The 115343-nt window shown below is 43.5% G+C and carries 93 protein-coding genes and 1 other RNA gene (1 of these 94 only partly in view); 50 read left to right on the plus strand and 44 right to left on the minus strand.

Annotation, left to right across the window (positions count from 1 at the left end; all coding sequences use genetic code 11):
- Window positions 1–102: 102 nt before the first annotated feature.
- The 5 genes from DN068_RS02590 to DN068_RS22025 all read right to left on the minus strand — a co-directional run bounded on the left by DN068_RS02590 (window position 103) and on the right by DN068_RS22025 (window position 3397).
- Window positions 103–1050, minus strand: coding sequence for an ABC transporter ATP-binding protein (locus tag DN068_RS02590; RefSeq protein ID WP_207798836.1), 948 nt, complete (start codon window positions 1048–1050; stop codon window positions 103–105).
- Window positions 1040–1948 (minus strand): HlyD family secretion protein, encoded by a 909-nt coding sequence (locus DN068_RS02595; protein ID WP_110997324.1) that lies wholly within the window; start codon window positions 1946–1948, stop codon window positions 1040–1042. The genes DN068_RS02590 and DN068_RS02595 overlap by 11 nt, the downstream gene beginning before the upstream one ends.
- A gap of 25 nt (window positions 1949–1973) precedes the next feature.
- Window positions 1974–2612: a TetR/AcrR family transcriptional regulator gene (locus DN068_RS02600; RefSeq protein ID WP_110997325.1), complete on the minus strand. Its 639-nt coding sequence runs from the start codon at window positions 2610–2612 to the stop codon at window positions 1974–1976.
- A 297-nt stretch (window positions 2613–2909) separates the two neighbouring features.
- Complete coding sequence (locus DN068_RS02605; protein WP_165836260.1) at window positions 2910–3191, minus strand: YtxH domain-containing protein; 282 nt, start codon at window positions 3189–3191, stop codon at window positions 2910–2912.
- 35 nt (window positions 3192–3226) lie between these two features.
- Window positions 3227–3397 carry a hypothetical protein gene (locus DN068_RS22025; RefSeq protein WP_165836261.1) on the minus strand — a complete coding sequence of 57 codons (171 nt, stop codon included), beginning with the start codon at window positions 3395–3397 and terminating at the stop codon, window positions 3227–3229.
- 392 nt (window positions 3398–3789) lie between these two features.
- Between DN068_RS22025 and lepA the strand changes: the two genes are divergently transcribed.
- From lepA to DN068_RS02620, 3 genes are all read left to right on the plus strand, one after another.
- Entirely contained in the window at window positions 3790–5580 is a 1791-nt protein-coding gene (lepA, locus tag DN068_RS02610) for a translation elongation factor 4 (RefSeq protein WP_110997327.1), read from the plus strand.
- 268 nt (window positions 5581–5848) lie between these two features.
- Window positions 5849–8209 (plus strand): zinc-dependent metalloprotease, encoded by a 2361-nt coding sequence (locus tag DN068_RS02615; RefSeq protein WP_110997328.1) that lies wholly within the window; start codon window positions 5849–5851, stop codon window positions 8207–8209.
- A gap of 131 nt (window positions 8210–8340) precedes the next feature.
- Window positions 8341–9030, plus strand: coding sequence for a cell division ATP-binding protein FtsE (locus DN068_RS02620; protein ID WP_110997329.1), 690 nt, complete (start codon window positions 8341–8343; stop codon window positions 9028–9030).
- Window positions 9031–9183: 153 nt separating this feature from the next.
- On the opposite strand, the gene DN068_RS02625 is transcribed toward DN068_RS02620, so the two are convergent.
- The 3 genes from DN068_RS02625 to DN068_RS02635 are packed head-to-tail and all read right to left on the minus strand — an operon-like array spanning window position 9184 to window position 11814.
- Entirely contained in the window at window positions 9184–9978 is a 795-nt protein-coding gene (locus DN068_RS02625; protein WP_110997330.1) for a glycosyltransferase family 2 protein, read from the minus strand.
- On the minus strand, window positions 9971–11071 hold the full coding sequence (locus DN068_RS02630) for a glycosyltransferase (RefSeq protein WP_243630070.1): 1101 nt from the start codon (window positions 11069–11071) through the stop codon (window positions 9971–9973). The genes DN068_RS02625 and DN068_RS02630 overlap by 8 nt, the downstream gene beginning before the upstream one ends.
- Complete coding sequence (locus DN068_RS02635; protein ID WP_110997332.1) at window positions 11068–11814, minus strand: formyltransferase family protein; 747 nt, start codon at window positions 11812–11814, stop codon at window positions 11068–11070. Before DN068_RS02635 ends, DN068_RS02630 begins: the two co-directional genes overlap by 4 nt.
- Before the next feature lie 94 nt (window positions 11815–11908).
- On the opposite strand from DN068_RS02635, the gene DN068_RS02640 reads away from it, so the two are divergent.
- The 4 genes from DN068_RS02640 to DN068_RS02655 all read left to right on the plus strand — a co-directional run bounded on the left by DN068_RS02640 (window position 11909) and on the right by DN068_RS02655 (window position 17494).
- On the plus strand, window positions 11909–13138 hold the full coding sequence (locus DN068_RS02640) for a glycosyltransferase family 4 protein (protein ID WP_110997333.1): 1230 nt from the start codon (window positions 11909–11911) through the stop codon (window positions 13136–13138).
- Between the two features lie 75 nt (window positions 13139–13213).
- Entirely contained in the window at window positions 13214–14413 is a 1200-nt protein-coding gene (locus tag DN068_RS02645) for a bifunctional 3,4-dihydroxy-2-butanone-4-phosphate synthase/GTP cyclohydrolase II (RefSeq protein ID WP_110997334.1), read from the plus strand.
- A gap of 129 nt (window positions 14414–14542) precedes the next feature.
- Window positions 14543–15727: a glycosyltransferase gene (locus tag DN068_RS02650; protein WP_110997335.1), complete on the plus strand. Its 1185-nt coding sequence runs from the start codon at window positions 14543–14545 to the stop codon at window positions 15725–15727.
- A 348-nt stretch (window positions 15728–16075) separates the two neighbouring features.
- Entirely contained in the window at window positions 16076–17494 is a 1419-nt protein-coding gene (locus tag DN068_RS02655) for a T9SS type A sorting domain-containing protein (protein ID WP_110997336.1), read from the plus strand.
- Window positions 17495–17609: 115 nt separating this feature from the next.
- On the opposite strand, the gene DN068_RS02660 is transcribed toward DN068_RS02655, so the two are convergent.
- Window positions 17610–22256 (minus strand): translocation/assembly module TamB domain-containing protein, encoded by a 4647-nt coding sequence (locus tag DN068_RS02660; RefSeq protein ID WP_123985210.1) that lies wholly within the window; start codon window positions 22254–22256, stop codon window positions 17610–17612.
- A gap of 546 nt (window positions 22257–22802) precedes the next feature.
- Here DN068_RS02660 and DN068_RS02665 point away from each other — a divergent pair.
- On the plus strand, window positions 22803–23993 hold the full coding sequence (locus DN068_RS02665) for a C1 family peptidase (protein WP_110997506.1): 1191 nt from the start codon (window positions 22803–22805) through the stop codon (window positions 23991–23993).
- Window positions 23994–24401: 408 nt separating this feature from the next.
- Entirely contained in the window at window positions 24402–25469 is a 1068-nt protein-coding gene (locus DN068_RS02670; RefSeq protein ID WP_110997338.1) for a S1C family serine protease, read from the plus strand.
- Window positions 25470–25724: 255 nt separating this feature from the next.
- Here the strand turns inward: DN068_RS02670 and DN068_RS02675 are convergent, their stop codons facing one another.
- The 7 genes from DN068_RS02675 to DN068_RS02705 form a co-directional block, all read right to left on the minus strand.
- Entirely contained in the window at window positions 25725–28064 is a 2340-nt protein-coding gene (locus DN068_RS02675) for a T9SS type A sorting domain-containing protein (protein ID WP_110997339.1), read from the minus strand.
- Window positions 28065–28267: 203 nt separating this feature from the next.
- The gene (locus tag DN068_RS02680) at window positions 28268–28609 is read right to left on the minus strand and encodes an MmcQ/YjbR family DNA-binding protein (protein ID WP_110997340.1); all 342 of its coding nucleotides are present in this window, start codon (window positions 28607–28609) and stop codon (window positions 28268–28270) included.
- Between the two features lie 50 nt (window positions 28610–28659).
- On the minus strand, window positions 28660–29316 hold the full coding sequence (locus DN068_RS02685; RefSeq protein ID WP_110997341.1) for a hypothetical protein: 657 nt from the start codon (window positions 29314–29316) through the stop codon (window positions 28660–28662).
- Window positions 29317–29583: 267 nt separating this feature from the next.
- A complete protein-coding gene (locus tag DN068_RS02690; protein WP_110997342.1) occupies window positions 29584–31827 on the minus strand; it encodes a TonB-dependent receptor in 2244 nt (747 codons plus the stop codon).
- Entirely contained in the window at window positions 31827–32174 is a 348-nt protein-coding gene (locus DN068_RS02695; RefSeq protein WP_207798837.1) for a heavy-metal-associated domain-containing protein, read from the minus strand. The genes DN068_RS02690 and DN068_RS02695 overlap by 1 nt, the downstream gene beginning before the upstream one ends.
- Before the next feature lie 100 nt (window positions 32175–32274).
- Entirely contained in the window at window positions 32275–32688 is a 414-nt protein-coding gene (locus DN068_RS02700) for an HYC_CC_PP family protein (RefSeq protein ID WP_123985211.1), read from the minus strand.
- 185 nt (window positions 32689–32873) lie between these two features.
- Entirely contained in the window at window positions 32874–33476 is a 603-nt protein-coding gene (locus DN068_RS02705; RefSeq protein ID WP_207798838.1) for an SGNH/GDSL hydrolase family protein, read from the minus strand.
- A 210-nt stretch (window positions 33477–33686) separates the two neighbouring features.
- On the opposite strand from DN068_RS02705, the gene DN068_RS02710 reads away from it, so the two are divergent.
- Together DN068_RS02710 and DN068_RS02715 are read left to right on the plus strand one after the other, a co-directional pair.
- The gene (locus DN068_RS02710) at window positions 33687–34910 is read left to right on the plus strand and encodes an OmpA family protein (RefSeq protein ID WP_110997344.1); all 1224 of its coding nucleotides are present in this window, start codon (window positions 33687–33689) and stop codon (window positions 34908–34910) included.
- Between the two features lie 117 nt (window positions 34911–35027).
- On the plus strand, window positions 35028–35498 hold the full coding sequence (locus DN068_RS02715; RefSeq protein ID WP_110997345.1) for a hypothetical protein: 471 nt from the start codon (window positions 35028–35030) through the stop codon (window positions 35496–35498).
- 167 nt (window positions 35499–35665) lie between these two features.
- Here DN068_RS02715 and DN068_RS02720 read toward each other — a convergent pair whose 3' ends face one another.
- Complete coding sequence (locus DN068_RS02720) at window positions 35666–37039, minus strand: NAD-dependent succinate-semialdehyde dehydrogenase (RefSeq protein WP_110997346.1); 1374 nt, start codon at window positions 37037–37039, stop codon at window positions 35666–35668.
- Window positions 37040–37220: 181 nt separating this feature from the next.
- On the opposite strand from DN068_RS02720, the gene DN068_RS02725 reads away from it, so the two are divergent.
- The 5 genes from DN068_RS02725 to fsa all read left to right on the plus strand — a co-directional run bounded on the left by DN068_RS02725 (window position 37221) and on the right by fsa (window position 40973).
- On the plus strand, window positions 37221–38624 hold the full coding sequence (locus DN068_RS02725; protein ID WP_110997347.1) for a phosphoglucomutase/phosphomannomutase family protein: 1404 nt from the start codon (window positions 37221–37223) through the stop codon (window positions 38622–38624).
- Between the two features lie 80 nt (window positions 38625–38704).
- Window positions 38705–39409, plus strand: a complete 705-nt coding sequence (locus DN068_RS02730; protein WP_110997348.1) for a hypothetical protein — start codon at window positions 38705–38707, stop codon at window positions 39407–39409.
- A 339-nt stretch (window positions 39410–39748) separates the two neighbouring features.
- Window positions 39749–39847, plus strand: an RNA gene (ffs, locus tag DN068_RS02735) — signal recognition particle sRNA small type.
- Window positions 39848–39915: 68 nt separating this feature from the next.
- Window positions 39916–40293 carry a four helix bundle protein gene (locus DN068_RS02740; RefSeq protein ID WP_110997349.1) on the plus strand — a complete coding sequence of 126 codons (378 nt, stop codon included), beginning with the start codon at window positions 39916–39918 and terminating at the stop codon, window positions 40291–40293.
- A 26-nt stretch (window positions 40294–40319) separates the two neighbouring features.
- Window positions 40320–40973 carry a fructose-6-phosphate aldolase gene (fsa, locus tag DN068_RS02745; RefSeq protein ID WP_110997350.1) on the plus strand — a complete coding sequence of 218 codons (654 nt, stop codon included), beginning with the start codon at window positions 40320–40322 and terminating at the stop codon, window positions 40971–40973.
- Window positions 40974–41261: 288 nt separating this feature from the next.
- Here the strand turns inward: fsa and DN068_RS02750 are convergent, their stop codons facing one another.
- From DN068_RS02750 to DN068_RS02760, 3 genes are all read right to left on the minus strand, one after another.
- Window positions 41262–43382 carry a prolyl oligopeptidase family serine peptidase gene (locus DN068_RS02750; protein ID WP_110997351.1) on the minus strand — a complete coding sequence of 707 codons (2121 nt, stop codon included), beginning with the start codon at window positions 43380–43382 and terminating at the stop codon, window positions 41262–41264.
- 202 nt (window positions 43383–43584) lie between these two features.
- Window positions 43585–44514, minus strand: a complete 930-nt coding sequence (locus DN068_RS02755) for an alpha/beta hydrolase (RefSeq protein WP_110997352.1) — start codon at window positions 44512–44514, stop codon at window positions 43585–43587.
- Between the two features lie 196 nt (window positions 44515–44710).
- Window positions 44711–45991, minus strand: a complete 1281-nt coding sequence (locus DN068_RS02760) for an asparagine synthetase B (protein ID WP_110997353.1) — start codon at window positions 45989–45991, stop codon at window positions 44711–44713.
- A 528-nt stretch (window positions 45992–46519) separates the two neighbouring features.
- Between DN068_RS02760 and DN068_RS02770 the strand changes: the two genes are divergently transcribed.
- Window positions 46520–47620 (plus strand): ABC transporter permease, encoded by a 1101-nt coding sequence (locus DN068_RS02770; protein WP_110997355.1) that lies wholly within the window; start codon window positions 46520–46522, stop codon window positions 47618–47620.
- Window positions 47621–47803: 183 nt separating this feature from the next.
- Entirely contained in the window at window positions 47804–49234 is a 1431-nt protein-coding gene (locus DN068_RS02775) for a T9SS type A sorting domain-containing protein (protein ID WP_110997356.1), read from the plus strand.
- 196 nt (window positions 49235–49430) lie between these two features.
- On the opposite strand, the gene DN068_RS22425 is transcribed toward DN068_RS02775, so the two are convergent.
- Window positions 49431–49556 carry a hypothetical protein gene (locus tag DN068_RS22425; RefSeq protein ID WP_262508835.1) on the minus strand — a complete coding sequence of 42 codons (126 nt, stop codon included), beginning with the start codon at window positions 49554–49556 and terminating at the stop codon, window positions 49431–49433.
- 208 nt (window positions 49557–49764) lie between these two features.
- Between DN068_RS22425 and DN068_RS02780 the strand changes: the two genes are divergently transcribed.
- From DN068_RS02780 to DN068_RS02810, 7 genes are all read left to right on the plus strand, one after another.
- Window positions 49765–52443 carry a zinc-dependent metalloprotease gene (locus DN068_RS02780; RefSeq protein WP_110997357.1) on the plus strand — a complete coding sequence of 893 codons (2679 nt, stop codon included), beginning with the start codon at window positions 49765–49767 and terminating at the stop codon, window positions 52441–52443.
- Between the two features lie 201 nt (window positions 52444–52644).
- Entirely contained in the window at window positions 52645–54060 is a 1416-nt protein-coding gene (locus DN068_RS02785; protein WP_110997358.1) for a T9SS type A sorting domain-containing protein, read from the plus strand.
- Window positions 54061–54198: 138 nt separating this feature from the next.
- Entirely contained in the window at window positions 54199–55626 is a 1428-nt protein-coding gene (locus tag DN068_RS02790) for a T9SS type A sorting domain-containing protein (protein WP_110997359.1), read from the plus strand.
- 283 nt (window positions 55627–55909) lie between these two features.
- The gene (locus DN068_RS02795) at window positions 55910–57337 is read left to right on the plus strand and encodes a T9SS type A sorting domain-containing protein (RefSeq protein WP_165836262.1); all 1428 of its coding nucleotides are present in this window, start codon (window positions 55910–55912) and stop codon (window positions 57335–57337) included.
- A gap of 236 nt (window positions 57338–57573) precedes the next feature.
- Window positions 57574–59013 carry a T9SS type A sorting domain-containing protein gene (locus tag DN068_RS02800; RefSeq protein WP_110997361.1) on the plus strand — a complete coding sequence of 480 codons (1440 nt, stop codon included), beginning with the start codon at window positions 57574–57576 and terminating at the stop codon, window positions 59011–59013.
- Window positions 59014–59235: 222 nt separating this feature from the next.
- Window positions 59236–60645 (plus strand): T9SS type A sorting domain-containing protein, encoded by a 1410-nt coding sequence (locus DN068_RS02805; protein ID WP_110997362.1) that lies wholly within the window; start codon window positions 59236–59238, stop codon window positions 60643–60645.
- A 168-nt stretch (window positions 60646–60813) separates the two neighbouring features.
- Window positions 60814–62238, plus strand: coding sequence for a T9SS type A sorting domain-containing protein (locus DN068_RS02810; protein WP_110997363.1), 1425 nt, complete (start codon window positions 60814–60816; stop codon window positions 62236–62238).
- A 167-nt stretch (window positions 62239–62405) separates the two neighbouring features.
- Here the strand turns inward: DN068_RS02810 and DN068_RS02815 are convergent, their stop codons facing one another.
- The 5 genes from DN068_RS02815 to DN068_RS02830 form a co-directional block, all read right to left on the minus strand.
- Complete coding sequence (locus tag DN068_RS02815) at window positions 62406–63146, minus strand: DUF937 domain-containing protein (RefSeq protein ID WP_110997364.1); 741 nt, start codon at window positions 63144–63146, stop codon at window positions 62406–62408.
- A gap of 66 nt (window positions 63147–63212) precedes the next feature.
- A complete protein-coding gene (locus DN068_RS21930; protein ID WP_123985213.1) occupies window positions 63213–63599 on the minus strand; it encodes a hypothetical protein in 387 nt (128 codons plus the stop codon).
- A 75-nt stretch (window positions 63600–63674) separates the two neighbouring features.
- Complete coding sequence (locus DN068_RS02820) at window positions 63675–66431, minus strand: 2-oxoglutarate dehydrogenase E1 component (RefSeq protein WP_110997509.1); 2757 nt, start codon at window positions 66429–66431, stop codon at window positions 63675–63677.
- A 278-nt stretch (window positions 66432–66709) separates the two neighbouring features.
- Window positions 66710–68719, minus strand: coding sequence for a putative porin (locus DN068_RS02825; protein WP_110997365.1), 2010 nt, complete (start codon window positions 68717–68719; stop codon window positions 66710–66712).
- Window positions 68720–68722: 3 nt separating this feature from the next.
- Window positions 68723–70093: a choice-of-anchor B family protein gene (locus tag DN068_RS02830; protein WP_110997366.1), complete on the minus strand. Its 1371-nt coding sequence runs from the start codon at window positions 70091–70093 to the stop codon at window positions 68723–68725.
- Between the two features lie 354 nt (window positions 70094–70447).
- Here DN068_RS02830 and DN068_RS02835 point away from each other — a divergent pair, with 354 nt between their 5' ends.
- Window positions 70448–70924 (plus strand): VOC family protein, encoded by a 477-nt coding sequence (locus tag DN068_RS02835; RefSeq protein ID WP_110997367.1) that lies wholly within the window; start codon window positions 70448–70450, stop codon window positions 70922–70924.
- 202 nt (window positions 70925–71126) lie between these two features.
- On the opposite strand, the gene DN068_RS02840 is transcribed toward DN068_RS02835, so the two are convergent.
- Window positions 71127–71945 carry a purine-nucleoside phosphorylase gene (locus DN068_RS02840; RefSeq protein WP_110997368.1) on the minus strand — a complete coding sequence of 273 codons (819 nt, stop codon included), beginning with the start codon at window positions 71943–71945 and terminating at the stop codon, window positions 71127–71129.
- A gap of 152 nt (window positions 71946–72097) precedes the next feature.
- On the opposite strand from DN068_RS02840, the gene rfbF reads away from it, so the two are divergent.
- From rfbF to DN068_RS02865, 5 genes are all read left to right on the plus strand, one after another.
- Window positions 72098–72871 carry a glucose-1-phosphate cytidylyltransferase gene (gene rfbF / locus DN068_RS02845; RefSeq protein ID WP_110997369.1) on the plus strand — a complete coding sequence of 258 codons (774 nt, stop codon included), beginning with the start codon at window positions 72098–72100 and terminating at the stop codon, window positions 72869–72871.
- Between the two features lie 169 nt (window positions 72872–73040).
- Window positions 73041–74120, plus strand: coding sequence for a CDP-glucose 4,6-dehydratase (gene rfbG, locus DN068_RS02850; protein WP_110997370.1), 1080 nt, complete (start codon window positions 73041–73043; stop codon window positions 74118–74120).
- 15 nt (window positions 74121–74135) lie between these two features.
- Window positions 74136–74684, plus strand: coding sequence for a dTDP-4-dehydrorhamnose 3,5-epimerase family protein (locus DN068_RS02855; protein ID WP_110997371.1), 549 nt, complete (start codon window positions 74136–74138; stop codon window positions 74682–74684).
- Window positions 74685–74778: 94 nt separating this feature from the next.
- A complete protein-coding gene (amaB, locus tag DN068_RS02860) occupies window positions 74779–76311 on the plus strand; it encodes an L-piperidine-6-carboxylate dehydrogenase (protein WP_110997372.1) in 1533 nt (510 codons plus the stop codon).
- Window positions 76312–76668: 357 nt separating this feature from the next.
- Window positions 76669–77514 (plus strand): RNA recognition motif domain-containing protein, encoded by an 846-nt coding sequence (locus DN068_RS02865; protein ID WP_110997373.1) that lies wholly within the window; start codon window positions 76669–76671, stop codon window positions 77512–77514.
- Window positions 77515–77553: 39 nt separating this feature from the next.
- Here the strand turns inward: DN068_RS02865 and DN068_RS02870 are convergent, their stop codons facing one another.
- The 8 genes from DN068_RS02870 to moaA all read right to left on the minus strand — a co-directional run bounded on the left by DN068_RS02870 (window position 77554) and on the right by moaA (window position 83553).
- A complete protein-coding gene (locus DN068_RS02870) occupies window positions 77554–78141 on the minus strand; it encodes a molybdenum cofactor guanylyltransferase (RefSeq protein WP_110997374.1) in 588 nt (195 codons plus the stop codon).
- Window positions 78142–78339: 198 nt separating this feature from the next.
- Window positions 78340–79242: a bifunctional molybdenum cofactor biosynthesis protein MoaC/MoaB gene (gene moaCB / locus DN068_RS02875; RefSeq protein ID WP_110997375.1), complete on the minus strand. Its 903-nt coding sequence runs from the start codon at window positions 79240–79242 to the stop codon at window positions 78340–78342.
- Between the two features lie 175 nt (window positions 79243–79417).
- A complete protein-coding gene (locus DN068_RS02880) occupies window positions 79418–79831 on the minus strand; it encodes a molybdenum cofactor biosynthesis protein MoaE (RefSeq protein ID WP_243630073.1) in 414 nt (137 codons plus the stop codon).
- 47 nt (window positions 79832–79878) lie between these two features.
- Window positions 79879–80109, minus strand: a complete 231-nt coding sequence (locus tag DN068_RS02885; RefSeq protein ID WP_110997377.1) for a MoaD/ThiS family protein — start codon at window positions 80107–80109, stop codon at window positions 79879–79881.
- Window positions 80106–80621: a molybdopterin-binding protein gene (locus DN068_RS02890; protein WP_110997378.1), complete on the minus strand. Its 516-nt coding sequence runs from the start codon at window positions 80619–80621 to the stop codon at window positions 80106–80108. The genes DN068_RS02885 and DN068_RS02890 overlap by 4 nt, the downstream gene beginning before the upstream one ends.
- A gap of 11 nt (window positions 80622–80632) precedes the next feature.
- Window positions 80633–81373 carry a sulfite exporter TauE/SafE family protein gene (locus DN068_RS02895; RefSeq protein ID WP_110997379.1) on the minus strand — a complete coding sequence of 247 codons (741 nt, stop codon included), beginning with the start codon at window positions 81371–81373 and terminating at the stop codon, window positions 80633–80635.
- Window positions 81373–82557 carry a molybdopterin molybdotransferase MoeA gene (locus DN068_RS02900; protein ID WP_110997380.1) on the minus strand — a complete coding sequence of 395 codons (1185 nt, stop codon included), beginning with the start codon at window positions 82555–82557 and terminating at the stop codon, window positions 81373–81375. Before DN068_RS02900 ends, DN068_RS02895 begins: the two co-directional genes overlap by 1 nt.
- A 15-nt stretch (window positions 82558–82572) precedes the next feature.
- Complete coding sequence (moaA, locus tag DN068_RS02905) at window positions 82573–83553, minus strand: GTP 3',8-cyclase MoaA (RefSeq protein ID WP_110997381.1); 981 nt, start codon at window positions 83551–83553, stop codon at window positions 82573–82575.
- Window positions 83554–83853: 300 nt separating this feature from the next.
- On the opposite strand from moaA, the gene DN068_RS02910 reads away from it, so the two are divergent.
- The 4 genes from DN068_RS02910 to DN068_RS02925 all read left to right on the plus strand — a co-directional run bounded on the left by DN068_RS02910 (window position 83854) and on the right by DN068_RS02925 (window position 90126).
- Window positions 83854–84255 (plus strand): MarR family winged helix-turn-helix transcriptional regulator, encoded by a 402-nt coding sequence (locus DN068_RS02910; RefSeq protein WP_207798840.1) that lies wholly within the window; start codon window positions 83854–83856, stop codon window positions 84253–84255.
- A 200-nt stretch (window positions 84256–84455) separates the two neighbouring features.
- Window positions 84456–85817 carry a TolC family protein gene (locus DN068_RS02915; protein WP_110997383.1) on the plus strand — a complete coding sequence of 454 codons (1362 nt, stop codon included), beginning with the start codon at window positions 84456–84458 and terminating at the stop codon, window positions 85815–85817.
- A gap of 25 nt (window positions 85818–85842) precedes the next feature.
- On the plus strand, window positions 85843–86907 hold the full coding sequence (locus DN068_RS02920; RefSeq protein WP_110997384.1) for an efflux RND transporter periplasmic adaptor subunit: 1065 nt from the start codon (window positions 85843–85845) through the stop codon (window positions 86905–86907).
- Window positions 86908–86937: 30 nt separating this feature from the next.
- On the plus strand, window positions 86938–90126 hold the full coding sequence (locus DN068_RS02925) for an efflux RND transporter permease subunit (RefSeq protein ID WP_110997385.1): 3189 nt from the start codon (window positions 86938–86940) through the stop codon (window positions 90124–90126).
- Between the two features lie 736 nt (window positions 90127–90862).
- Here the strand turns inward: DN068_RS02925 and ligD are convergent.
- The 4 genes from ligD to recQ form a co-directional block, all read right to left on the minus strand.
- A complete protein-coding gene (gene ligD, locus DN068_RS02930; RefSeq protein ID WP_110997386.1) occupies window positions 90863–92707 on the minus strand; it encodes a DNA ligase D in 1845 nt (614 codons plus the stop codon).
- A gap of 92 nt (window positions 92708–92799) precedes the next feature.
- The gene (locus tag DN068_RS22340; RefSeq protein ID WP_110997387.1) at window positions 92800–93441 is read right to left on the minus strand and encodes a DNA polymerase ligase N-terminal domain-containing protein; all 642 of its coding nucleotides are present in this window, start codon (window positions 93439–93441) and stop codon (window positions 92800–92802) included.
- Window positions 93438–94217: a non-homologous end joining protein Ku gene (gene ku, locus DN068_RS02940; RefSeq protein WP_110997388.1), complete on the minus strand. Its 780-nt coding sequence runs from the start codon at window positions 94215–94217 to the stop codon at window positions 93438–93440. Before ku ends, DN068_RS22340 begins: the two co-directional genes overlap by 4 nt.
- Window positions 94218–94764: 547 nt before the next feature.
- Window positions 94765–96942 (minus strand): DNA helicase RecQ, encoded by a 2178-nt coding sequence (gene recQ / locus DN068_RS02950; RefSeq protein WP_110997390.1) that lies wholly within the window; start codon window positions 96940–96942, stop codon window positions 94765–94767.
- Between the two features lie 332 nt (window positions 96943–97274).
- On the opposite strand from recQ, the gene DN068_RS02955 reads away from it, so the two are divergent.
- From DN068_RS02955 to DN068_RS02980, 6 genes are all read left to right on the plus strand, one after another.
- Window positions 97275–98093 (plus strand): alpha/beta hydrolase, encoded by an 819-nt coding sequence (locus tag DN068_RS02955; protein ID WP_110997391.1) that lies wholly within the window; start codon window positions 97275–97277, stop codon window positions 98091–98093.
- Between the two features lie 87 nt (window positions 98094–98180).
- Window positions 98181–98462, plus strand: coding sequence for a hypothetical protein (locus tag DN068_RS22215; RefSeq protein ID WP_207798841.1), 282 nt, complete (start codon window positions 98181–98183; stop codon window positions 98460–98462).
- Window positions 98463–98520: 58 nt separating this feature from the next.
- Window positions 98521–99624 carry a DUF4856 domain-containing protein gene (locus DN068_RS02965; RefSeq protein WP_165836263.1) on the plus strand — a complete coding sequence of 368 codons (1104 nt, stop codon included), beginning with the start codon at window positions 98521–98523 and terminating at the stop codon, window positions 99622–99624.
- 90 nt (window positions 99625–99714) lie between these two features.
- Window positions 99715–100833, plus strand: coding sequence for an imelysin family protein (locus tag DN068_RS02970; protein WP_110997394.1), 1119 nt, complete (start codon window positions 99715–99717; stop codon window positions 100831–100833).
- Window positions 100834–100835: 2 nt separating this feature from the next.
- Window positions 100836–102197 carry an HTTM domain-containing protein gene (locus DN068_RS02975; protein WP_110997395.1) on the plus strand — a complete coding sequence of 454 codons (1362 nt, stop codon included), beginning with the start codon at window positions 100836–100838 and terminating at the stop codon, window positions 102195–102197.
- Window positions 102198–102201: 4 nt separating this feature from the next.
- Window positions 102202–104640, plus strand: coding sequence for a TonB-dependent receptor (locus DN068_RS02980; RefSeq protein ID WP_207798842.1), 2439 nt, complete (start codon window positions 102202–102204; stop codon window positions 104638–104640).
- Between the two features lie 169 nt (window positions 104641–104809).
- Here DN068_RS02980 and DN068_RS02985 read toward each other — a convergent pair whose 3' ends face one another.
- From DN068_RS02985 to DN068_RS02990, 3 genes are all read right to left on the minus strand, one after another.
- Entirely contained in the window at window positions 104810–105019 is a 210-nt protein-coding gene (locus tag DN068_RS02985) for an MbtH family protein (protein ID WP_110997396.1), read from the minus strand.
- 187 nt (window positions 105020–105206) lie between these two features.
- Window positions 105207–105344, minus strand: a complete 138-nt coding sequence (locus tag DN068_RS22030; protein ID WP_165836264.1) for a hypothetical protein — start codon at window positions 105342–105344, stop codon at window positions 105207–105209.
- A gap of 5 nt (window positions 105345–105349) precedes the next feature.
- On the minus strand, window positions 105350–105733 hold the full coding sequence (locus tag DN068_RS02990) for a hypothetical protein (protein WP_110997397.1): 384 nt from the start codon (window positions 105731–105733) through the stop codon (window positions 105350–105352).
- Window positions 105734–105903: 170 nt separating this feature from the next.
- On the opposite strand from DN068_RS02990, the gene DN068_RS02995 reads away from it, so the two are divergent.
- The 8 genes from DN068_RS02995 (at window position 105904) to DN068_RS03035 (ending at window position 112654) form a co-directional block, all read left to right on the plus strand.
- The gene (locus DN068_RS02995; RefSeq protein WP_110997398.1) at window positions 105904–107289 is read left to right on the plus strand and encodes a lipase family protein; all 1386 of its coding nucleotides are present in this window, start codon (window positions 105904–105906) and stop codon (window positions 107287–107289) included.
- Between the two features lie 350 nt (window positions 107290–107639).
- Complete coding sequence (locus tag DN068_RS03000; RefSeq protein WP_110997399.1) at window positions 107640–108230, plus strand: TetR/AcrR family transcriptional regulator; 591 nt, start codon at window positions 107640–107642, stop codon at window positions 108228–108230.
- A gap of 50 nt (window positions 108231–108280) precedes the next feature.
- Complete coding sequence (locus DN068_RS03005; RefSeq protein WP_110997400.1) at window positions 108281–108655, plus strand: VOC family protein; 375 nt, start codon at window positions 108281–108283, stop codon at window positions 108653–108655.
- Window positions 108656–108907: 252 nt separating this feature from the next.
- Window positions 108908–109282: a hypothetical protein gene (locus tag DN068_RS03010; protein ID WP_110997401.1), complete on the plus strand. Its 375-nt coding sequence runs from the start codon at window positions 108908–108910 to the stop codon at window positions 109280–109282.
- 80 nt (window positions 109283–109362) lie between these two features.
- Window positions 109363–110232: a pirin family protein gene (locus DN068_RS03015; RefSeq protein ID WP_110997402.1), complete on the plus strand. Its 870-nt coding sequence runs from the start codon at window positions 109363–109365 to the stop codon at window positions 110230–110232.
- Between the two features lie 287 nt (window positions 110233–110519).
- On the plus strand, window positions 110520–110828 hold the full coding sequence (locus DN068_RS03020; RefSeq protein ID WP_110997403.1) for a GNAT family N-acetyltransferase: 309 nt from the start codon (window positions 110520–110522) through the stop codon (window positions 110826–110828).
- A gap of 132 nt (window positions 110829–110960) precedes the next feature.
- Window positions 110961–111152 carry a cold-shock protein gene (locus tag DN068_RS03030; protein WP_110997405.1) on the plus strand — a complete coding sequence of 64 codons (192 nt, stop codon included), beginning with the start codon at window positions 110961–110963 and terminating at the stop codon, window positions 111150–111152.
- A 140-nt stretch (window positions 111153–111292) separates the two neighbouring features.
- Window positions 111293–112654 carry a DEAD/DEAH box helicase gene (locus tag DN068_RS03035; protein ID WP_110997406.1) on the plus strand — a complete coding sequence of 454 codons (1362 nt, stop codon included), beginning with the start codon at window positions 111293–111295 and terminating at the stop codon, window positions 112652–112654.
- Window positions 112655–112939: 285 nt separating this feature from the next.
- Here DN068_RS03035 and DN068_RS03040 read toward each other — a convergent pair whose 3' ends face one another.
- Complete coding sequence (locus tag DN068_RS03040) at window positions 112940–113887, minus strand: fatty acid desaturase (RefSeq protein ID WP_110997407.1); 948 nt, start codon at window positions 113885–113887, stop codon at window positions 112940–112942.
- A 154-nt stretch (window positions 113888–114041) separates the two neighbouring features.
- Here DN068_RS03040 and DN068_RS03045 point away from each other — a divergent pair, with 154 nt between their 5' ends.
- On the plus strand, window positions 114042–115037 hold the full coding sequence (locus tag DN068_RS03045; protein WP_110997408.1) for a lipid A deacylase LpxR family protein: 996 nt from the start codon (window positions 114042–114044) through the stop codon (window positions 115035–115037).
- 220 nt (window positions 115038–115257) lie between these two features.
- On the opposite strand, the gene DN068_RS03050 is transcribed toward DN068_RS03045, so the two are convergent.
- Window positions 115258–115343 carry the 3' portion of a B12-binding domain-containing radical SAM protein gene (locus DN068_RS03050; protein WP_110997409.1) on the minus strand. 2110 nt of this gene lie beyond the right edge of the window, so the window shows 86 of its 2196 coding nt (coding positions 2111–2196); its start codon lies off the right edge, out of view; it ends in the stop codon at window positions 115258–115260.

Raw genomic sequence — 115343 nt, forward strand, 5'->3', positions numbered from 1 at the left:
CATCTGTACTTCGTTTGCTTACCAAGACATCTGTACCTCGTTTGTCACCCTGAGCGGAGTCGAAGGGCGACACTTCACTGTCCATTGTCCATTGTCAATTGATTAGAGGAGGCTCAGTCGTATAAACTCGTCCTCAATCGTTGGTTTTATCTCTTTAATTTCCGTTACATCAATATTCGTCTCCTGTAGATGTTTTCGTAAATCAGTTTCGTTATCGGCCGAATCTTTTTTAAACGTCAGATGAATGTATTCTCCGAAAGCATAACTCAAGCCTACGTCTTCCAATTGCCGCAATCCCTGCATCAACTGGTAGGTACTCTTCCCTTTGATGGCGAATAGTTTGCCCGGATAGCTTTTTACAATGTTTTCCGGTGTGTCTATTGATAATATTTTTCCTTCCTGAATCAAAGCAATTCGATCGCAAAGCGTCGCTTCATCCATGTATGGTGTAGAGACTAAAATAGAAATATTTTGTTCCTTCAGCTTCTTGAGCATCTCCCAGAATTCCTTTCTTGATACAGCGTCTACGCCAGTTGTGGGTTCATCGAGAAATAAAACGGAAGGTTTATGAATCAAGGCGCAGCACAACGCCAGCTTTTGTTTCATGCCGCCAGAAAGCGCGCCGGCTCTACGTTTCTTAAACGGCTCTATCTGAACATAAATGTCTTTGATCAGATCGTAATTTTCTTTCAGCGAAGTATTGAAAATGGTAGCAAAGAAGTTTAGATTTTCTTCTACAGAAAGATCCTGATACAATGAAAATTTGCCTGGCATGTAGCCCACACGCTGACGAATGGCTTTGTAATCTTTTACTACATCGAATCCATCTACGCTAGCATCGCCGGAATCGGCCAGCAGTAACGTCGTTAATATCCGGAAGATGCTGGTCTTTCCAGCGCCATCGGGGCCAATTAATCCAAATAGTTCACCGCGTTTCACATCAAATGATACATTGTCAACTGCAATTACTTCACCCTTGTCATACGTCTTTTTGATTTGGTCGCAATGAATGGCAATTTCTGGCAGCAATATGTTTGGCTCATTTTTCATGATCGGTCAAATTGAGATCAGCGTACATCCCGATTTTGAGATAACCATCATTTTTTACCCGCACTTTAATGGCGTAAACAAGATTGGCACGTTCTTCTTTTGTTTGTATTGTCTTTGGTGTGAATTCTGCTTTGTCTGCAATCCAGATAATGGTGCCATCATATGTCTTATACTTTCCGTTGCCATCATCGGTAAAGACTTTTACATGTTGTCCAAGTTTTGCCTGAGCAAATTGATTGCCGGTGATATAAGCCCGTAGATTGAGGTAGGAGAGATCTGCAATTTTGTACAATGCTTTTCCCGTGGTAGCCATTTCATTTGCCTGCGCATATTTTGTCAATACAGTTCCATTGATCGGATTGATGATATAGCTTTTTTGCAACTGGTCATTGAGCTGCGCAATTTGTTCTACTATCGGACTGGTAGATTGCGTGATTGTTTTGGTAGAAACACTTAGCGAAGATTCCTGTGCCGCAATTTGCTTTTTCAACAGATCAACCTGCGCCTGACGGTCATCTAACTCTTTACCCACTGCGGCGCCCGTGCTGACCACATTTCGCGTACGATTCAGTTCGTGCTCTGCTGTTTTTAATTGTTGGCGAAGGGAAGCGAGTTGTGTGGCTACATCTGGCAATTGACTAAGATTCGCACCTATCTGGCGTTCCAGCTGACGCTTTTTATAATAAAGTTGTGTGGTGTCTATATAACCGATCATTTGTCCGGCCTTCAGGGTCTGACCTTCTGCCAGATCCAGCGTTCTGATTGGCCCGGTAGCTTCTGCTGAGATAATGGTTTCATCCGTTTCAAACGTGCCGGAAGAATCGAATTGCTGTTCTTTTTTACCGCAGGAAAAAAGCAGTAACGACGCTAGCAGGATGCTGTAATATTTTATGCGCATAAGATTGCTGTTTGGCGAATCGTGTTTATTTTTTTTCTGGTTGAGACATTATCATCATAATCCATTCCGGAACGAGTTCTTTTCGCTCTGTGGTTAAAGCAGCAAATGAATCATCGTTGAGATTGGCGACTAATTTCAACATTGGCCCCGCCACAAATGGGAAAACGGTAAGGCTGATTGTATTGATAATAAAGTGAACGGGATGGATCGGCCTTAATTTACCAGACATCACGCCTTGCATAATTTGCTGCATGAGGACAGAATTCATCACTTTGTCACGAATGCCGATGGTGTCCACAAGTTGCTCTGGATTATTGCGGATTTCCGTGAGTACAAAAAGTGGCAGGTCTGGCTCCTTCATCAAGGTTTCGGTATAATAGGCAACCAGTTTTTTAATTTTCTCTTCGAGCGAAGTATCAGTCTCATAAATGATGCGAACTATCTCCAATCCTATTTTATGCAGACTTTCGGCACGGATGATGTGGAATAATTTCTCCTTACTGCGGAAATAATAATTGAGCAATGCCAGATTAATGCCCGCTTCCTGAGCGATGTCGCGCGTTTTTGTCGCCGCATAACCTTTGGTGGTAAACAGTTTCCGCGCAGCTTCTTTTATCTTTTCTTCTGCTGAAACATCTTTTTCAATGGGCGCTTTTTTCGGCATATCAGCTTATAAATATGCAGTAAATGTAAATTGTTCTATTGTTTTAAACAAAAAATTTAATCAAATGATTAAATTTGGCGAAAGGCCTAAAGCCTAAGGCAGAACGCGCTCCGGGATAACGCAGCTTTAAGCTTTGTGCTTTAGGCTTTCAGCTTTTCGAGGGCAAAAAAAATTCCGCAAACAATGCGGAATTTTTTCGGGAGTGTTGGTTGTAAAGCGGGAGGGTTGCTCTTGATCCCAAAGCTGTCTAAGACTTTATGGGAGCGCCTTCACCGTCAGTACAGCAACTTCAAGCTCTTAAGCCATGCCATTTCGGATATGGTTCATGCTGTTTTTACTTTCTTCGAGGATGGTGAGCATACGGCGGCGTACGTCGTCTTTCAGTCCTACAATTTCTTCACCTAGTATGTTTTTGAGGTCGCTCAGTTCCGGTCCGGTTCTGCCCATCATTTTGTTGAGTTTTCTTTTCAGTTTGTCGGCCTTGTCGGCGATATCGGTGCGCATGTCATCTCCTTTTTCCGGAGCGATCAAAAGCCCGATGGCTAATCCGATCAATGCGCCTGTCAACAGCTTATTCATAATGTTGTGCTTTATATAGTGAAAAAAGAAATGATTTATTTGCTGCCGCCAAATACCTTGGCGATGATAAAAATGATAATCCCTACAACGACTACAACCAATAAAATTCCGGACCATACGCCGGCTTTAAAAATGTCTCCGATCAGTTGGCATCCGCTCAATGACAAAAGTGTCACAAAGAGCAGGCCTGGTAATATCCTTTTCATAGTGTCTCATTTGTGGTTCAGGAAAAAGGAGGGAGCAAAACCGTGCCATGCGAATCGCTGATTTTTTGATCGCTAATTTGCGATTTTGTGAGTGGTCAGTTGTGAGTGATCGGAATCTAAATTACTCGTGCTAGAAGCGCTCTTCCTTCGAGACTACCGGTTGTACACAATTCGCCCCGAAGCTTTAATTTTCGCAAATGCTGCAAATTTTAACCTAGATTCCTTTTAGCCTTGAACATTGGTTACTGTCTATTGACATTCTCCTTTGGATAAGCTAGAAGAGGCTTTTTTGTGCGCCTGTTGGAGACCACACTAAAATTTAAAACAGCCTTCGGCAGAAAACCCTTTAATACCCGTGTTTTTAATGTATTTTTGTGGCTTGTATGAGTCAAATGCAGCATATTAGGAATTTTTGTATCATAGCCCATATTGATCACGGTAAGAGTACATTGGCAGACCGCCTGCTGGAATTTACCAAAACGATCTCTGAGCGTGAAATGCAGGCCCAGGTTTTGGATGACATGGATCTGGAACGTGAAAAAGGTATTACCATCAAGAGTCACGCAATTCAGATGGAATATGAGTATAAAGGTCAGAAATACACCATCAACCTGATCGATACTCCCGGCCACGTAGACTTTTCTTATGAAGTAAGCCGTGCGCTGGCCGCTTGTGAAGGTGCTTTGCTGCTGGTGGATGCCTCTCAGGGTATTCAGGCGCAGACGATCTCCAACCTTTATCTGGCATTAGATAATGATCTGGAAATTATTCCGGTGATCAATAAAATTGATATGGAAGGGGCAATGATCCCTGAAGTGACCGACCAGATCGTAGATCTGATTGGTTGTAAACCTGAAGAAATCGTACTGGCATCTGGTAAATCAGGTATCGGTATCGAAGAGATCATGGCTGCAGTTGTAGAACGCATTCCGGCTCCGAAAGGCAATCCGGAAGCACCGTTGCAGGCATTGATCTTTGACTCGGTGTTTAACTCTTTCCGTGGTGTAATCGCTTATTATCGCGTATTCAACGGTTCTATCAAGAAAAACGACAAGATCAAGTTCTTCCATACAGATAATGAATATGGCGCTGATGAAGTAGGTATCCTGAAAATGGGTCTTGCTCCGAAAACGGAAGTAAAAACCGGCGACGTAGGTTATATCATTACTGGTATCAAAGATGCGAAGGAAATTAAAGTAGGGGATACCATTACGCTGGTAAATAATCCGAGTTCGGAACCAATTAATGGTTTTGAAGAAGTGAAACCAATGGTATTTGCCGGTATTTTCCCGGTAGAAACAGACGATTTTGAAGAACTCCGCGAATGTATGGAGAAGCTGCAGCTTAATGATGCTTCCCTCACATTTGAACCGGAAACTTCACAGGCACTTGGTTTCGGTTTTCGTTGTGGCTTCCTTGGTATGCTCCACATGGAAATTATCCAGGAGCGTCTGGAACGCGAGTTTAATCAAACGGTAATTACAACTGTTCCGAACGTAAGTTTTATCGCCTATTTAAATAACGGTGAAAAACTGATCGTGAACAATCCGACAGAAATGCCGGAGCCGACAAAGCTCAAAATGTTTGAAGAGCCGTTTATCCGTGCGCAGATCATCACATTGCCAGATTATATCGGTAATATCATGAGTCTTTGTTTGGGTAAACGTGGTCTCCTGATCAATCAAAATTACCTTACATCGAACCGCGTAGAGTTGATCTTCGAAATGCCGCTCACGGAGATCGTATTTGATTTCTATGATAAGCTGAAATCTTCTACCCGTGGTTACGCATCATTTGACTACCATCCGATCGACTATCGCGAAAGTGATATCTGCAAAATGGATATCCTGTTGAACGGTGATAAAGTGGATGCGTTGAGTGCGCTGATTCACCGTAGCCGCGCACAGGATTTCGGTCGCAAGCTCTGTGCAAAACTGAAAGAGCTACTGCCACGCCAGCAGTTCATGATCGCAATTCAAGCCGCTATTGGTGCGAAGATTGTGGCTCGCGAAACCATTTCTGCAATGCGTAAAGACGTAACTGCAAAATGTTATGGTGGTGACATCTCCCGTAAGCGTAAGTTGTTGGAAAAGCAGAAAGAAGGTAAAAAACGCATGCGTCAGATTGGTAGCGTAGACGTGCCGCAAGAGGCCTTCCTGGCTGTTTTGAAACTAGATGAATAATATTTTGATTTTTATAAATAAGAAAGCCATCTAACGTAGATGGCTTTCTTATTATATGTCTATTGCTAACAAATGTGGAAATCTTGTTGCTGTAAAGTCGTTGCTGCGACACATGACGAAATCGCGGAAACCTTTCTCAGAGGTGTATTATCGAGAAATGTCATAAGATAATAAATTTATTGGCAAATTCCTAATTCTTATCAATTTTTTAACGGGAAGTTTTATCTTTGATTTTAACCAACGATATCTATTCTTTTAATAACACAAAATGGTAAAGAAAGCTATACTATTAATGTCTGCGGCAGCACTTATCGGAAGTACAGCCAACGCACAATTGCCGTGCGGTTCAGACGAAGCTTATCAGCGGTATAAAGCTGCGCATCCGGAAGTTGCCATGTATGAAAAACAACTGGAAGCGGAAATTGCACAGAACATGAAGCATATGAACTTGCAAAAATTTGCAAGAACTACAAATGTGGATGAGAATACGATTTATGATATTCCACTGGTATTTCACATAGTGCACGACTATGGTACAGAATACCTGCCGGACAGCACCATCTTCACGCTGGTAGAGGATATCAATCAGGCTTATTCTAAAACCAATACAGCTCAGCTGGCACAGGTTATTCCAACATTCGCTGGTAAAATTCCTGGTACAACCAAAGACTATATCGGTAAAATAAACATTCGCTTCCACCTGGCTACTAAAGATCCAAGCGGTAATCCGACACGCGGTATTACTCGTCGCCGTTCTTATGTATCATATAACGCAGGTGACAACGCGAAATTTGATCAGTGGGCACCAAACTCTTACATGAACGTATGGTTTATCCGTACGATGAGTGCTGCAAATGGTCAGGCTGCGGCTTACGCTTATCAGCCACCAGCTGCCGCCGGTAACCCATATATTGATGGTGTAATGTCTCTGGCAAGTTATGCGCAGGTTGATAATACAATCGCGCACGAACTGGGTCACTGTCTGAACCTCGCTCACCCTTGGGGTAATACGAACCAACCAGGTGTAGCTTGTGGTGACGATGACGTAGATGATACTCCGCCAACAAAAGGTCACAACCCACCAAGCAATGGTAACGGTTGTACGCCTGCTAACCTGTACGATTCAACTTGTGCAACAGGATATGCTAAAACATATTCTTTCGAGCAGTTTCTTAATCTGTATGGTGAAGCCTGGGCTGTAGCACCTCCGAAGATCAACGACTCTACTTACGATAGTACTGCAACGTTTTACGTGAACTATCCTGATACAACCAACGCACAAAACATCATGGACTATACTTATTGTTCCAAAATGTTTACGTTCGGTCAGGGTCAGCGTATGCGTGCTGCTTTGCTGAGCGCTACAGCACAACGTAATCACCTGTTTAACGATACAAACCTTCTTGCTACAGGTGCTTTACAACCACTGCCTGATATGGCTCCGGTTGCGGATTTCTCCCTGGCGAGAAACACAGGTTCTGCTACTGGTGATAAATTAGCATCTGATAAAGCATTCGGTTGTGCGAACAACTACACCTTTACTTTCATTAACCGTAGCTGGAATGATACAATCGTTGGCCTCAACTGGGAGTTCACTAACGGTGCGAATCCTTCTTCTACGAGCACTTCTACAGTAACAACCAAGTTCGCTCAGCCAGGTTGGGCAACAGTAACGCTTACTGCAACAGGTAACGGTACTTCAGGCACCGGCACTATTTCACGTCAGGCTGTTTATGTAGCGGATACTACAGGTATGGATCCGGAAGGTTATGTGGAAGAGTTTAGCGGAAGCCTTGACAAATGGCCAATGTTCAACTATTTCAATAACAACTTCAAATGGTCTACTTCTACTATCGGTACATTCGATAATAGCGCGATCTGTTACAACAACTATGATACACGCAGCAAAAGCTATGTGTTCTCTTCTGAACTGACTGGTACGCCACAAGGTGACTACGATGATCTGTTCACACCGGCTTTCAATCTTACTGACGCTCGCTACGGTGCTAATTGTAACCTGAACTTTATGAGTGCAAGTGCATCTCGTACAACTGTTGCTGCAGATATGAGAGACTCACTGGAAATCTGGTACTCTACAGACTGCGCAAACACTTGGAGATTGTTGACTTCTCTCACAAGAGGCACACTGCATACGAACGGTACTATCGAGGGCTTCTTTGCTCCGGGATGGCCTGGCGATTGGGCACTGCAAAGCATCAACATTCCTCCTGCAGCACGTTCAGCTAAAACTTTCTTCCGTTTCCGTTACAAACCAGGTGCTGACGCTACGTACGGCATTGGTTCCGGTAACAACTTCTACATGGACCGTCTGCAGATCACTGCTATGCCTACAGGCGTAAATCCTACAGAAATTGAAAAAGAAGGCGTGACTCTGGCTCCGAACCCAACAACGGGTAGCTCTAACCTTTACATCAAAGGTGGTAACGGTACTGCTCAGATCCGCGTAACTGATATCGCTGGTAAAGTAGTATTCACTGCACAGCAACAACTGAGCGGTAGTGTTACAACTGTTGAAATTCCGGCAACTGCTATTTCTGTAAAAGGTATGTACCTCGTACAGGTAGTTAGCAATAACCGTACTAACACAGAAAAACTGGTAGTGTATTAATCACTGCTTTTTCTGAAATACTAAAGGGCGTTCTGAAAAGAGCGCCCTTTCTATTTTTATACATTTTTAAGCAATTCGCTTAACCGAGTTAAAGTTTAAGCGTTTATATTTGTTGGAAACAAACTGAGGCTATGAGCGATTCTATCGTGTCCTTAAGACAGGCTAATATATATCAAGGTAAAAATCTAATTCTTTCTGATGTAAACTTCGAAGTGCAGAAGGGAGAGTTTATTTATATGATCGGTAAAACGGGTAGCGGCAAATCAAGTTTGTTGAAAACACTCTATGGTGATTTGTATTTAAAAGAAGGTGACGGAAACGTTGCCGGGTTTAACCTGAAGGATCTTAAATGGCAGAATATTCCGTTGTTGCGCCGTAATCTGGGTATTGTGTTTCAGGATTTCCGTCTGCTGACAGATCGCAATGTTCAGGAAAATCTGGAGTTTGTTCTGAAAGCAACCGGTTGGAAAGATAAAAACCTGATGGCTGAGAAAATTGAAAATGTACTCAGTAAAGTAGGGTTAAAAAGCAAAGGCTTTAAAATGCCTTATGAAATGAGTGGTGGTGAACAACAGCGTGTGGATATTGCCCGTGCTTTACTCAATAATCCAAAGCTGATTATCGCTGACGAACCTACGGGAAACCTGGATCCGGATACAACAGATGAGATCATGCAATTGCTGTTTAATATCTGTCGTGATTATCAGACTGCATTTATTATGGCGACGCACGATTATACAATTATCCAGAAATATCCTGCAAGAGTGGTGCGTATAGAACATGGCCAGATGAAAGATGTGACGCATGCTGGAATCGCGTAGCGAAATCAAAATTCAAAAGTAAAAATTCAAAACAGCGGGTTGTAATGCAGCTGTGGAAAATATTGTGAGGAACGGTCTGCATTGCAGGCCGTTTTTTATAGCACTTTAGGTAAAGCATACGCGTATTGAAACTCCCCTTCAGGGGCTGGGGGGTTAATAGTTGCTTCTCGGCGGACTGAATGACTTGATGAAATGTTTGAACAAGCCAAATCCAATAAGAAATGGCAACAGTGGATAATAGAGAGGATTGCGTTTGGAGAGGTGTATATAGGCTTTTATTTCCCCTTTACGCATACGCCAGCGATTACTGCTGAGACCGCCTTCAGAAAGTATCGGCCTGTTGATTTGCGTTAACGGAAGATCTAGAAACCAGATGCCGTATTTATCTCCTGCACGCAGCCAAAGATCAAAGTCCTCCATGTAGCGCATATCTTCATTGAACCGCAGTTTACCGTCATTGATTAATACTGTGCATGGCGTACCGATAGGATTGCTCCACAATAGTTTTTTCAATGGATATTTTGTAGTAGAGAACGTTCGTTTGCGGGCATCATAATCCACGGAAGACAATGTGTAAGGATGATACAGAAAACGGATTGATGCGTTTTGCGATAACTGATCAGCAATAAGTTGCAGTTTGTCTTTATGCCAGACATCATCCGCATCCTGAAATGCAATAAAATCACCAGTTGCCAGCTTTAGTCCTTCATTGCGCGCGCCACCTGCGCCACGGTTTTTCGTCAGCGAAATATACCGGATGCGATCATTAAAATCAGCGAGAATTACTTGTTCCGTATCATCGCTGCTGGCATCATTCACCACAATGATTTCAGCCGGTGGATAAGATTGCTGCAGGCAGGATTCGATAGCACGCACAATCGTTTTTGCCGCATTATAAGCGGGAATAATAACGCTGAAGCGAATCGTGCTACGCGCAGCATCAGGCATTGGTAAATAATTTTTGATAGACGGCCAACAATCTTTTTTCTTCTTCCTGCCAGCAATAGATTTCGCGCGCTTTCAGGCAATTTTGCTGCAGGCGCTGATAATATGCGTTATCAGTCAATAGCTTATTTAATGCTGTTGCTATAGTTTCCGGTGTAATCTCATCTAACAGCGAAGCAATTTCAAATTCACGATTGATATTTTCATACTCGGGATAACGCGCTGCCAGTTGCGGAACGCCCGAATGCATGTAATCAAAGAAGCGGTTGGCCAACGACAGCTCATTACTCCGGCTGGTGGCAACAAAGAGCGTAATGCCTACAGAAGCATGCAGTGTGTATTCCGGTAATTCATGTGGCGGAACATAACCCTTGAAAATTATCTTGTCCTGCAAACCCAGCTGCTGTGCTATTTCCTGTGCGCCTTTATAAAAATTACCTTCCCCGCAAATAATCAGTTTCGCATCTACATGTTGCATGGCAGGAATCAATTGCTCAAAACACCGTCCGTGGTTTACAGCACCCTGATACAAAATGTATTTTTCTTTTTTCTCAGGAATAGTCAATGGACGAAGCACAGTAGCATTGCGTACAATCGCGTATTCCACGCCGTACATGCGGCGGTATTCATCTACGTAGCTTTTATTAACCGTGTATCCGTAAGGGAAATTCGGAACCGTATGGCGTTCTATAGCATACCACATTTTCTGCGTAGCAGGACGGGTCACCACTTCTTCCATTTCGCAGAAAAGCTCATGTGCGTCATATACACGAGGTTTGCGGCGCAGTTTTGAAATATAGTAAACAGGCAGAATGGTATCGAGATCTATTGCGCACACCGCATCCATTTTCATGAACAGCATACGCAGAAACAGTTTCAGGTTGTAAATCGCGTAAAATAATTTACCCTGATCTATCCGTTGTTTGATGCGGATCTGACGGAAGCTGCGCTCTATAAGGGGCTTGCTGTTGGGCCTTTCCCGGCCGATGAGCGTTACATCATAACCGGCATTGTGCAGTGAAGTACAGATGCGGTTCATGCGTTGGTCGTAATTGGGGTCTGAAGTAATAGTCAGAACAATCTTTTTGCTACTCATGGGCGCTTTTCCGTGATATACATTTTTTGACCATCGAGTATAAAATAAGGTGGTTCAAAACCTGGCATAGAAGTGGCACGGATGTGTTTAAGTATTTTTTCTTTCGGCCAGGAAAGATCGATGTGTTTTAAAGCTGTCATTTCATTGCGGAAATGGAGTGAGGCGCCGTAACGGGCTTCCAGCGCAGCTTGTGGTAAGCGATTGTATTTGCCTTGTATCAGTGCTGCCAATGTTTGCTGAAACAGTTTTACCGAAGCATCTTCTGTTTTCTGATACAGATCATTCACCCAGCAATCATCTTTTATAGGAAAACGCTTTTGAAACAAAATATCTCCGTGATCAATGCGCGGATCCATGACGTGAACGGTTGTGCCAAATTCGTTCTTACCATCAATGATAGCGAATGAAAACTGGTTGCAGCCGCGGTATTCCGGCAGTGGCGCCATGTGCAGGTTGACAGCTATTTCTTTTGCTTTGGCAATATCTTCCGCTTTTAAAATCTGATGGTATTGAACAGAGTACAGAATATCGCAATCAGGCAATTCACGGAGCGTTTCAATCACAGGAACGTCATATTTCCTTGCGATATCTTCCAGATCATACGAACCTTCGAATTCTTTTCGTTTTTGAGTTAATAAACCAACAACTTCAATATTCAGTTCATCTTTATGTTCTAACAGATAAGCGAAACATTTATATCCGACAGGTTTGCTGCCGAGAAACACCATTTTTTTGGCTGCCATGCTGTAAAAATAAGCGTTTAAGCAGAGGTTTAGCGCCTATTACAAAGACAATGAATGAATTTTAAACTGGCTCCTCTATTTTTGTAGTTTAATTATGACAGGCCGGCGCATTCTGATACTGACCAACCGTGTTCCTTATCCGCTCAAAGATGGTGGCGCTCTCGCTATGGACGCCATGATAGAAGGTTTCCGGAAGGAAGGCTGGCAGGTGTATCTGCTGGCAATGAATACTTCACGACATCATGTGAGTAAAGAGAAAATTCACAAGCTTTATCCGGGTATTCATAAACTGGATACGGTAGATGTGGACAATGATATTAAATGGCTGGCAACACTGAATAATTTCTTTTTCAGCACGCAGCCGGAACATGCCGATCGTTTCACGAATGCTGCTTTTCAGAAAAAATTGCTTTCGATCATCAAGCATTTTAAACCGGATGTGATCCAAATGGAAAGCATTTACCTTTCGGTATACCTTCCGGTAATTAAAGAAGTCTCCAATGCCCTTACCATACAGCGTTTGCATAATGTGGAATATCAGATTTGGGAACGGCTTGCCAAAGAAACATCGCAACCGGTAAAGCGTTTTTATCTCAAAAATCTTGCGAAGCGTATTCGCCGTTTCGAAATGCAGATCTGGTCGCAGTTTGATTTGCTGTTACCGATTACGCAGGCTGATGGTGATATCATCCGGAAGTCTGGTTGTCGTACACCGCAGGTGGTGACTCCGTTTGGTATTACATTGCGTGATTCGCATATAGAAGTGGAGGAGCACTGGACGGCTTATCATATTGGCGCTATGGACTGGCTGCCGAATATCGAAGCGATGGACTGGTTTCTGAACGATATCTGGCCCCTGGTGCATAAATTGATGCCACGTTTTCAATTCTCCTTTGCTGGTAGAAATATGCCGGAGCGCTTCTTTTCGAAGCAAGGAAAAGGCGTGCATTGTATGGGCGAGGTAAAAGATGCAGACGAATTTATAGCCGATAAGAAGATTTTAATTGTGCCGCTCCGATCAGGTGGAGGGATTCGTATTAAGATCATGGAAGCGATGGCCACAGGTAAGCTGGTGATCAGTACAGAAACAGGGATGCAGGGTATTGCGGCCGAACCAGGTGTTCATTATCTGATGGCCAATACAGAACAGGAATTTGCAGACGCGATTTACTACGCTATGCACCATAAACACAAGGCAGAAAATATTGCCACAGCCGGGCAACAGCTACTGATAGAAGTATATAATCAAAAAAATATCATGGATGGCTTACTGGGTAAGCTTTTGCAACTCCTCGGAAGTCAAAGAAAAGCTATCACACCATAGAGAATCACATGCCGTTAAAGCGCCAATAAATAGTAACTTTGCATTTCCTAAATATATAGTCGGAGGGCTTATAATATGCTTGATACAATTGAATCCGCGTTGGAGGATTTAAAACAAGGAAAATTGCTGATTGTGGTGGATGATGAAGATCGTGAAAATGAAGGCGATTTTGTAACTGCTGCACGCAATGTCACACCGGAGATCATCAACTTCATGTCAAAACACGGTCGTGGACTGATCTGCGCTCCAATTACAGAGCAAAGATGTGAAGAACTGAAACTCAACCTGATGGTTGAAGATAATACTGTGTTACACCAAACTCCATTTACCGTTTCAGTTGATCTGATCGGAAATGGCTGCACTACAGGTATTTCTGCACATGATCGCGCTATGACTGTTCAGGCGCTGATCGATCCAAATACGAAGCCGGAAGATCTGGGCCGTCCGGGTCACATTTTTCCGCTGAGAGCAAGAAACGAAGGCGTTTTACGTCGTACCGGACATACGGAAGCTACTGTGGACCTGGCACGTCTGGCTGGTTTTGAACCTGCTGGCGTTCTGGTTGAAATCATGAACGATGATGGTACCATGGCTCGTTTGCCGGAACTGATGGAAATCGCAAAGAAATTCGACCTGAAAATCATTTCCATTAAAGACCTGATTTCTTACCGCCTCGCTACTGAATCTCTGATCGAAGAAGAAGTGCGTGTGCAAATGCCGACTAAACACGGCAATTTTGAACTGATCGCATTCCGCCAGACGAATACAGGCGAACAACATCTGGCTTTGAAAAAAGGGGAGTGGGAAAAAGACGAACCGATTCTGGTGCGCGTTCACAGTTCTTGCTTTACCGGCGATATCCTGCATTCACTTCGTTGTGATTGTGGTGAACAACTGCAGAAATCTATGGAAATGGTAGAAGCTGCCGGCAAAGGTGTAGTGCTTTATATGAATCAGGAAGGTCGTGGTATTGGATTGCTGAATAAACTGAAAGCCTACAAACTGCAGGAGGAAGGTAAGGACACCGTAGAAGCGAATCTTGCACTGGGTTTCAAAAATGACCAGCGTGATTATGGTGTAGGTGCGCAAATTCTCCGTCATCTCGGTGTTTCCAAATTAAAACTGATGACTAACAATCCGCGCAAACGTGCAGGCTTGTTGGGTTATGGACTGGAAATTGTGGAGAACGTTCCTATTGAAATTGCACCAAATCCGCATAACGAGTTTTATCTGCAAACAAAACGCGATAAGCTCGGACACGAAATTCTGCGATAATCGCGTTATAGTAAATGAATGGTTGATCCTGGTTACGCAGTAGTGACCAGGATCAATATTTGTTTATGGCACAATTTTACCGTTCTACCGTAAACCATTCGGAAATTTAAATAAGTCTTTTTCCTTCAGATGAAACTTCTCTTTTTAGCGAATCGTGTGCCATATCCGCCTTATCGCGGAGACAAACTTAAGATATACAATCTTGCTTCCAAGCTGAAAGATAGCCATGAACTTCATTTGCTCACTTTTGCGCAAACGAAGGAAGATCTGCAATATGAAGCTGAGCTAAAAAAAATCTTCAAAGAAGTTCATTTCATTTATCTGCCAAAATGGAAATCTGCGCTGCAATGTCTTACTGCATTGTGGGACAGCAAACCTTTACAGGTTTTGTATTTTCAGTCGGGTGAGATGAAGCGCAAGCTGGATGAATTACTGAAGAAGGAGCAATTTGATGCAGTCCACGTGCAACACCTGCGCATGTCGCCCTATATGTATCAGCGGAAAGATGTACCGCGTATACTTGATTTACCAGACGCATTTTCTCTTTACTGGAAACGCCGCAAGGAAATACCACGTGGGTTTCTGACCCGCACATTTGAAAACGTAGAACAACGTCGGGTGTTACGTTATGAGAAAATACTGGAGTCATACGATATGTCTCTGGTATGCTCATCGGAAGATCTGGAATATTTGCGCTATGAACATCATGTCAGCAATATTAATTTGCTGCCGAATGGCGTCAATCTGGAAACTTTTGCACCGCGCAATCACGATTACACACACAATCATACTTTGCTCTTCACCGGCAACATGGACTATGCACCCAATGTGGATGCAGTGTTGTATTTCACGTCGGAGATATTGCCGGAAATCAGAAAGCAGTTTCCAAATCTTGAATTTATAATTGCAGGCCAGCGGCCAATTCCAAAAGTGCAGGCGCTTGCAAACGATCATATCAAAGTAACCGGGTTTGTAAAAGATCTTGCTGAAGTTTATAACAGCGCAAGCGTTGTCGTAGCGCCATTACGTTTCGGTGCAGGTACGCAAAATAAAGTTTTGGAGGCGATGGCTATGGGAATTCCTGTCGTGTGCTCCAATATTGGTTTTAAAGGTTTAGGTATTGCCTCTGGTGAAGGTGTGATCATGCAAACAGAAGCAAAGGCTTTTGCAGATAGCGTTATAGAATTGCTGCATTCAACAGACCGGCGTAAAGAAGTTGGTGAGAAAGGTATGCAAGTGGTGCGTTCCCGCTTTGGTTGGGATGCAATTGCAAAACAACTGGAGACATACTTTAAAGAAGTGAGTGCCGGATAGAATTTCTGTTTTTTAAAAAAGTTAGCAAATAAATTAATGAGAGCATTTTAATAATGCTCTTTTTTTATGTCCTTACAGATAGCACTGTCGTTTTAATAGCAACTGGTGTGATGATAATTCTAATGTTGATGGATTGCAGCATTTTTCCGTATGCAAGTACCCTGGCCTATAAGGTCAAAGGTGTTTAATAGTAATGTGATTTGCTAAGCTTATTTTCTTGAATGAATCGTTTCTAAGTTTAATGTATAGAATGAATTGTGTATTATAATATATTGTAATTATGGTATTCAAAACCTGATAATTGGCATAGCTTTTGATAACAAGGCAATAGTAAATAGATAGTCTATTATGAAAAGCAATTTATTCAGAAGTTTGACGATTGCATGTTTTTTAACAGCCGTTTTTACATCAGTGGTTAATGCTCAGATCACGACACCATTCGGAGGTAATTTTCAGACGTTGAGCGGTCATGTTTTTGACGACGGAAATGGTTTAGTAGATAGCACGGTAAATGAAATTGGAATGGGGGGGATTTTTGTATTAAAGTTATATATCAACGTTATTGATCCAGTAGGCGATACTGTAATTACCAGCACAGCAATGCAGGCCAGCGGAAACTGGCAAATTAGCAATTTGCCTTCAAATCAGACCTATCTGTTACAAGTAAGCAGAATTCAGGGCATAACAGGCGCGCTTTCACAGAATGCTAAATTAGCCGCCACTTGGATTTTTACAGGGGAGCATATCGGAAACTCGCCAGGAAGTGATGGTCTGGTTGACGGGGCAATCACCGTGGCGGTAGGCAATTCAGATATTACAGATATTAATTTTGGAATAGAACAATATCCCAGCGCAGATTATGACGCGTATAATATTCCTCAGCCCTTACAAAATAGTGAGTTGGTTTTAAATGGTGTGGGCAATCTAAGTGGTAGCCCGGCTGCACTTACAGGAACAGATTGGGAAGACGGAGACCTTGGCGAAACAGATTCACTTATCATCGTCACCGTACCAACCGATGGTGCAACGTTATATTATAATGGGATTCCTGTTGTAGCAAACCAGCAAATCTATAATTACGATCCTTCTTTGCTGATGGTAAAGTTTACAGGCACTGGATATGATCAGGTGAAGTTCAGTTATAAATTTGCTGATGCCGCCAAACTATGGGGTTTCCCAAATACTTATACAATCAATTTCCTTATTCCGTTAGATCTAAAGCTGATCAGTTTTACAGGCAGGGCTGCCGGCGACGCACACGTACTCAACTGGCTGACGATGGATGAAGTGAATATGGACAAATTTGAAGTAGAATATTCAGATGATGCTATTGCGTTTAAAACCATCGGATCGGTGAGCGCTAAAAATATGGCTGGTGCTAATACTTATCAATTTACCACTGTTGCTTCGAATGGGAATCGTTACTATCGTTTGAAAATGGAGGAAAATGATGGCAATACTACCTATTCTAATATTGTGGTGTTGAAAAACAATGATAAATCAAATGGAACGGATGTGGTCTTATTTCCAAATCCTTTAGGAAGTAGTACTACAGCGCATTTGACGGTACAGCGCGAAACTGAAGGTAAGGTGGTTATTAATGTCTGTGATCAAACGGGGAAAACAATAGCGTCCGTTGAAACTTCGGTTTTCTGTGGCAGCACCACTATTGATCTGAATACGTCAGATTGGCCGGCAGGGCACTATTACATTGCCTTGACTGATGAAGTGACTAATGAACACAAGATGGTGAAGCTGGTAAAATAGCGAGCGTAATTTATATGAAGGCTGTTTCCTTTTGGGCAGCCTTTTTGATGTTCTGAAGCTGCAGTGTGCGACGCAACTCAGGCCGGACCGGAGCGGCAATGTCCGTTGCAAAAAATTATTCCGCTTTTTTGATGGTAGTGGAATCGATCTTCATGAGCTTGCGGTCGGTTTGCTTTTGGATATAGTTGCTGTATTGTACGCCATGGAAGAATTCTTTCATGTTGTCAAATGTTTTGCGCCAGGAAATACCGACGCCCGCACGTGTGATGTAACTGCCAACGGCCACATCGAAGTTGTTGGTGCGGAAACCATTCAGGCGCAGACGGCCATCTTCTGTTACTAAATATTGTACGCGGAAATCGCCGGCCAGAGTGAGTGCACTCGATGTGCTGGTATTGGTTGAAGTAGGGCGGCCCCAATCGTAAATACTACCAACTTCCACAATGACACGTTCTTTAAACAGGCTTTGACGAACACCAAACCGCAGTTCATTACGATTGATGCCTCCTGCCACAGTAGGATCGCTGAGGTTGTAGTTTTTGTATTTCAGTTCAACGGCCAGGCTTTTATCGCCCAATAATTTATTTACAATGTTCGTGAGCTGCGATGATGCAGTTGTCGATATAATCTCACTCATGTTGTTGATGGCGCCGGTTTTTGCAGTGGTACCGATGAGTCCTTCCGGTGGAATGAAAGTGCCGACGAGCAAAAGCGATGCAACCTGGTCAAACAGTTCACGATCGTTTTGATTGATGCGTTCCAGTTTGGTATAAGCATAGGTGCCCACTGATCTTTTCTCTGGCAGTTCCAGCTTAAACGTCAATTCGGGTTTTTGCAGCGAGCCTTTCATGTGAAGAATTACATCTACGTTTTGTGCAGTCTTCGCATCGGCCAGTTCGCTGGAAGGAATCATCTGGTTTTGCTGTTCCTGTTCGCTGAGGAGATCGTAAAGGCGTGCCATGGTGCGGTACGTACCTTCAATATCAAGGTTAAGTCTTGTAACTGGCCCGGTGAAAACGATAGAGCTTCCCCGGTTGATGATAAACTTCCGTTTAAAGAAAAGCTGGCGGAACGTAAATGTATAATCTCCTTCATCAATCACATAGGCGCCCGTGATGCTCATGTCTGCGTTAGATGCTATTCTGATGTTTAAACTACCGTTGCCCTTTGCATTGATTTCATCGCCTGTTGCCGGATCGAGGATCATCGTTGTTTCCAGATTATCGGTCATCTGGGCATCTATGGAAATATTGTATTTGATGCCTTTTTTCTTCTTTACGATTGTTTGGTCATTGCCATATGTCTGGAAGCTTACGTAGCTGTAACTGCCCGTATTGCCAGTTGTTGTAATTGGAATGTACAGATGCGATGGCTTGGATGCGGCACCACGCACGGAGAGCGTAATATCATCGAAAGGACCAGTGGCTCTCAATGAAAAATCGGCGAGTACTTGTCCGTAAAAATTGGCGTTTTCAAAATCCCGCAAGTTCAATACTTCAAACGAAGAGGACGAAGCTGACATTGCGAATTTGAAATTCCGTAAATGGTCGTGTGTCACACCGCCTTTAAAAATGGCCTGCCCACCGTGTTGGTCATATAATGTGAGCTGATCGGATTTAATGCCCTGATTGTTGACATCAATAACACCTGTCGGAATCGTATAGTTAGTACCGAGGTAATCTACGTGCAAGCTTGCGCTATCCAGTTTTATCTGACCAGAAATATCAGGTTGTAAAGAAGTGCCTTTTATTTGAACGGAGCCGTCTGCATAACCGCCGAGATCACTCATCAGCCCGGTTACGAAAGGCGATATCCAAGCCAGCGAAGCGTGGTTAAATTTAATCTGACCGTTCAATGCCTGGTAATGTGCGCTGTCTAAAGAGAAAATACCATTTGCGGTCAACGATGCGTTACCGTTGTAGATACCGGTTTCCTGCTGTAACTCTATTTGTTTTTTCACAGCATCATAATTACCGATGATGTGCACTTCACCCACCGTGTCTGCACCGAGTTTCAGATCGGTAGCAAGGAGATTGGCCGTAGCGTATGTTTTAGTAAAAAGATCGCGCACAGTGATGTTTCCTGTAAGGCGGCCATCAGGCTGATAAGCAGATAATCCGGCAATGCCACCCAGCGTTGCCAGATCCAGGTTTTTGACTTCGGCCGACATTTCCTGGCTTTGCGGTGTGCTTTGCGTATTTACCATAAGCTCCTGAAAGCCCGAATGCAGATGCAGGTTGTCGATGTCCAGGTATTTTTTCGCAAATACAATTCTGTTATCACCGTCTATCTGCCATTTATTTTGTCCGAGGTAAAATTCTGAAGGAAGAATATTTAGATAAAGGGAATCGTTGTAGGCGTACGCATGTCCGTTAATGATAGCAGTACCATAGCTCAGCGGCGAAGACGTAACAATATTAAAGCGAAGCGAATCATTGCCCAGTGTGGCATTAGCATTCAGCGATACATTGACCAGACTGTCGCTCACTACTACTGCGGCGATGTCTGTTTTTACGGAAAGCTGCTGATAATTGCCGGTAGCGTTGATTTCAATATGACCTAATGCTACATTGTCAATATGCCCTTCCGGTATCTGAGCATTTAATATCAATTCCTGCGTGGTCGTATTCAGCGAACCAATAATGGTGGCATTATTAAAATTGCGGAGTTGCGGTACAACCACGCTCAGGAGGTTGTCCACATCGCGTGTGGTCACATCGAAACTGATGATCTGATTGGGCGCTGCGTTCTTTGGTTTTTTGATATAGGCAGGCAGATATCCTGCGAGATAATATTGCAGTGATGGCGGCAGTTTTGATAATTCGTATTTGCCGACAATGTGCGCTGTGATATCATTGCTCTGCAGCGTAAATGTTTTGGTGTCGTCATAAGCACTCGAGTTGATATAAACAGAATCGAGATCCAGCCGGTTTTTGTTGCGGATCACATTGATGTTGTACAACTTCGCCGAGCCAAGGAAATTATCGATGGTATTACCCGTTGAGTTCAGGTCAAAATCGGCGCTGGCCATGATCGAATCTTTGGTCAGATGCAGTGCATGCAAATTACTTTTCAGCAGGTTGGCCGTGGCTTTAATCACTGGCAGCGGCTGACTGAAATCGATATTACCGTTAAATGCCAAAGCCAGATTAGGGTCATCCACCAATAGCTGACCTGTGAATTGTTTTTTGGCAAGCACCCCTTCAGCCGTGATATTGGTGTAATTGTACTGGTGATAATACAGCTGCGCAAAAGTGGTATTGATATTGACGTGGGCATTATGCGGGTCAAAATCGGAGCCATTGACCGTTGCATTAAACGTCATCGTTCCTAAATCAGGCTGGCGGAAAAATACACCTGCATTGATCTTGTCTCCTTTAATAGTTCCGGCATAACTCGCCGTTTTTTTCTTACTGTCCGGCAGTGATAATTTGATGTCGGAGACAATGGTGCCGAGATTGGTAGTAAGCGTGCCTGAAGTTGCAAAGTTTTCCAGATACCCTTTATAGCTGCCTTTAAAATAAGCGTACTTCAGCGACTGGACGTCCACATTCGGATTCTGTTTCAGCTCCGGTGCGTATTTAAGAATTGCCTGGCCACTAGTCATGATTTCACCGTTATCGAAATCGATGAACGTGGTGTAAATATCCGGCAGGCCTTTCATAGAGAGGTCGCCTTTAATAGTGCTGGTGCCGTCTGTAACATCCAGATCTTTGGCTTTCAGATCAGCCACTGTACCCACTGCAGAACCGCTTACCTTAAGCGTGGCAGGGTAGAGCTTTCGCAGTTGCGGCGCAAAATAAGCGACATCGCGTGCATCTACGGTTGCGTTTTTCAGTCTGCCCACCATGATCACTTTCTCAATATAATCGGTGAAATCAGGGAAGCGCGTATAATGCATCGCGTAGTAATTCTGCAGCTTGCTATGGTTGGTTTCCAGATACAGGCTATCGCAGATAGAAGCATTCGGCGAAACGGTAATGGCCGCTTTGAAATCTTTAATCTCAATGCCACAACGTTCTTTGGCAGCAAGATGATACATGCGTCCGCGTATGGTATCCTTCAGGATGTGAATATTCCGCACATCGATATTGATGCCGGTAATATCCATATGCGCCGGGTCAAATTCGTTAATTGCCGGAATGTCTTCATCCGATTTGAAATGGAACGCGCAATCGTCCAGCTGTAATTTCTTTAGCGAAACAAGCCAGTTGCCTGTATTGAAAGCAGTGGTGTCAATTTCCTTTTTCTTCTTTTTTCGATTGGGATCTTTGGGTTTGCCAGCCTCGTAGTCATAATAGACCATTGAAAACTGTTTGAGGTCAATATTGTTGACGTCCAGTAATTTCTTTTTGAGATCGACTTTATCGGCGTCTACATCCAGTGAGCCTACATCAAAATCCATATTCACACCTTCCCAGGCATCATCCATCCGGAAGCGAACATTTTTAAGATCTACTTTTTTCAGATCGATTTCGAAATCACTTTTTTTACCGGTCGATTTTTTAGGTCCGGAAAATGCATCGATGATAAACTGGTAGTTCCACTCGGCTGAATTTTTCTTACGATATAAGTTGGCATATGCACCGTGCAAACCGACATAGCTGATAACCGGAACTTCTTTTTTGAGGAAAAACCAATCGGTAATACGGGTTTGTACCAGATCGGCATAAAGCAGTGTGTCTTGCTGATGGTCCTGGATATAAATTCCCTCGAGCAATACATGGTTGAGAAAATCGACTCGTACATGTCTGATTTCCACTCTTGTTTTTAGCTTGCGCGAAAGGACTTCCGTGGCTTTGCTGACCAGAAAATTCTGAACTGGTGTCAAATTAATGAGTATTACCAGCAAAATGATCAAGCCTACGAAACCGAGGAATATGTTACGCAGTATTTTTAGAAACCGTTTCAGACGCCGCTGCAGCTTTTTTTCGAATTACAAAAATAACTTTTGTCATTGATATAAAACAAAATAGGCGGGGCTTAAGTCAAAAGTAAAAAGTTAAAAGTCAAAACTGCGGCAATGGTCAATGCTTGTGAAATGTCAAACTTGGAAATCAATGGACAATGGATAATGGACAATTGACAATTATGTGTTTTTATGTGGAATTCACAAATGACCGTCAGTCAGAGGATAGCTGACTTTTGACGTTTCACAAGCATTCACCATTTACCATTGACCATTCACAAGAAATCCGCTGTCAGCTGATCCATTCCCCCTTTTTGGTGGATTTTAACGCCAGTATGGCCGTATTTGCGCAACAACTTCGTACCTTGGGCGCTTCCAATTCAAATTTTGATCTCGGTAATGAAAAAATTAATGCTGCTCATGGCTGCGGCTCTGCCACTTCTGGCAACTGCGCAGGATGACCTGGTTAAAAAACTGGACAACAACAAAAGTGACAGTGCAAAAAAAGCGTTCACCTTTACAAAAGTTATTGATCTCGGTACTACCTCTGTAAAAAATCAGGCAAGCTCAGGTACTTGCTGGAGCTACTCAACCAACTCATTCGTAGAAAGCGAAATGATCCGCATGGGCAAAACGCCGGTGCAGCTTTCGCAGATTTTCACAGCGCATTGTGTGTACAAAGACAAAGCTGTTTCTTATGTACGCATGCACGGTGATTTCTCCTGGGGCGACGGTGGCGAATGTCATGATGTAATCAACATGTACCAGAAATACGGTGCAATGCCGCAGGAAGTGTACACTGGTCTGAACTACGGTACTTCTAAAAATAAATTCGGTGAAATGCAGGCGGTGCTGAAAGGTATGCTGGATGCAATCGTAAAAAATCCGAACGGCAAACTGACTTCTAGCTGGAACAAAGCATTCAACGCGGTATTGGATGCATATCTCGGTCCAATTCCTGAAACATTTACCTGGAAAGGAAAAGAATATACGCCACGTACGTTCGCTGATCAGGTAGTAGGTATCAATCCTGCTGATTATGTAGAGATCTCTTCTTTCACGGATATGCCTTACTACAAAAAATCACTGCTGATGGTTCAGGACAACTGGGCGATGCAAAAAGTGTACAACGTGAAAATGGATGATATTACTACTATCATCGACAACGCGCTGAAAAACGGTTACACGGTTGCATGGGCTACTGACGTGAGTGAAAAATATTTCAGCTGGAAAAATGGTGTAGCATTCGTTCCTGAAAAAGATTGGGAAGATATGGAAGAAGCAGATCAGAAAGCACTCTTCAATGGTCCTAAAACAGAACGTAAAATCACGCCTGAAATGCGTCAGAAGGCGTTTGAAAACTACGAAACAACTGACGATCACGGTATGCACATTGTAGGTATGGCTAAAGACCAGACCGGCAAAGAATACTACATCGTGAAAAACTCATGGGGTGAAAAGAATGACTATAAAGGTTATATCTACGTGAGCAAGGCTTATGTACAATACAAAACCACTGCGTTCCTCCTGCACAAAAATGCAATCCCTTCTAACCTGCGTTCTAAAATGAACATCGAGGTGAACGGGTAATTAGAAATTCAAAATTCAAAAGTCAAAAGTCAAAACCTCAATGTGGGTGTAGACTATATAAAGAGAGATGAGTTGCAACGCAGCTCGTCTCTTTTTTTGCTGCCAAACTAAGAGCCTTGAAATTGAACTCAATTTTAATTGTGTCATTGGCAAGAGGGAACTCGCGCGATGAGTGTCCCACACCATCCGGGTTGTCCCGAGGTACGACGTCGGGAACTGATTTCGCGCAGGGGTGTATTTTTTTGTTTTCGCGGGCGGCAAAACGGCACAGCTATTTGCGTCGTGTTATTCATCATCCATTCACATGCGTGATAGTGAAATCAGTGACCAGTATTTTTACCGATTGTAAACTCGATAAAATGAATTTCTTTTGCATTTGATTTTCATAAACACATAATTAAAAACTCAATGAAGAAGATTCTATTAGCGGCACTTTTGCTTTTAACGACCCTAAATTTATTTGCGCAGGAAAAACAAGAAACTAAAGAGAAGAAGAATTATTCCATTATCCATTTTACAACCGCGAGACAAAAGGACAAGTTTAGTAGAATTATTTTTATCAACGATCAGATGGTTGGCACAATAGGCCCGCATGAAGATCTGAAATGTAAAATTTATTCAGAAGGCCGTCTGACGATCACTGTTGTTTTTGATGGGGTACCTCCATCCCGTACCATCAAACCACTTGATGTAAAGGCCGGTGAAAAATATTATTTCTCGTTTCCTGGATTTAAACCACTAGAGCAGGAAAAAGGAAAGGAGTTATTGGAAGATGTGACAAACACTGTTACATTCGAAGAGGATAAAGCAAAACCTGTCGGTAAACTTCCAGAAGGTATGACTGCTGACAGCGATGGCCCGAAACAAGGCACTTGTTTCGCCATCAGCAAACAAGGTTATCTGCTCACTAACTACCACGTAGTAAAAGGTGCGAAGAAAGTACAGGTAAAAGGTATCGGTAATGATTTTTCTACTTCTTACGGTGTAGATGTTGTTTCTTTTGATGCAGACCTGGATCTGGCGGTGTTGAAACTGAAAAATCAAAACGTTGCGTTGGGTGAAATACCTTATCAGATCAGTACTTCGGTAGCGGAACAAGGTTCTAAATCTTTTGCACTTGGTTTCCCGCTGACTACATCAATGGGTGAAGAAGTAAAACTGACAGAAGGTATCATCAGTGCAAAAAGCGGTTATAAAGGCACCAATTCTCAATATCAATTCTCTGCAGCAGTACAACCGGGTAACAGCGGCAGTCCATTGTTTGATGAAAACGGAAACGTAATTGGTATTGTAGATGCAAAACTGCAGGGCGCAGAAGGTGCAGGTTATGCGGTGAAATCGCCGTACATCAACACGTTCCTGAGCATGGTAGAAGGTTTGCAGCTTGCGAAACCAGCAACCTCTATGACTGCATTGTCGCTGTCTGATAAAGTAGCTAAACTCAAAAATTACACGTTCATTGTAACAACTGAATAGAGCTTTATTTCGTGAATAAAAGAAACGGTCCGCATATGCTGTGCGGACCGTTTTTGTTTTCCCTGTAGGTTGTTATCAGGAAGGTAGCACTCGTCCGCTATGACCTGGATTCACAGGGGTTGAGTTTGAATGGTTTAAACTAGTACGTACTATTTGCCCGACTAGTACGTACTATTTAAGCAACTAGTACGTACTAGTTGGGTAACTCTTCAGTACAAGTTGTTCAACTCTTCCGTATAAGTTTGAAGACCTGCATTATTCATCGCGATTCACTACTATTTTCACTGTTTTCCTTTCACCAGTATCTGTTTTCAGTTGCAATAAGTAAACACCCGCCGGTAACGATGAAATGTTTAGTTGATTATTGCCTGCAGAAAGCGTTGATGTCTGCAATAACTGACCTGTTAACGAGGTGATGCAGACCTTTACGCTTTCTTTCAGTCCACTAATGAATAATTGTTCGTGAGCGGGATTCGGATAGATGGAAATATTGTTCAAAAGACTGTTATTATTGATACCCGTATTAGACGGTGGCGTTGGCGGCGTTGCGGATGTGGTGTCTGGTATTTTTACGCTATCACATTTTTCGTCTATGCCACAAGCAGTAAAGATTTTCAGGCATACATTATACGTGCCCGGCGCTGCATAGGTATGTGTAGGGTTCATCGCATTGCTGTTTTGTCCATCGCCGAAATGCCATACAACACTATCCGGTTGCATATTGTAGCCGGCAGTGCAGGTGATGCTGCTATTCGCGGTGTCAACAGTAATAATAGTATTTGCTAATGGCGTAGGAAGTGTGTCTGTTTCGTAGCATCCCATATCCACCGTATTGTGCAGAATGCGGTTGTTGCCTTCAATATCTGTCAGCATATCGGATGGAATAAGCGCATTGCTGCCGGAATTGAGTCCCGGAGAGCTGCAGCCCAGGCGGAGATTCCCAGTTGCCGTATCCAGAAACCGCGGATACCCACTGACGTTGCCGCCCATATTCGTACCATAATCCAGTTGTCCATTCGGATAAGGAACCGGCCAAACGTTTTGGTCCAGATTGATGAGTGAATTTTTAGTGTAAATATTGGCCGTCACAAACGAGCCGTTTTTGGTAATGGCTAAAGATTTGCAAATATTGAAAGCAGGGTTCAGATTACCGCGATTATACCAGATAATGCTGTTATTGATCGTCGCAATTGCATGTGCCGGACCCGAGCCTGATGAGTTGCCGGCCACGTTATTGAACAACCCGTAATTATAGGGCCACTGCCGGGCGGAATCATCGTACAGCGTAGTATTATTCATGAAGGTATAGATGTCGCTTCCTTCTAGCGCTTCCACATCTACAAGTATACCCTTGCCACTGTTGTACAACAGGCAATTATTAATGGTTGTGGTATCAATGCTTCCGGAGCGCGACCAGATGGCAAGCCCGCCTGAATAAAAACCTTCGTTATGGTGTATCGTTACCCGGTCAAACAAGTTTTTGGAATGAACGGCGTTGTTGTTCTCATATATTGGTGCGAAGCCGCCGGTATTACTGTCAATGGTGCAATTGACAAGGCTCATTGTTGATTGTGCAGGTTTAAAGTATAGTGTCGTAATGACCCCGCCGCCTTGCGAACTCACGATGTTCTGCGTGAATCTGCAATTTTCAAACGACTGTTTCAGAATAGCAGTGTGTGTATTCGGATCGTACAGATCATAAAGTGAAGACAGCGAAACCGCGCCGGTATTCCCTTTGTTATGATCGAACGTACAATTTTTTACCGTAAGGGTGCCATTATTATCGACATTGGCAGCTAAGCTGATAGCGCCACCTCCGCCTGACTGAGCAAGATTGTTCCGAAAGATACAGCTGTCGAAATAGGCGGTATTAGCACCTTTTACCAGATAGGACAGCGCAAGGAATCCACCTCCGCCTGATGCGTTGCCGCCGGACAGCGAAGTCCCTGCAATATTTCCTTCGAATAAGGTATTTGTGACATGGCTATTTGCATGACCATAGGTTGCAAAATCAACCATGCCGCCGCCGCCCATGTCGGCGTAATTATTTCGGATAATACAATTGCTGATCTGCGGGCTCGATTTCACCGTCGGCTGACTGGTGGCCCAGTTGCGGATGCCCCCGCCCAGATTATTCCAGTTAGCCAGATTGTCGGCATAACCGCCTTCAATGATGAATCCATCCAGTATGGTTGTACTATCCGCATTCATGAACTGAACTACGTGATAGCAGTTGTCTGTAGAATCTGTCAGCGAGCCGATATTGCCGGAAAGAATGGTTGGATTGGCTGCAATATTTCGCTGACTGATGGATGTTTCGGTACCCGCAAATCCACCATAAACCTTTATTTGGCTGTTGATGAAAAACGAAGAATCGCGGACATTGGTGTTTACTTTATAGGTACCTGCTGCTACCCACAATTGCCATGACGATAAAAAGAAGCGCATCATGGGGGCAAGCTGAGTGCCGGGTTTAGCATTGGTCCAGGAGCTGCCATCCATAGTGCCGGCTCCGTTCTGGGTAAAATACATTTGTGCCTGCGTGGGGGTAACAAGGGTAAGGGCTATACAGAAAGCGAGTATAATTGTCTTCATGACATCTATAGACTACCTGCTTGCAAATAAAGTTGGGGAAATTGGGCAAGCGTAAAACGTCAAAAACCAACCGTGAAACATCAAAAGCCAAACATCAAATGTGAAACATTACGTTTCAAATGTGAAACATCAAATTTTAGGTGTGAAACATCAAATGTTAATGTGGTAATTGTCGGAAAAAAATCACGGCTGATATCAGCGATTTAGAGTCCAAGTTCTCCGCGAAGTTTCTTTGTCAGCTTTTGTTTCACCATTTCGTATGACTGGTTGATGTAATGTTCCCATTCTTTCGGTTTGAGTTTATTGCGCTGCATAACCGTTACCCATTGCCGCTTTGCGAAATGTGCGGCCTGAACAATGCCTTCGCGGGATGTAAGCGCATCAAAATCTTCTTCCGGTACTTTAAATGAAGTAGGAGAATTATCCTCAAAGCCAGTAATGATATACATCTTCGCACCTACACAAAAGCAGAGATGATCCCATTTGATATCTTCAGTGGTTTGTTTCAGCGAAAGACAAAAATCGCGCATTGTGTCAGTGTCCATATTGTTGATGTTTTGAAAAATGTGAATTAAAATCGTTAGATAAAAGGGTTTTAGATTTCCGAGGATATAAGTATCCTGTCAATATCCTGGATGTTTAGGCCGTGTATTTCGTTTATCCATCGCAATCTTGATCCAAATATTTTCAGTTCCTTAGTTACCACATCCAACGCATGTTTCAAATCGGATAATTTTAATTGAAATTGTTTTTCACTTGGCGGAGGCGTAAAATGTTCTCCACTGTAATTGGTGTTGACAAAATCAAAATGAACCATTTCTCCAGTGACTGATATTTTGGGAGAAGGGTGGCCTGCGAAAAATGGGTGTTCAGCACCATTTATGATTTCGTACCACGCACCAATATTGGCTAAGTCGCCACAGCACTGAGGAAAGTATACATTGTCGCCATTCACCTGTAATATATATCCGCCAGTAAGTGCTAAAACCAGTGGTTCATCATCACCTTTTTGTTTTTCGATTTCTAGTTGAATTATTACCAGCAAATCTTCATCCTTTATCTCATCAATCTTATAAAACCGGGAGCCTTTTTGGTAGGGCGCTAACTTGTCAGAGAAGCCAGCTTTAATATTGAGAAGCCGATTGTATTCACTCCATTCATCCGGATATTCCCAAGACGGGCCTTTCCCTGGTGAAGGAATGGAGTCATCAGGTCTGAAAATTTCTATTACTGGTATTAATCGAACATTCATCGTTTGTGCAGTAATCTATTTAACTGGTAATACAGATTGTAAAGTTATTAAACTGTAAATCACTTTGAATTGGAGACAGAAAGATAGTTGCGTTGATTAAGCTGTAGCATTCCAATGTTCGGCAGCACAGTAGCAACTAGTTTAATCGAGCTACCGTCGAAACCACGGAGTGATCTGGTTTCGACTGCCCTTTTTTGCTTACTAAACGGAGACTGATCAAAGTGCAAATAGAAACGGTTGTCTCCAAGCAGAGACAACCGTTGTCTTTTACTTAATCTTATACCTCAATCCCACATACACATTTCGTCCCATCGCAGGTCCCCAGACCATTGACGCATCGAAGTTGTCGCCGTATGGATTGCTGGCGCCGAGAATCAGATCGTGCTGCATGTAATTCGTAAGGTTTTCACCGCCCACATAAATTTCCAGATTGTTGCGGAAGGTTTTGCTGATCTGCGCATTCATCTGAATATAGGATGGAGATTGTGTTTCAGCCATATCGTTGGCATGTTCTACCGATGGAATTCTTTTGGTTCCTACCCAGTTGAATGTATAATCAAACTTCCAGTCATTTTTAGTTTCGTAGCCAATGTTGATAAATGCACGATTCGCCGCTACCAGAGGTCTTTCTTTCAAAACACCATCGTAAGTTGTCTTTACATCGTACCAACGATAGGCGATGCGTACATCCAGCTTGCGGATTGGTTCATAATCCAGTTGCGCTTGAAAACTATGTGCGAACGATTGACCATCGAGATTGTAAAAACGAACCTGGTGCATGTTTTCTAAATCAGTCACCACCTGGTTTTGGAAGTATGTATAGTAGTAATCCACACTAAAAGCACCAGAGCGGTAGTTTAGTTTGAATTTCTGCGTTGCGTTTAATCCAAAATTCCAGGCCACTTCAGGATTCAGTCCATAGGCTTTATCCGGCTGCGGGTTTACAATGATGAACTGGCGATTGCTGGCCATATAACCGATACTCTCCGCGAAAATATTAGCCGTACGTTGCGCCCGTCCGGCAGATGCGCGGAACGAAGTGTTGGTAAACGGTGCGTAGCGAATGTGCAGTCTCGGCGTTACAAAGGTGCCATACATATTGTGGTAATCGGCACGAAGGCCTGCTACAACATTCCATTTGGTGAGGTGACTCCATGCATACTCAGCAAATACGCCCGGTACTACTTCATTGCGCGTATATTGATTGCTGACAAAGGTTTCATCATAGTTATCCAGCAGAAAACTAGCACCGCCTTTAATCACATGGTTCGTATTGCCGATGATGCTTTGATAAATCAGATTACTGTAAAAACTGCGTTCCGTTCCATCGTATTCGCGAGTCCCATATTGTGCGTCTTGCTGATGATATAGGCCTGAAAGCTGTAGTCCTACGCTTTTCCAGGGTTTGTCTGTCCAAACTTTCCCGATTTTCGCCCAGCCTTCCACACGATTGGTCTTTTGCTGAAAGCCCCATGGATTGCCTGGTACCTGTTCCATTCCTTTTTCATAGCCCCACTGACCGCCGCGGTTATCCATAAAGGAAGCTTTGACGCCGCCTTGTATTTCCAGTCCGTTTTTGCCCATGTAAAACCAACGGTTCAAAATGCCGAATTGATTGCCCAGCGGCTGATCCAGAAAACCATCATTGTTTTGGTCTACTTTTTCCCACTGCGATTTGGCATGCAGCATCAGATTGCTCGAAAGCTTATCATTGAATTTGTGATTATACACCAGATTTGCTTCCGTACGACCTTGTGTACTCTGGTATAGATTTAGCCAGGCTTTTTCTTCTTCAAAAGGTTTGTGCAATTCAACGTTGATCTGACCGGCAACAGTTTCATAGCCGTTTACCACACTGCCGGTTCCTTTGCTCAGCTGCATGCCTTCAATCCAGGTTCCCGGTGTGAACGTCAAACCCGTTACAGCTGCGAGTCCGCGTACTTCCGGAATATTCTCACGGGTAATGACGGTGTAAGGACCGGCAAGTCCCAGCATCTGAATCTGTTTATAACCGCTGATAGCATCAGTAAATGCAACATCTACCGAAGGCGTTGTTTCAAAGCTTTCGCTGAGATTACAACAGGCAGCTTTCAGCAATTCCCGTGCACCGATTTTTTCTGTTTTCATCGCACCCAGCATACCTATTTCTGTGCTTTTCATGCGGTCGCGAACCACTATTTCCTGTAAGCTGCGTGGTTGTGCCAATACGATTTCCAGCGGTGAACCTGAAATAGTAATCGTATCATTTTTAAATCCTGTATAAGAAATAACCAGTTGGCGCACGCTATCTGGAACGCTTAATTCAAAGTGGCCATCGGCAGCGGTTTGAGTGCCCGCGCTATTATTCATTGCGGCGATGACGGCACCGGCCAGTGGTGTCTTATTTTCTTTGCCCTGCTCATAAACGGTTCCTGTTACTTTTCGCCCTGCTTCCTGCGCAGAAGCATTGGGGGGCGAAAGCAACAGCAGCCCGCTCAGCAGAGCGGCTGATAAATAGATAAGACGCTGCATTAATGATTGCAGGTAGCAGTCTTATAAGCGCAGCATTTTGGAAGTTTGTTGTATTCTTCTTCGGTGGCTTTTACCTTGTCGTTGTCATAACCTGCGTGGGCGATATGTTTCGCTACATCATCCATTGAGGTTTTAGACGGACGGTAAGTTACGGTCAGCATATGTGTCTTTTCATCCCACACAGCTTCTTTTACACCGCCAATGTAAGCTGCATTTTCAATGCGTTTTTTACACATTTCGCAGTTGCCGTCCACGCGCATTTTTTCGGTGGAGATATCTTTTTGTTGCGCTTGCGCAATGGAAAATGAAGAAATTATAACGAGGAGAAAAACGATAAAACGTTTCATAATTGTTTACTTATTGAGCTGATGAATAAATGATTGAAAGTAGATGCGCCTGAATAAAGCGCACGTTGGGAAAGAGCCTTAAATCAGGCTTCAGCAATCATTATCCGTAATAAGTAAAGCGGGAGTGTAATTTATAAAGCGGAATATCTTGCCAGAGTCCGGGTGGGGCATTGGCACGGTGTGTAAATGCAATTTCTCGAATAGCAGGAACTTCCGGGTCGCCAAAAACGATTACCGGTTTGTCTGCCGGCAGGTGAATAGCTGCTGCATCAAGTTGCAGATTGATTGAGACGCTGTTTTGATCATGCGTCACCTTTGCATTGACCTGCTTGTCTTTGCAACATTTGTGTGAAACAACTTTCCCGTTGTCGTCGTCACATCCACCGCAAGGATTGGCTTTCAGGAACACATTCCACGATACCAGATTCTTACCGCAATAATGTGCATTCACCACCACGCCGGTTACAGCGAGCAGATAAAGGAACATTAATGGTATAACGAGGTAGCGTTTCATTCAATTCAAAACTACGAAATTACCCCCAACCCCTGAAGGGGAGTTACAGCGGGAGTAAATTCAACCAAAGTAAAAAAAGTAATGGCGTGCAAATTAACGAATTAACCAATTCGCTTATTACACGCCCGGAGGGTTTAACATTTTAAAATATTGAGCTGCCCGCGAAGAGAGTCCCCCTTCAGTGGCTAGGGGTTTAACGCCTTAGCAACCATAGGAGCCAAACGCTCAGCCCAAACGCCATATTCTTTTCCGGAAGGATGTAAACCATCTTCGGCGAGAAACTCAGGATTGGTGCCGTTTTTTCGCGTGCTGTCGGTGATATCCAGGTAATGGCATTTATGCGCCAGCGTAATGTTTTTGTTGGCAGCATTGTAAGCATCAATTTCTTTGGCTATTTGCGCACGGTCACGGCCTTCGGCAAACGGTGTTACGCCCCAATCCGGAATGGAGAGGACAAAAACATGCTGTGTATGACCGTTTGCGAACACAATTGCTTGATTGAGCAATTCGGTAAATTCTTTCTTGTAATTATCAAGGTCACGACCGCGGTACTGGTTATTGACACCAATCAGTAATGTCACAAACGAAAATGTTTCGTGCAGGGCATGTTCGCGGATGGATGCCGCGAGCTCGTCAGTTGTCCAGCCAGTTACTGCAATGATTACGGGTTCGGTTACTTCCGTCTTTTCCTTATGTAGCAATTGTACTAATTGATGCGGGAAGTTTTCTTCTTTCGGAACCAGTTCACCAATCGTATAAGAATCGCCGAGCGCCAGATATGTAAGCATAATCGTTTGTTTTTTGACTGCGATAAAAATAGCTTTTTTTAGTAAATGCCGGTATGTGGACAACTGGGGAAGTAGTTAGCAAGTTTTCCCTTATCGTGCTCTAGGGTGGGTTTCCGAGAATAGGGCATTAATAAATTCGGTAGTGAACGCTTTTTTGGCACGGCGATTGATTAAGGAAGAGAAAAATACTTTCTCAAAAACGAAACAAGTATGAAATCGCAATTGTTACAATCGATTGAAGCGCTTTTTACAAATGAGTCAATGTTGCAGATGTCTGAGCAGACGGGGGAGGCATTACCTGATCTGAAAAAAGCAATGGAGCATGTGACGTCGGCCATTTTACGCGGCTTTGCCTCGAAAACCAGTGAAGGGGACAGTGCCAGGACGCAATTGATGGACCTCGCAAGAAAAGCCAATGATAATAGCTGGTGGAAACACGTTCTCCATTGGTTTGACGACAGCAATAAGGCAGCACTCGGTACGGATATCCTCAAACATTTATTCGGCCACCAGAATATGGAGCGTCTCGCACAGAATATCGGCCATCAGAATAATATTACAACCGCGTCTGCAACCAAATTGCTGCAATGGGCGGCACCTCTTTGTCTGGGAATGCTCGGAAAACATGCAGCGGAAAATAATCTTGACGCCGGTTCATTTACTGCTAGTATCAACAGCCTGAATGCTGAAATTAATGCGGCACCGGCTTCACTTAATGTCGAGAGGGCTCTGGGGAAAAAGAATAAAGATGATGGTAATCGTTTGCTTTGGTTTGTTTTGGGCACTTTATTGCTCGTGGGAATTATTTTCTTTTGTACAAAAGGTTGTAAATATGAAGCAGCAACTAATACAACTGTTCCTGTAGTTGATTCCATTGCATCAGCTCCCACTCAACAACCACAAATGCCCGCTTTCAAGCTGGATGCTGATAGCACACTCCAGTACGTATTTGGAGATATAATAGGCAAAAAACTGCCGAATGGAACAGTAATGCATATTCCGAATAACAGTGCTGAGGCCCTCCTGCTTTCCAATATTCAGGATGTGCTGCGGAACGGTCTGGATACTACACCCGAAGGGATAAAAAATGGCTGGATTAACCTCTATAACGTACAGTTTACTAAAATGCTCACGTATAGAAAAGGCGCTGAAGAAGAGATCGGTAATATCGCAGCCATATTGAAAGCTTATCCAATGATAGCAATTAAGATTGGCGGCTATTCTGATGCTACCGGCACTGTGGCTGTCAATAAAAAATTGTCGCAGGAACGAGCGCAAAAAGTAGCGGCAGATCTCGGTAAGGCTGGCGTTGAAAGTCAAGTCTCTGGTACAGAAGGGTATGGCCCTGAGTTTCCGATTGGTGACAATCGGACTGCGGAGGGCAGAGCGCAAAACAAGAGGGTTTCTTGCCGCATTACAAGCATTATCAGATAGTTGGCATAATTCTTATGGTGGAAGCCAAAGGGAAACAATCATTTAAAGCAACGCCGGAAAATATGTTTTCAGATCGAAGCTTAATTTTCTAAATTACGTACAACAAAAACAAACACTATGCTCGAAGAAATCATGCAAATGATCAAACAACATGGACAGGACGCAGTAGTTAATAACGCTGATGTGCCAAATGAACATAACGAGGCCGTAATGAACGAAGCCGGCAGCTCTGTTATGTCAATGCTCCAAAATATGGTTCAAAACGGACAAACAAGTGAAGTAAATAATATGCTGCAGGATCCGAATCATCCGGCAGTGCAACAAATGCAAAGCAATTTTGCCGATAGTATCATGCAGAAATTTGGACTGAGCAGCGGAGCCGCGTCAAACGTGGCATCTAGTCTTATTCCGAATGTGCTGCAATCAGTGCTGGGAAAATTCCAGGGCGGTGGTTTTAATCTGTCGCAGATTACACAATCCCTTTCCGGTGCAGGTGGTCTCGGCAGTATCGCGGCTAAATTTGGCCTTGATAAAGATGGCGACGGTGATGTAGATCTGGATGACGCAAAGAAAATGTTTGGGTTTTAAGTTGACACGTCGGTACGTTCATGTGTTGATGTGTTGAAACGTTTCTGTATTTTAAAAGAAAGGCCGCTAACACCAGTGTTAGCGGCCTTTTCGTTATTGGGAGGATCAACTTTACTCAACCCTGGAAAATTACGAGCACTCACAATTGACCACTCACCGCTCACATCTTAATGAATAAACACACTCTTTATATTCATAAACTCACGGATACCAAATTCGCCGAGCTCACGGCCATAACCACTTTGTTTCACACCACCGAACGGCATGCGCATATCAGAGTGTACCTGCGCGTTTACATAACAGCTGCCGGCGTTCAATTCAGTTGCAGCAATCATTTCCGCACGTTTGCGATCTTTGGAGAATACTGCAGCACCGAGACCGTAGATGCTATCATTTGCCAGACGGATTGCGTCCTTTTCATCCTTCGCTTCGATAATTGCAGCAACCGGACCAAACATTTCTTCATCATAAGCCGGCATTCCTTTTTTTACATTAGTCAGCACGCTTGGCGGATAATACGCGCCGTCGCCTTCCGGAATAAAGCCACCGCAAAGCAGTTTAGCCCCCTTCGCAATGCTTGCTTCGACTTGTTTATGTAACTCATCACGGAGATCTACGCGCGCCATTGGTCCAATTCTGCTTGAGGTATCCATCGGATTGCCGTAGGTCGAAGCTTTCATTTGTTCCGTCATACGTTTTTCAAATTCTTTGCGCAGCGATTTTACCACGATAAAACGTTTAGCCGCAACGCAGCTCTGGCCGCTATTTACGAGTCTGCCTTCTACACAAACTTTCGCTGCGAGATCCAGATCTGCATCATCCAGAATTACATAAGGATCGCTGCCGCCCAGTTCCAGCACCAGTTTCTTCAGGTGGCTGCCAGCCGCGGATGCTACTTTACTGCCTGCATGCGTGCTGCCCGTCAGTGTCACGGCAGCAATTGCCGGATGACCGATCAATGCTTCGATGCGGGAAGATGGCAATAATAACGTCTGGAAAATGCCTTTCGGGGCACCAGCGTCTTTTACCACTTTCTCAATAGCTAAAGCACAGCCGCTTACATTGGATGCATGTTTCAGTAACATCGTATTACCACCCATCAGAATCGGTCCCATACAGCGGAGCACTTGCCAGTAAGGGAAATTCCAGGGCATGATAGCGAGCACTGTTCCCAGTGGCTGGAAGCTCACATAGCTTTTGCGGGCATCCGTTTCAATAACTTCGTTTGCCAGAAAATTGGCACCTTCTTTTGCGAAATAATCCAGTGTATTGGCACACTTTTCTACCTCGGCAATACTTTGCGCAATCGGCTTGCCCATTTCTGCTGTGGCCAGTTCGGCGAGATATTTTTTCTGTTTGCGGAGTTCTTTTGCGATATTTTTCAGAACAGTACCACGTTCACGAAAGGAAAGCTTGCGCCAGCTATCAAAAGTCTTGTGCGCGAGCGTTACTGCCTTTTCTACTTTTTGTTCGTCGAAGATGTCGTAAGAAGCGATAACAGAACCATTGGTGGGATTTATCGAAAGGAGTTTTTCAGACATGGCTTCAAATTTTTTGTAAAATTAAGAAAGTGAACGCTTAAAGAAATGTTACGAAATAGCAACTATCAACTATATCTCCATTTAATATTTCAATCTTATTTTTGCCACCTGCCGAAAAAATGCAATATTTTCGGCCCGCTATTAGTCAAAATCACAAAAACTATCAATAAAAAGACATTCCATGACCGCTGATAAAATCAAGTTTGGTACCGACGGCTGGCGCGCCATCATCGCGCAGGATTTTACTGTTTACAACGTAGCCCGCGTGAGCCAGGCTCTGGCTGATTGGTTGCTTGCCAGCAATAAAGAAGCAAAAGTGGTTGTAGGCCACGACTGCCGTTTTGGTGGTGAACTGTTTACCGAAATGGTAACAAAAGTACTTTGTGCCAACGGCATCAAAGTATATCTGGCAAAAGGGTTCATCTCTACGCCGATGATTTCATTGGGTGTATTGAAAATGAACGCACAGCAAGGTGTGGTGATTACCGCATCGCACAATCCGCCATCTTATAATGGTTATAAATTGAAAGGCGCACACGGTGGACCTTCCAGCCCGAAAGATATCGCGGCGGTAGAAGCTTTGATCAAAGATGAAGTGAAGATTCCTGCTGAAAACCTCGCTCACTGGGAAGAGAAAGGTTTGTTGGAATATGTGAATCTGGAAGATATGTACATCGAATATCTGAAAACAAAATTCAACTTCGATGAACTGAATAATTCTCCGTTCAAACTGGCTTACGATGCAATGTATGGTGCAGGTCAGAACGTAGTTCGCAGACTGTTGCCAGGCGCGGTTTTGCTGCATTGCGAAAATAATCCGGGTTTTAACGGACAAGCTCCGGAACCGCTGGATCGCAATTTGCAGGAATTATCCAAAACAATCCGCAATACCCCAGAACTGAAAATTGGTCTGGCAACGGATGGTGATGCAGATCGTATCGGTTTGTATGATGAAGACGGAAACTTCGTGGATGCGCACCATATCATTCTTTTGCTCGTACACTATTTGCATAAGTACAAAGGTATGACTGGTAAAGTAGCGATTGCATTTTCTGCTACTGACCGCGTAAAACGTATGGCTGAAAAATATGGCTTACCGGTAGAAGTAACACCGATCGGCTTTAAATACATCAGCGAAATCATGATTAATGAAGATGTGCTGGTTGGTGGCGAAGAAAGCGGCGGTATCGCGGTAAAAGGCCATATCCCCGAGCGTGACGGCATCTACGACGGTCTCGTGATTTATGAATTCATGACACAAACCGGCAAAACGCTGAAACAGCTCTGTGAAGAGGTTTATGAAGTGGTGGGCACTTTTGTTTACGATCGCAATGACCTCCATATCGCAAACGATAAAAAAGAAGCAATCATTAAGAAAGCGCTGGATAAAGGTTATACAGAGTTCGGTAAATACACGTTCAATACAATTGAAACAATTGACGGCGTGAAATACCATCTGGATAACGGTGGCTGGATTATGCTGCGTGCATCCGGAACGGAGCCTTTACTGCGCGTTTATGCTGAAGGAAACAGCAAAGAACAGACTGCAGACATCCTGGAAGATGTTTTAGCTACAATTTTATAACAATAAAATAAAATGTTTTATTTTAGAGCAGCGCCTTGCTGCTCTTTTTTTGTGCCCGAAAGTTGGTATTGTTTTTGCTTATGAAGAACAGTATGAAGTATTTCTGGTTAATGCTCCTCCTGTTATTGCCCGCTGTAGGGCAGTGCATCGACTTCCCGACGATTAAAACCAACGCAAAAAATATTAAGGAATTTGTACCTAAGAACTGGCGTGTGATGGAAACCGCCTGGGGCGATCTGAATCATGATAACAGAAAAGACATCGTAATGGTGCTGCAATGCACCGATCCTGAAAATAAAATGATGGCTGAAGACTCAAGCAGAGTGGATGCCAATCCGCGGATTCTGATGATTGCATTTAAGGATAGTGCAGCGAATGTTTATAATCTGGTGCTGCAAAGCAATACGTTCATTTTAACGCACGATCAGCCTGCAGCTGATGAGCCTTTTCAGGGAATGAGGATCAGTAATGATATGGTTCAGTTTAATTTTCATGTGTGGGCGAAAGACAGTGCACGTACTTGTAACTGCTCGTACAAATTTCGTTATCAAAACGCGCGCTTTGAATTGATCGGTTACGATGCCGTAGACATGAAACAGGTTTCTGGTGAAATGGAAAAAGTGAGTATCAATTTTGCTACAAAGAAAATGTCTGTTCAAAAAGTGAATATCGACGAGAAAGTAAAGCCAGAAGCAGAAGTACGCAGTTTTGACTGTCCTGCGCTGAAAGATCTTAGAACATTCATCCGTCCGTTTACGTGGACGTTTGAAGGGCAAGTTCTTTAAAATTCAAAATTCAAAATTCAAAACTTTCTCGCGGCGCTCTCGGCGGCACAACGATGTCCATGTTGGAGGGACGATTTCGAGTCGTCTGATTAGTGTTGTTTTTTTACGGGTTGTTGCTAGGGGGAGGAATGACGACGTCGCAATCCGATTTCGCGTTTGTGTTTATAAATTGGATTTGTTTAATAGCAGCACTGCAGATGCAACGTGCGACGCAACGGATGCTCCATAGCAGTACCAGTGCTGGTTGCATCGATTTTAAAAGTATTTTGAAATAAAAAATACAATAAACTTTTTCGAAAAGATTTGGTGTTATGAAAACGTTACTTACTTTTGCAGCCCTGGCAAGTCTTATACGGCCAGCTCCTACTGAATCCCCCAGGACAGGAATGTAGCAAGGGTAGGTGGTCGTAGCGGCGCGATGTGAGTAACTTGCCAGTTTTTTTTATTGGCGATTGGAGATTTTTGATTGGTGATTGACGTTTTTTGTGAAACAATTTTTTACGATAATGACGCCACAGGAATTAAGAGAAAGGCTAAAATCGTTTGCTTATAGAAGCGTGAGGGTTTGTGAGTCAATGCCCAATACCGTCACATCTCAGATTATCTCCAAACAATTACTAAGGTCCGCATTATCATCTGCTGCGAATTACAGAGCAGCGACCAGAGCGCAGTCTAAAAAGCAATTTCTTTCAAAACTCAATATCGCACTGGAAGAGATCGACGAATCATCTTTTTGGCTGGATGCAATCAAAGATTTAGAAATAATTCACGTAGATAAGCTTTCTTTGCTTTTGGAAGAGTCGGTAGAATTGACAAAAATTCTTTCGGCTACCAAAAATACAACGGTCAAAAACCTGAAAGCGGAATTTGCTAAACAATCATAAATCACAAATAACAAATCTCATATAGTATGAAGTTTTTTATCGATACTGCTAATCTCGATCAGATTAAAGAAGCACACGATTTAGGTATTCTGGATGGTGTAACGACCAATCCGTCACTGATGGCCAAAGAAGGCATTAAAGGACATGATGCGATCGTTGAGCATTACAAGAAAATATGCGAAATGGTGGACGGTCCGGTAAGTGCTGAAGTGTTTGGTACTACTTTCGAAGAAATCGTTGAAGAAGGTAAGAAACTGGCTGCTATTCATAAAAATATCGTGGTGAAAGTGCCAATGATCAAAGATGGTATCAAAGCGATCAAATGGTTTACGGACAACGATATCCAAACTAACTGTACGCTGGTATTTTCTGCCGGTCAGGCGATCCTGGCTGCTAAAGCTGGTGCTACTTACGTTTCTCCGTTCATCGGTCGTATCGACGATGGTAACTGGGATGGCGTTGCGTTGATCGAGCAGATCGTGAATATCTACAACGCTCAGGGTTATATGACAGAAGTTCTGGCTGCATCTATCCGCACTCCGCTGCACATCGTTAAATGTGCTGAAGCTGGTGCTGATGTTTGTACTTGTCCGCTGCCATCAATCCTCGGTCTGTTGAAACACCCGCTGACTGACCTCGGTCTGGCGCAGTTCCTGAAGGATGCTGAAACAATGAAATAAATTTTAACGTCAAAAGGCAAAAGTCAAAATTCAAAAACGTGGATTAGACTTTGCTGAAATAGAAAAGAGCAAATAGTGTTAGCTATTTGCTCTTTTTTTTGGGAGGTGATGCCCTTTCCCGATAGCGATCGGGACTCAGCGCGAGTAATTTGCTCAGCCCGAAATCAGATCCCTACGTCGTCGTTCCTCCTTCTCTGGATGACCCGCGTTTGGCGTTTGACGCGAGTGAACAATAATTCTGGTATTGACCATTCACCATTCACCATTGACGTTTCACTTTTGACTTAACTAGCGATTATAAGACAATCCCATATTCCACAGCATAAATGCCCATTTGTCGGCTTGTTCGTCAATGAGCATGGAAGTTGGTTTGCCAGCACCATGGCCCGCTTTGGTTTCAATGCGGATCAGCGTTGGATTAGTGCAACTTTGAGCAGCCTGCAATTCTGCCGCAAATTTGAATGAGTGTGCCGGAACCACACGATCATCATGATCGCCCGTCATAACCATTGTAGCAGGGTAGCAATCACCTTTTTTCACATTGTGTACCGGAGAATATTTGTAGAGATAATCAAACATCTCTTTGCTGTCATCGGCAGTGCCATAGTCGTAAGCCCAACCCGCGCCAGCAGTGAATTTATGATAGCGTAACATGTCTAATACACCAACGGCAGGGAAACAAACTTTGTACAGATCCGGGCGTTGCGTCATACACGCACCTACCAGCAGACCGCCGTTAGAGCCACCACTGATTGCCAGATAATCTTTGCTGGTGTAGTTTTCTTTAATCAGATATTCGCCTGCGGCAATAAAGTCATCAAATACATTTTGTTTGTTAGTCTTTGTGCCCGCATTATGCCATTTGTCGCCATACTCACCGCCACCGCGCAGATTTGCTACGGCATAGACGCCGCCGTTTTCCATAAACACCGTATTGCTTACGCTAAAAGAAGGTGTGAGGCTTATATTAAACCCACCATAACCATACAGCATCACCGGATTTTTACCATTGAGCTGCATGCCTTTTTTGTAAGTGATGATCATCGGAACCAGCGTGCCATCTTTTGACGGATAGAAAACTTGCTTGCTTTCAAATTCATCGCCGTTTATTTTCACGCCGGAAGTTTTGTACAGCGTAGTTTTTCCATCAGCGATATCGTATTTGAAAATGGTAGCCGGCGCCGTGTAAGATGTATAAGTATAGTACACTTCTTTTTCTTCACGCTTGCCGCTAAATCCGCTTGCTGCGCCCAATCCCGGGAGCTTTATTTCGGTTTCTTTTTTGCCTTCCAGGTTGTATTGGAACACTTGAGAAACGGCATCCTTGATATATTGTGCGAAGAATTTTTTACCACCTGTAGAAACGGTGAGTGGAAATTCTGTTTCAGGAATCAGGTTTTTCCAATGTTCCGGTGTTGGATTGTTTGCGTCTGTAACTACCAGTTTGCGGTTAGGTGCATTACGGTTGGTCGTCAGATACAGTTTGCCATTTTCGGCATAAACGACATCTTGTTCATTCTCGAAACCGGTTACGATTGGCACGATCGGTGCGTCTTTTTTAGAAAGGTCCTGAATGTAAAGCTCGTTGCCGTAAGTAGCATTAGCCGCGGAGATTACCAGGTATTTCTGATCTTCTGTAACGCCGCCACCGATATATCTGCGCGGTGTTTTTTCACCACCAAAGATTAATGCATCCTGCGATTGTTTGGTGCCGAGTTTATGGAAAAATAGTTTGTGCACTTGCGTTTTTTCAGAAAGCGCGCTGCCTTTTGGTTTGTCATAACTGCTATAATAGAAACCTTCGTTGCCGCGCCATGAAAGACCGCTGAACTTGATGTCCACCATAGTTTCGCCGATCTGCTTTTTGGTTTTGGTGTCCAGTATAAATACTTTTCTCCAATCGGAACCGGCTTCAGAAATCTGATAAGCGCAGAGTGAACCATCTTTTGAGAACTCAATGCCGGCTAGCGATGTGGTGCCGTCGGCAGAGAATTTGTTCGGATCTAAAAACACTTCTGGTGTGCTGTTGCCTTTCTGGCGATACAGTACGTATTGATTCTGCAGTCCGTCGTTTTTGTAGAAATAAGTGTAGTCACCTTCTTTAAACGGGGCAGTATATTTTTCGTAGTTCCAAAGTTCTGTAAGACGCTGTTTGATGACGTTGCGGAAAGGAATTTGCGACAGATATTTATCCGTCACTTCGTTTTCCGATTTTACCCAATCCTTGGTATCGTCAGCCATATCGTTTTCCAGCCAACGGTAAGGATCAGCCACTTTCTTGCCGAAAAACTCATCGGTCTGTGTTACTGTTTTCGTCGCCGGATAAGTACCTGTGAAGGCAGCCTTATTCTGAGCGTTTGCTGCTATTGTCATCATAAGTAATGGCGTACAGAGTGTGCGCAGTTTCATTTGCGGAATAAATTTCTTCTAAAATAATCATAACAAGCCAGACCCCCAACCCCTGAAGGGGAGTCTCAGCGCTAGGGCACTTCCCGCGAGGGGAAATCTCAACGCGACGAGGTTTCCCGCAAAGATGCATAAGAAGCAAAGTTGCAAAGGTTAAAAATACGAGGCAGGTGCTCGCGTTTGGAGTTCTCCTCCTTTGGAGGAGCTAGAGGAGGCTTTTGATAGTTTGATACCACAGATCCTTATATTGAATCAGATAATTATCATGGCCCGCTGCGGGAAAAGTTTGCAGTTGCTTTGTCCCCTGCAGGTTCTGGTAAATTTCATCAATCTCGGCACGACTTACTTTCTCGTCTTTTTCTCCGTAAAGTAATAACGTTGGGCAATGTACACTTTTGGCGTATGTAGTCGGATTATGCGCGAATGCATTGAAGCCATTCTCCATGCCGCCCCAGAATGTGAGCAACCCGGCCATTGGAAAAGCGGGAACATGCAGCATTTTAAAACGCGCCTTTACTGTTTGATAAGTACTGCCGAACGGACATTCAATAATAATTCTGGTTGGCGCAAGTGGACAATCGTGCAATGATTTGAGAATGGATGCTGCGCCCATTGAAGTGCCAAACAAGACAATGTTTTGTTCGCCTTTTTCATGAATATAATCATAGCAGGTTTTTACATTCTCTGCTTCTTTATAACCGATGGTTGTTTGATTGCCTTCGGACCCGCCGGAACCCATAAAGTCGGGCAGCAGCACGTTGTAATCCATTTGCTGAAACAAATAAGCTTTGTCGAGCATGCCTGCTTTACTGCTTCCATAGCCATGAAAAACAATTACGGTTCCTTTTGCATTTGCTGTCGGCAGCCACCAGCATTCCAGTTTTTTATTGCTCTGCAACGTGATCGTTTTAAAAGGCACTGATGGTTGCACTTTATTTACCGGTCGTGGTAGGTCAATTCCGAAGAACAGAATTTTGCATTTCTCCGAAAAAGAAATGGCTTCTTCTTTAGTTGTTTTTTTACGGATGTCAGTAGCGAAATGTGTGAACTTATAAGCGTGGAAGGCCGCTACTATGTTCATGATCACGAAAAGAACGGTAACAACAACTAATGAACGTTTGAAGAAGCGTGGCATGGTCGTTAATGGGTTAATTGGTTAAATCAGTCGTTATTTGTTTTGTGTAGTATCGTTGTGAGTACTCTTCGACTATGTTCAGAGTGACAAAGATGGCCCTCATTACGCGGGACATCTCCGACTGTCGATGTGACAATCGCGAGTGCAGGCTTTGAATGGTGGCTCGCGTTGAGACTCCCTTCAGGGATGGGGGCGTTTATGTCTTCCGTGGTTTTTTCTTCGCCGCAGGAAACAAAACATTATTTAAGATCAAACGATAGCCTGGCGACGTTGGATGTAACGAAAGATCAGTTGGCGGATCACCGATTGCGTGTTGATAGTCTTCCGGATCGTGACCGCCGTAGAATGTCCAGGTACCTTTGCCATATTCTCCATGAATATAACGGGCTTCGTTTGCCGCTTTATTATCGCCCATAACCAGCACACTTGTTTTGAGCACTTCCTTACGGAAAGAAGTTGTCTGGCCCATAAAACCTTTGATGGTAGTGGTATGGTCCTGACAAAGCATTGTTGGTACCGGATCGAATTTCGCAGAGAACGTGAACAGAGAGAAATAGTCACTTTCCATTGGTACGCGGCGGAAATTCGTATTGTCGATATTGGAAAATTCGTATTCGTAAGGGTTTTCCGATAGTTTAAAATCTTTAAAAGCGAAACATTGCGTGTAATCCAGCATCTGCTGTGCGTTGGGTGCAATCGGATCGCCGTCAAACGGCACATCGCAGATATCAGTGTTCTGTGCTGCTACCGCGATATCATAGCTATCCGTTGCGGAACACATTGCGAAGAGATAACCGCCACCGGCCACAAATCCTTGAATTTTCTTGGCTACGGCCAGTTTTAGCTGCGAAACCTTTTTATATCCGTGTTTGGCTGCCATGGCTTCCTGTGTGCGCACATCCTCCTGATACCAGGCCGTACCACGGTAAGCGCCCCAGAATTTTCCGTACTGCCCGGTAAAATCCTCGTGGTGCAAATGCAGCCAGTCGTAAGTAGCCAGTTTATTGTCTAATACTTCGTCGTCGTAAATTTTATCGTATGGTATTTCTGCGTAGGTTAAAACCATAGTTACCGCATCGTCCCAGGGCAGTTTGTTTGGCGGAGTGTAGACCGCTATTTTCGGTGCCTTCTCCAGTTTAATGACATCGCCATTGAAGTCTGGATTTGCAATTTCATTGAGAATACCACCATATTGCGCATCACTCATAACCTGATAATCTACGCCACGGAGCTTACACAGCCGTTCCATACTTTCGGTCTCGTCCATGCCGAAGCTACCGCCTTTATAATTCAGCAGCCAGTCTACTTCAACGCCTTGCTTCAGCGCTGCATAGGCTATACCGTATGCTTTTAGATGATTGGTCTGCGTTTCGGCATCCATCGGAATGAAAATCTTTGCTGCAAAAGCAGAAAAGCCTGCACAAAGGAACAGGGTGGTAAGGGCGAATAATTTAATATGTTGGAAGCGGAATTGCATGATCTTGTTGCTGATGGGAAATTACTAAAGAATTGACAGTTGACAATGGGCAATTGACATTGAACGAATGAGGATTGAAAATTTATGATTTTGTATTGTTTCCGGATGGCTTTGGATTGCTCGATTAACTCACGCCAAATGTGCCATTGGAACGCTAGAAGAGTCAATGCTGGGTCTAAAAGAGTCAACGTTGACTCTAAAAGAATGGACGTCGGGGTTAAAAGAGTCAACGTTGATGCGAAAAGAGTGGACATCGACTCTAAAAGACTCGACGCAGACACTAAAAGAGTCAAAGTTGATGCGAAAAGAGTGGACATCGACTCTAAAAGATTCGACGCAGACACTAAAAGAGTCCATGCCGATACTATAAGCATCAACGTCGACATTGAATGAATCATTTGCTGTCAACCCGTGTCGGCATTTCATATTTGTCACATTTGAATACATTTCCACATTAATTATCGCATTGTCACATTATCGCATCACCGCATTACCGAATTAGTATATTTGCACTCTATTTTTACATAAATGGCCAGTTATAGCAATCTGAGGGCATTGAGAGCAATGGTAAAAGCCAGTCTGCAATCAATTTCCAAAAGTCCTTCGTCCATCGTTTTTGGTGTGGCATTTCCGTTGATTTTCATTTTAGTATTTGGTTTTCTGGGTGGCGGCAAAGGCTTTAGCATTCACGTTGCGGCAGCTCCGGGCAGTGATACGACCAATTCGTATTTCCAGGCTTTACAACATGTGCCGGTACTCAAGTGGAAAAGTGAGCCGGATACTGCAGCTGTTTCCAAAGATCTCCAGGAAGGGAATATTGTGGCCACGATTGATGTCCAAAAACAACCTGAAGGAACGAAGCCTCAGTATAAAGTCGTTTTACAGGCTGCTTCTTCACAGATGGATAAAATTCCGCAACTGCAAAGTATTCTGAAAGAAGTAACGCAGCGCCAGGATCCTGAAATCATGGAGCGTACGGATGCTTTGGCCAAAATTGACACTCATGTGGCGGAAGTCCGTGAGTTTAAAACAATCGATTTCATTTTGCCCGGACAATTAGGTTTTTCCCTGCTGGCCGGTAGTATTTTCGGTACTGCATTTGTGTTTTTTAATATGCGCCAGACATTGGTGCTGAAACGATTTTTCGCTACACCAGTGCGCAGAGAGGTGATTGTACTAAGCGAGGGTATTGCCCGCATGGTATTTCAGCTCATCACTTCTGTTGTGATCATCGGGGTGGGCTACTATGCTTTTGATTATACATTGATTCATGGTTTCTGGACGTTCTTCCAGCTGCTTTGTCTGAGTGCAATCGGCATTATGGTGTTCATGGGTTTTGGTTTTATCATCAGTGGTGTCGCTAAAAGTGAATCCAGCATCCCGCCATTGGCCAACCTGATTACATTACCGCAATTCCTGCTTGCAGGTACATTCTTCTCTATTGATAATTTTCCGAAATGGCTGCAGCCAATCAGTAAGGCGCTCCCGCTTACTTATCTGAATGATGCGATGCGGAAAGTTGCGTTTGAAGGTGTGGGTATCTGGGAAGTAAAATGGGATATTCTGATTCTGCTCGTTTGGGGCGTTGTGGGTTATATGGTAGCCGGCAGGGTGTTTAAATGGGAATAATCTGGCTGAAAGCATAAAGCTCAAAGCTTCTCTGAATATTAAATAAAAGGTCGTACAGCAATGTGCGACCTTTTTTGCTAACGGATAAAATCGACTATTTGTAAGCTCGGTAACAACAAAACAGCTTATTGCGACGTTATGTCTGGACTTGAATCCTGATTTTTTTTCCTAAACATAAAACCAATGAAACTGCTATCGATCCTCCTTTGCGCGGTCAGCGCATCAGCTTTTGCACAGCAAAAGACCAATGATTTTTATTCCAGAGTGACCAGCCAGCTGTCGCCGCAGCTAAAAGAGATTTTAGTAAAACAAATGGCTACACATGGTCTGAACAAAACAACCCTTGACAAGCAAAGATTGGTCGCCTACAGCCTTCGGGATTTTCAGAATAACGTCGCCAACGACAGTATGTATTTCGGTTATTCGGGTAATCGTGGTTCTTCCTTTGCTAACTGTATGGAAAATATGGAGGGACGTAACGGCAGGTATTCGAAGCCGGACACATTATGGTCTTTTTTCGGTGGTGGGTTGTCATTTGACGCACGCTATACTTATGACAGCCATGATAGTCTGCTGAGTGTCTATTATGTTGGGATACATAGCCGAGTGGTGTATACGAGAGATAACGCTGGTAATGCCATTATTACAGAGGCTTTTGATTCCACGGGCAATCAAATAACCCACACGGCGACATACAGTGCTTACGATAACCAGAACCGTAAAATTCTCGATAGCACGGATCAGTCTAACAAAACAAACTACGCTTACGGTCAGGGCGTTGACTCGTCCATCCACTACACCTGGGCTACTGCTACAGCCGCCTGGGAGCAGGCTTACATGGCTCTGGATATTTATAATAACGCAGGAACACCTACCGTTCATTATCAATTTAGTCCGGCCGGGTCCAATGCCTGGGATTCCGCTTTCCGCGTCAGCTATACCTATAATGCCAACGGCTTTCTTACCTTGGCACTTACCAGCATCTATGATGACTTAAACAATAGCTGGAGAGATGTCAATAAAGAGATTTTTGATTATACCGGTAACCATCCTTTTTATAGTTATTACGAAACGCTCGAGAATACACCGTCTGGCTGGGTAGGGGATAATAAATTTGCCTGTCAGACAAACAATGCCGGGAATTGGGATGTTTTTTATGGCTTTGCCTGGAATAATACTACCAACGTATGGGACACTTCACGCCGGATAAATTTTACTTACAACAATCTTGATTTGATTTCCACTTTGGAGACCTATCGTTACGATAATACAATCGGTTCGTTTGAAGCAAATCCGTTTCAGTTGGAAACCTACTATTATAAAACGTATATCGTTCCTAACGCTGTAGACGTTATTCATGCAGTAGCTGCGGAAATCTCGGCCTATCCGAATCCTGTTTCGGGTAATTTGCACATCGGTGGGAATATCGGGAATCAGGATGTTTCAATGCAAATTATAAGTATCACCGGTGTCCGTTTATTCAATGCTAGTGGAAATTGGCAGTCGATGAATAAAGACATAGACATGAGTGGATTTGCGAACGGTGTGTATTATTTGCTCATCAAGGATGGTAACGGAAATAAAATAGCTGCGAAGCAGATTATTAAAGCATAAAACCCAGGCTTAAAGCCGAACGCCTAAAGCTCGAAGCTTCTCCTGATATCAAATTAAAGGTCGTGCAGCAATGTGCGGCCTTTTTTGTGGATTAGATATTTTGTTTAATGGCCGCTCTATTCAGTTTTCGGCGTTAGGTTTTCAGCTTTGAGCCTTTCAATTTAAATATCGGTAAAAGCCGATCGGGCAGCGGGTTCTACATTTTTTGCAATCCTTCGTTGGCGGGTAGCATATCTGGGGAAAAATGTCTACGGCCAAAATTCGCCACAGCAAAGGTTTTGAGCGGGCCGATAATTTTTTTATATATGAATGCTTGTTCCATATTTTAAAATTTTTTAAAGTTGGATGTTGCAGCTGACAGGAATACCCATATTTTAGAATTTTTATATTTAGTCTGAAATCCGTTAATGATGCGGATTTGGGCAATACTTTCTCCTGCGTGAAAAAAATAGTACAGAATTTGTAGTACAAACCCTGGGAGTTAAAACCTGCTATTTAACCATCTTATTCATTTTTCAAATTTTTCGTTGATGCGCATAAAATGCTATCTAATTGCATTGCTGGGCGCCGTGTGTTCATTGGGACTGACGCGCGCTAAAGCCGGAGACAATGTGAATGTACTTTCTGCAAAAGTTCATTACGCTGAAGCTCACGATACTTATTTCCAAAACATTTCTTTATTCAAGGCGGACAATAGTTCCATTCCGTCTATTACAAAAGAGGCGACGATGTTGCGGCCAGATCAGGCAGCCATCAGTCAATTGTACGCTACTAAGCCGCAGGCAGTAAAGCTGAGTCTGACCGATAGTGCAGGAAAGACTTATGTGCTTTCATTACTGCGTTCCAATCCGTTTGCCGAAGATGTAAACGCAGGATTTATTGATAAAAACGGCCGGCACGCAATTGGCAGTTTCGACCAGGGATTACATTACCAGGGCGCTATAGAGGGCGTTGAAAAATCACTGGCTACTTTAAGCGTTGGTGGTAATGGTGAGGTGATGATTCTTTTTGCGAATGATGAAGGAAACTTTATCGTAGGTAAAATGGAAGACAGCAGCGGCCGTTATATTTTCTACAATGATCGGAAGATGACGATGCAGCATCCGGGTACCCCTTGTGCTACGCGTGATGATGTGACCACACCCGGCGGCGATACAAAAGGATTGGAGCGCACCACTGCCATTACAATCTGTAAAAAAGTGCAGCTGTACTGGGAAGTGGCCAACAATCTCTGCACGTACAAAGGTGGATTGGCTAATACGCAAACTTATATAGCCGGCCTTTTTAATCAGGTGCAGGCTTTGTATGCGAATGAAAATATTGCGGTAGAACTTAAGTCATTTTATGTCTGGACAACGGCAGACGATTATCCAACGACTACAGGTTCCTCTGCGGCACTGTATATGTTTCAGGCATACTGGAACAGCCAGAACAATGGTTTCGATGGTAACCTGGCCCATTTGATTGAGCGCGATAATCAGGGTAATGGCGGTGTGGCTTATGTAAATGTTTTGTGTAATCGGAACAATGCCTATGGCTATTCGGACGTGCATGGCAGCTATTCCGCGGTACCTACTTTTTCCTGGGATGTAGAATGTATCACGCATGAAACCGGGCATAATTTTGGCTCTCATCATACACACTGGTGCGGCTGGAATACAGGACCAAACAATACCTGCGGTGCCATTGATGATTGCTGGACGCCTGAATCTACTAATACTTGTTCTACTTGTCCGACGACATATACAACAGTGAATTCAAACTGGGCCGGAACAATTATGAGCTATTGTCACCTGGCCAATAATGGCATTGATCTGGCGAACGGCTTTGGTCCGCTGCCGGGTGCGGTTATTCGTAATAGTGCCACTAACGGCAGTTGCCTTTCATCGATCATCAGTGGTACACTTACTGCCACACCGATCTGTAACAATAATGGCGGCGTAACGCTGGCATTGGCCGCAAATAATTTTGCGGTAGCACCGTATACTTATACCTGGTCGAATGGTGCGACAACACAGAATCTCACTAATATTTCCACGCCGGGTACATTTTCTGTTTCGGTAAAAGATGCCAACAACTGTACCAGCACCATCAGCGGCGCAACCGTTGCACAAGGCGTAACGCCGGGTAATGGCATCACGCCGGTTGAAAACATGCCGATCTGTTGTATGAATCCGTCTTATACATTGACGATTGCTGCGAATGCGCCGCAAAATATTTCTTCTTGTCAAACGGTATCATGGTTGCGCACAGCTGCACCTATTACCAGTATCAGCGCGGCACAGGCAGCCTTTAACAGTGCTGCGGCAACCGATATTTTCACCGCCACTAATGCAAGTAGCATCAATGCAACAACAGGTGCCACACTGACTGTTATGGCTCCTGCAAACTGTACAGGAACTACTACCGATTATTATACACCATTTGTAAGCAGAAATACAAAGCCAGTCAATAACATTACGCAGACTGCCGGTACAGCAGGTGCTTTTTCTATCGGCAGTACACAGTTAGGCAGCTATGCATCATTAACCGATCAAAGTTCCAGTGCTACTTCTTGTGATCTGCTTGATACACCATCGGTGCGAACATTGAGCGTAACCGTAACTGGCTATACAGGTCGTGCTAATCATATGTACTTAACAGTGCTGAGCAGTACCAACACTATATTGTACGAAGTAACAGGTCTCGCTGGTAATGGTACTTACACCGTACCGTTATCAAACATCAAAGGTTCACCGTTGCAGGCAATGACCGTACGCGTGTTTGATTACAATTGTGTTTATTCAACCGGCTGCACTGCATCTACCGCTTCATTGAGCGCTACGCGTACCGTAACATATGCTGCAGTGACTGCACCGAAGTTTGAAAATGTATGTTCTGCGGGTAGCTCTATTATGGTGAGTTTCTCACCGAATGGTTGCACTTCTACTGGTATAAATGGTGCCAATGCAGCTGTGACGGGTACTATGAGTTTATTTCCGAATCCCGGACATACAACAATGACATTTAAATTTCAGGCAGCAAAAGCGGGCAACGGTTCTGTGAAGATTGTGGATATGGTAGGTAAAACTGTGTATAAAGACAATGTTGTTTTCTCCGCCGGCACCAACGAAAAACAATTGGATGTGAGCAGTTGGGCGAAAGGAATTTACTTCCTCAGCTTCGATGCTGAAAACACCGTAGGTACTTTGAAGATGGTTGTTGAATAGTGTTTGTAGAAGCGGGACAATACCGCTCCGAAGTAATCAGAATGATAAATTAAAAGCCGCGCAGCATCAGCTGTGCGGCTTTTTGTTTTGGACAATTGTCATTTGTTTACAGGTAATTGTCATTTGGCTTTGAGCGTTCCGCTTTTTATATATCTTCGTTTTGAACCTTATAGCATTTCCAATACCTAAAAAATAAACTCAATGAAGTTTCTATCAATCCTCCTTTGCGCAATGAGCGCAACAGCTTTTGCGCAACAGCAAAACAACAGCTCTCCCTATTCTAAAATGGTCAGCCATCTGAGCCCACAGCTTCAGCAGATTCTGGCGAAACAAATGGAGGCTCCACATGGACTAAACAAGACAACAACAGACAAGCAACGCCTCGTAGGGTATAGCATTAATGATTTTCGGAATGGTTATAAAGACAGCACTTATTTAGCGTATTCAGGTTATCGTGGTTCTTCGTTTGCTAACTGTCAGGAAAACTGGCGTGGCTGGGATGGAACGTATTCCAAACCTGACCAGGTATTGGAAATCAGAAACGGCATATTGATTTCTGATACGCGAAACACATATGACAACAACGATAGTCTGGCGGGTTTTTCATTGAGCGGTTACCTTCATAACCATTGGGATTATACGAGAGATAATGCAGGTAATATTATTGTTACGGATTTCTACGACACTGTGGGCACTCAAGTAAACCATTCATCGGAATACTTCACCTACGACAACCAGAACCGTATCACTTTAGATAGTTCATTTCAGGGAAGTAAAACCAATTACGGTTACGGTCAGAATGTTGATTCCTTGATTGGGTACACATGGAATAATGGATCATCATCCTGGATAGCTCAAACTAAAAAGATAAATATTTACAGTGGTGCTGGTTTGCTGACGCTGCATTATCAGTTTTCGACAGCGCCCGGATCTAATGTGTTGGATTCATATTCCAGAACCAACTACACCTACAATAGCAATGGGTTTGTGATATTGGAAAATACTCAGCTCTACGACGCAACGAGTGGTACGTGGGGAAACGACCAAAATGAGGCGCTTGGCTACAATGGTAACAACCCATTATTAACTTATGTTGAATTAGATCACAGCTACAAATTTATTGGCACATTGAATAGCGCCGGCAACTATGATACTATCTACAACTTTCAATGGAATAACTCTTCTGGTGGTTGGGATCAAAACAACAAGGTGAGGTTTATTTACAATAGTTTTGATTATATCACAGCGGCGGACCTATATGAAATCGATACCGCTACTGGTGCCATAAGCACAACTGTCACCGGGCGCCAGAATTATTATTACCAAACCTACAATGTTCCCGATGCTGTAACAACTGTCAATGCTGTATTTACTGAGATTACAACTTATCCGAATCCCGTTTCCGGTAAATTGCACGTTGATGGAAACATCGGTAGCAAAAATGTTTCAATGCAAATCATCAGCATTACCGGTGCACGATTATTCAATACTTCCGGCAACTGGCAGTCGATGAATAAAGACATTGACATGAGTTCATTTGCGAATGGTGTTTATTATTTGCTGATCACAGATAACAACGGTAACAAAATTGCTGCGAAGCAGATTGTGAAAAACTAGGTGGCTAAAGGAGAAGCCAGTTCGTAAAAAATAAACAAAGGCTGTGCAGTATTACACGGCCTTGTTCTTTTAACTCACGCTGGGAAGCTTTAGGCTCTCTGATTTTATTATACTTTTGTCCTACATAAAAAATAATTAATGAAACCTATTTTATCGATTTTGCTAAGTGCGCTTAGTTTGTCGGCATTTGCACAGCATGTAGATTTAATCCAGGCAACGCCGCAACGTGTAAAAGCTATTATCGAAAAACAAATGTCAACCCATGCTGTAAATAAAACCACGGGGACGGCAGAACGATTGATTGGCTATAGTAGTCGTTCGTTTCCGGGAAATACATTAATTGACACGATGCATGCAGCTTATTCAAACGGGCGCGGTGTATCTTATCCGAGTTGTCGGGAAAATATGTATGGATATAGATTTTTTGGACAACCGGATACAATATGGGAAAACTATGTTGCTGCTAATAGCTATGTCAATGATCTGATATATTTATATGACAGTCATGATTACGTATTGAGTAAGATTGATAAAATTAAGGGTAGAAAGGATGAATACATTTTGGATGCAGCTGGCAATGCTGTGCAGACCAAATCTTATAAATTGGATACAATAAATGGAACTTTAACCTATGATTATACGAATTACTCTTCCTATGACAATCAGAATAGAGATGTCTATGATAGTTCATGGCATGGCTCAAAACTTGTGTCTGTTTATGGTTCAAATGGGATAGACTCTACGACCTCTTACTCGTGGGATACAACCGGAGGAGTCTGGAAGCCTTTAATGAAAGTTGTGTATGGCTATAATGCCTTAGGACGAGTAACGTTGACACGAGGGTTTTCCTGGAACGTTGGTGACAGTGCATGGTTTTACTTTTTAAAAGACACGGGTATCTACAATAACAACGGATGGTTAATTTCTTATGTTGGCATGACTAATTCAGGAAGCACTGTTTGGGATAGTAGTTATAAGTTCATCTATAATTATGCGGGTAATGGCCCGTTGTATAATTACGTGGAATCCTATACAAAGTTCCTTAATCATTGGGCAGGTGTGCAAAAGGATTCATTTTCTCTAAATAGCGCAGGAAATTGGGATTATTTCATCGATTGGCAGTGGGATTACAATGCATTGACGTGGGGTAGTGCATCAAAGCATCAATTGGTCTATAACTCTTTTGATCTTGTTGACAAGCTGGATATTTATAACTTCAATTCAACTACTAATCAGTTTGAAATAAGTCCTTCCAATACGGCACATTACTACTACGAAGAATACAATCCAACCGCTGTAACCACCATCTACACGGCATCTCCCGAAATAACTGCATCTCCAAATCCCGTTTCCGGTAAATTGCACGTTGATGGAAACATCGGTAGCAAAAATGTTTCAATGCAAATCATCAGCATTACCGGTGCACGATTATTCAATACTTCCGGCAACTGGCAGTCGATGAATAAAGACATTGACATGAGTTCATTTGCGAATGGTGTTTATTATTTGCTGATCACAGATAACAACGGTAACAAAATTGCTGCGAAGCAGATCGTGAAAAACTAGGTGGCTGTAGAGAGGTAGTATGCTACGTCTCTACGAATTGCAATAATGATCAGACAGTTTTAAGTCGTCTGATGTTTCCGAATGCATATTTAAAGGTCGTACAGTTGCTGTGCGGCCTTTTCATTTATAATAAAACGAATGATTTTACGTTTTTAGGTTTCAGCTTTAGACGTTATGCTTTTAGCTTAATCTTAAGTTTTACATTTTCAGCTTTGTAATGAATTTGAATACCTTCGCCCGACCTTATAGCAGCGTTTTCTTTTTTTACCTAAATAAAAACTCAATGAAGTTTCTATCGATCCTCCTTTGCGCAACGAGCGCAACCGCTTTTGCACAGCAGCAAAACAACAATCCCCTTTACACGAAAATGACCGGCCACATGAAGCCGCAGGTCAAAGAGATTCTGGCAAAACAACTGGCAGCACAACATGGCCTGAACAAAACAACTGTCAATAAACAGCGGCTTGTTGGTTTTAGTGCACAGAATCTAATGACTGGCGATGTGGACAGTACTTATCTGGGCTACTCCGGTCTTCGTGGTTCATCGTTTGCCAATTGTCTGGACAATATGAACGGATACGACGGCAGCTATTCGAAAGCGGATACTGTTTGGCGGTTTACATCGGGCGCATTGCATTCAGACATGAGATACACTTATGACAGCCACGATAGCGTGTTGACTATCTATGATGCGATGGCCCCATTTAGCATGGTCTATACGTTGGACAACGCCGATAATGCTATTGTTACTGACATCTATGATACATCGGGAGGACAGCCGACACACATGGTGACCTATAGTCAATACGACAATCAAAAGCGCAAGACTTACGACAGCACGGACGGGCTTACTAAAACAATGTACGGTTACGCCCCAGGTGTTGATTCCGCCCTCTCCTATTATTGGGATGGCACGCAGTCAGTCTGGATTCCTACCAGTAAAATCGTTCATACTTATAATAGCGCCAATCTGATGACCGGCGAGTATTCATATCAAGCTGGTGCCAACAGCTGGGACCCTGCTTACAGAACTACTTATACGTATAACAACAGCGGTTTTTTAGCAACAACACTTTCGGAGACTTTTGATGCAAACATTGGCTGGGCTAATGATTATAAAGAAGCTTTTGGTTATACTGGCAGCAATGCGTTGTACAATACTTACGAAGCTTATTATACGGATCAGAATGGTAGCTGGATAGGCGACACAAAATTTGACTGTACGATCAACAGTGCGGGTAATTGGGGTGCCTTTCATTCATTCGAGTGGGGTAATGCTAATAGTTTTGATTCATCTGCAAGAATCGACTTTACCTACAATAACTTCAATTATATAACCGAAATGGATTTTTACTATTACGATTATACTACCGGTGCTTACGATCCGACTGTATTGGAGCGCGATAATTATTATTACCAGACCTACAACGTGCCCGATGCTGTAACGACTGTTCACACTGCGGTTGCCGACATTACAACTTATCCAAATCCAGTTTCCGGCAAGCTTCATATTGGTGGAAATATCGGTAGCAAAAATGTTTCAATGCAAATCATCAGTATAACTGGTGCACGATTATTCAATACATCCGGCAACTGGCAATCGATGAATAAAGACATTGACATGAGTTCATTTGCGAATGGTGTTTATTATTTAGTGATCGCAGACGAAAACGGCAATAAGATTGCTGCGAAGCAGATTGTGAAAAACTGATGGAGCGTAGAGACGTAGCATGCTACGTCTCTACAAAATACAATAACGGTCGTACGGCTTAGCGTCGTCTGACCATTTTGCAAATAATATGGAAAGGTTGTGCAAAATGCGCAACCTTTTTTTGTTTGGTAACTCGTAGCAGCTTTAAGCTTTAGGCTTTGAGCTTTAAGCTTTCGGTGTTGAGCGTTAAGCTTTCAGCTAATAATTATATTTTTGCCTTACCTAATAAAATAGAAATGATGAAACCTATACTATCAATTTTGCTCACTACTTTGAGCATATCCGCATTTGCGCAGCGCTTTGATCCTTCAGAAACAATGTCGCCACTGGTAAGGGCAATTATTCAGAAGCAGATTTCGACCCACAGCAACGGCCTGACTGGTGGCCTGAACAAAACAACCACCGATAAACAACGTCTTATCGGTTACAGCAGCCGTAACATGCAAAATGGAGTGATTGACGATACTTCATCGTTAACTTATTCCGGATTCCGCGGTTCTTCTTTTGCCAATTGTAATGAAAATGCGAGTGGAGATCGTGGCGCCTATTCGAAACCCGATATCGTCAACACGGTTGCTACTTTTGGTACAAATCTGATGTTGTGCACGTATGACGGGAAAGACAGCTTGTCGACTGAATATGACAGCCTGGGGCACCGTCTGAATGTTTATACGCGAAATAATGTCGGTGATCCCATCGTACTGGATTATTATGATACACTCAATAATAACCCGCCGAGACACCTTACCACCTACAGCAATTTTGACAACCAGCACCGGAGGCTCTACGATAGTAGCTGGCAGTATATGAAAACGGTGTCTGTCTACGGTCAGGGCGTAGATTCTTTCATGTATTATGTCTGGGATAATACATCGGGACAATGGAAGACTGCTTACAAAACGGTTGCGGTATATAATAATGCGGGACTCCCAACCAATTATTATAGTTATAACGGAAATGCTTCGAATGGCTGGAATCAGAGTGGCAGAGTCACCTGTACGTATAACAGTAATGGCTTTCTGACATCTGCCATTAGCGAATCGCTGAACAACAGCACTCAGGTTTGGCAATATACTATTAAGCAAGTTTATGATTATACTGGTAATCATCCGCTTTACAGCAAATACGAATTCTATAACAGCTACAGTCAAGCCGGAGGATGGCAAGGATACACTAAAAATGATTGCGTAGGCAATAGTGTTGGTAACTGGGATACTGTCTATACATCTAGCTGGGATACCGTCTCCCATAATTTCGGCCAACCTAATAAAAGAGTCGACTATACCTACAATAGTTTCAATCTGGTTACTCAAATGGATACTCGCTCTTACAATCAGGCTTCCGGTCAGTTTAGTCCCACTAAAACCGAGCGGTTTTATTATGAAGCTTATACCGTTCCCGATGCTGTAACCACTATCCACACTATATCTCCAGAAATTACCGCTTACCCGAATCCTGTTTCCGGTAAACTGCATGTTGATGGAAACATCGGTAGCAAAAATGTTTCGGTTCAAATGATCAGCATCACTGGTGCGCGTCTATTCAACGCAACGGGCAACTGGCAGTCGATGAATAAAGACATTGACATGAGTTCATTTGCTAGTGGTGTTTACTATTTAGTGATCGCAAACGAAAATGGAGATAAGATTGCTGCAAAGCAGATTGTGAAAAACTGATTGAGCGTAGAGACGTAGCATGCTACGTCTCTACAAAATACAATAATGGTCGGACGGCTTAGCATCGTCTGACCATGTTACAAATAAACTGAAAGGTCGTGTAACTATTTGTTGCACGGCCTTTGTTCTTTTAACGCGTGCTGGGAAAGCTTTAAGCCTATAGCTTCTGCTTTTGGGCTTTCAGTCAATAATTATATTTTTGTTCTACCTAAAAAATAATTAATGAGACCTATTCTATCGATATTGCTAAGTGCGCTTAGTCTGTCAGTATTTGCACAACGCGCAGATCTTCTCCAGGCGATGCCTCCACGTTTAAAAACGGCTTTCGCAAAACAAATGGCACCTCGCGACGTGTACAAAACAACCGGCGCGACTCAGAGATTAATTGGATATAGTTATTACACTGGAAACACGCAGACCGATACGATGCATGCGAAATTTTCAGGTGGGAGAGGAGATGCGTTCAGTAATTGCAGCGATAATCTAATGGCCTCCTGGGGCGGATTTGCTCAGCCAGATTCAATTTGGGTAGATGATTTGAATTTAAGGATAGTAGATCAAGTGTATCTTTACGATGCGCAAAACCATGCAACGGTATATACAGACTACAGGTCTCAATCTCGCCAAGAGATGACATATGACAATTCGGGGAATAATACGATTACGAAGTTTTATGATACAGTCGGCAGTGGCAACGGAACGCTGATCTATAAACACTCACAGTATTGCTTTTATGATAATCAAAATCGGAAGACATATGACAGCATTCCCAATCAGCAAAAATCGATCTATATTTATGGATCAAACGGCTACGACTCCATAATATATTATAATTGGCATGTTGCAGCGGCTATTTGGTCAAAGATTGAAATGGAAGCTTCGGTTTATAATAGTCTGGGGCAAAAGATTTTCTATTCTCTAGGAAATTATGACACAGCCGCCCACGCATGGCGCTTGTATATTCGAGACTCTTTTATATACAATAGCAATGGTTTTGTTGCAGAGGAGATAGATCAGACTAATTACACTGGTACCTGGACTACAAGAAAATTTGTTACCGGTTATTCTGGAAATAATCCTTTACCCATTTTAGAAACAGAATATGTTGGTGATAGTCTTGTACCAGACATCCAGGATTTTTATAGCTTAAATAGTGCTGGAAATTGGCAGTCAAGAGTTTCTCAACACTGGAATCCGACGACGAGCAGCTGGAGTAATGATGATAGTCTGGATATCGTGTATAATACTTCTGAATTTATTTCAATGACAAACGATTTTTATTACGACTCAACCGGCAATCGGTTTAACACAAGTCCCTCCGTTACGCAACATTACTACTACGAAGATTACACCCCAACCGCTGTAACCACCATCCACACTACATCTTCCGAAATCATCGCATATCCGAATCCTGTTTCCGGTAAACTGCATGTTGATGGAAACATCGGTAGCAAAAATGTTTCGGTTCAAATGATCAGCATCACCGGTGCGCGTCTATTCAACGCATCGGGCAACTGGCAGTCGATGAATAAAGACATTGACATGAGTTCATTTGCTAATGGCGTTTACTATTTGTTGATCACAGATAACAACGGTAACAAAATTGCTGCGAAGCAGATTGTGAAAAACTGATTTGCGCCGAACGTTTAAAGCATAACGCTTAAAGCTTGCCGGTAATTAAGTAGAAAGGTTGTGCAAAATGCACAACCTTTTTTTGTTTGGTAACTCATAGCAGCCTTAAGCTTTAGGCTTTGAGCGTTGAGCTAATAATTATACTTTTGCCCCACCTAAAAAATAATAATGAAAACAATTCTATCAATCCTGCTCGGAGTAACGAGCCTATCTGCGTTAGCACAACATAATAATCCTTTCGACGCAATGCCGGCACACCTAAAGGCGATTTTTGAAAAGCAAATGTCTAAACAGGTGGTTTACAAAACAACAGGATCTGCACAGCGACTCGTCGGTTACAGCAAATACTCTTTTCCGGGAAATACGATGACTGATACAATGCATGCATCTTTTTCTGGTGGAAGAGGGGATGCCTTCAGAGATTTTATTGATAATCTTTATGCAAGTGGTGGTAGCAACAACAGCCAGCCAGATGCTGTATGGGAAACTATTTTGCCTTCTAACTTTAAGACTATTGATCGCGAATACCTTTACGATAACCAAAATCACGCGGTCAAAACGATTGATCATAAAAATCAGTACAACCTTGTTCAGACCTATGATAATGCAGGCGACGCCATTCTTACGAAGTGGTATGATACGGCAATGACTTATCGATTTTCGGAGTACACTACTTATGATAATCAACACCGGAAAGTATATGATAGTGTTTGGCATAGCGGTATACAACGGTATGTCTACGGTGCAAACGGTGCTGATTCTGGCATTATTCTTACCTGGAACAATACTGCTGGTGCCTTCCGGCCGTTTCTTATGGATGTAGAGCTCACTAATACCTCCGGGCAGCTTGCATTTCACTATCAGTATTTAGGAGATACAATTACAAACTCATGGCAGGTGCCAACGTCGCGTGATTCTCTTGTCTGCAACAGTTACGGGTTTATTACGAAATCGTTTAGTCAAAACTATTACAACGGTCAATGGAATAACACAGGTGTCAACGTTTCTGATTATTCTGGAAGCAGTTCCATACCGAACTATCTCGGGTATTTTTCAATTCAGAATAACGTGCTTGTAGGGCAATATCAGACTTTCTTCACTTTAAACGGTGTTGGCAACTGGACCGGTGAAGTTCGTCAGAATTGGAACACAGCCACGAATAGTTGGTGGACTTCTGATAGTATCAATATTAATTACAACACAAACGATCTGGTTGCTCTCGTTAATACTTTTAGATACGACACATCAACCCATCAATACCAGGCAGCGCCGTCCGCTGTTGAAACTTACTACTATGAAGAGTACGATCCGCAGGAAACCGCTGTAACCACTATTCAAACTACATCTCCAGGAATCACTGCTTACCCGAATCCTGTTTCAGGTAAACTGCATGTTGATGGAAACATCGGTAGCAAAAATGTGTCAATGCAAATCATCGGTATCACCGGTGTTCGTCTATTCAATGCATCGGGCAACTGGCAATCGATGAATAAAGACATTGACATGAGTTCATTTGCTAATGGCGTTTACTATTTGTTGATCACAGATAACAACGGTAACAAAATTGCTGCGAAGCAGATTGTGAAAAACTGATGGAGCATAGAGACGTAGCATGCTACGTCTCTACAAAATACAATAACGGTCGGACGACTTAGCGTCGTCTGACCATTTTGCAAATAATATGGAAAGGTTGTGCATTTTGCACAACCTTTTTTTGTTTGGTAACTCATAGCAGCCTTAAGCTTTAGGCTTTGAGCCTGCTAAGGTTCCTGAGATTTCGGAACAGGCACAGTTTGCTGTGTGCTGCGCTGATTGCAACTTTTTGTAAAGTACCAGATGAATGTAATAATGATCAGCAGGAAAACCATTGGTACGACCCAACCGGTGCTTTTTCTTGCGGTATGGTGGCGTACTGAATTATTATAAACTACCGGGCTGGGAGCTGTATCCTGTGTTTCTGCGCTCATTGCGGTAGTGTCTCGAATGCCCAGCCCACCAACCAGATTAAATCCCGCAGGAACGGTCGCGAGCAAATCTTCTTTCTGTGTTTGAATCATATGGCCAAGATCCGCTGCAGACAATCCGTACTCGCGAATATGCAAACCGAGGATGCTTAGTGTTGTGATACCTGCAATGGTCAGCAGGGAAACAGCAGATGATTGCTGGATATTCGCGAAGCTGGAAAGCGCCTTAGCGATGCCAGCAAGCTTATCTCCAAAAAGACCCGTATCGAGTTCTGAAATACCGGGCAAATCACCGCCGGTAAGCAGGGTAGCCGGATTAGTTGCCGCGCCGCTGTCTGCCGCTTCTTTAGCCATATTATACACATCCATGCCACCTGCAACATTATCTGTTTTTTGGACGAGCCGGGTAAAAGCAGCGGATAAGGCTCCAGGCAGCGCCTGTTGAATACTGGCATCAGATTCCTCTAAAGCACCAGCGGCTTTCATAACGAAATCATCGCCAAAAGCATTTTTTACCTGTTCGAAAAGCGTAGTCATGGCGTTGGATTTTGATTTATGTTAAAAAAACACATAAATAATGCCAGCATCCAACTTAGAGACTGCTTAGGGTCCTGTCCATTTTGCCGGATGTTGCCTTTCTCTCGTAAGAACAAGTAAACTATTTGCATAAGGCCGTGTACTACTTATGTAGTGGATTGTACTACTAGCATAATGGATTGCACTACTTGCGTAAGGAAGTGCACTACTTGCATAATGGATTGTACTACTTGCGTAATGGAGTGCACTACTTGCGTATGTGAGTGCACTACTAGCATAATGGATTGTACTACTTGCGTAATGGAGTGCACTACTCGCGTATGTGAGTGTACTACTTGCATAAGTGATTGTACTACTTGCGTAAGGAAGTGCACTACTTGCATAAAGCAGTGCACTATTTGCGTAAACGAATGCACTACTTGCGTACGTGCATGTCTTATATAAGATAGCCAAAGCACTGCTTAAGGAACATAAAAAAAGAGACTGCTTTTAAGACAGTCTCTTTTACATTCATATCGGAAATAGTTATTAAAGCGTAAATGCTTTTTCAACCAGTTCGTTTTGTTCTTTAGTGTGCATTTTAGCAAAACCAGTAGCAGTTGAGGCGCTTGCCGGACGGCTGAGGTAGCTGATCGGGAAGTTTTCAAATGTTTGCGCCAGATAGCCCAGTGCACCCATGTTGCGTGGTTCTTCCTGCACCCACATCCATTCTGCTTTCTTGTATTTCGCGCGGATTGCTTCCAGTTGTTTAACCGGCAATGGATATAATTGCTCCAGACGAACAACAGCAACGTCTTCACGTTTGTCTGTCAGTTGTTTTTCGCTCAGGTCAAAATACATTTTACCAGTACACAGCAATACGCGTTTTACTTTGCTCGCTGTTTTTACATTCGGATCATCAATCACTTCCTGGAAACCGCCTTTTGTCAGTTCTTCAATGGTAGAATAAGAACGTGCGTGACGAAGGTTCGCTTTCGGAGCAAAGTTTACCAATGGTTTGCGGAACTGCCATGCCATCTGACGACGCAGTGCGTGGAAGAAGTTGGCCGCAGTTGTGATGTTGGTGATCACCATATTGTTTTCCGCACACATTTGCAGGAAACGTTCCAGACGAGCGCTGGAGTGTTCTGGTCCACCGCCTTCATAACCGTGCGGCAGCAGCATTACCAGACCATTCTGCGTTGTCCATTTTTGTTCACCGCTAGAGATGTATTGGTCAATTACTGTTTGTGCACCATTTGCAAAGTCACCGTATTGCGCTTCCCAGATAACCAGGTTATTTGGATTCGCCATGCCATAACCGTATTCAAAGCCAAGTACTGCAAATTCACTCAGCAGTGAGTTGTAGATATGAAAAGTACCTTGTTTTTCTTGCAGAGCACTCAGACGGTTGTAAGACTTGTTGGTTGCTTCGTCATAAATCACCGCGTGACGGTGAGAGAACGTACCGCGTTTCACATCTTCACCACTCAGACGTACATCGTGGTTTTCCGTGAGCAGGCTCGCATAAGCCATCAATTCGCCGGTAGCCCAGTCTACTTTACCTTCTGTTTCAAACAGCTTGATTTTATCCTGCAGCAGTTTTTCAACTTTACGCAGTGGTTTAAAACCTTCAGGCCATTTCATCAGCGCAGGCACCAGACGTTTTACATCTGCTTCGGAGATGCCGGTTGCAGGTGACTGATCGAAATCCTCGGCAGTTGCTTTACGCAGTTGCTGCCACCAGAGTTCCGGTTTCTGATAAGTATAAGGAAGCGGTTTTTGTTTTACTTCGTCCAGACGTTGTTGCAGATCATCCCAGAAACGTTTTTCCATTTCTTTCGCGAGGTCTTGCGCATCAGCTTCACCATTTTTCAGGAGGAACTGCGTGTACATTTCGCGTGGATTCGCGTGCTTGTCGATCAGTGCGTACAGCTGTGGCTGTGTGAATTTAGGTTCATCGCCTTCGTTGTGACCGTAACGACGGTAACAAACCATATCGATGAAAATATCTTCGTTGAATTCCTGACGGTAAGCAACGGCCAGTTCACACACTTTCACCACCATTTCAGGATCGTCGCCATTCACATGGAATACCGGCGCCTGCACCATTGATGCGATAGACGTACAGTAATCTGCAGAACGTGCATCGTCAAAATCAGTTGTGAAACCGATCTGGTTATTGATCACAAAGTGGATGGTACCGCCGGTGAAATAACCTTCGAGTTTGCTCATTTGCAGCAATTCGTAGATCACACCCTGACCGGCAACCGCAGCGTCACCATGAATCAGGATCGGTAGTACGCGGTGGTATTCTTTGTTGTATAAAATATCAGCTTTAGCGCGGGCAAAACCTGTTACGACCGGATCTACCACTTCAAGGTGAGAAGGGTTTGGCATCAGTTGCAGGTTAATTTCCTTGCCGCTTGGTGTTTTTACGTTTGAATTGAAACCGAGGTGATATTTTACGTCGCCAGAGCCCATCGTCATATCTGCAGGCATTACACCTTCAAATTCTGCGAAGATCTGTTCGTAAGTTTTACCCATGGTATTAGCCAGGATATTGAGACGGCCACGGTGTGCCATACCAATATTCACTTCTTTCACATCAGCAGCTGCAGCAGCGTTGATGATGGCGTCCAGACCCGGAATAGTGCTTTCGCCACCATCCAGACCGAAACGTTTCTGGCCGATATATTTTGTGTGCAGGAATTTTTCGAAGATCACACCGTCGTTGATCTTTTGAAGAATGCGTTTGCGTTGTTCGATAGATGGTTTGCGTTCCATCATCGCTTCGAAATTCTTCTCTACCCACTGGCATTTTTCGCGGTCGTTGATATAAGTGTATTCAACGCCTACGTTGCCTGTATAATATTTTTGGAGACGGGCTATGATATCGCTCAGCTTTGCTTTACCAAGGCCGATGAAGCTACCCGCATTAAATTCTGTTTTGAGATCTGCATCGCTCAGGTTAAAATCCTGCAGTGCGAGATGCGGATGACGGTCTTTTCTTGGACGGATGGGATTGGTAGTGGCTTCCAGATGGCCTTTTTTACGATAAGCGCGAATCAGGTTGTACACGCTGAATTCTTTGGCCAATTGCTCATTGCTCACCGGAGTTTTATCTGTAGCAGCAGACGTCTGGCCATTAGAACCGTTTGAAGGAGATTTTGCATAAGCGAAATCAAAGCCTTCAAAAAATTTTCTCCACTCAGGATCAACAGCTGCAGGGTCTTTTACATAATCACTGTACAGCGACTCGATGTATGCTGGATGGGAGCCCATCACGTACGAAAAGTCTTGCATTTTCAAGTATTTATTGCTGGTTATTTTAAGTTGAATATACACCAATCGCTCACACCGGAGGTATGACGCCTCGCAAAGTTAATAGCTATTTATCAAAGAAAGGAGGGTAATTGATGAATGTGTTAAATGGTTAAAGAGTTAATGTGTTCAATATGTGGAATGTGATTAATGCGTTTTCTATGGACAATGGATAATTCCCCGCGTTTGAAACTGACAACTCACCACTCAGTACTCATATATCCGTCGCGCTGGGACGTCCCTTCGGGGGATGGGGGTATTTAATTTATAAGTGTCCAGGTAAAACCAAATCTGATCATCGCGTTTTGCGCGGCATAACCCGGTGCAATAATGATATTGCGGGAGAAAATCTGGTTAAGCTGATCGCCCATTACATAAGCGCGGAAACGCTTTACCTTAAAGTTGAAGTACAACGATATGGCCGGGATATTGCTCACAGAATAACTGCTCTGATAGTAAAAACGGTTAAAGAAAGGCGAATAGCCATCCGCATCATATCTGGTATGGTATTCCACCATAATGCCCGTCGCTGCTCTCAGTGCGTTCTTAAATAATGTTCCTTCCACACCAAATTGATGGCGGCCTAAAAGTGCGGGAACATGTACAGGTGCGCTACCAGTTACCTGCTGGTAGACCAATTCGTTGTCGAGCACGAGTATATTCCAGCGAAATACTTTACGCACCCATATTTCAGTGAGGTTAAAAGGAGATGCATACTGCGTTGGACGTTGTGCTTCATTCAGGTAAATGTAATTACCGATAATATAGTTACGGACGCCCGCCGAGAAACGGAATTTCGGGCTGGATAAACTAGCGTAAAGCTGCGTAATGCTTTCTTTATCAAACGAAGTAAGCAGGGTGTCGAATTTCGTTTGATGAATTGTGTAATTGTACGGCGCGTTTGCCAGTTGCTGCTGGAAACCAATGGTTATGTTGCCCCAGTTGCCGCCGAGGTTTTTGCCGACATTCGCCGCCAGGTTAAAATTGCCGGCCGCATCGCCGGTTACAAAAAACTGAGTATTGGCTTCGTATTGCCATTGACCTGGCTGTAACGCTTCTTTTTTAATGCTTCCTGTAAGGTAATTGCTGATAATGCTGAGGGAGCTGGTACCCACTGCATAGTTAGTTTCGAAGTTATCAATGCGGTTACCTGCGCCCAGCGAGAAAATCAGCGGATTGCTTTCTTTTCCTGCGAAACCATTGAGTGTAAGCGCATTTTCAAATTTCATCCATTTCTGCTCCATAAACACGGAGTCGTTAGGCGCAATATATTGGTCGGTAAACAATGATGTATATCGTGCTGAATCCGGGCGAAGGTCTTTGTACTCGTATTTTTCGCTGGTCAGCTGCATACGGTGGCCAATGCTGAATCTTGGTTTCAGTTTCAGATAATATTGTGAAGAATCCTGGTTATACAAAGTATCTGTACGACCAAATGTGTAAGCATGGTTCAGCAAAAAGCCCCAGTCGCGGAATTTTGTAGTAACCGAAGAACGGGTAGCGCTGTAAGCATCGTTCTGAAAGGCCACGGGAATAGTCGCACGGTTGCTGTAGTCGCTGCGTGTCAGGAATGAATCAGAAACCATACCGCCGTTTTCGTCCTGCTGTTCCTTATTATATACAATTGAACCAAACAGTTCGTAGTTCTGTTTTTTGCTTTGATAATGCGTTGAAAGGCTCGCGTTATCGTCATTTACCCGCTGTATTTTGTAATACCCCGGTGAATATGTTTTGCGATATTGCGCTGCAACGTTCCAGTTGGGCTTGATATTGTCTGCAACGGCAATACGCGTCATTTGTTCGAGTTTGCTGCCCAGCTGATAAGTAAATTCAGAATATGGCTTGGTGGTGTTGTAAAAATAGAGACTGTCCAGGCGAAAGCGGTAGACGTCGAAAGTGTGGTAACCCAATGATGGACCTGCAATACTAGTCGGCGTAAACATCAGGCTGCGCGACGGGCTGCCGGAGTTGCCGAGATCGCGGTTCCAAGGCTGGGAAAACGGTCTGCGGGCAAAAGTGTGCAGCGTTGTGTCCGGGTAATAATCTTTCAGAGAATATTGTGTGCGGAATGTGGTATTGGCCACTTCGTCATGCCAGGAATTGGTATTGGTTTTGCTGGTGGTATCGCGTTGTGGTGCGTTACTCAGCGTGACCGGGGAGCCCGGAGGCGTACTGCTGAATTGAGCCAAAACAGTATTGCTGTCAGCTAAAAACAGGGAGATAAAACAAACAATATATAAAAAGGCCGCCGGCGGTCTATTTTGTAGCAATGGTTACAATTTTGTGAATTTGCTGATGTGCGACTGGCTGCCTGTGGAGATCTTTACAAAGTAAGTTCCTTTAGCCCAGTTGCCGGGCAAAGTTAATTGAATCGGTTGATAGGCGTAGTCTGCTGCCGGAAACCGCTGGCTGAAAATTCTTTTTCCACCAATATCGTAAATATTAATGTCCACATTTTCGGCGTTTTCGGCTGATGGAAAACTCACAAAAAGCTTGTCTGTGGCGGGATTGGGGTATACAGAAAAAGCTGCATTCTGTTGTTGGGGCCAACCGGTTGCATCGTGCACATCCAGAATATAAAGTCCGGTTTGCATGTCACTGACCACTACACGACCCGAAGGGAAAAACGGATAGCATCCCCAGGCACCGCCAAAACCGCTGAAAGATGGGCCGGGATAAGTGTCGTAAAAACCTACTTGTTTGGGCGTATCCGGGTTGGAAATATCATAAATCTGAAGTCCGTCGAAATAATACGCGACAAAAGCCAATTTGCCGATCAGGTAAGGGATGTGTGGAATACAAGTCTGGTCGCCAGGCCGTGGTGAAAAAGTACCGATCACATGAGCGTTTACCACATCACTGACGTCAATAATTTTTACCGGCATACCAAAAGTTTCGTCCGTCATTACGCCGATTCCGTCACGTTCTACCCAACTGGAATGATTAAAGCCTTGATAAGGATAAAATGACATATCGCCGATCTTCCGGGAATTGCCGGGTTGTGTAAAATCCACAATTTCATAGCCATAATAAGAAGCGCTGCAATAAGCGGTGTCATTGCGCACAAACATATCATGGATATTATCCTTGCTTCTGTAGCGATCCCGCAAAACAGGGTTTGCCGGATTTGAGATGTCGTACACCCGCATCTGATCTACCGAAGTGTAAGATTTAGCGGTGCCGGCGTATAGCGTTGCATTTACCGTATCAATGGCGATTTTATTACAACCCATGAAATCGTAGGGAGAAGATTCATACACAAGATGCAAAGAATCGGGCAGGTAATTGAGATCGAAAATCTGCAAAGTGCTCACGCCTTCGTTGCAAACTGCGTAGAGATAATGTTTGTAAACTTTATAGTCGCGGTGAATGATAGTTGGGCCCGCTGCGCGTCCCGGATAGAAGGCCACTTGTTTACATTGGTCAATATCGATAATGTGTGCTCCTTCTGTAGAGCCAATCACGGCATATTCCTTTCCTTTTAATACAAATCCCCAGACATCGTTATAACGCTGACCAGCCATATTGATCCGGATATGACCTGTATCATTCCAGTTGCCCAGCAATTTTACATTCAGTGACTGCTGTGCGGAAGAACTTTGACAAACAAATAAGTATAAAAATATTATGAGCAGAAGGCGCATTCCTAAAAGTACGGAATTCGTAATTCACCCCCAACCCCTAAAGGGGAGTCTCAGCGTGAGCATTTTTTATGTAGGACGGTTAAATCTATGTCAGATATGGTTTTCGGATGTGATTAGAATTCGATTAGAACCTGCGCTGCCGCCGTGAGACTTCGGCTTAGTTTAGTATGATTTTGCGTCTTGGCTTTTATGCGTACTGTTCAGAGCAGACCGTAAGGAGGGGGGAAACATACTTGTGTTGAGACTCCCCTTTAGGGGTTAGGGGTATCGTCGCAATTCACCCATCCTTTGTCTGCTTCACACCCGATTTGCTAAAACAGTCATACCTATCTTTGGTTTATTAAACTAAAAACTATGCGAACTAAGATCACGCCATTTTTACTGTTCAATACAGAAGCCGGAGAAGCAGCTGAATTCTACGTTTCCGTTTTCAAAGGCAAGATGCTCGAAGTCAAAAAATATCCGGAGAACTCACCAATGATGGCTGGTACTGTGATGACTGCCAGCTTCGAAATCTTTGGGATGAATATGGTAGCCCTCAACTGGGGTCAGGAAGCTAAATACACAGAATCCATTTCCTTTGCCATTGAACCAGACACACAGGAAGAAGTCGATTATTACTGGAATGCATTAATTGCCGACGGCGGAAGTGAAGGGCCATGCGGCTGGTTGAAAGATAAATACGGCGTATCCTGGCAAGTAGCTCCGGAACCATTGCTTCGCATGATGAATGACAAAGATTCTAAGAAGTCAATGGCGGTAATGCAGGCGATGATGAAAATGAAAAAGATTGTAATTGCAGATTTGCAGGCGGCGTACGATAACGCTTAATCACTGGCGCGAGAGTTCCGAAGGACTCTCGTGTCTATAAAATCTCCCAGTCTCCCGACTGGTATCTAGAATACGTGAAGCAGTCAGAAGACTGCTTGGATAACACGTCACGAGAGCGCTGCGCTAACGCTTGCGCCAGAAAAGAAGGGCTTCGTAAGAAGCCCTTCTTTTCTATATAATATTACGTTGCAACCCCTCGAACTTAGCAACTACCCACCAACTCCGCTATCAGCTTCGCCAGTTTTGGAGCCGCTTCGTTTGCGGCTGCCAGTACTTCTTCGTGTGTGATTTTATTGAGTTCATCGCGGATGCCCAGATCTGTTACGATGCTTGCGCCAAAAATTTTCATACCGCTGTGAATCGCTACAATTACTTCCGGAACGGTACTCATACCAACCAGATCGCCACCAATTACGTGCAGCCATTTGTACTCCGCACGTGTTTCAAAAGTTGGCCCCTGCAAACCAATATACACGCCGGTTTGTACATATAATTCCTGACGTTTCGCAATATCCTGTGCTTTCGCAATCAGTTCGAGTGTATATGGTTCACTCATATCCGGGAAGCGCACGCCCAGACGTTCGTCGTTTCTGCCGCGCAGCGGATGTTCGGGGAATAAATTGATATGATCACGGATGATAACGATATCGCCGACTTTGTATTCAGGATTCATGCCACCAGCTGCATTTGATACAAATAAACTGTGCACACCCAGCGCTTTCATTACTCGTACCGGAAAGGTCACTTCATCCATATTGTAGCCTTCATAGTAGTGGAAACGGCCAGCCATCATCACAGTTTGTTTGCCGCCCAGTTTGCCAAAAATCATTTTTCCGGCGTGACCTTGCACCGTTGAAACCGGAAAGTTTGGAATCTCATTGTAGGGAATTTCCAGTTCTGTTTCCATCAGTTCGGTCAGTCCGCCAAGGCCGCTGCCAAGGATTACACCTGCCTCAGGCGCTACAGAAATACGTTGTTTTATAAAATCGGCTGTCGCCTGAATCTTGTCAAATAAGCTCATATGATGCATTTTCGGCGGACAAAAATAGCATATTCAGCGGCGGGTTCTCTGAATATCTGTTAATAAAAGAACAATTCGCCCCAGAAAGCCGTAGACTAAACGGCCTAGTTTTATATTTTTGTCAGGTACACAGTTAAAAAATAAATGTCCTGATGAAGGTTGTTATTTTCGCCGGCGGACGTGGAACCCGTATTTCAGAAGAATCGTCACTGCGCCCTAAACCTATGATTGAAATCGGTGGTAAACCGATCCTCTGGCATATTATGAAGACTTATGCAGCTTACGGCCATAATGAATTTGTGATTTGTCTCGGTTATAAAGGCTGGATGATTAAAGAATATTTTGTCAATTACTTTATGCATAACGCCGATGTGACTGTTGATTTGTCTAACAACTCACTGGAAGTACATCAGAATTTCGCAGAACCATTTAAAGTTTCGCTGATAGATACTGGTTTGGATACCATGACAGCCGGTCGCCTGAAAAGGGTATTGCCTTATGTAGGTAATGAAACTTTTATGCTGACTTACGGTGATGGTGTGGCAGATGTAAATATCGATGAGCTCGTAAAATTCCATAAAAACACTGGTAAAATCTGCACCATGACTGCCATTCAGGCTACCAGCCGTTTTGGTGTGCTGAAAATGGAAGACGATGGTACCATCAACAGCTTTGAAGAAAAACCGGCAGATAGCGGAACCTGGATCAATGGTGGTTATTTCGTGATTGAACCTGAAATTGCAAAATATCTGCACGATGATGCAGACGATATCATGTGGGAACGTCAGCCATTAGACGATCTGGCGCGCGACGGACAAATTGCAGCTTATAAGCATCACGACTTCTGGAAATGTATGGATACGCTCCGTGATAAGGAAGAGCTGGAAGCAATGTGGCAAAATGAGCCGCTTTGGAAGAAATGGTAATTTTATTGGCGATTGAAGATTTGTGATTGAAGATTTGTGATTGAAGATTGTAACTCGTGTTTGTCATTCTGAGCGAAGTCGAAGAATTTCTTTAATTGTTCGCGATTTTGACGTTTCACTTTTGACCATTGACCATTCACCATTCACAACTGACAACTGACAACTCACAATGAATATTGAATACCTCAAAAAAATATACAGCGGCAAGCGTGTTTTTCTCACCGGACATACCGGTTTTAAAGGCGCGTGGATGCTGCAGATCCTGCAATGGCTGGGTGCTGACGTAAAAGGTTATGCGCTGAAACCAGAAAATGAAGGTGATCTGTACAACGAGATCGGCGGTGATAATCTTTGCTATGCATCCGTAATTGCTGATATCCGTGATCTGCATACGTTGCAGGGCGAAATGATCCGTTTTCAACCGCATTTTGTGTTTCATCTGGCGGCACAATCATTGGTGCGCAGGAGTTATGAGCAACCAGTAGATACTTTTGCTGTGAACGTAATTGGTACTGCTAATGTGCTGGAAGCTATGCGCGGATTGGAAAATCCGTGTACCGGTGTAATTATCACAACAGATAAAGTGTATGAAAATCCGGAACGTGGGTTACCATTTAAAGAGGATGATAAATTAGGTGGTTATGACCCATATTCCGCGAGTAAAGCGGCTGCGGAGATTGTCATCTCTTCTTATGAACGTTCTTTCTTTAATCCGGAACAATATGCGAAACACGGAAAAGCGATTGCCTCGGTACGTGCCGGAAATGTGATTGGTGGCGGCGATTATGCGGAAGCGCGTATCATTCCTGATATTGTTCGGGCATTGGACAGAGGTGGAAAAGTGATTTTGCGTAATCCGCAATCAGTGCGCCCATGGCAACATGTGTTGGAACCATTGGCGGTGTATCTGATGCTCGGCGCAAAAATGAGCGAAGATCCGCAGCGTTTTGCGGGCGCTTATAATGTGGGCCCGGATGCAAACGATGAAAAAACAGTAGAAGAGCTGACGAAAATATTTTTGAGCGCTTATGGCAAGGAAGGATTTTATGAAATAGATCCACCGGCGAATGCGCCGCACGAAGCAAAACTGCTTCTGCTTGACAGTGCTAAAGTCCGCTCGATGCTGGAATGGCATCCAAAGTTGAACGCGGCTTCTGCCATCTACTGGACGGCTGAATGGTACGCAGATAAGCAGCATTCGCAGAAGGAAAAAACATTACGCCAGATCGAACAGTATTTTGGAAGCTAAGTTTCGCAGATTTTTATGATAGAAAACATTCTTACCGACGCCAAATTAATTACGCTACCAGCGTTTTTTGATGTGCGTGGTGCTTTTGTCAAAACATTTAATGAAAGTCTTTTCGGGCAATATGGCATTCAGTTTGAACTGAAGGAAAGCTATTTTTCCATCTCCAAAAAAGATGTGATTCGCGGGATGCATTTTCAGACGCCACCACATCAGCACGCCAAAATTGTGTTTTGTCCGCAGGGTGCTATCCTGGATGTGATTATTGATTTGCGTAAAGGCTCGCCAACATTTGGTGAGTACTTTGCACATGAGCTTTCCGCTGAAAATCATAAAGCGTATTACATTCCCGAAGGTTTTGCCCATGGCTTTAAATCTCTGACCGACGATGCGGTGACTTATTATCTTGTTTCTTCTGAGTACAGCCAGCCAAACGATACCGGAATTTTATACAACAGCTTTGGTTTTGACTGGGGTGTACAGGAACCGGTTATGTCTGCCAGAGATCTGTCTTTTGACGGAATAGACGTATTCAATACGCCGTTTATGTATACTTCCGGGCAATAAGTTATTTTTGCAACTCAATTTAGTAACTACCGTTTAGGAGTAGGGGCATTTTCAAACGATGAACCCACTCGCCAAACAAACACCATAATAGTTTATGAATATTAAGAAAGTATTGACTACGCTCGGTATTGACAAAGTCAACGAAGGCGCTGCCACGGGTACCAAATGGATCAAATCAAACGGAGCAGCGATCGAATCATTCTCTCCGGTAGATGGCAAACGCATTGCTGCGGTAACTGGCGTTGATCGTAAAAATTATGATACTGTGGTAAGCCAGGCTGAAGCTGCATTCCCGGAATGGCGCATGTGGCCTGCTCCAAAACGTGGCGAAGTAGTTCGTCAGATTGGTGAGGCACTCCGTAAAAATAAAGAAGCACTCGGTACGCTCGTTTCTTATGAAATGGGTAAAAGCCTTCAGGAAGGTTTGGGTGAAGTACAGGAAATGATTGATATCGCGGATTTCGCGGTGGGTCTTTCCCGTCAGTTGTACGGTTTGACAATGCACAGTGAGCGTCCGATGCACCGTATGTATGAGCAATGGCATCCGCTTGGCGTTGTTGGTATTATCAGCGCATTTAACTTTCCTGTAGCTGTATGGAGCTGGAATAGCTTCCTGGCTTGGGTTTGTGGTAATACATGCGTTTGGAAGCCATCAGAAAAAACTCCTTTGACAGCTATCGCTTGTCAGAAAATAGTAGCGAACGTATTTAAAGCAAACAACGTTCCGGAAGGTGTAAACGGTCTCGCTATCGGCGGTCGTGAAACCGGTGAATGGATGAGCAATGATACACGTATTCCACTGGTGTCTGCTACAGGTTCTACTCGTATGGGTAAAGCCGTGGGAGCTGCAGTAGGTGGCCGTCTCGGTCGTTCTTTGCTGGAACTGGGTGGCAACAATGCAATCATTGTTTCACAACATGCAGATCTGACGATTGCAATGCGTGCTGCAGTATTCGGCGCGGTTGGTACTGCAGGTCAGCGTTGTACAACTACACGTCGTCTCATCATTCACGAAAGCGTGTATGATGCATTCAAGAAAAAACTCGTTGCAGCTTATAAAAATCTGAGCATCGGCGATCCGTTGGATCAAAACAACCACGTAGGTCCGTTGATTGACAAAGATGCGGTTGGAAACTACCTCACTGCAATCAGCGAACTGAAAAAATCGGGTGCTAAAGCTGTAGTAGCAGGTGGCGTGCTGAGCGGCGAAGGTTATGAAAGCGGTTGTTACGTAAAACCATGTATTTACGAAGTGGATAATAGTTGGCCGATCGTGCAGCACGAAACATTTGCGCCGCTGCTGTATATCATGAAGTATAAAACATTGGAAGAGGCGATTGCACTGCAAAATGGGGTACCGCAGGGTCTTTCTTCTGCGATCATGACGCTGAATATGCGCGAATCAGAACAGTATTTGTCTCACAAAGGCAGCGATTGTGGTATTGCAAACGTAAATATCGGTACCAGCGGTGCTGAAATCGGTGGTGCGTTTGGCGGTGAAAAAGAAACGGGCGGTGGTCGCGAAAGCGGGTCAGATGCCTGGAGAGCATACATGCGTCGTCAGACTAATACCATTAATTGGAGTGAAGAGTTGCCACTTGCGCAAGGTATTAAGTTTACTATTTAATTGTAATGTAATGATTTAATAAGCGCCGCTACTATTGATAAGATAGGGCGGCGCTTCTGTTTTAGATGACTTGCAGATATTTTGTCTTCGTAAAATGAAAATTTATATCTGTCATAAATATTGACAATAATGCGTATAGATAATTAGTTAGCAAAAATTGACTAATTATTATTTTTTTAGTGGTTTGGTATAGTGATAAAAAGTCCAGAAATTATTTTGAAATGAATTAACTTGTGGGCGGAAATGAATCACATCCCCTATCCGGAACTTATGATTTTTCATTTAGCCGAGAAGGGCCAAGAAATCTATATACAACTGTTGTGCATGAAATCCCATTAATTGTTTAAAAATATCATTATGAACTTATTCGTCGGTAATTTAAGTCAGGAAACAACAGATAATGACCTGCGCCATCTTTTTTCAGAATTCGGTACTGTAACCTCAGCCCGTGTTATTATGGATCCTGCTACGAGTCAATCCCGTGGCTTTGGTTTTGTTGAAATGGAAGACAAATTTCATGGATACGATGCAATCGATAATCTGGATGCAACCTTTTTGCAAGGTCAGATTATTTCGGTAAAAGAAGCTAAACCTCAAGGCGGCCAGGGTGGCGGCGGAGGACAACGCAGAAGCTTTGGCGGCGGTGGCGGCTACAACCGTGATAACGGTGGCGGACAACGCAGAAGCTTTGGTGGCGGTGGTGGCTACAACCGTGACAACGGTGGTGGTGGTGGTTACAACCGTGATAATAACCGTGGTGGTGGCTATAACCGCGATAATGGCGGTGGATACAATCGCGATAATAATGGTGGTGGCTACAACCGTGATAATGGCGGTGGCGGTTACAACCGTGATAACAACCGTGGTGGTTACAATCGTGACAACAACGGCGGTGGTTACAATCGTGACAATAATGGCGGTGGCTATAACCGCGATAACAACCGTGGTGGCTACAATCGTGATAACAACGGTGGTGGTTACAACCGCGACTACAATCGCGATAACACCCGCGACAGCTGGAGCAGCGATAGCAACAACAGCCGTGGTAGCTACAATCGCGACAACAATTACAATCGCGATAATAACTATAATCGCGACACGAATTTTAATCGCGATACAAACTTCAGTCGTGAAACATTTAACCGCGATCGTAATTTCAACAGCGACGCTAATAATAACGAAGAGAACAACAACAACGCTTAGTCTTAATAGTTATTTAAATAGAAAATGCCTTTGTAAAAATTACAAAGGCATTTTTTGTATGTCGTCTGGCGAATTGAAATTTTCAAAGAATGGCTGCCAATTTTCAGGAACTGAAAGGAAGGGAATTTTCAGGCGAAGTAAAATGGAAATCAATCCGTGCTTCGGTAAATCATTTGCATTGTACCACGAATCAATTTGCTGCATAGCCTTTGCTGTATAAATGCCACATAGCGGTTCTGCTTGTGCTCCGTTTTGATAGATATAGGCTGCGTGATTTTTCTCTAGCGAAGCTGAAACTAAGGTCCGTAGCACATTTGGCTGCATCCGTTGCATATCGCAGGCAAGTACAAAAATATCTTCTCCGGGAAATTGATGATGCGCAGACATCAGACCTTTTAACGGACCACCAATATTCAATTCTTTTTCGTCTATTATGAAATCCGCACCTGGCACTACCTTTTGGTAAGCAGCCAATTGTTGTTCATTTACCGAAATCTTTACAGGGATATTCAATGAGCTTAGTAGCGCATAACTATGTTCTATCCACGTACCATTACCCGAAGGGAGCAAACCTTTGTCAGTGCCCATTCTGCTGCTTTGTCCGCCGGAAAGAATTAAACCAAACATAAATCAAACCCCCATCCTCTGAAGGGGAGTCTTTGCGCGAGCACTCCTCAGAGTTCTCTGCTTGTAAATAAAATTTAAAATCCCTAACCCCTGAAGCGGAATTTCTGCGCGAGTACTCCCGATTCTGAATAAATATCCGGTTCTCTAAATGTTTCTAGCTCGCGGTGGGAGTTCCCTCCTTTAGAAGGGTTAGGGAGGTTAATGCTGCATTCCCTTTGCCACTCTGAAAATATGTAGCACATAAGGAAACAGCGCGTCCATAGTTTCTTCTGCGCCGCGGGTAGAACCGGGCATTGTGATTACCAAAGTCTGATCAATAAATCCCGCTACACCGCGTGAAAGCATTGCATAAGGCATGCGCTCCTGTCCGTAGCTGCGTGCTGCTTCCATGATGCCTGGAATCTCGCGGTCGAGCATGGGAGTGATGGCTTCCGGCGTGACATCTCTTGGCGAAAGGCCTGTGCCGCCGGTAAACAGCACCAGATTAAAACCTTCATCTGCCAGCTGTGTAGCTTTTTCCTGGATCAATACAAATTCATCCGCGATGATTTCATAACGTTCGGCAGTAAGGTTATACTGCGTCAATTTTTCAATAATAGCCTGTCCGGCTTTGTCCTGTTTACTGCCAGCAGACACACTATCCGAACACACGATGACAGCGCAACGCAATGCAACTTCATCTTTAAAATCAGATTTGCCACCTTTTTTACTTTCTAGTTTTATTGTTCCGATTTCCACATTTTTATCAATCGGTTTTAGCATATCATATATTGTCAAAGCCGTGATGGCTGCGCCGTGCATCGCTTCTACTTCAACGCCGGTCCGGTAAATTGTATGTACTTCCACTTCAATCAGAATACTCAATCCGTCGATTGTGTGGCGAATAGCAGTATACTCAACCGGTAGCGGATGACAATCAGGGATAACATCAGATGTTTTCTTAACTGCGAATAATCCAGCTGCGCGAGAAAATTCAAACACATCGCCTTTCGGAATTTGTTTGTTTTGAATTGCATCAATCGTTTCCTGTTTCGAAACGTTCACAACCGCTGTGGCTATGGCTTTGCGAAGACTGGTATTTTTATGTGTGATATTGACCATTGTATTTTATTTTGTTTCGCTCGCTCTTTGTGCTACCGCTCACTTGTCTTAGGGGGGCTAGTCGCCGTGCGCCCTGCGGCGGAGACGGCGAGATTCGAACTTGCATTACTTATTTACCGTCTATTGGTGGAAGCGTAGTTACGCTTGTCATACTGAGCGTAGTCGAAGTATAGACCTACTGATTCACTTTCCATTGATGCGTGGCATCTTCAAAAATCTCCTTACCCCAAACCGGCAGTTCCGCCTTGATTCTCTCAACTACCTCGTTGCAGGCTTCAATAGCAGCTTTGCGATGCGCAGATGAAGTAAATACAAACAGGCAGATTTCACCAGCAGCAATTTCGCCTAAACTATGATGAATATGCATGCAAGTAAGGTTGTATTTTTCAAAAATGGCTTCACGGATCATATGCATTTTCTCCAGTGCCATTTCTTCGTAGGCAGTATACTCAATTGCTTTTACTTTTTGCCCATTCACTTCATCGGCACGCACTTGACCCAAAAAGATATCATGTGCGCCAATTTCAGTTTTGGTGCTGTGTTTAGCAATACTATCTGCAATAAATGAAGGACTGATTGGTCCTTGCATGAAAATATTTTTGGTCTTGTGCTCCTTCATGATAAATTCTCTTTTAGTTATCCTCCGGAAAATGGCGGCAGTAAAGCGATTTGTGCGCCTTCACTAATTTCTGTATTGGTTGAAATAATCTCTTTGTTGATAGCAATCTGATAACGCAATGACTGCAGCTGCGGAAACATTTTTTCCAGGATCTTTTTCAGTGAGTCAGTATCTGGTGTGTCGATGGAAAGGTTATTCCCTACAATTTCGGCGATCTGTCCAAAAGCTATAATCGAATTGCTTGTCATGGTATCCGGTTTACGATGATTTTAGACAGGCATTTTACATAGCGGCGACCGGTATTCACATCTGTTGTGGAAATAATGGCAATACGGTCATCAACAGCGTTCGCCTTTTTACCATTTTCTTCCGTAATCACATACACATGATCTCCAAGCGGATTGTTATATAGCTCATTCCAGGAAAACACCACTTTATAGCCATCCGTGGCTACGCAGGTAAAATAAAATTCGCTCAGCACTTTCGGCGACTCAGACGTGTACACAACCTGTTTCAGTACGTCTTTCAGCAAGACGCCTTTTAGTTTTTCGTGTGTGTATTTTGATTCGCCTAAATGGTTTTTAATACTGACATCGCCAATGTTCACTTGTTTAAAAGTATCCAGCGCATTGAGTGTGATTGTTGCTTCTGTTTTTACATTGCCCGAAATGGTAAATGATGTTGTCGGTGTTAGTTTCTTTTGGGCGATAGCAGCGTCTTGCAATAAAACAAACGATAGCAGGATAAGTACCTTTTTCATATTGTGTTGATTTAAGCACCAGTTAATAAAAGCTTGTAGGCGGCAATTGCTAGAACCGTGGCCAGTAAATATTTGATCACGTTATGACTAAAGCGCAATGCGCCGAGGTAAGCACCGGCCAATCCGCCCGCAAATGCGATGATTACATAAAGGTACATGTCGGTGGTGAAATGAATTCCTTTCGTTAATTGCCCGGCCAGGCCTGCGAGTGAATTGACAAATATGAACAACGCACTAATTGCTGCAGCCTGTTTTTGATTGGTCCATTTCAAAAGCAGTAAAACCGGGGATAGGATAACACCACCGCCAATGCCAATCATGCCGGAAAGCAAGCCAATAGCACCACCTATCAACAATGACAGATAAATATTGCTTTCTTTGATTTCGTTGACTTTGATGTTCGGAAAAAAGAAAAAGCGGATAACCGGAATAAATAAAAATGCGCCGAGGATTCGTTTGTAAGATGCGCCGTCTACGGTCATTCGTCCGCCTAAAAACGAAGCGGGAATAGACGCAGCAGCCAATGGCCAGAATATCTTGCTTTTAAAATGTCCGCCTCGGTAAAACTGCACGAATGCAACCATTGATACGAACAAATTTAGCAGCAAAGCGGTTGGTTTCATAACCTCTGGCGCCATTCCAAAAACGGCCATGAGTGCCAGATACCCACTGGCGCCGCCATGACCTACAGACGCATATAAAAATGCTACGAGAAAAAGTAGTACGTAAAAAAGTATCAGTGAAGTTGCCATTATGCGGGTAAGATATGTACAGTTACAATGTCGTCGGTATGATACTCGGTGCCTTCTTCTTCTAGAATAATAAAGCAGTTGGCAGTTGCGAAAGATCGCATACGGTAAGATTCCTGTGCATCAAGCGGAATGACGGCATCGTTAAGCAGCAGGCCTTTAAGGAAATGAGTAAGGCCTGGCTTCTTGGTATAACCTCGAGCCAATGGCAATTCCCGCGCGATGATTTTGCTATGCGGCATATGCATCATCTGTTCCAGAGCTGGCCATGTATATTCATAAAAACAGGTGAGTACAGAAGATGGATTGCCCGGAAGCCCGAATACAAGCTTATTTCCAAGCGTTCCAAAAAACAATGGTTTGCCTGGTTTCTGTTTTATTTTATGAAAATGTTTTTCTACACCGCAGTTTTCTAACGCCTTTGAAACAAAATCATAATCACCTACACTAACACCGCCAGTGATTAGTAAAACATCAGATGTTTCAAGGTGGAATTTTAATGTTTCTTGTAAAGTAGAAAGGTCGTCTGCAGCATATACAACACTTGCTGCCTCAAGATGCAGCGTTTGCAAAACAGCAGTGAGCGTATATGAATTGGACTCATACACCTGGCCAAATTCGAGCGGTTGTCCCGGTTGTTGTAATTCATTTCCGGTAACAACGATTGATATTTTTGGTTTTGGATAGACATTGACTTCATGAATTCCGAGACCAGCCAGAAAACCGATAGACGCGGCTGTCAGTACATTGCCTTGCGGAATGGCCAATGCACCGGACATCATTTCAGATCCTTTCGGACGAACGTTTCCGCCTTTCTCCAATAAATCATCTTCTATGATGAGTTGTCCATTTTCAACCCGTGTTTTTTCCTGCATCACTACAGTGTCTGCATTTTCCGGAACTGCAGCGCCTGTAAAAATTCGAACAGCAGTTCCTGCCTCCAGTGGAGGTGCATCGCCACGACCGGCCGGGATTTCACCTTGCAAAAGCAAAGTTTTCTGTTTCCAGCTGTCGAATGCAAACGCATAACCGTCCATCGCAGATTGGGGAAAGCCCGGAATATCGCTACCTGCAAAGCAGTCTTCGGCCAAAACCATTCCTACAGCCTCTTTCAACGGCATAGTTACTGGTGTCAACGATTGGGTATGATCGTGAATAATTTTCTTTGCTTCTGCTACAGAAATCATAAATAATATTTGGCTTTAACCGCCAATAGCAATCATGCTGCGGTTTTGAATAGTCTGTGTTTCAATATGGCTGAAGTCTGGCGTGAATTGTCCGCCGAGTGCTTCCGCCTTCTGTAAGATACACTCATGGATCAGTTTTTCCACATCTTCACCATTTCGTAACGCAGTGAGCAGATCTGTCTCCTGTTTGGAGAAAAGACAATTCTTCATTTTACCATCAGCTGCGAGGCGCATACGGTTGCAAGTGCCGCAGAATGGTGCGCTCATGGTACTGATGACTGCGAAGGTGCCTGCATGGCCCGGAACGCGGTAATGTTTCGCCGTGTCATTCGGATCGTCACTGATCTTTTCAAATTGAAAACGTTGCGCTGCGACTTCCATTATTTCCTGCCAGGTAAATACTTTGTTGCTTGTCCATCGGTTGCCGGTGAAAGGCATGAATTCAATAAATCGAACGTGTACCGGCGTGTCTTTGGTCCAGCCGATAAAGTCGTTGATTTCGTTATCGTTAAGGCCTTTCATCATCACCGCATTTATCTTTACAACGATATTGTTGTTGAGCAGTAGCTGTATATTTTTCAGGATCTGATCGTAACCATCACGACGGGTAATCAGTTTGAATTTTTCTGCATTCAGCGTATCCAGACTGATATTGATGGACCCGATGTTTGCATTTTTCAGGACGTCGATAAATTCATGAATGCGGCTGCCATTCGATGTGAGTGTCAACTTTACCGGCAATTTTGCGAGACGATTAATGATATCAGCCGCATCTTTCCTGACCAGTGGTTCGCCGCCAGTAAGGCGTATTTTATTAACTCCGAGATTTACGAATACCTTTGCCAGCGATTCAATTTCGTCGGCCTGCATGAGTTTTGACGAAGGGGTGAAATGATAATCTTCTTCTGGCATGCAATAGAAACACCGCAGATTGCAATGGTCTGTAAGCGAAATCCGTAGATAATTATGTGCCCTGTTGAAAGAATCCTGTATCATTCCACTCAAAGTTACTAAGGAATGTGCTGAATGTGTTTAATGTGTGGGAATGTGTTTAATGTGTTTGTGTTGCTGGCTCTAATGTTATATGCTTCGACTCCGCTCGGCATGACAAAAGTGGGCAAGCATGGTGTTGACGAAACGTGCAACTCGCATTTTTTTGACTTTTGACTTTTGACTTTTGACTTTTGACTTTTGACTTTTGACTTTTTTCGAATTAAATTTGGTTGATACCACAACTAATTATAGCTTTGCCATATGAAATCGGTAAAAAACTTTCCTGATTCGATTTTGTTCCACATGGGAATGTTCAATAAAGCTTTGTTTAACAAGGCTAATAAGATCATCGCCCAGAATGGATTTCCGATTCAGGTGGAGCAATTGCCAGTGGTGATGGTGTTGTTTTACGAGGGTGACCAATCGCAGCAGCAAATCGCTGATAGTTGTGATCGCGACAAATCTTCTATTCAGAGAAGTATTTCTTCGCTTTTGAAAAGAGAAATAGTGCAGGTAGCACAGGATCCGCATGATAAACGAAAGAATATTGTGCATCTGACCGCGAAAGGCAAGAGCCTTGCAAAAGAGATTGAAGAAGAAATCTTTAAGATTGAACACATCATTTTCGGAAATCTCTCTCAGGAGAAAAAAGCATCGTTTATCAAGCACCTGGAAGAAATGCACAAGCTGTTGGAAGACAGTTGATTTTTTTGACCTTAAATAGTTGATATATCTATTGTATGCGTATCAACTAATATTTTTTAGAGCATCTTTTCCCGAAGGTGAGGAAGAGACAGAACAGCGGCCGGGATACGGCATATTTTTTTGACCAAAAATAGTTGATATATCTATTGTATATACATCAACTATTATTTATAAAAGCAGAATTGAACATTCAAAATCAGATGAAACGGTTGAAATTCCTTTTGATTGCGGCAATAACACTATTGTCGGCGGGTATGGCGAATGCCCAACAAGTGCTCTCGTTGCAAGACTGTCTTCGTTTTGCACTGGACAATAACCAGAATATCGCCATTAAAAAGTATGAGCAGCTGGAAGGCGATCAAAAAGTAGTGCAGGCACGTTCGCAGGCATTACCGCAGGTAAATGGCAATGCCAATTTTACCGACAACTTCAAAAAACAAGTGATTGTGTTGCCGGGCGAATTGACTGGTAATCCAGGAACCACAACAGCTGTGCAAATGGGTACCACTTATAACCCAACAGCGAGTGTAGACGTAAGCCAGCAATTATTGAACGTTGGTGTATTTACGGCTTTAAAGGCTGCGGAAACGGGCCGTCATTATTATACGCTGAACACACAGCTCACCGAAGAACAGGTGATTAATCAGGTGGCGCAGATGTATTATCAGATCTGTGCGACGAAAGCAAGCATTAAAATTTTGAACATCACGATTCAGAATCTCGAAAAACTGGTTGCCTCTACTGACGGTCAATATAAAAGTGGACTGGCGCGTAAAATAGATCTGCAGCGTATTCAGGTAAAACTGACCAATACAAAAACACAACTGACTGAAAAGGAAAACCAATTGGTGATTCTTGGCAATAATCTCAAACTCTCGATGGGTATGCAGCCAGGGCAGGAAATCGCCATTGCAGAAATACCGTTGAAAGACATTGAGCAAAAAGTAAGCAGTGACGTAGCAGTCGCAGCGTTTAATCTCAGCAATCTCACGGAGATGAAAATACTGGACGTACAAAAAGACCTCTACACTTTGCAGAAGAAAGCCAGTCAGGCAGAATACTATCCGAAGTTATCAGCTTTTGCCAACTACTCTTACAATGGCATGAGCAACAGTTTTGGTGATATGTTCAAGAATGGCGGTAGTGATGTATGGTACGGGACCGGCGCGTTTGGCCTGAGATTGAGTGTGCCGATTTTTGATGGTTTTAATCGCCGTTCTAAAGTTGCGATGGATAAAATTGCGCTGAAGAAACTGGCGCAGCAGAAAGAGTATACAGAGATATCACTGAACGCTAGTTATAACAGTGCCAAACTTACTTTATACAATACGCTGAATGCAATTCGTTCGCAGCAGGAAAACGTTTCACTCGCAGATGAAGTATATCAGTCCAGCAGTCAAAACTACAACCTGGGTATTGCTTCACTGACCGATCTGCTTGATGCGGAAAACTCTTTTGAAGACGCGCAGAATGCTTACACGCAGGCCTTGCTGAATTACAAACTGGCAGAACTGGAAACGCTGAAAGCAACCGGCAATATCAAAACTCTTTTAAATAATTAATCCACTCATCTACATAAATACTACAATGAAAAAAGCATTGCTATACGGATCAATGGTGATTGCAGCCATCGTGTTGATCTTCTGGAAACTGAACGCTAATAAAAAAGAAAACAACGAGCGTACTGAGCTCGTTAAAGAAAGCAATAACGGTGCAGTTCCTGTACTCACAGAAAAAGTTGCGCCAACTAAATTTGATCAGAATATTCTGGCTAATGGTACGTTTGCACCGGTGCATGAAATTGAATTTCCTTCCGAAGTTTCAGGTCGCATCACAGAGTTGTATGTGAAAGAGGGTAGCGTTGTAAAGAAAGGACAGTTGCTTGCCCGCATCGACAATGAAGTAGCGAACGCTGATCTGCAATCTGCAAAAGCTGCCTTGAGTCAGGCTAAGGTGGACAAAGAACGTTATGAGAAAGCATTTCAGAGCGGCGGTGTTACCCAGAAACAGATGGACGATATGAAGCTGCAATACGATAACGCAGAAGCAAGATACACAGCAGCTCGCCGTAAAGTAGATGATTCTTATATCAAAGCGCCAATCTCTGGAGCAATCAATAATAAGATGGTAGAAGTGGGTGCTTATCTTTCTCCGGGTACCAAAATGTTTGAAATCGTAGACGTGTCCAAACTTAAACTGGTCGTGGCTGTGCCTGAATTACAAGTTGTACAGCTGCAGAGCGGACAAGATGTAAAAGTTACTTCAAACGTTTTCCCAGAAGCAGTGTACAATGGTAAAATCACGTTTATTGCTTCGAAAGGTGATAATTCCATGAACTATCCGGTAGAAGTAGAAGTGACAAATATCGCCGGCAAGGAAGTGAAAGCAGGTATGTACGGAACGGCGAATTTTATGTTGCCAGAACAAAAAGATGCGATTTTGATTCCGCGTACTGCATTCTATGGTGGTGTAAACAGTAACAGCATTTTTGTATTCGATAATGGTACTGCTAAAACACGCAAAGTTATTGCTGGTCGCATTATGGGTGATAAAGTGGAAATCCGTGATGGTCTGAAAGAAGGCGAAACGGTGATCACCAGCGGTCAGGTGAATCTGGCAGACGGTGTGAAAGTAACGATGCAAAAACAATAATCCTTTTCATCATTTCAAAAACGATTTCAGATGAAAATCACAGAAATTTCAATCAAGCGACCAACCATAGTGGTGGTGGTGTTTACCATTCTCACAATGCTGGGTTGGCTGAGTTATAAATCGCTCAATTATGAGCTCCTGCCAAAGTTTTCTTCTCCGGTAGTATCCATTACCACGATCTATCCGGGCGCTTCTCCAAGTGAAGTGGAAACTTCGGTAACAAAGAAAATTGAAGATGCGGTCGCTTCTATGGAAAACGTGAAGAAGCTTACGTCCAAATCTTCAGAAGGGGTATCGTCCGTGATTGTGGAGCTGAACAGTAGTGCCAATGCAGATCTTGGTTTGCAGGATGCACAACGTAAAATCAATACGATTGTTTCAGAACTGCCAGGTGATGCAAAAACGCCTTCACTCAATAAATTCTCGCTCGACGATCTTCCGATTATGACGCTTGCGGCTACGGCCAATATGCCAAGCGACAAGTTTTACGACCTGATGGATAAACGCCTTTCTCCGCAACTGTCACGCCTTCCGGGTGTGGCGCAGGTTTCACTGATTGGTGGTCAGGAACGCGAGTTTCAGATCAGCGTGGATGCAGACAAACTGAACGCTTATAAAATTTCGCTGCTGCAATTGCGCCAGATTATCACGAATGCCAACATGGACTTCCCAACTGGTAAAGTGAAAACATCTGATGACCAGATTCTGGTGCGCCTTTCTGGTAAATATAAAGACGTAGCACAGCTGCGTAATCTTGTAATCGCGACACACCCCGATGGTACGCAAGTTCGTTTGCAGGATGTAGCTGATGTTCAAGACGGACAAAAAGATGCGGAGCGTATTGCCCGTCAGGATGGGACGAACTCTATTGTATTGCAGATCCAGAAACAATCGGATGCGAATGCTGTAGAAGTAAGTAAAGAAGTCAAGAAGGCAGTAGATCGTTTGCAGAATGAATATGCAGCACAGAAATTGCAAATTACTGTTGCAAAAGATTCTTCTGAATTTACTCTGGAGTCGGCTGATGCGGTAATTCATGACCTGATGCTGGCGATTGTGCTCGTAGCAGCGGTGATGTTGTTATTCCTCCATAGTATTCGTAATGCGATCATTGTAATGATTGCGATTCCGATGTCATTGATTGCAACGTTTATTGCGATGAAGATGTTTGGTTTCACACTCAACCTGATGTCTCTGCTTGGTCTTTCGCTCGTGGTAGGTATCCTTGTGGATGACGCGATTGTGGTACTCGAGAATATTTATCGCCACATGGAAATGGGTAAAAACAAAGTACGTGCGGCTTTCGAAGGGGTGAAAGAAATTGGATTTACCGTAACATCTATCACACTCGTAATTGTGATTGTGTTCCTGCCGATTTCTTTGACGAACGAACTGGTGTCAAAAATCCTCCGTGAATTCTGTGTGGTGGTAATGACTTCTACGTTGCTGAGTTTGCTGGTTTCCTTTACGGTCGTGCCTTTGCTGTCATCCCGTTTCGGTAAGCTGGAGCATATCACGGGTAAGAATGCGTTTGAGAAATTCATTCTTTGGTTCGAAAAACAACTCGATACATTCACAAAATGGATGAGCGGTATTTTGAAATGGTCGCTGAACCACAAACGTTATGTGATGATTGGTTCTATCGTGCTGCTGGTGGCTTCGTTTATGCTGGTAGGTAAAGGCTATATCGGTGGTGAATTTATTCCGCAGGGCGACCGTGGTGAATTTATCCTTTCACTGGAATTGCCGAAAGATGCATCTGTAGAACAAACCAACCAGATGGCTTATAAAGCAGAAGCTTATCTGAAGAAGAAACCAGAAATCATCGCGTTGACCACGACTGTTGGTCAGACAAGTGAAGATGGTTTTGGTGCATCACAATCTACAGCCTATAAAGCAGAGATCGACGTGCAGATGATTCCGGAAGAAAAACGCTCCGTGACTTCGGATATTTATGCGGCCCAGATGAAAAAAGAACTGAGTGCTATTCTTACAGGTGCTAAGGTGAAAACCACGCCGGTAAGTATTTTGGGTACTGCGCAGAATGCACCGATTGAACTGGTGGTAATGGGCGCAGATCTGGATAGTGCGATGGCTTTTGCAAAAGTGGCGATGGCTGAATTGAAGAAAATTGACGGTACGAGTGATGTAAAACTTTCTGTAGAAGATGGTAATCCTGAGATCCGTGTGGAAGTAGATCGTGATAAAATGTCTGCACTGGGCTTGACTTTGGATCAGGTTGGTGGTACAATGCAAACCGCATTTAGTGGTACTGCTGATGATGCGAAAATGAAATTCCGCCAGGGCGACTATGAATATGATATCAACCTGAAGTTTGACAACTTCAATCGTAAGAATCTTGCGGACGTTGCGAATATTAGTTTCGTAAACAGCAGAGGTGAAGTGATTAAACTGTCGCAATTCGCCTCTGTAACAGAAAGTTCAGGTCCAAGCCGTTTAGAACGTCGTGATAAAACTGCATCTGTTTCTGTAAAATCACAATTGGTAGGTCGTCCTTCTGGTACGGTGGTTGCAGAATTTCAGAAGAAACTGGATGTGCTGAAACGTCCGGCTGGTGTGAGTTACCTGTTTGGTGGCGATGCAGAAAATCAGGGCGATTCGTTTGGTACACTCGGCGTGGCTTTGCTGATTTCTATTGTGCTCGTGTATCTCATTATGGTGGCGCTGTATGATAACTATATGCACCCGTTTGTCGTATTGTTCTCGATTCCGTTGTCATTGATTGGTGCCTTGCTGGCATTGGCTTTGACAAATAACACGCTCAATATCTTCTCGATCCTTGGTATTATTATGTTGATTGGTCTGGTGGCGAAGAATGCGATTATTCTCGTAGACTTTACGAACCAGATGAAAGCAGAAGGGCAGAGTACAGATGAGGCGCTAATTCACGCGAACAACGCACGTCTCCGTCCAATTCTCATGACAACGATTGCGATGGTGATTGGTATGATTCCGATTGCAATGGCTGCAGGTGGTACGGGTGCTATTAAGCATGGTCTGGCCTGGGTAATCATTGGTGGTTTGATTTCATCGATGTTCCTGACGCTGATTGTAGTGCCGGTGGTGTACAAAATTATCGACGGTATGATGAATAAACTAGGCTTCGGTAAAACCTCTAAGAAAAGACTGGTAACACAGCAATTGAGTTCAAAACTTATTCTTGTTACAAGACATAGTGAAGAAGAAATTGACAACTAATTCCCTCTGAGTATTAATTGTAGATGTTCAAAGAAGGCCGGCCTTATTCTTAGGGCTGGCCCTTTTAATGCGGGAATGTGATGAATGTGGGGAATGCGATAATTGGGTTAATAAGGGAAAAGGTTAAAAAGTTAATAGGTTGATAGGCGTGCCAAACTAAAAGTCAAACGTCGTAAATGAAATATGAATAACTATTGTCACCTGTTTCGTGCCGTGTGCGCGCTCGCGTTTATCATGCTGAGCATAGTCGAAGCATTGCGTTGTGGTCACTCGTGTTTGTCATGTTGAGGCAACGAAACATCCCGGGTTAAATGTATGTTGCATAGTAGGTGCGAAGGACGCTTCGGGAGTCCTCCTTTGGAGGAGCTAGAGGAGGCTTAGCACCTGTTTCGTGCTGTGTGCGCGCCCGCGTTTGTCATGCTGAGCGTAGTCGAAGCATTGCGTTGTGGTCACTCGTGTTTGTCATGTTGAGGCAACGAAACATCCCGCGTCAAATGTATGTTGCATAGTAGGTGCGAGGACGCAGTGAGCGTTCTCCTCCTTCGGAGGAGTAGAGGAGGCTTAGCACCTGTTTCGTGCTGTGTGCGCGCTCGCGTTTGTCATGCTGAGCGTAGTCGAAGCATTGCGTTGTGGTCACTCGTGTTTGTCATGTTGAGGCAACGAAACGTCCCGCGTCAAATGTATGTCGCATGGTAGGTGCGAAGGACGCGGTGAGCGTTCTCCTCCTTTGGAGGAGCTAGAGGAGGCCTAGTGTTTTCCTCATATCAATTCCCTTCTTCAATACAGGCAGCCATAAGTCCCCTTTCTTTTCAACACGTTGCTGAATGGTGTTAATGTTGAATTGATGCGGGTCTAAACCAAATTTTACTTCCTTCCAATCGAGTGGTGTAGACACTGTGGCACCCGGTTTGGGACGAATGCTGTATGCTGCAGCAAGAGTTTGTCCTTTTTTATTTTGCAGATAATCTATGTATAGCTGATCCTTTCGACGTTTGCTGAGTGAACGTTCCAGCGTAGTGAAATCGGGTACGAGGTCGTTGGTCATCTGTGCGATGATGAGTGCAAACTGACGACATTGCTCATAATCATATTTTGCGCCGAGCGGAATGTACACATGCAAACCTGTGGAACCTGATGTTTTACAATAGGATTCTACGCCTGCTCTATCCAGCACCTCTTTCACAGCCAGCGCGGTTTGTACCACCTGATCAAAAGTATTGTTGTCTGACGGGTCTAAATCAAGAATGCAATAGTCTGGATTGTCTGGTTTTGTGGTACGCGAGTTCCATGGATTCATTTCGATACAGCCAAGATTCGCTAAGTAGAGTAGCGTTGGCTTGTCATTACAAACGATATAATCAATGTCCTTATCATTACTTTCTGAATGTACTTTAAATGTTTCCACCCAATCAGGTGCGTGTTCGCCAGCATCTTTGTGATAGAAGAATTGTCCATTAATGCCGTTCGGGTTACGTTTCAGCGATTCCGGACGATTCTTTAAATAGGGAAGAATGTATTTGTACATCCGGTTGTAATAGTCAATCACGTCACCTTTCGTGTAGCCTTCATCGGGCCAGAATATTTTATCGGTGTTGGTGAAATTTACTTTTTTTGTACCCGTGTCAGGTAGTGTTTTCATAGTACTATTTTTAGCTGTAACAGGTTCTGTTTTTTCTGTGGCAACCGGCGCTTCCAGTTTTACGTCTTTGGGAGATTTGTCGGTGCGTAATCCTTCAAATACAGGATGACGGCGGTTTCCGTCGCTGGTTATTTCTGTGAATTTTATCGCGCAGACTAGTTTTGGTTTTACCCAGGTTACCGGTGAATTCACTTTTACTTTTAGCCCGAAAGGATTTGTGTCAGTGATTAAGGGTTTTAATTGATCATACAAACTTTTTAATGTTTTATCGTCAAACCCCGTTCCCGTATGACCGATGTATTTCAATTTACCTTCTTCGAATGCACCTAGAACAAGCGCACCAAAATATTTCCTGCCGCCACGCGGTGCGGTGAATCCCGCTATCACGGCTTCATCCGTAAGCATGTGTTTTATCTTGAGCCAATCGCCACCACGACTATTTTCATGGTAAGTACTATCCCAGCGTTTCGCAATCATTCCTTCCAATCCTACCTTTTTTACTTCGTTGAAAAAATCGATGCCGTCTTCTTTTACATGATCGCAATAGACAATCGTCTGATCTTTGGGCAGTAATTTTTTCAACAGCTCCTTACGATCACTTAGAGGCAAGCCTTCGGTAGATTTTCCATCGAGGCTCAGCAGATCGAAAACATAGTATTTGAGCGGAACATCGGCATCTGTGCCATATTGTTGCAGCAATTGAAAGCGTGGCACACCGCTATCGTCGAGCGCTACGATTTCACCATCGAGAATACAATTATGTTCAATGTTTGAAAGTGCATCTACAACAATCGGATAATTTTTTTCGAATGAAAGACCGTTGCGGGAATACAGGCGCGAGTTATTTCCTTTGATCTCTGCAATCGCGCGATAGCCATCCCATTTAATTTCAAAAATCCAGTCAGGATCGTTGAATGCTTTGTCGTGAAGCTTTGCTAGCATGGGTTTGATGAAGTCTTTATACTTACCTGGCTTGGTGTCTGCGAATGGATGCTTATAATGCGGAACGCGCGGTGGAAGCGGTTCCGGTTTTTCTATGGCTTTTTTTTTACCGCAGTTTTTGTGGCGACCGTCTTTTTGCTGGCAGCTTTTTTTGCAGCTGTTTTCACTGCACGACCTTCGGTGTACACTAGCGCCGCTTTAGTAGCAAAATCTTCACTGTCATAAGGTTCGTCGGTGGCGTATTTATCTCTGTGTTTGATGAGTAGCCAGCTTTTATCATCAGTTTTCAAACGAACCAATGCAAAGTCCCCTTTAAGTTTCCGTCCCTTCATCCTGAATTTGATACTGCCACCTTCCAGCATTTTTCGAAATGCAGCAGCGGTAATTACTTTTCCTTTTTCATCGATCGGTTCGTAGGTGCCGTGATCCCAGACCGTTACGTTCCCTGCACCGTAATTACCTTTCGGAATCGTTCCTTCGAAGGTTGCATAAGAAATAGGATGGTCTTCTACCTGCATCGCCAATCGTTTGTCTGCAGGATTCAGCGAAGGTCCTTTTGGAATTGCCCAGCTTTTTAAAGCGCCGTCAAATTCTAGTCTGAAATCATAATGGAGTCGGCTTGCATGATGTCGTTGCACCACAAAACTGAGCTCAGATCCCGCCTTTTCGGTTTTTCCTTCTGGTTCAGGCGTCTGTTCAAAATTCCGTTTCTCTTTATACTTTGCCAGGCTCATACTCTTACTTTTTTACGCGTTTCCAGACTTTCTTTCAGTTGGTCCATAAGGTCTTTAGACTTGCTCTGCACCATCTTAAACTTAGGCTGGGACACGGTTTTACCTTTCGCTTTTGCCTCAATTATTTTCATTAATGCAGCAGAATAAGTGTCTTTATATTTATCGATGTTGAATTTTTTCGGCGTGAGTTGTGTGATCAGGGATACCGCCATTTTTAATTCAGCGGGTTTCACTTCTGTTTGTTTAGGAAGCGTTAGCTCTGTTGTGGCGCGAATCTCTTCCGGGAAACGTAGCTTGATTACTTCAATCAGATCACCTTCAGCTTTCAGCATGCAGAAATTTTCCTTAGTTCGCATCACAAATGTCCCCAAAGCTACTTTGCCCGTTTCTTTCAAAGCCGCAGCGAGCAATGCATAAGCTCGTTCGCCGCCTTTTGCTGGTTCGCAGTAGTAAGGTGTGTCGAAGAAATTAGCATCGATTTCTTCTTCTTTCACAAATTCATTGATATCGATTGTTTTGCTTTTCTCCGGACTCGCTTTTTCAAAGTCTGCATCTTCAAGCACCACATACTCGTCACCGTATTTATAGCCTTTCACAATATTCTCCCATTCTACCACGCGCCCGGTACTTTCATTGACGCGTTGGAATTTAATGTTCGCATGATTTTTCTTGTCGAGCATATCAAGATCCAAAGTACTCGACTGAATGGCCGTGTAGATTTTTATGGGAATATTGACGAGGCCGAAGCCAATGGTCCCTGTCCAAATGGCACGCATAACGATTCGTTTTAATTAAAGTTACTAAAAAAACATGCCTACGTTGATTTCTGATTTGTTGATTTCTGATGTCTGATTTGCTTGTGTGACCTGTTTTTTGTTGTGTGTCAGGCTTTTAAGGAGTGGGGGATTGCTCGCGGAGGCACAACGGCGCAAATCGGTGAGTTTGGGAATATTTCACGCAAAGGAAATAAGGGAGCAAAGCTTACAAAAATGGGAGTTGAAATGTTTATGTTGCCTGGCCCATTACGCGTCTCAGTAGGAAATCGGTAAAGACCATGTCGTCGTGGCGTTGCGAGAGAAATATTTCACGCAAAGGAAATAAAGAGTAAAGTGATCCTACAAAGTGCGGGACCCTTCCTGCGTCAGGGTGACAATCGCGAGTAATTATGCGAGTACCTGACAGGAAGTGTTTACAAATATGCTTCGTGTCATAGTGCCGTCGTGAGAACCCTTCGACTCTGTTTAAGGTGACAAATGTGAGTGGGAATTCCACGAGAAAAAATCGTGCCGGAAGTTCTCCTCCTTTGGAGGAGCTAGAGGAGGCTTATTGCAGCTCCTGCCGTTCCCACTGTCTTTGCGCTATTCTTAATTCACCGTAAGAAAAATCATCGCCGAGCATATCTTTTGCAGCTTTCAGCGTCTTCGCATGACCGATTTTTTTAAATGCAGCAAGGATTTCTTTCAGCTTGCTTTTAGGAATCAGTTGATCCGCTTTTATTTCACCGGTGAGAATAAAAGAAGTGAGATGGTTTTCAACAGTGCTCGGAGACATGCCGCGTTTATCGGCAATTTCAAAAATGTCAAGACCTTGTTTGAACAAGTCCAGCGTCACTTGTTGCGAATTCGTTTTGGTCGCAGCGCTTGAACTGCTCAAGCGCGTCACAGTCGTAGTGGATTTCTTCGGGCGCTTCAGGTGAATTTTACTGATCAGTTTATTTGCATCTGCATAATCTTGTACTTCGCCAAGAAAGGCGATACCATAGCGGTTGAGTTTATAATCACCCATACCCGAAATTTTGCGCATCGCGTCCATGCTCAATGGTACAAACGTTGCCATCTCTGTAAGCGTTGCGTCGGACAAAATCATATAAGCCGGCACATCTTCTTCATCCGCAAGCATACGACGTACCGCTTTCAGTGCACGCAGTAAGCCAGTATCGTAGGTGTGATTCTCTTCCGCCAGTTTTGTGATCTGCACCGCTTTTTTGGAAACAAGCATCACTTGCATTTGGCCGCGTAAAATCGCTTTACTCGCACTGTTGAGTTGAAGAGAAGGGAAATCGCTACTGTCTTGTGTGAGCAATTGCTGCTGCACCATTTGTTTGATAATCTCCTGCCATTGTTCTTTCGTCGTGTCTTTACCAACGCCGTAAGTAGGCAGCTCTTTATGCGCCGCATGGATTTTATCACTTTTACTGCCGCGCAAAAGATCGATGAGATAATTTGCTCCGAAACGCTCGCCTGTGCGCACTACAGCAGATAATAATTTTTGCGCCTCAACGGTGGCTTCTTTGTGCTCCAGGCTACCCAGACAATAATCACAACTGCCGCAGTATGCAGTGGCCGGTTCTCCGAAATACTGTAAAATATATTGACGACGACAACCTTCATGTTCCGCAAAATTTTTCATTTGCGTAAGCTTCCGCTGTAATACCTCCGTTTGCTCATTGTTATCCTCTACGGTGATGAAATTTTGCAACTTCATGATGTCGCCGGCGGAATAAAACAGCAACGCATCGCTGCGCAGCCCATCACGGCCTGCGCGGCCAGTTTCCTGGTAATAACCTTCCATGTTTTTCGGCACATCATAATGCATCACAAACCGTACGTTCGATTTGTCGATACCCATGCCAAAAGCGATGGTGGCTACCATCAGTTTGGTTTTATCTTTCTGAAAACGGTCCTGTACTTTGCTGCGTTCGTCTACAGTCATTCCGGCATGATAGAATTCAGCAGAAATTCCGTGCGCTTTTAGTTTCGAGGAAATATCTTCTGTTCCTTTCCGCGAAAGCGTATAAATAATGCCACTATCGTCGGGATGATCGTGCAGATAATCCAGTATCTGTTGCAGTGTATTTTTTTTCGGACGAATGAAATAATGAATATTCGGCCGGTTGAAACTTGATACAAAATGTGCGGGCGATTTCAGGCTGAGTTTTTCCATGATATCGCGTTGCGTAATCTGATCAGCGCTTGCTGTCAGTGCAATAATCGGCAGCTTCGGGAAATACCTTTTAATTGCTGCCAATTGCAGGTACTCCGGACGGAAATCATGTCCCCATTGCGAAATACAATGTGCTTCATCCACGGCGAAAAGCGAAAGCGGAATCTGTGAAAGAAAATTCAGGAAATTCTGTTCATTATTCAGCAGTCGTTCCGGCGCAATGTAGAGTAGTTTAATTTGCCCGTGACGTGCTGCCTGCAATACATCGTATTGTTCCTGCGGATGTAAAGTAGAATTAAGATAAGCCGCTGAAATACCATTGGCACGTAACCCATCTACCTGGTCTTTCATTAATGCAATCAGCGGTGAGATAACAACCGTAATACCAGGTAAAAGCAGCGCCGGTAACTGATAACAGATAGATTTACCGCCGCCCGTTGGCATGATCGCCATTACGTCATTACCATACAGTACATTCTCCACAATAGCCTCCTGATGCAGCCGGAAAGAGCTGTACCCGAAGTAGTGCTGTAATGCGTTCTGTATGTCTTGTCTCATAAAATTTTACCAAACAGGAGCGCGAAAATAAGCACTACAATTGACAGTTGACAATGAACAATTGACAGTGTCCTTCATTCATCAGCAGAAGATTATTGGAGAAATGCGTCTTTGCGCCATTTTGCAGACAGCAGGGTTTTTATAAATTTTTAAAATAATGGCTTAAAAGGTTGACAAGGTGAGCACTAATTGTGAAGTGGGTACATAATCTGGGCACTGCCAATTGTCAACTGTCTATAGTCAACTAACTTTAAGTTAGGTTTTAGCTAAAAAGGAAAATTAACCCGAGCATTGTCAACTGTCAACTGTCCATTCTCAATTAATTTTAGCGTATGAATACGTTTCAATGGTTCTTTAAAGGCGTCCGGCTGGCAGGTTCTACCTGGGAACCGGAAACCATTGACCGCGTAATAATAATTGTGCATGGAATTGGTGAACATATGGGACGTTATGATTACCTGGCACGACATTTCATTAAACAGAATTACCTGGTAACAGGATTAGATCAATACGGTCACGGAAACAGCGAAGGCAAGAGGGGCACGACCAAAGGTTTCGATTTTTACTTCGATTGTCTCGATGCATTTATTCATTACGTAAAAGAAGAATGGGGTAAGCCGGTTGTCGTTTATGGACACAGTATGGGCGGCGGCATATTAGCAGGCTATTTATTGAAGCGGCAACCGCAGTTGTTGGCCGCTGTGCTTTCCGCTCCCGCATTGATTCTTGCAAGTGAACCTTCTTTGTTGTTGACGAAAACAGTTGGCGTATTAAGTAAACTAGCGCCTGACTATCGTATTAGTCAGGGCGTGGACCTCAACAAAATTTCGCATTTGCCGGAAGTGGTCAGTTCTTTTAAAAACGATCCATTGCATTTTGATAAAGTAAGTCTGCAGCTGGCATATGAAATGGTTCAAAATGGTAAATGGTGTATCGGACATGCGAATTTACTGCAGATACCTACGTTGTTGATACATGGTGATGCTGATGAATTTACCAGTATCAAAGGTTCAGATCAGTTTGCTGCAAACGCACCGAAACAATTCATTTCTTATAAAAAATGGCCGGGCGCATTTCATGAACTTCACGCAGAACCTGACAGAGATGAGTTTTTGGGTTTTGTGGAAGGATGGCTTTCTTTAATGCGGTAATGGGGTTAATTGGTTAAATGGGCAAATGGTTAAATCGGTCGTTATCTACTCCTGGCCGTCGTTCAATAGTTAAACGTGTAATAAGTTGTGATAAAATATCTTTTGCGTCGTCGTGCCGTCGTGAGAGAAGCCTTTGCGTTTTTTCTTCTTATGCGTGTTTGCGTGAAACCTGCCCCGCGTTTGTCATGCCGAAGCAATGAGGCATCCCGCGGAAGGAAGGAAATGAATCGTGCAGGAAGTTCTCCGCCTTTGGAAGAATTAGAGGAGGCCTACCCGCCGGCTGTCACAGATTTGTCATTTGGCGGCAAAAATCAATGGTTTATCGATTTGATTTCCGTTTTCATAAATGGTTTTTTCCCGATTGTGTAAATGGATGGTGAATGCAACCCCTATTTTTGCGGTCCAAAATCAGAACAAACCATCTACAATGAAGAAGAATTTATTCACCATCGCCGGATTAGCGCTTTTAGCTACGGGTTTTGCCTCTTGTAAAAAAGACAACAGTGAAGGCACAAAAACGCCAACTTACACTATTCCAGCTACCTATAATTTCTCTAACGTAGATTTTTCAGACCAAACGACGCGTTTTAGCATGTCTGCTGAAATCGAGGCACTTATGAAAACTGGTACCACCTCTGGTACTGTAGTAAGCGCTCAGAAACTGAAAGATATGCTGGCAAACGTAAACAGTCCGTTTACTGCTGCTGCTAACAATGCTGCTACCGTTAACCTGAAATCATGGTTTCCTGCACAAGCAGAAACTGATATGGAAGCTTATATGGATAGCCTGGAAGTAGCAAGCAATTCTACACAAGCGGCGGCTAATGGCGTTGCAGGTGTCGGTGCAAGCGCTGCAGACGCTACTAAAAAATATCTCCTTTCTGCAAATGGTATCAACTACGCCCAGTTTTATTCTAAAACGCTGATGGGGGTGATCACCTATCAGATCGTGAATAATGCATTCAGCGACGCTACAATGGGCAGCGGCGTAGATAATAATACAGTAGTTGCCGGTAAAGGCACTGCAATGGAGCACAACTGGGATCTCGCTTTCGGTCTGTGGATGGTTCCTGTAGATTTTCCTACAAACAAAACCGGTGTAAAATACTGGGGTAGCTATTCTTCTCAGGTAGACAGCGGCATCCATTGCAACAATGCACTGATGACTGCGTACCTGACTGGCCGCGCTGCGATCAGCAACAAAGACATGGCAACTCGCGATGCTCAGATCACAATTATCTGCGAAACTTACGAAAAAATGCAGGCTGCTTCAGCAATTCATGAGTTGAATGCAGTGAAACTGATTCTGGCTTCTGATCTCACTAAAGCGGTGAGCACCATTTCTGAATCAATGGCATTTGTTGCGTCTATGCGTTACAATCCGAAGAAGAAAATTTCTGATGCGCAGATCACACGGGTACTTGGCTACTATGGTACAAATCTTTACAACATTTCTACCGCTGATATTAACAACATCATCAACACGCTGAGCAGCATTTATGGCTTCGACTCAGTGAAGAACATTATCTAATGTTTTTTAATTGTCCTTAAAAACACAGAACAGTAAAGCTGCTGCCTTCCGGGGCATCAGCTTTCTGCCATTTTAGAAAAACACTTTTGTATGAAACGTTTCACCTCATATATTACTGCCGGAATCGCGCTGACTCTTGCTACTGCGATTTTTTCCTGCAATAAAAAAAGCGACGATAACAAAACATCAACGCCGGATTTCGACAGAAAAGCAATGCTGACGAATTGGGGAAATAATATCGTTGCGCCGGGTTTTCAAAACCTGAATACCGCTGTGACTGATCTTGATGCTGCCATCGCAGATTTCAATCAGGCGCCAGACGGTACGAAGCTGGCGGCATTACAAAGCAAACTCACTTCGGCATATCAGAAATGGGAAGTTTGTGAGCCAATGGAACTGGGTCTCGCAGATCAGGATTTGCTCAATGTAAATGCGAATACATTTCCGGCAAGTGTAACATTGATCAATCAAAATATTGCTGCGGGCAGTTACAGCCTGTCTGCGGTTTCTAATCTGTCTGCAAAAGGTTTTCCTGCGCTCGATTATCTGTTGCTCGGTGCGGGCACTACAAGCGCTGATATCCTTGCAGCTTATACGACCGATGCCAATGCGACCAACAGAAAAAAATACCTCGCTGATGTTTCCGCTGATCTGAAATCAATGGTAAGTGCAGTGTCCGCAAGCTGGAGCAGTGCAGCAGCTATCACCGCTTTTGTAAACGCATCGGGTACAGATGTGGGTAGCTCGCTTGGTCAGATGATCAATAAAATGGATTTCGACATGGACGTGCTGAAAAATGCGAAAATGGGTATTCCGATGGGTAAGCAAAGTATGGGTCAGTTATTTCCTGAAAAAACAGAAGCTTACTACAATGGTATTTCTGCTTCGCTGATGGTAGCGCAGGTTCAGGCGATTCAGAATATATATCTTGGTAAAAGCTCCGCGGGAGATGGTGTGGGCCTCGATGATTATCTGGTAGCAATCAATGCGCAGTATAACGGTGGTACATTGAACGATGCAATCAAAGCACAGTTTGATGCAACAATCGGTGCGCTGCAAGCTGTATCTGATCCGTTTTCTGCAAACGTAACCAGTGCTAATGCAGGAACCGCTTATACACAAGTACAGAAATTACTCGTATTGTTGAAGACAGATATGCCTTCGGCGTTGGGTGTAATGATTACTTATAACGATAACGACGGCGACTAATAATGTTGCGCAATTTTACCAACAGGCTTTTTACTTCATTCACAGAAGATCAACCTATTGCTCCACTTGCTGTACTTCGTATAGCATTTGGGGCAATAATGCTTATCAGCACTATCCGTTTTGTGCTGAAAGGATGGGTGCATGATTTTTATATCGCGCCCAAATATTTTTTCTCTTTTGTGGAATGGATCAGACCAATGGGGGCCGCCGGTATGTACAGCATTTTTGCTTTGATGGCGATCGCTTGCTTTTGCATCATGACGGGATTGTTTTACCGTCTGGCCGTTGGTATTTATTTTCTCTGTTTCTGTTATGTTGAATTGCTCGACAAGACTTATTACCTCAACCACTATTACTTTGTCAGCATTTTTGCGTTTCTGTTATTCCTCGTTCCGGCCAATCGTTATTTTTCACTGGACGTGCTGCGCAAGCCTTCTCTGAAAGTAACGCATGTTTCCGGCTGGACGATCAACGTTTTCAAAACGCAGCTTTGTATCGTTTATTTCTTCGCGGGTGTTTCCAAACTCACTTACGAATGGATGATACAGGCAATGCCGTTACGCATTTGGTTGCCTGCGCATTCGCAGATACCAGTGATTGGTGGTTTGTTGACTCAGTCTTGGGTAGCTTATGCGTTTAGCTGGTTTGGTGCGATCTTTGATCTCGTGATCTGGATTTTTCTGCTGAAGAAAAGCACTACGAAGTACGCTTACATTTTTGTGTTGGTATTTCATGTATTCACTGCATGGTTTTTCAAGATTGGTATGTTTCCATACATCATGATCTGTGTGACGATGGTTTTCTTTTCATCGGAATTTCATCAGCAGCTAATCAATCGTGTACGAAACACCTTCGGAAAGAAGAATGCTGCAGAACCCGTTGTGGCATGGCATTTGAGGCCCGCTGTGCAAAATGCGATGTGCTGCATGCTGGTGGTTTATTTCTTTTTCCAGCTGATACTTCCGTTTCGCTATCTCTTATATCCAGGCACTTTATTGTGGACGGAAGAAGGCTATCGTTTCTCCTGGCGGGTGATGCTGATGGAGAAAGGTGGTACTGCTTTTTTCTACGTAAAAGACCCGGCAACCGGCGGCAGGTCTGAGATTGACAATGCCCGTTATCTCACGCCGATGCAGCAGCAGATGATGGAAACACAGCCGGATATGATTTTACAATACGCGCACTTTCTTTCGGAAACCTATAAAAAGAAAGGTATTAAAGACCCGGTCGTCACTGTAGAAAGTTATGTAACGCTTAATGGAAGCGGCAGCAGATTATTTATTGACAGTACCGTAGACCTCGCGAAGGAATACGAAAGCTTTCAAAGCAAGAAATGGATACTTCCATTTCAAACGAAAAAATAGAAAAATGAAACTTCTTTATACTGCATTTACTTTGATGATAGTGCTTTTGTGTGGTGCAAATGCAAATGCTTTTTCTGTAACCGGTAAAATAACGAATGCCAAAGACGGCGCAGCAATTCCAGCTGTGACTGTCATTATCCCTCATTCATCCCATCATATAACCAGTGATGAAAATGGTCGTTATACATTGACCAGTGTAAAAACCGGACATTATACGATAACGTTTACTGCTGTAGGTTTTCACGAAGAGAAAAAAGAAATAGATGTCGCAAATGATCTCGTATTAGACATTCAGCTGAATGCTGATGCGCGTCAGTTGAAGACAGTTGAAGTGAAGGCTGGCAAAGATGGTTCTACTGGTTTTACCCGTCTGAAAGATGTGGAAGGGACTGCGATTTATGCTGGTAAGAAAAGCGAAGTAGTAGTGCTTAGCGATGTCACCGCCAACAAAGCAACCAATAACAGTCGTCAGATTTATGCGAAAGTTGCAGGTTTGAATATTTGGGAAAATGACGGTGCGGGAATCCAATTGGGTATTGGCGGTCGTGGTTTGAATCCTAATCGTGTGACGAATTTTAATACACGCCAAAATGGCTATGATATGAGTGCGGATGCACTGGGCTATCCGGAAAGCTACTATTCGCCGGCAACAGAAGCGGTAGATAGAATTGAGATTGTACGCGGTGCTGCCTCATTGCAATACGGCACGCAGTTTGGCGGCTTGGTAAATTTTAAAATCAATCAGGGTCCGGAAGATAAACAGTTTGAATTTACAACCCGTGCCACTGGTGGTTCATGGGGCTTTTTTAATACATTCAACAGCATTGGCGGTACTTATAAAAAGCTGAATTATTACGCGTACTATCAGCATAAATCAGGTGATGGCTGGCGCCCTAATTCAGAGTTTGATGTGAATACGGCTTATGCGGGTGCGGCTTATCAGGTAAACAAAAAAATGACCGTAACGCTGAATTACACCTACATGGATTATCTGGCGCATCAACCTGGTGGCCTTACTGATAAAATGTTTGCAGAAGATCCAGGTCAATCTATTCGTGAACGCAACTGGTTTAAAGTGAAATGGAATCTTGCTGCTGCAGTGCTTGATTATAAAATTTCCGATCATCTTAAATTCAACTCTCGTTTCTTCGGATTGGCTGCGAGCCGCTCTGCGCTTGGTATTCTTACTTATATTAATCGTGCAGATCCCGGTGGTGACCGTGATTTGTGGACAGACAACTATCGCAACTGGGGTAATGAAAGCCGTTTGTTGTATAGCTATAACCTCGGTAAAAATCCATCGACATTGCTCGTTGGTATGCGTTACTATGAAGGTCATACGCAGCGTGAACAAGGTTTGGGTAATGATGGTTCAGGCGGTGCTAAATCTGATTTTCAGTTTAATAATCCGGATTCGCTGGAGTATTCTAAATACACGTTCCCGAATCATAATCTTTCTTTCTTCGCAGAAAATATCTTCCGTGTATCGCCAAAATGGAGCATTGTGCCAGGTGTACGTTTTGAAAAAATCATCACTGAGGCAGATGGATTTTATAATACAGTGAACAAAGACCTTGCTGGCAATATCATTTACAGTCAACGTAACGATGACTATCGTAAAAACTCAAGGGCATTTATTCTGGGCGGTCTCGGTGTGAATTACAATGCGCAGGAACACGTACAGTTCTATGCTAACTTTTCTCAAAACTACCGGGCGATCAACTTCAGCGATATGCGCGTGGTGAATCCAAATCTACAGGTAGATCCGAATCTGAAAGATGAAAAAGGTTATTCCGCAGACCTTGGCGTACGTGGTCGTATCAAAGACATCTTGAGTTATGATGTGAATTTGTTTCTTATTAATTATGATAATAAAATTGGTACGATACTGCGTGTAGATTCGGCCAGCTACAATATTTATAATTACAGAACAAACGTTTCCCAGTCGCGCCACCTGGGTATGGAATCCTTTGTAGAAGCGGATGTATGGCGACTCATAAAAGGTAGTGGTGCAAAAATGAGTGTGACGGTGTTTTCGAATCTTTCGCTGATTAATGCGCGTTACATTAATAGCAAAGACCCTGCGGTAGAAGGTAAAAAAGTGGAATTGGCGCCAGACGTAATTTTCAAAACCGGTGTAGCTGTAAAAACGGGTAAACTGCGTGTATCTTATCAGTTCTCTTACACCAGCGATCAGTACACCGATGCCACGAATGCCGTTTACACCAGCAATGCAATTAACGGTCTGATTCCTTCTTACACAATCATGGATCTTTCTGCGGAATACATCATCAATAAAAATTTCTCGGTATCAGGAACGATCAACAACTTCATGAATCAAATGTATTTCACACGTCGTGCTGATAGTTATCCTGGTCCCGGTATTATTCCGTCTGATGCACGTAGTTTTTATTTGACGGCGCAGTTTAAGATTGGGAAGTAATGCGGTAATGGAATATGTGAAATGTGATCAATGTGTTTAATGTGCCCCACACGGGTCATTGCGAGGAGTTCTCAAACAGCAACGCTGTGAGGACGACGTGGCAATCTGATTTCGTGTAAATAAAATCAGTGTAAAAAAAGTGGACAACTGTCAATTGTTCACTGTGCACTTAACTATCGCCCATTGCTTTTCGCAACGACAGTGGACGCATATCAGTCCATACTTCTTTGATGTGATTAAGGCATTCTGCTTTGAGACCCTTAAAGCCTTCAGCTTTCCAGCCTGGTGGCAACTCACGATCGGCTGGCCAGATAGAATATTGTTCTTCGTGGTTAACTACCACAATGTAAATCGTGAGGTCTTCGTTTTCGTTCGGCATGGTGTTATGAGTTAAAGAAAAAAGATAAACGGAAGTCTGATTAAAAGTGACGCCGCGAGAAAAATCTTTCTCACGGCGCTCGCTACGACACAAAGCGTTGTATTGTAAAATTCTGTTCTGAATTATTTCCCTGAAAGATGTTTATAAAACACCACCGTGGCCTGGTGTCGTTGCGAGAAAAATCCTTTTAGATCGATTGAAACGGCGGTGGCAATAATTTGGTTTGTTTGTTGATTCTTTTCGCAGTGAGGAACAATCGTACAGATTGCGCTACCAAAGCGGCCACCAGCAGGCCAATCACCAGATACCAGTATTCTTTTTCCATATCAGTTAGTGTTTTTCTTCTTTACAAAGTCCGGCAACTTCGTGAAATGCATCATGTACTACAGAAAGTTGTTTTTTGATTTCCGGATCAGGACGCATTTTAGTTACCATGTCATTGAATTTTGCTGCCTCTTTTTCAAGATTACTCAGTGCTTCTTTCATTTTGGGCGATTGATAAGCCGCTGGAACGCTGGACGTAGCCAGTTGTTTGGCGTCATCGTAAATCTCTTTGGATCTTTGTTTTGCCGGAGCAAGGTTACCTTCTTCGCTTGGATGATAGGTCTGTGAAATCACACCGTGAAAGGTTTTAAGTGCAGGCCATTCCATTGTTTGGGCATGCGCTATCGCAGTACATGCAAACAGTGCAATGATGAATAAGAATCTCTTCATTATGGAATTGTTTTAGTGGTAAAGTTGTTTACGTAAAAATAACGATGGTGGCCCGAACCGGCAAAAAATCGTTTAGGCGGTAAAATCAGGTAAAATTACCTGATTATAGATGGGCGGATTGTCTTTGTTTTGCCCTACCGATTCACAGTTTCACCATTAAAACAGGGGTTATGAGCACCAGTACATCCACACAAACGCCGATTGCGCCGTTTAAGGAATCTATTCCGTACCCGAAAGAACAGATCATCCACAGTTTCTCCAAATTTGTCAATGCTGGATATGGTATAAAGGCTTACAACAGTGAGTCTGCATTACAGGCATACGTTGCTAAGATTGTAGGGCTTTGCATGAACGATACAACGATCACAAACTGCGTCGGTTCTGACTGGACGCTGGCTTGGGGACCAATTGTGTTTTCTAATACACCTGATGCAAATTCGGTGGTGGTTGATAATGCCATGATGATGGTGTATAGTCCTCTGAATAATCTGATTATCGTAGCTATTGCAGGCACCAATATAGATTCTTCTTACGGCTGGCTTACTGAGGATTTTAATGGCGCTACAACCGTCAGCTGGCAATCTGTTGTGGGCAACAATGTTTCAGTTCCTTCCGGGGCATCTATTTCCGCCGGCACTAACGACGGGTTGGAGAAATTGCTGAGTATGCAGGATAGCAATGGGTATACCTTGATCACTGCTTTGAGTAATCTGCTGGCTGAATCTGGTACCGGAACCGGTCTCGAACTGGCTGTATGCGGGCATAGCCTGGGTGGCGCATTGTCTCCGGCTATGGCACTGTATTTGTCGAATATCCAGTCGGATAGCAGTTTGAACTGGAATACTTCTAAAAAAGTAACTACAATATCGGCATGGCCAACTGCAGGCCCAACACCGGGTAACGCAGACTTCGCCACTTATTTACCAACTATTGTTAGCTATACAAGCCGATATAATACACTCGATGTTGTACCACAGGGTTGGATGCAAACCTCATTATCAACTGTGCCTACATTGTACGACAGTTATATTACCCCTGTAAAAGGTGGTACGCCACAAGATGTAACTTTGGGTATACTCGCTACAGGTGCTATTTTGAGAAGTTACAATGTAACGATGGGGTCCGTTTTGCCTGTAGTAACTAATAATGATTATCAGCAGGCACAGCCGTGGACGCCAATCACGGGAAGTTTTGATTTCACTACGGATTTTAAATACAGCATAGGCGTTCAGTATATCCTTGGCCAGCTCAATCTTTCCACTGGAATGGCGCAGTACGAAAATTACTTTACAAACGTTGCCCGCTTTATTGTACAAATGGGCTACCAGCATACCATTGCATATGACTCTATGTTAGGAATACCAACCGTTGCAGGAGAATATACCAGCATTTTAAACAACAATAACCCGGACGGGCAAACCCTGGACGAAATGCACCATGAAGCTGCAGTAAAAGCGATTGGGCTTGGACCGCAGATGAAAAATTTAGATTTCGGGAAAATCGCACAAGCTGTTCGCGAGAACGCAGCCACACACACCGAAGCAGTAACCGTCTAGTATTTTTACCTTCACCAAAACCATGAGAACCGGGGCGCCAGTGCGTCCCGTTTTCCGTTTATAGCAGTATAAAAAAGGAAATGCCGGAATAAGAATATTCCGGCCATTGTTTTCTAGAACTTACAAAAAAGAATGGGCAGAAGCCCATAGTTGTGATTTAAAACTGCCTCTTAGACTGCCGGGTGATGAAAAAGTTTATTTCAGTGGACAGTTGACGCTCTTTATGCGTCTTTGCGGGAAATCAATTCGCGTTGAATATTTTTTTGCAGAGAGTTGGAGAAGACTTACTCACTGGTGACAAATATTTAATTTTTAAGAGAACAATCGTTCTTTTATCTTTGCTGCCATTAATGCGCGTAAAAGACACACAGAAAGAACAGCTCATTCGTAAGAAGACGATGGAACTGGTTGTAAAACATGGTTTTGACGGCCTCAGTATGCATAAGCTCGCAAAAGCGGCCAACGTATCAGTCAACACCATTTATCTAAACTTTAAGAACCGGGAAGATCTGTTGGTGCAGGTGTATGCAGGGGTAATCGCGAAAATGGAGGAGCAAATGTTGCGGAATTTTCATGAGGATCTTGACTTTGCAGAAGGGCTCCGGATTCAATGGAAAAACAGGCTGGAATATTATATCAAACATCCGGTCGAAATCCATTTCATTGAACAGCTCCGCTACTCGCCGTTATTCGAAAAAGCGATGGGGCAACAGGGACAGAAATTTGCGCTGATACAGCGAAAATTTTGTGCGAACGCCATTGAGAAAAAACAATTGAAACCGCTGACAGAAGAAGTGTACTGGGCAATAGCGTATGCGCCGCTTTACCAGTTGCTGAAATTCAACCAGCAAAAACGAAGCATGTCGGGAAAGAAATTTGCCCTGACGGAAGAAAAGGTGAAAGAAGCATTGGCTCAGGTACTAATTGCGTTGAAACCTTAAAATTTTTTAAAAAATAAAAGAACAATCATTCTTTTTTAAAGTAAAAAAAGATGAAGCTAAATCACATTAATCTCACTGTGACCGATGTAAAAGAAACGGTACAGTTTTTTGAACAATACTTTCATTTTAAATGCGCCGAAATAAAAGGCGATAATGCGTTGGCGGTGCTTTACGGTGCCGATGGCTTCTGTATGGTTATCTCGACTAACGCCTTCAATCGCCTGGGTAACAATCGTTTTCCGGATGCGTTTCATGTAGGCTTTTTCGTAGAATCTGCAGCGTTGGTAGATCAGAAATATCAGGAGCTGATTGCCGGTGGCGAAGTCGCCGAACATACGCCGAGAAATATGCACGGTTCATACGGCTTTTATCTTCACGCGCCAGGCAATATTCTGGTGGAAGTGAGTCATACCCCCATCCCCTAAAGGGGCGTCTCAAAACGAGTACATCTATAAGTCGTAAGGTCATTAGTGGCTTTACGGCTTTTATTATTTAGGTTTCCCGCAAAGATGTATAATGAGCGGAGATGCAAAGCCCATTTTAACCCTTTAATGCTTTAACCGTTTGACCATTCACCATTCACCTCTTAATCTATCTTAAGTTTTTCTCTTAATCTATCTTATTGGGGGTCGGTATTGTGACGTTGTAAATTTGTATTGTCTTTTAAAGGAGGCAATATGAACACAACAGAAATACTGGTAGTAAGCAAAGATCAAAACGTACTTCCGGTGATGATGCAACAGATCAATAACCACACAGACTGGATGGCAACAGGCGCTTCGGGCGATGAAGATGCGATTGAAAAATATCACCATCACAGTTTTGACTTGGTTGTATTGGCTGCAGATATTGATGAAAATGAAACCCGCAAAATGCGCCGGATCTTCAGCATTCAGCACAATGATATGCTGATTGTGGATAGCGTAAATCTGGATTCGCTGGAAACAGAAATTGAAGCAGCGATTATCAGACACAACGCAGCGAATAATAATTATTCGTTTACTGATAATGCTTTTGCAAACGCACAATGCAATATAACCATCATAGAATAGAGAACAGAACGATGAACGGAGCGTCGCAACCGTAGCTTAACGGGGGCGATGCAGTTTAAACAACAAAAAGAAAAACGATCATGAAAAAAGTAATCGATAACATATTTGCCCGTCCCGCTCAATACGGAATGGTGGGAGACGGCTTCAGAGTATATAATTACATTCCGGGTGGCTTGAATCTGCAACGCAGAATCAGTCCGTTTTTAATGCTGGATTTTAATCCTTCTTATGACTTCGGTCCGTCCGAAAAACTGAGAGGCGTAGATGTGCATCCGCATAAAGGTTTTGAAACAGTAACGATCGCCTACAAAGGCAGTGTAGCACACCACGATAGCGCAGGTAACAGTGGCGTGATCAACCCGGGGGATGTGCAGTGGATGACTGCAGGAGCCGGTATTTTGCACAAAGAATACCATGAGCAGGAGTTTTCACGCAAGGGTGGTCCGTTTGAAATGGTGCAGTTGTGGGTAAATCTTCCGAAAAAAGATAAACTGACAGCGCCACATTATCAATCCATCACAGCCGGTGATATGGGTAAAGTGACATTGCCTGATAATGCCGGTATCGTGAATGTAATTGCGGGAAATTTCAACGGTACAGCAGGTCCTGCGGAAACATATACGCCCGTGAGTTTGTTTGATATCAAACTGAATGAAAATGGCGTTGCAAGCACTTCAATTCCGGCGGCTCAAAATGCCGCGTTGCTGGTGATAAGCGGTAACGTGGAAGTGAATGGTACGAATGCACCAGAATACAGTTTCGTGCTGTTTAAAAATGAAGGCGAGGAAATTGAAATTAAAGCAACAACAGATAGCGTAGTCCTGCTTTTGGCCGGTGAACCAATCAACGAGCCAATAGCCAGTTACGGACCGTTTGTGATGAATACACAGGAAGAGATTTTTGAGGCCATTAAAGAATTCCAAAGCGGTAAGTATGGATCGCTGAAGTAATGATCGCTGATGTCTGATTTGTGAGTAGTCAGTCGCCAGTTTCCCACGTTACCTGTTTTGGTTGCTCGCGTCCTCGCGAAGCATGAAGCGATCAGCACAATAACGCAATTAAATCTCGCAACGGCACAAAGTCGCTGCGGGATTTTTTATCAGTGTGATTTTTGTGTTTTTGAGTATAGCGTAGTGCCGCCGTGAGAAAATTTCTAGTTGCTCGCATTGACACGGAATCAGCGATCTGAAATCAGATATCAGCGATAAATAGCTAATTTTAAAGAAACACTCAACTTATGAACGACGCATACAAAGACCTGCCTTTGGTCGACAATAAAGCGCATCACCGTTTTGAAATGCATGTCGGCAACGAGTTTGCCTTTTTGATTTATGAGCTTGATAAGCCACGTATTACGCTGGTGCATACAGAAGTGCCCGAGTCTATGGAAGGGAAGGGAGTTGCTTCCGCATTAATCGAGAAAGTGCTGGAACATATCGAAAAAGGGGGCTTAAAACTGATTCCGGTGTGTCCATTTGTTAGAGCTTACTTAAAACGTCATCCAGATTGGAAACGTATTTTGGATTCCAGTGTGGTCGATTTTTAGCTCAAATGATTGATTTGTAATGTACTAGCCTGCAAAGTGGTAAAAAATATATCTTATTAAAATTTAAAGAATAACATTTCGGTAATGTTTTTAATAATAAAAACACTTACCTTCGGTTTTTAATTTTTTACAATGCAAGAAGGAACAGTTAAATTCTTCAATGAAACCAAAGGTTTCGGTTTTATTAAACCAGCAGATGGTGGTCAAGACATTTTCGTACACGTTTCAGGTCTGAAAGACGAAATTCGTGAAAACGACCGCGTAAGCTATGAAGTACAAAATGGCAAAAAAGGCTTGAATGCCGTTAATGTGCGAGTTATCTAATTAAGTTATATAATTTGAACATTCCTAAAGCATGCTCTCGGGCATGCTTTAGTTTTATTGAGTAGGCATATCTTACTCTGATTTTTAAACAGGCGCTGTGCTGTTTTGTTACAGGATGGCGCAATACTTGAAATACAATAATGACGTTTGAGGAATTAAATCTCATCAGCCCGATAGCAGACGCGCTGAAGGCTGAAGGATACGTGCAGCCGACCCCTATACAACAACAGTCCATTCCAGTAATACTGCAACGAAAAGATCTGCTCGGTTGTGCGCAGACAGGAACCGGAAAAACAGCGGCTTTTGCCATACCGGTTTTACAATTATTAAGCGAAGAAAAAACGCAGGGTCCAAAGAAAGTAAAGGCGCTCATCTTGACGCCAACGAGAGAACTCGCCATTCAGATCGGTGATAGCTTTACCGCGTATGGTAAAAATCTGAAGCTGAATCATCTTGTGATCTTCGGTGGTGTGCCGCAAGGCAATCAGGTAAAGGCTTTGAAAGCAGGTGTAGATATTCTGATTGCAACACCAGGTCGTTTGCTCGATCTGATGAATCAGCGTTACATCAGTCTGAGCGATATCACACATTTCGTATTGGATGAAGCAGATCGTATGCTCGACATGGGCTTCATTCATGATGTGAAAAAAGTAATCGCGAAACTGCCGCCTAAAAGACAAACACTTTTCTTCTCGGCTACAATGCCGCCGGAAATTCAGAAACTGGCAAATGCTATTCTGGTAAATCCGTCCGAAGTAAAAGTGACGCCAGTTTCTTCTACTGCAGAAACGATTCAGCAATCTATTTATTTCGTTGATAAAAAAGACAAGCGCAAGCTACTGGATTTCATTCTGAGAAATGTCGTGCGCGAACGTGCATTGGTATTTACACGTACCAAACATGGCGCAGATAGAGTGGCGAAAGAACTGACGAAATCTGGTATTTACGCGGAAGCAATTCACGGTAATAAATCACAAAATGCGCGTCAGCGTGCGTTGAACAATTTTAAGAGTGGTGATATCCGTGTGTTGGTTGCAACTGATATTGCAGCGCGTGGTATTGATATCGATGAATTGCCGCAGGTAATTAACTATGAACTGCCGGAAGTACCGGAAACTTATGTGCATCGTATTGGTCGTACAGGCCGCGCGGGTGCATCTGGTATGGCGCTTTCCTTTTGTGACGATGAGGAAATGAGCGATCTGAAAGGCATTCAAAAGCTGATTGGTTTCCCGATCCCGGTGGTCGATAATCATCCATTTCCTGCAGCAAGTACAAACACGGTGAGAATCAATCTGCCGAAAAATAAAGATGTGGTTGTGCGACCTGATGCAATTGTTGGTAACAGATCAAGACCAAATAATGGCAACAGACCACATAACGGGAACAGACCGAACAGCGGCAACCGATCAAGCAACGGCAACAGACCCAATAGCAACAATAGATCGAATAACAACGGCAATAATTCAGGCAACAACAAGCGTAAGGATGATCGCTGGTAGTCTCATTTGTCAATTTGACAATTCGACAATGTCTTGAAATTAAAAACGGTCAGACGATTTCATTCGTTTGACCGTTTTCTTTTAATGAAATGGACTTACAAAAACACGGTCATCACGATGAGGCCCATAGGGGCGAAGTGGTGATCTGATTTCGCGTTTAATGCTCGCGCCGTTGACCAAACCTGTTATAAGCACAAAAGCGATATCACTAGACTCAAACGGTCAGACGACTTGGAGTCGTCCGACCGTTTGAGTTCCTCCTCCTTCGAAGGAGCTAGAGGAGGCTTATTTCCCCCGTTTCGATCTTGCGGTACGCGAGTAAATCGAAATCTTTCTATCAAATAGAAACTGGAACAATAGTATTGTATAAGACGTGTGGTGGCCGAGATGATCGTAATAAGCGCCGGCCATTTTTTTAATCTTCGGTAATTTATTCCATGGTACGGATGGAAAATCGTGGTGTTCATTGTGAAAACCAACGTTGAGGTTTACGGAATTTAACGGACCGTAATAACTCTTTGTTTCTTGTTCGCCGTGCGTAAGGAAGTGTTCCTGAATCCAGCGGGCACCGAGCGGGTGCAGACCGATGGAGAAAAAGAAACTTGCTACGAGGAATATAGTTGGTTTGGCTCCGCCGAAATAAATTACTGCAGCGAGGAAGCTAAACTGTACAATCCAGTTCACCAGCGTCCATCCGTCGAAAATGGAAATTTCTTTGGTCATACGTAGCGGGCGCAACAGTTGAAACACCGGATAGAACAACAACCACAGCGCTTTTCCGATTACATGGTTATCGATCAGGCGTGCTTCCCAGCGGAATGGCATATCAGCGTCAAGCGCTTCCACACCTTGATATGAATGGTGTTTTAAATGGTATTTCTGAAATGAAACAGAACTTGGAAATACGAGTGGTAAATTGGCGACGATGCCGGAAATCGTATTAAGCGTTCTGTTTTTAAAAATCAGATTATGCGAACATTCATGAATACACACAAATAAGGTGTGACAAGCAAAAGCACCAATCAGGTATGCGGCAATAAAAATCCACCACCACGACACATCCCGCAGGAAATAGGCAAGCGATAATTGCAATGCTACACAAAGTACGATCACCAGTGCCGTGTACGGGTTGCGTCCAATCAGCGTACGGATCTCCGGGTGTTGTTTAATAATCTCTTTCGTTCTTGCTTTATGCGGTTCGATCTCGTCCGACCAGCGAAATTGTTTTGGCATGCGTTTTTAATTAATTCATTATAACAGGATAGAGTCAATAGATATTCTAGCTGTTTAATCAGTCGTAATTTTGACCAAAATACAATATTAGTCGAAAAGTCTGATTTGGCAGTTCGATAAAATTTATGGGTGAATACAGGTTTAAGCGCGGGATATGAAAAAGATACTCAATGTTTTGCTGTTTATAATTTTTGTTTCAGCAAATACCACCAAGGCACAGAATCACATGATCCGAGCCTATGAAGATAATGATTTGTTGAATGTAATAAGCGAAGCTTCTGATGATGCCTATACAAACGGTTTAAGGCTTGATTATTACTATACTAAAGATCATAAGTCGAGATTTTTTCTGGACCGATGGCTGCCCAAAGCGGGGAAAGATGCGGTGAATACGTTTGGCTGGAGTGCGATGCAGCTGATGTTTACACCGGAATACATTACGAAAACGCAACCCGATCTCGACGATTATCCTTATGCAGGCGCGCTGTTTGCCACACATTCCCTCCATTCTTCCAATCCTGTTAAAAAATACAATCTGCAGTCCGAATTACTTGTTGGTGTTATGGGACCAGCTTCCATGGCGGATAAAACACAAATCCTTGTGCATAGGATTATTGGCAATGACCGGCCGATGGGCTGGCAGTATCAGTTGCCAAATGCCGCTTTGGTCAACTTTAATTTCGCAGCGGAGAAAATGTTATTTCAACATCGAGGCTGGCTGGAAATCATTGGTGGTGGCACAGGAACATTGGGGACAATGACTGATGGGCTTTCCGCATATAGTACTATTCGCATTGGGAAAATGAACCCCTATTTTGATGGTGCCATCGGTCAGTTTTCTGGCAAAAAACAATTTCAACTTTATTTTTTCATGCGTCCGGAAGTACGCTGGCTCGGTTATAATGCGCTCGTCGACGGCGCTGCATTCAGAGGTAAATCAGCTTATTACAATGCTACAGACGGAATTGAAACGGCTTCTAATGCAAACAGGGGTGTGGAAGGAAATCTTGGATTAGGTGCTGTGCTCACCTGGAAAAACATAGGTGTTTCATTCTCGCAGAATATCATCGCTCCAATGCTTCAGAACAATGATCTGCGTACATTCCATCATCACACAGTAGGGAACATTTCTGTTTATGTTTCCTGGTAAATTAAAAAGTCAAAAACCGGAAGTTTGTTGGAATTGATTGTCACTCGCGCTTGTCATGGTGAGCGTAGTCGAACCATAGTGCCATTGCGAGCATCCTTCGACTACGCTCAGGATGACAAGATTTGAGTGCTTTGCGTCTTTGCCCTTACGCCTCTTTGCGGGAAGCCCACGATTTGAATTGACGTTTGACCTTTCACGTTTCACGGAACTCACTCACAACTCACAACTTTAAGAGTCCAAACTTATACAAACTATTCACTGGTTTATTATCCCAGAAAAGTTCGAAGTCATCGAAGCCCGCAGATT

It is taken from the genome of Taibaiella soli (assembly GCF_003236175.1).
Classification (GTDB): Bacteria; Bacteroidota; Bacteroidia; order Chitinophagales; family Chitinophagaceae; genus QKTW01.

What these genes read in the sequence shown, in the direction of transcription:
- DN068_RS02740 (WP_110997349.1), top strand. Translation starts at nt 39,916, where the DNA reads ATGACGCCACAGGAATTAAGAGAAAGGCTAAAATCGTTTGCTTATAGA.
- DN068_RS02800 (WP_110997361.1), top strand. Translation starts at nt 57,574, where the DNA reads ATGATGAAACCTATACTATCAATTTTGCTCACTACTTTGAGCATATCC.
- DN068_RS22340 (WP_110997387.1), bottom strand. Translation starts at nt 93,441, where the DNA reads ATGAGCCTGGCAAAGTATAAAGAGAAACGGAATTTTGAACAGACGCCT.
- DN068_RS02895 (WP_110997379.1), bottom strand. Translation starts at nt 81,373, where the DNA reads ATGGCAACTTCACTGATACTTTTTTACGTACTACTTTTTCTCGTAGCA.
- DN068_RS02910 (WP_207798840.1), top strand. Translation starts at nt 83,854, where the DNA reads ATGGGAATGTTCAATAAAGCTTTGTTTAACAAGGCTAATAAGATCATC.
- DN068_RS02720 (WP_110997346.1), bottom strand. Translation starts at nt 37,039, where the DNA reads ATGTCTGAAAAACTCCTTTCGATAAATCCCACCAATGGTTCTGTTATC.
- DN068_RS02925 (WP_110997385.1), top strand. Translation starts at nt 86,938, where the DNA reads ATGAAAATCACAGAAATTTCAATCAAGCGACCAACCATAGTGGTGGTG.
- DN068_RS02600 (WP_110997325.1), bottom strand. Translation starts at nt 2,612, where the DNA reads ATGCCGAAAAAAGCGCCCATTGAAAAAGATGTTTCAGCAGAAGAAAAG.
- DN068_RS02955 (WP_110997391.1), top strand. Translation starts at nt 97,275, where the DNA reads ATGAATACGTTTCAATGGTTCTTTAAAGGCGTCCGGCTGGCAGGTTCT.
- DN068_RS03030 (WP_110997405.1), top strand. Translation starts at nt 110,961, where the DNA reads ATGCAAGAAGGAACAGTTAAATTCTTCAATGAAACCAAAGGTTTCGGT.
- DN068_RS02810 (WP_110997363.1), top strand. Translation starts at nt 60,814, where the DNA reads ATGAAAACAATTCTATCAATCCTGCTCGGAGTAACGAGCCTATCTGCG.
- DN068_RS02865 (WP_110997373.1), top strand. Translation starts at nt 76,669, where the DNA reads ATGAACTTATTCGTCGGTAATTTAAGTCAGGAAACAACAGATAATGAC.
- DN068_RS02980 (WP_207798842.1), top strand. Translation starts at nt 102,202, where the DNA reads ATGAAACTTCTTTATACTGCATTTACTTTGATGATAGTGCTTTTGTGT.
- DN068_RS02855 (WP_110997371.1), top strand. Translation starts at nt 74,136, where the DNA reads ATGATAGAAAACATTCTTACCGACGCCAAATTAATTACGCTACCAGCG.
- DN068_RS02965 (WP_165836263.1), top strand. Translation starts at nt 98,521, where the DNA reads ATGAAGAAGAATTTATTCACCATCGCCGGATTAGCGCTTTTAGCTACG.
- DN068_RS02640 (WP_110997333.1), top strand. Translation starts at nt 11,909, where the DNA reads ATGACAGGCCGGCGCATTCTGATACTGACCAACCGTGTTCCTTATCCG.
- DN068_RS02775 (WP_110997356.1), top strand. Translation starts at nt 47,804, where the DNA reads ATGAAACTGCTATCGATCCTCCTTTGCGCGGTCAGCGCATCAGCTTTT.
- DN068_RS02760 (WP_110997353.1), bottom strand. Translation starts at nt 45,991, where the DNA reads ATGCAATTCCGCTTCCAACATATTAAATTATTCGCCCTTACCACCCTG.
- DN068_RS02785 (WP_110997358.1), top strand. Translation starts at nt 52,645, where the DNA reads ATGAAGTTTCTATCAATCCTCCTTTGCGCAATGAGCGCAACAGCTTTT.
- DN068_RS02675 (WP_110997339.1), bottom strand. Translation starts at nt 28,064, where the DNA reads ATGAAGACAATTATACTCGCTTTCTGTATAGCCCTTACCCTTGTTACC.
- DN068_RS02890 (WP_110997378.1), bottom strand. Translation starts at nt 80,621, where the DNA reads ATGAAAAAGGTACTTATCCTGCTATCGTTTGTTTTATTGCAAGACGCT.
- DN068_RS02635 (WP_110997332.1), bottom strand. Translation starts at nt 11,814, where the DNA reads ATGGCAGCCAAAAAAATGGTGTTTCTCGGCAGCAAACCTGTCGGATAT.
- DN068_RS02730 (WP_110997348.1), top strand. Translation starts at nt 38,705, where the DNA reads ATGAAGAACAGTATGAAGTATTTCTGGTTAATGCTCCTCCTGTTATTG.
- DN068_RS02630 (WP_243630070.1), bottom strand. Translation starts at nt 11,071, where the DNA reads ATGAGTAGCAAAAAGATTGTTCTGACTATTACTTCAGACCCCAATTAC.
- DN068_RS02835 (WP_110997367.1), top strand. Translation starts at nt 70,448, where the DNA reads ATGCGAACTAAGATCACGCCATTTTTACTGTTCAATACAGAAGCCGGA.
- DN068_RS03015 (WP_110997402.1), top strand. Translation starts at nt 109,363, where the DNA reads ATGAAAAAAGTAATCGATAACATATTTGCCCGTCCCGCTCAATACGGA.
- DN068_RS03040 (WP_110997407.1), bottom strand. Translation starts at nt 113,887, where the DNA reads ATGCCAAAACAATTTCGCTGGTCGGACGAGATCGAACCGCATAAAGCA.
- recQ (WP_110997390.1), bottom strand. Translation starts at nt 96,942, where the DNA reads ATGAGACAAGACATACAGAACGCATTACAGCACTACTTCGGGTACAGC.
- DN068_RS03020 (WP_110997403.1), top strand. Translation starts at nt 110,520, where the DNA reads ATGAACGACGCATACAAAGACCTGCCTTTGGTCGACAATAAAGCGCAT.
- DN068_RS02995 (WP_110997398.1), top strand. Translation starts at nt 105,904, where the DNA reads ATGAGCACCAGTACATCCACACAAACGCCGATTGCGCCGTTTAAGGAA.
- DN068_RS02615 (WP_110997328.1), top strand. Translation starts at nt 5,849, where the DNA reads ATGGTAAAGAAAGCTATACTATTAATGTCTGCGGCAGCACTTATCGGA.
- DN068_RS02655 (WP_110997336.1), top strand. Translation starts at nt 16,076, where the DNA reads ATGAAAAGCAATTTATTCAGAAGTTTGACGATTGCATGTTTTTTAACA.
- DN068_RS02685 (WP_110997341.1), bottom strand. Translation starts at nt 29,316, where the DNA reads ATGAATGTTCGATTAATACCAGTAATAGAAATTTTCAGACCTGATGAC.
- DN068_RS02755 (WP_110997352.1), bottom strand. Translation starts at nt 44,514, where the DNA reads ATGCCACGCTTCTTCAAACGTTCATTAGTTGTTGTTACCGTTCTTTTC.
- moaA (WP_110997381.1), bottom strand. Translation starts at nt 83,553, where the DNA reads ATGATACAGGATTCTTTCAACAGGGCACATAATTATCTACGGATTTCG.
- DN068_RS02830 (WP_110997366.1), bottom strand. Translation starts at nt 70,093, where the DNA reads ATGCGCCTTCTGCTCATAATATTTTTATACTTATTTGTTTGTCAAAGT.
- DN068_RS02920 (WP_110997384.1), top strand. Translation starts at nt 85,843, where the DNA reads ATGAAAAAAGCATTGCTATACGGATCAATGGTGATTGCAGCCATCGTG.
- DN068_RS02715 (WP_110997345.1), top strand. Translation starts at nt 35,028, where the DNA reads ATGCTCGAAGAAATCATGCAAATGATCAAACAACATGGACAGGACGCA.
- DN068_RS03000 (WP_110997399.1), top strand. Translation starts at nt 107,640, where the DNA reads ATGCGCGTAAAAGACACACAGAAAGAACAGCTCATTCGTAAGAAGACG.
- amaB (WP_110997372.1), top strand. Translation starts at nt 74,779, where the DNA reads ATGAATATTAAGAAAGTATTGACTACGCTCGGTATTGACAAAGTCAAC.
- DN068_RS03045 (WP_110997408.1), top strand. Translation starts at nt 114,042, where the DNA reads ATGAAAAAGATACTCAATGTTTTGCTGTTTATAATTTTTGTTTCAGCA.
- DN068_RS03035 (WP_110997406.1), top strand. Translation starts at nt 111,293, where the DNA reads ATGACGTTTGAGGAATTAAATCTCATCAGCCCGATAGCAGACGCGCTG.
- DN068_RS02595 (WP_110997324.1), bottom strand. Translation starts at nt 1,948, where the DNA reads ATGCGCATAAAATATTACAGCATCCTGCTAGCGTCGTTACTGCTTTTT.
- lepA (WP_110997327.1), top strand. Translation starts at nt 3,790, where the DNA reads ATGCAGCATATTAGGAATTTTTGTATCATAGCCCATATTGATCACGGT.
- DN068_RS02645 (WP_110997334.1), top strand. Translation starts at nt 13,214, where the DNA reads ATGCTTGATACAATTGAATCCGCGTTGGAGGATTTAAAACAAGGAAAA.
- rfbF (WP_110997369.1), top strand. Translation starts at nt 72,098, where the DNA reads ATGAAGGTTGTTATTTTCGCCGGCGGACGTGGAACCCGTATTTCAGAA.
- DN068_RS22025 (WP_165836261.1), bottom strand. Translation starts at nt 3,397, where the DNA reads ATGAAAAGGATATTACCAGGCCTGCTCTTTGTGACACTTTTGTCATTG.
- DN068_RS02725 (WP_110997347.1), top strand. Translation starts at nt 37,221, where the DNA reads ATGACCGCTGATAAAATCAAGTTTGGTACCGACGGCTGGCGCGCCATC.
- DN068_RS22425 (WP_262508835.1), bottom strand. Translation starts at nt 49,556, where the DNA reads ATGGAACAAGCATTCATATATAAAAAAATTATCGGCCCGCTCAAAACC.
- DN068_RS02695 (WP_207798837.1), bottom strand. Translation starts at nt 32,174, where the DNA reads ATGAAACGTTTTATCGTTTTTCTCCTCGTTATAATTTCTTCATTTTCC.
- DN068_RS02690 (WP_110997342.1), bottom strand. Translation starts at nt 31,827, where the DNA reads ATGCAGCGTCTTATCTATTTATCAGCCGCTCTGCTGAGCGGGCTGCTG.
- DN068_RS02665 (WP_110997506.1), top strand. Translation starts at nt 22,803, where the DNA reads ATGAAAAAATTAATGCTGCTCATGGCTGCGGCTCTGCCACTTCTGGCA.
- ku (WP_110997388.1), bottom strand. Translation starts at nt 94,217, where the DNA reads ATGCGTGCCATTTGGACAGGGACCATTGGCTTCGGCCTCGTCAATATT.
- DN068_RS02900 (WP_110997380.1), bottom strand. Translation starts at nt 82,557, where the DNA reads ATGATTTCTGTAGCAGAAGCAAAGAAAATTATTCACGATCATACCCAA.
- DN068_RS02780 (WP_110997357.1), top strand. Translation starts at nt 49,765, where the DNA reads ATGCGCATAAAATGCTATCTAATTGCATTGCTGGGCGCCGTGTGTTCA.
- DN068_RS02670 (WP_110997338.1), top strand. Translation starts at nt 24,402, where the DNA reads ATGAAGAAGATTCTATTAGCGGCACTTTTGCTTTTAACGACCCTAAAT.
- DN068_RS02795 (WP_165836262.1), top strand. Translation starts at nt 55,910, where the DNA reads ATGAAGTTTCTATCGATCCTCCTTTGCGCAACGAGCGCAACCGCTTTT.
- DN068_RS02815 (WP_110997364.1), bottom strand. Translation starts at nt 63,146, where the DNA reads ATGACTACGCTTTTCGAACAGGTAAAAAATGCTTTTGGCGATGATTTC.
- DN068_RS02990 (WP_110997397.1), bottom strand. Translation starts at nt 105,733, where the DNA reads ATGAAGAGATTCTTATTCATCATTGCACTGTTTGCATGTACTGCGATA.
- DN068_RS02770 (WP_110997355.1), top strand. Translation starts at nt 46,520, where the DNA reads ATGGCCAGTTATAGCAATCTGAGGGCATTGAGAGCAATGGTAAAAGCC.
- DN068_RS02705 (WP_207798838.1), bottom strand. Translation starts at nt 33,476, where the DNA reads ATGCTTACATATCTGGCGCTCGGCGATTCTTATACGATTGGTGAACTG.
- DN068_RS02605 (WP_165836260.1), bottom strand. Translation starts at nt 3,191, where the DNA reads ATGAATAAGCTGTTGACAGGCGCATTGATCGGATTAGCCATCGGGCTT.
- rfbG (WP_110997370.1), top strand. Translation starts at nt 73,041, where the DNA reads ATGAATATTGAATACCTCAAAAAAATATACAGCGGCAAGCGTGTTTTT.
- DN068_RS02790 (WP_110997359.1), top strand. Translation starts at nt 54,199, where the DNA reads ATGAAACCTATTTTATCGATTTTGCTAAGTGCGCTTAGTTTGTCGGCA.
- DN068_RS02885 (WP_110997377.1), bottom strand. Translation starts at nt 80,109, where the DNA reads ATGACAAGCAATTCGATTATAGCTTTTGGACAGATCGCCGAAATTGTA.
- DN068_RS02700 (WP_123985211.1), bottom strand. Translation starts at nt 32,688, where the DNA reads ATGAAACGCTACCTCGTTATACCATTAATGTTCCTTTATCTGCTCGCT.
- DN068_RS02805 (WP_110997362.1), top strand. Translation starts at nt 59,236, where the DNA reads ATGAGACCTATTCTATCGATATTGCTAAGTGCGCTTAGTCTGTCAGTA.
- DN068_RS02590 (WP_207798836.1), bottom strand. Translation starts at nt 1,050, where the DNA reads ATGAAAAATGAGCCAAACATATTGCTGCCAGAAATTGCCATTCATTGC.
- DN068_RS02870 (WP_110997374.1), bottom strand. Translation starts at nt 78,141, where the DNA reads ATGTTTGGTTTAATTCTTTCCGGCGGACAAAGCAGCAGAATGGGCACT.
- DN068_RS02880 (WP_243630073.1), bottom strand. Translation starts at nt 79,831, where the DNA reads ATGCAAGGACCAATCAGTCCTTCATTTATTGCAGATAGTATTGCTAAA.
- DN068_RS02915 (WP_110997383.1), top strand. Translation starts at nt 84,456, where the DNA reads ATGAAACGGTTGAAATTCCTTTTGATTGCGGCAATAACACTATTGTCG.
- DN068_RS02820 (WP_110997509.1), bottom strand. Translation starts at nt 66,431, where the DNA reads ATGCAAGACTTTTCGTACGTGATGGGCTCCCATCCAGCATACATCGAG.
- DN068_RS02625 (WP_110997330.1), bottom strand. Translation starts at nt 9,978, where the DNA reads ATGCCTGATGCTGCGCGTAGCACGATTCGCTTCAGCGTTATTATTCCC.
- DN068_RS02710 (WP_110997344.1), top strand. Translation starts at nt 33,687, where the DNA reads ATGAAATCGCAATTGTTACAATCGATTGAAGCGCTTTTTACAAATGAG.
- fsa (WP_110997350.1), top strand. Translation starts at nt 40,320, where the DNA reads ATGAAGTTTTTTATCGATACTGCTAATCTCGATCAGATTAAAGAAGCA.
- DN068_RS02985 (WP_110997396.1), bottom strand. Translation starts at nt 105,019, where the DNA reads ATGCCGAACGAAAACGAAGACCTCACGATTTACATTGTGGTAGTTAAC.
- DN068_RS02680 (WP_110997340.1), bottom strand. Translation starts at nt 28,609, where the DNA reads ATGGACACTGACACAATGCGCGATTTTTGTCTTTCGCTGAAACAAACC.
- DN068_RS02970 (WP_110997394.1), top strand. Translation starts at nt 99,715, where the DNA reads ATGAAACGTTTCACCTCATATATTACTGCCGGAATCGCGCTGACTCTT.
- DN068_RS02620 (WP_110997329.1), top strand. Translation starts at nt 8,341, where the DNA reads ATGAGCGATTCTATCGTGTCCTTAAGACAGGCTAATATATATCAAGGT.
- moaCB (WP_110997375.1), bottom strand. Translation starts at nt 79,242, where the DNA reads ATGGTCAATATCACACATAAAAATACCAGTCTTCGCAAAGCCATAGCC.
- DN068_RS22030 (WP_165836264.1), bottom strand. Translation starts at nt 105,344, where the DNA reads ATGGAAAAAGAATACTGGTATCTGGTGATTGGCCTGCTGGTGGCCGCT.
- DN068_RS02650 (WP_110997335.1), top strand. Translation starts at nt 14,543, where the DNA reads ATGAAACTTCTCTTTTTAGCGAATCGTGTGCCATATCCGCCTTATCGC.
- DN068_RS02975 (WP_110997395.1), top strand. Translation starts at nt 100,836, where the DNA reads ATGTTGCGCAATTTTACCAACAGGCTTTTTACTTCATTCACAGAAGAT.
- DN068_RS03010 (WP_110997401.1), top strand. Translation starts at nt 108,908, where the DNA reads ATGAACACAACAGAAATACTGGTAGTAAGCAAAGATCAAAACGTACTT.
- ligD (WP_110997386.1), bottom strand. Translation starts at nt 92,707, where the DNA reads ATGCTAGCAAAGCTTCACGACAAAGCATTCAACGATCCTGACTGGATT.
- DN068_RS02840 (WP_110997368.1), bottom strand. Translation starts at nt 71,945, where the DNA reads ATGAGCTTATTTGACAAGATTCAGGCGACAGCCGATTTTATAAAACAA.
- DN068_RS02750 (WP_110997351.1), bottom strand. Translation starts at nt 43,382, where the DNA reads ATGAAACTGCGCACACTCTGTACGCCATTACTTATGATGACAATAGCA.
- DN068_RS03005 (WP_110997400.1), top strand. Translation starts at nt 108,281, where the DNA reads ATGAAGCTAAATCACATTAATCTCACTGTGACCGATGTAAAAGAAACG.